Source organism: Streptomyces sp. NPDC093261 (assembly GCF_044753645.1).
Classification (GTDB): domain Bacteria; phylum Actinomycetota; class Actinomycetes; order Streptomycetales; family Streptomycetaceae; genus Streptomyces.
Genome location: NZ_JBIVNO010000001.1, coordinates 996,132 through 1,086,182, shown reverse-complemented (window position 1 = coordinate 1,086,182; position 90,051 = coordinate 996,132). Strand labels below are relative to the sequence as shown.

The following is a 90,051-nucleotide window of genomic DNA, read 5'->3' as shown; positions in this document are numbered from 1 at the left end:
CGCTGTTGCCGCAGGCGTTGACCGGGACGTGCACGGGGACCTGGACGTTGTTGCCGGAGGCGACGCCGGGCGAGTCGGTCGTGGCGCCGGTGGCGTGCGCGCCCGTGGAGGAGGTACCTGTGCCGGAGGCCTCGCCGCAGGAGTTGCCGGACGCCTGGTTCAACAGGGCGGCCACGTTGACGCTGTTGCCGCAGGCGTTGACCGGGACGTGCACGGGGACCTGGACGTTGTTGCCGGAGGCGACGCCGGGCGAGTCGGTCGTGGCGCCGGTGGCGTGGGCACCCGTCGCCGTGGCCCCCCCGCCGGAGGCGTGGCCGCAGGCGTTGCCGAAGGCGGGGTTCAACGCGGCGATCACACCGACCGTGTTACCGCAGATGTTGACCGGGACGTGCACCGGGACCTGGAGGCTGTTGCCGGAGCCGACGCCGGGCGATCCGTTCGCGGTGCCGTCGGCGTGTGAGTCCGCGTACACCGGGTTGCCGCACAGGGACAGAATGCCCGTCGCGGCGGCTGCCGCGACCATTCCCCTGCTCAGGGTCTGTCGCAATCTCGTTGTCTTCCTGCTGGTAGAAGTGGGTGAAGTGGGAAGGCCGGCCCTGGAACCGGAAAGAGGAGTCCAAGGCCGGCCGAGACACAGCCCGGCAGCTGATGTGTGACGATGTCAGCCGTCGGCGGCCATGACGTCAGGTGGTCGCGCAGCCGTTGCCGGCGGCCGGGTTGAGCAGCCCGATGACGCTGACGGTGTTGCCGCAGACGTTGATCGGAATGTCCACGGGGACCTGGACGAGGTTCCCGGAGCCGACACCCGGGGAGGTGCTCGCGGTGCCCTCGGCGCCGGAGTCGGCCATGGCCGGGGCGGCCATGCCGAGCGCCATGATGGCACCGGCGACGACGGCGGCGCTCTTCTTGTGCTTCACGTACTTTCCCTTCTTCGCGGTCGTGCCCCTGTGACGGCCGAAACCGAGCGAGCACAGCTTGAACGGCTCGCCGCACGACCTGCAGTCTGTGAAACGAGGAATAGACGACCGAAGCAACTCCCGATCGGAGGGCGCCGGGCAATTCACCCGAATGCCATCGCCGAATTCACACGCAAGACGAGTACCGGGTATTGACGCCGGGTACTCAGCCGGCGGTCGCGCGGCCGCCCGGGAGAAGTGGTGTGTCCTGGGTCGCGACCGGTACGGCACCGATCACCGACCCGGTGCCGGTCCGCGCGGGCAGACCGGCACCGAGCCGGTCCAAAGAGGCCGGCACCAGGGAGGATTGCGGACTCATGCCGTCCCCGGCCGTCGGGTCGCCGAGGGTGCCCGGGACGGCGGCCGAGTCGATGGCCGGGGCGGCGGTGGAGCCGGTGGACGTGGTGCGCCCGTCGTCACCGAGGGCAAGCGCCTGGGGAGCGGCCGCCGCCGTGGCACCGACGACGGAAGCCACGACCGCTGCCACGGCCATTGCCTGCTTGAGCATTTTTCGCATTCCTTTCCTGGCAGAGACAGGTGTTCTGCCCTGCCACCAACCAGGCATGTGGCGGCAATGGTTTCGGCGATTCACCCGGTTGGCCGTCCGGGGAACGGTAATTGTGCTCATAGCGGTAATGCGGGCCCGGATCACGGGCCGAACGGCCCTGTGCGGGCAGGGGCCTTGCGCGTGACGTGGGCCGCCGCGGACCCGTGCGGCGAAGCCGCCGGGAAACCGCCGGGCGACGGCCCGGGGCGGCCCGGCCGCTCAGTCCTCGTACAGTTCCTCGATCTCCCGCGCGAACGCCGTCGTCACCGCCTGGCGCCTGATCTTCAGGGACGGCGTGAGCAGGCCGTTCTCCTCGGTGAACTCGCCCTCGACCAGCGCGAACCTGCGGATGGACTCGGCCCGGGAGACCGCCTGGTTCGCATGGTCGACGGCCTTCTGGACATCCGCGCGGATCCGGGGGTCACGGACGACCTCCGCCATCGGCGTCTCCGGGGGCAGCCCCCGCACGGCGAGCCGGTGGGCGACCGCCTCGGGATCCAGCGTGATCAGGGCCGCGACATACGGGCGCTTGTCGCCGACGACGATGCACTGGCCGACGGGCGGGCGGCTGCGCAGCCGGTCCTCCAGCACGGACGGTGAGACGTTCTTGCCGCCCGTGGTGATGAGGATGTCCTTCTTGCGGCCGGTGATGGTCAGATAGCCGTCCTGGTCGAGGGTGCCGAGATCGCCCGTCGCGAACCACTCCCCAGCGAGGACGGCGTCCGTGGCGGCCGGGTTGTTCCAGTACGCGCCGAAGACCAGACCTCCCTTGATCAGGACCTCCCCGTCGTCGGCGATGCGGACGGCCGAGCCCGGGACCGGGAGGCCGACCGTGCCGGGGCGTGGCCCGAGGGGCGGGACGAGGGTGGCGGCCGCGGTCGTCTCGGTGAGGCCGTAGCCCTCGTAGATGATGATCCCGGCCGTGTAGAAGAACAGATTGAGGTCGCGGTCGAGCGGTGAGCCGCCGCTGATGGCGTAGCGCATCCGGCCGCCCAGCTCCCTGCGGATGCGCCGGTACACCAGCAGGTCGTACAGCGCCCATGCCGCGTACAGGCCGGGGCCGGGGCCCTTGCCGGTGCCCAGGAACCTGTTCAGATGCGCCTCGCCGAAGCGGACCGCGATCCGGTCGGCCCGGTCGAAGGACGCGCCGCGGCCGATCCTCTCGGCGGTGGCCCGCCCGGTGTCGTGGATCTTCTCGAAGAGATACGGCACACCGACAAGGAACGTGGGCCGGAACGACCGCAGCGCCGGCCGGAGTTCGTCGGGCTTGACGCTCGGGAAGTGGCCCACCTCGATGCGGGCCAGCAGGCAGGCGATCTGGAGGGTGCGGCCGAGGATGTGGGCGAGGGGCAGGAACAGCAGGGTCGAGGCGTCCTGGCCGGTGACCGCCCTGAAGACCGGATGCAGCAGCTCGACCGTGTTGGCGGCCTCCGCGTGCAGGTTGGCGTGGGTGAGGACACAGCCCTTGGGCGCTCCGGTGGTGCCGGAGGTGTAGCAGATCGTCGCCGGCGTGTCGGGGGTGAGTGCGCTACGGCGCTTGGTGACCTCCTCGCCGGGGACGTCCCGGCCCAGGCCGGGGAGCCCGCCGAGGACGTCCGCGTCCAGGCACCACACCCGTGGGGGCTCGGGGTGGCGGGCCGTCGCCGTGGCGACAGTGGCCGCGTTCCGGGCGCTCTCCACGATCACCAGACGGACCCCGGCGTCCCGCACGATCCACTCGACCTGCTCTGCGGAGGAGGTGGGGTAGACGGGGACCGTCTGACCGCCCGCCGCCCAGATCCCGAAGTCGAGGACCGCCCACTCGTAGCGGGTGCGGGACATCACCGCGACGCGGCCGCCCGGCTCCAGGCCCGCCGCGATCAGCCCCTTTGCGGTGGCCGTGACGTCGGCGGCGAAGTCGGCGGCGGTCACGGGCCGCCAGCCGGTGCCCTCCTGACGGCGCAGCACCACGGCGTCGGGTGCCTCGGCCGCGTTGGTGAAGGGCAGATCGGCGGTGCTGCCCGTGACGGCGGGCGGCACCAGCGGCGCGGTGCGCACCTCGCGGACCGCGCCGGCCTCGTCCCTGACCAGCTCGACCGTGGTGCGGGCCGCGAGATCGCCGCGCTGCTGTGCCCGTTTCAGATCCCTGCGTACGCCCATGACGGCTCCGGTCGCGGCTCGGGTGCGGAGATGCGTACTTACTCCAGAGTCAACTTACTTACGCGTCAGGAGAATTCAATGGTGCGCACCGAGGTTCTTCGGTGGTCGGCGCGCGCGGTGGCGGGGTCAACCGGCGTCCCGCGGCCGGGACGCCTGCCGGGTCGCCGAGGCCAGATCACGTACATCGGCGTCCCGGGCGCGCGATGCCAGGGCACCGGTGCGCTCGGCGAGCGCGGGGGAGACCGGGGCCGCCGGGGAGCGAGGTCGACCCCGACGCGGACCGTCGCAGGTCGTCCGCGAAGTACGCGGCCGCCGCGGCGGCTTGCAGCCCGGGTCCGAGGCGCCTCCCGCGCGGCCGGTGAGCGGCAGTCCGCCCGCGAGCGTGAGCGCGAGCGGCGTGCCGCGAGGTCGCCCTGTCCGGTACCCGCCCGCCCATCGGCGCCCCGCCGTCCGCCGGCGTCGACATCTGCGGTCGATGTCTGTGACTGTGACGGCGGAAGGGGCGCCGATGTGCGGCACGGACGTTGCGGATGGATCTCGAACCGGCCACGGCGGACGGCCGCAGACACCGGTGGGAGATCCTCCGTCGTCCTAGGACACGACGTCCTTGCGCGCGAAACCGCGGAAGGCCAGCGCGAACAGCACCAGCGCGTACGTGATGGAAACCGCCGCGCCCTGGATCATGCCGGACCACTCGGGACGGGGCTGGACGGCGTCCGCCCAGGCGAACTGCCAGTGCGCGGGCAGGAAGTCGCGCCAGTGGCCGAGCGCGGTGACCGCGTCCAGCACATTCCCGACGATCGTGAGGCCCACCGCGCCGCCCACCGCGCCCAGCGGCGCGTCCGTGCGGGTCGACAGCCAGAACGCGAGTCCGGCGGTGACCAGTTGGGAGACGAAGATGTACGCCACCACGACCATGAGCCGCTCGGCCGCCGTGCCCGCGGGCAGGGCGCCGCCCGTCGGTATCTCCAGCGGTCCCCAGCCGTAGGCCGCCGTCCCCACCGCGAGCGCGACGACCGGCAGCAGCACCATGGCCGCGAGGCTCAGCCCCAGCCCGACCGCGAGCTTGGACCACAGCAGACGGGCGCGCGGGACGGGTGCCGCGAGCAGATAGCGCAGCGAGGACCAGCTCGCCTCGGAGGCGACCGTGTCCCCACAGAACAGGGCGACCGGGATCACCAGCAGGAACCCCGCGGAGACGAAGAGGTTCACCGCGGCGAAGTTGGCGCCCGACGCGGTCGCCGTGTCCATGAGCGTGACCTGCCCGTTGCGGGAGCCCGGGTCGCCGCCGATGGCGAAGGCGACGACCAGCACGAACGGCAGCAGGGCCAGGATCGCGCCCATGACGAGCGTCCGGCGCCGCTTCAGCTGTCTGACCAGCTCGACACGGAGCGGGAGCGTCCGGCGCGCCCGGTATCCGTCGGCCGTCTCGGCCCGCTCGGCGAGCGCACTCATGCGGAACCTCCGATCAGGGTGAGGAAGGCGTCCTCGAGCCGACGGTGGGGCCCGAGCGAGGCCACGGGCACGTCGAGCCGGACGAGTTCGACGAGCAGCCGGGCCGCGGCCGCGGAACCGGAGACGACCGGCTCGGCGGACCCGCCGGAGGAGACGGCGGGGGAGACGGCGGAGGCAGCGGGCTCTGCGGGGCCCACGGCCGCCACGGCCGAGGCGACGTGCTCCGGGGTGTCCACCGGGGAGCCGCCCGCTTCCACTGCCGGGATGAGGCGCACCAGCAGTCCGCCCTCCGTCCGTACCGCCGACGAGACGCCGGGCAGCGCGGCCACCTTCTCCACCAGCGGGTCGGCGATATCGGCTGCCAGGCCCACGAGCAGGGTGTCGCCGGAGCCCACGATCTCGCTCACGGGTCCCGCCTGCACCAGCCGGCCGCGGTCCATGACCACCAGGTGTGTGCAGGACTGTTCGACCTCCGCCAGCAGATGGCTGGAGACGATGACCGTGCGGCCACCGGCCGCGTACCGGATCATGACCTCGCGCATCTCGCGGATCTGCGGCGGGTCCAGACCGTTGGTCGGTTCGTCCAGGATCAGCAGATCCGGCAGCCCGAGCATCGCCTGCGCGAGGGCGAGCCGCTGGCGCATGCCCTGGGAGTAGGTGCGCACCGCGCGGGACAGCGCCTCGCCGAGCGCCGCGATCTCCAGCGCCTCGTCCAGGTGCGCGTCCTCGGCCGGCCTGCCGGTCGCCTGCCAGTACAGCTCCAGGTTCTCGCGGCCCGACAGATGCGGCAGGAAACCCGCCCCCTCCACGAAGGCGCCGACCCGCGACAGCACCGGTGCGCCGGGGCGGATCGCATGGCCGAAGACGCGGATCTCTCCGCCGTCCGGCGTGATGAGGCCCATCAGCATGCGGAGGGTGGTGGTCTTGCCCGCGCCGTTCGGCCCGAGCAGACCCAGCACCTGGCCCTTCTCCACCCGGAAGGACACATCCCGCACCGCGTACCGGTCGGCGGACTTCGCATACCGCTTGCTCAGGCCCGTGATCTGCAACGGGACATCCGCGAGCGCGGGGTCGGGAGCCGCTGCCGTCGTACGGCGGCGGCCCGTCAGGAGCAGGGCCGCCGCGGCCACCGCTCCGGCGAGCGGCAGCCACCACACCCAGGAGGGCAGCGGGGCCTCAGCGGTCGTCACGCCCGGGGCCGTCGGCACCGTGAGGCCGCCCTTCAGGGAGACCCGGTAGGTGGCCGGCGCGGCCGGGGACGCGTAGCCGAGGTCCGTTGAGGCGAGCACCAGCCGCAGCCGGTGCCCCTTCTGCACCTCGTGGTCGATGGCGGGCAGGGTGAGCGTGACGTCCTTGCCGTCCTTGGCGCCGGTCACCCGTACGGGCGCGACGAGCTGCGAGGGCAGCACCGGCCGGCCGTCGCCCGGGCCGATGTCGTAGACCTTCCCGAAGAGCACGGCGTCGTCGCTCGTCGATGCCACATGGACGGTCACCGTCGGCGATCCCGTGATCCACAGGTCGTCGCGGACCGGGGCCGAGTCGAAGTGCGCGTACTGCCCGGGGAAGTCGAGTGACACCCCGATGCCCAGCGACGAGAGCTGGGACAGGCCGCCGGCGCCGCCGAGGCCGGGGAGCGCGGAGATCGCGGGCGGGCTCGCGCCGGCCGGGTTCGCGAAGCTCTGCTCGCGGCCGGCCAGCGGGACCGTCCGCCGCCCGCTCTCCAGACCGGGGTAGCTGTCCGCGCTCGCGCCGCGCAACAGGGCCGCGCCGTCCGTGGAGTCGATGCCCCCGGTCCGGGTGATCCGGAAGGCGGGTCCGGTGTCCACGCCCTTCTCGTCCTTGAGATAGCGGTCGAACCACGCCGTGACACGCGCCTGGACCCGGTTCGTCTCCAGGTCGCCGCCGTCGTGCCCGCCCGCGATCCAGTCGACGTCCACGGGCGCGTCGTTCGCCCGGATGGCCTTGGCCGCCGCGTCCGCCTGGCCGAGCGGGAACAGCGAGTCCGACTGGCCCTGCACGAGCAGCGTGGGCACCTTGATGTCCTTGCCGACGGCGGACGGGGAGCGCTCCTGAAGCAGGGCGCGCGCCTGCGCGTCGGGCGTGCCGGACTCCGCCACCCGGTCGTACATCCGGCACAGCTCGGCGGTGAACTTGGCGCAGCCCCCGCCGGAGTTCAGGAAGACACCCGCCCACAGCTTCTTGAACACGCCGTTCGGGAACAGGGCGTCCGCCAGGTTCCAGTACGTGATCGCCGGCGCGATCGCGTCCACCCGGGGGTCATGACCGGCCGCCAGCAGGGAGATCGCCCCGCCGTACGACGCGCCCGCCATGCCCACGCGCGGGTCGCCGGGTTTGTCCAGCTCGACCTCGGGCCGCGTCGCCAGCCAGTCGATCAGCTTCGAGACGTCGGTGACCTCGCCCTGGGGGTCGTTCAGCCCGATTCTTCCCGTGGACCTTCCGAAGCCGCGCGCCGACCAGGTCAGCACGGCATATCCGTCCCGGGCGAGTGTCTCCGCCTGGCCTCTGACGTCGTCCTTGCTGCCGCCGAAGCCGTGGGCGAGCAGGACGGCCGGGCGGCGACCGGCGGAACCCGCGGTGAAGTACGACGTGTCGATCCGCACGCCGCCGCCCATGTCCATGACCCTGTCGGCGCGGTGCACGGCAGGCGCGTCGCCCGAGGCGACGGCCGACCACGCGCCGATGCCGGCCAGCACGAGGACGACCGCGGCGACGGCGGCCACGGCCCCTCGGCGCAGCCCCCGGACCGCGGGTAGTCGAAGATCCATGCGTCAACGGTAAAGGCCGCCACCGACAACCGCGGCAGCCGCCGGACGGAACTCCGGCCCCTCCCACAGGCGTACGGACCCGAGGCCGCGTACCGCAGCCGTGGTACGCCGGCACGGGCGACCGTCCCGGCCGGAGGCCTCGGCCCGCCCACCTCGGGACTCTCCCTTGGGAGCCGGGCCGGCGGGCTGCAACGCGGTGCGGGAGGCGAACCCCACGGCTTCGCGGTGCTGGGCGCGCCTTTCGAGGAGAGCGGTCCCCCGTCGCGAGGGCCGGCAGGGCCGACGCCCGGGTGTCAGGCCACTCGCCGGCGTGGATGTCGTCCCATCGCCCGGGGCGCCGGCAGGGCCGGTCCGCTTTGGGGCCTCAGGCCTGCGCGTCCTCCGGGATCGACACCAGCCAGCGGGACTCGCGACGGGGCCGGAGGTAGAACGCCCAGTACAGGGTGGCCGCCGCGGTGATGCCGCCGGTCCACAGCAGATAGCCGACCTCCTGCCGGCTGAGGATGTAGGCGAGGACCGCGATCAGCAGGAGCGGCATCGCGGGCCACAGCGGCATCCGCCATGCGGGCGTGTGCCGGTGCGCACCGCGCCGGGCGAGCAGAGCGGCGACCGCCACCAGCAGATACATGCCGGTCACCGAGACGCCCGTCACGCCGTAGAGGGTGTCGAGGTTGACGAAGCACAGCAGCGCGCCGGGGACACCGACGACGAGGGTGGCGACCCACGGGGAGCCGAAGCGGCCGAGCTTGGCGAGGCCGTTGTTGACCGGCCCGGGCCAGGCCTTGTCACGGGCGGAGGCGAACAGCACACGGGAGTTCTGGATGACCATGACGATGCCCGCGTTGATGATGGCGAGCGCCACGCACAGGCTGACGAAGGTGCCGACGGCCGAGTTGGACCAGGCCGTGACCATGCTGCTGATGTCGCCGCTCGTGAGCGCCTTCAGGTCGGAGGCGCCCATGGTGATGGCCACGACCGGCACCAGGATGACGACGGTGGAGATGGCGAGGGTGGCGAGGACCGTGCGGGCGACGTTGCGGCGCGGGTTCTCCAGCTCCTCGGAGAGGTAGACGGCGGTCGAGAAGCCCTGAGTGACGAAGAGGGCGATGGCGAGTCCGGAGACCACCAGCATGGCCGTCACGGTGTCCGTGTGGCCGCCGGAGCCGGCGACCTGCATCGAGACCAGGCTGCCGAGGCCGCGTCGGCCGTGGGTGAAGCCCAGGACCGCGACGACGCCCGCGGCCACCACTTCCAGCACCAGGAAGATGCCGGTGATCCAGGCGTTGGCGCGCAGGTCCAGCAGTCCGGCGAGGGTGGCCAGCAGCATGACACCGGCGCCCGTCATCGCCGGGTCGAGGTGGACGACCGGTGCGAGGTAGTCCGCCGTGCCCATGGCGATCACCGGCGGGACGATCATGACGACCAGCAGGGACAGGACGAAGACCAGCCAGCCCGCGAGCCGTCCGGCCAGTGTCGAGACCATGGCGTACTCGCCGCCGGCGCTGGGGATCAGGGTGCCCAGCTCCGAGTAGCAGAACGCCACGGCGATACAGAGCAGGGAGCCGATGGCGATCGTGAGGGCGGTGGCGGTGCCCAGCGAGCCGAACAGGTCGGGGACGACCACGAAGAGAGTGGAGGCGGGCGTCACACACGACAGCGTGAGCAGGGTGCCGCCGACGACGCCGATGGAACGCTTGAGCGTCTGGGGACTGCTCTCCGGTGCCTGGGCGACGGAGTTCTCGACAGGGCGGAGCGTGTCGGTCATGCGGCGGTTCCGATCGACTCGTGCGGCGGTGGTTCGGGCGGGAGCGCTATCGCCTCCGGAGGCTGGTCGTCCTGCTGCTCGTCCTCTCCCGGTGCGCTGCATGGAACCCCGACGAAAACAGGCGCGTCAATGGCCGATTACCTTCGGAATCCGCAGTTGTAAAGCGAGCTGTGTCACGTTGCTTTCACAGGGAATGACGTCAATCTGTCTCATTAGCCAAGCTCTTGAGTGATTCGACCTTGCTTTCCAAGGCGAAGGGCTGCTTGAGCCTGCGTCATCCGTTTGGTGCCGCCCACACGGGAACCGCAGCGAGGGCGTCAAAAAAATGTCAGGCCGTCCGGTATCCGGACGGCCTGGACGAGGGGTGACGAGGTCGCTCAGTGGTTGCGCGGGAACCCGAGATCGACGCCCGCCGGGGCCTCGGACGGGTCGGGCCAGCGGGTGGTGATCACCTTCCCGCGGGTGTAGAAGTGCGTGCCGTCGTTGCCGTAGATGTGGTGGTCGCCGAAGAGCGAGTCCTTCCAGCCGCCGAAGGAGTGGTAGCCCACCGGGACCGGGATCGGCACATTGACGCCGACCATGCCCGCCTGGATCTCGAGCTGGAAGCGGCGGGCCGCGCCGCCGTCCCGGGTGAAGATGGCGGTGCCGTTGCCGAACGGCGAGCCGTTGATGAGGGCGACGCCTTCCTCGTACGTCTCCGCCCGCAGCACACACAGCACCGGGCCGAAGATCTCGTCCTGGTACGCCTTCGCCGTGGTCGGCACCCTGTCCAGCAGCGAGATGCCGATCCAGTGGCCGTCCTCGTGGCCCTCGACGGTGTAACCGGTGCCGTCCAGGACGACCTCGGCCCCCTCCGCCGCCGCGCCCGTCACATACGACGCCACCTTGTCGCGGTGCGCCTTGGTGATCAGCGGGCCCATCTCGGAGGCCGGGTCGTTGCCCGGACCGATCTTGATCTTCTCGGCGCGCTCGCGGATCTTCTCCACCAGTGCGTCGCCGATGGCGCCGACCGCCACCACGGCGGAGATCGCCATGCAGCGCTCGCCCGCCGAGCCGTATGCCGCGGAGACCGCCGCATCCGCCGCCGCGTCCAGGTCGGCGTCCGGCAGCACCAGCATGTGGTTCTTGGCGCCGCCCAGGGCCTGCACGCGCTTGCCGTTCGCGGAGGCGGTGGTGTGGATGTAGCGGGCGATCGGGGTCGAGCCGACGAAGGACACCGCCTGGACGTCCGGGTGCTCAAGCAGCCGGTCCACGGCCACCTTGTCACCGTGGACGACGTTGAAGACGCCGTCCGGCAGACCCGCCTCCGCGAGCAGCTCGGCGAGACGGACGGACGCCGACGGGTCCTTCTCGGACGGCTTCAGCACAAAGGTGTTGCCGCACGCGATCGCCATCGGGAACATCCACATCGGGACCATCGCCGGGAAGTTGAACGGTGTGATGCCCGCGACGACACCGAGCGGCTGCCGGATCGCGGCCACATCCACACGGCTCGCCACCTGCGTGGACAGCTCACCCTTGAGCTGGACGTTGATGCCGCAGGCCAGGTCGACGATCTCCAGGCCGCGCGCCACCTCGCCGAGCGCGTCGCTGTGCACCTTGCCGTGCTCGGCGGTGATCAGCTCGGCGATCTCGTCGCGGTGCGCGTCCAGCAGCGCCCGGAACCTGAAGAGAATGGACGTGCGCTGCGCGAGGGAGGACTGCCCCCACGTCGCGAACGCCTCCTTGGCCGCGGCCACGGCCGCGTCCACCTCGTCCACGGTCGCGAAGGCGACCTGGGTGGTGACCGCGCCGGTCGCCGGGTCCGTCACCGGCCCGTACGTGCCCGAGGCGCCTTCGACGGTCTTGCCGCCGATCCAGTGGTTGACGATCTTCGTCATGCCCAAGAACTCCTTCACAGATGGCGGCGTCGGGTCGAGACGTGCCGGTCGTACTCCTCACGCGCCTTGACCGCCGACGGCCGTGTCGCGGTCTCGGCCACGGGTACATCCCACCAGGCCTGCGCCGGAGGTGCGCCCGACACAGTGTCTGCGGTTTCGGTCTCCACGTAGACACATGTGGGAGTGTCCGCGGCGCGCGCCTCGGCGAGCGCGGCGCGCAGGTCGCCCACGGTCTTGGCGCGCAGCACGCGCATGCCGAGGCTGGCCGCGTTGGCGGCCAGGTCCACCGGCAGCGGCGCCCCCGTGTAGGCGCCGTCCGGGGCCCGGAAGCGGTAGGCGGTGGCGAACCGCTCCCCGCCCACGGACTCCGACAGGCCGCCGATGGACGCGTAGCCGTGGTTCTGCACGAGCAGGACCTTGATGGCGATCCCGTCCTGCACGGCGGTGACGATCTCCGTCGGCATCATCAGATAGGTGCCGTCACCGACCAGCGCCCACACCGGCCGCTCGGGTGCCGCCATCCTCACGCCGATCGCGGCCGGGATCTCGTAGCCCATGCACGAGTAGCCGTACTCCAGGTGGTACTGGTCCGGCGACCGGGTGCGCCAGAGTCTGTGCAGATCGCCGGGGAGCGAGCCGGCCGCGTTGACGAGGATGTCGGACTCGTCCACCACGGCGTCCAGCGCGCCGATGACCTGCGGCTGCGTCGGACGTACATCCGGCTCGCCGGCCTCGAAGCAGGCGTCCACGCGGTGTTCCCAGCGCTGCTTGTCCTCCGTGTACTCGGCGACGTACCGGAGGTCGACGCGGTACCCGTGCAGTCGCAGCGCCTCGGTCAGCTCCTCCAGGCCGCTGCGCGCGTCGGCGACCAGCGGCAGCCCCGCGAGCTTGTGGCCGTCGAACGGGGCGATGTTGAGGTTGAGGAAGCGCACGCCGTCCCCGGAGAAGAGGGTGCCGGAGCCGGTGGTGAAGTCGGTGTAGCGGGTGCCGGCGCCGATCACCAGGTCGGCGGTGCGGGCCAGTTCGTCGGCGGCCGCCGTGCCGGTGTGGCCGATGCCGCCCATGTCCTGCGGGTGGTCCCAGCGCAGCGAGCCCTTGCCGGCCTGGGTGGAGGCGACCGGGATGCCGGTGACCTCGGCGAACTCCGCGAGCGCCTCCTCGGCGCGGCTGTGGTGGACGCCGCCGCCGGCCACCAGCAGCGGGCGCCGGGCGGTGCGGACCGCCTGGACGGCATCGGCGAGCTCGACCGGGTCGGGGCCCGGGCGGCGCACCGTCCAGGTCCGCTCGGCGAAGAACTCCAGCGGCCAGTCGAAGGCTTCCGCCTGGACGTCCTGCGGCAGCGCGAGCGTGACCGCGCCCGTGTCGACCGGGTCGGTGAGCACGCGCATCGCCTGGAGGGCGGCCGGGATCAGTGCCTCCGGACGGGTGATCCGGTCAAAGTACTTTGACACCGGCCGCAGGCAGTCGTTGACGGACACATCACCGGCATGAGGGACCTCGAGCTGCTGGAGCACGGGATCCGCCGGACGGGTGGCGAAGACGTCACCGGGCAGCAGCAGGACGGGGAGGTGGTTGATCGTGGCGAGGGCGGCGCCCGTGACGAGGTTGGTGGCCCCGGGGCCGATCGACGTCGTCACCGCGTGGGTGGAGAGCCGGTTCGACTGCCGCGCGTAGCCGACCGCCGCATGCACCATCGCCTGCTCGTTGCGGCCCTGGTGGAAGGGCATCGCATCGCCGTACTCGACCAGCGCCTGCCCGAGGCCCGCGACATTGCCGTGGCCGAAGATGCCCCAGGTGGCGCCGATCAGCCGGCGGCGCACGCTGTCGCGCTCGGTGTACTGGGCGGCCAGGAAGCGTACGAGCGCCTGAGCGACCGTGAGCCTCGTCGTCGAGGTCATCGGTATCCCCCTGTGCCTTGTACGTGGTCCGGGTGGAAGCGGATCCGCCACTGGCGCTCCCGACCCGGCCCGGCCATGACGTTCAGGTAGTACATGGTGTGCCCGGGCTGGGCGATCGACGGGCCGTGCCAGCCGTCGGGGACCAGGACGGCGTCGCCGGTGCGGACCTCGGCGAGGACGTCGGATCCGCCCTCGCGGGAGGGGAATACGCGCTGGTACCCGAATCCGTGCGGGCCCTCGATCTCGAAGTAGTAGATCTCCTCCAGCTCGGTCTCCTCGCCCGGCCGCGTCTCGTCGTGCTTGTGCGGCGGGTACGAGGACCAGTTGCCGCCGGGCGTGATCACCTCGACGGCGATGAGCTTGTCGCAGGCGAAGGCGTCGGCCGAGGCGAAGTTGCGCACCTGGCGCGCGCAGCCGCCGCTGCCGCGGTCTTCGACGGGAACCTCCGGCGCGGGGCCGTAGCGGGCGGGGAGTCGGCGCTCGCACTTCGCTCCTGCCAGGGCGAAGCGGCCTCCCGCGCCGGAGGCGATCTGCACCTGGGCGTCCCGGGGCACGTACGCGAAGTCCGATACCCCCGCGAAGACGTCGTCCCTGCCCAGGAGTTGAAATGTCGCGCCCTCGATGCGCACGGTACAGGTGCCCTGGAGGGGCAGCACGATCCACTCGCTGTCACCGGTGGTGAACAGATGCGTGTCGCCCGGCCGCAGTTCCACGATCCGCAGGCTGCTGTGGCTCCAGCCGGCCCGTTTGGGGTCGATGTCGAGGGTGTACTGCGCGTTCGTGGTCGCGCCCCGGGGAACGTACAGCTCGTTGCTCATGCGGCCCTCACAGAAGTCCTACGGCGGTGTCCACGGCCGTGGCGACATCGCCGTCCGCGGGGTACAGCAGCGAACGGCCGGCCACCAGGCCCTTGACGGTGGGCAATTGGAGTGCTCCACGCCACTTCTCGTACGCGCCCTCCTGGTCCCCGCCGACATCGCCGCCGAGCAGGACGGCCGGCAGGGTGGAGGTCTCCATCACCCGGGCCATGTCGTCCGGGTTCTCGGTCACGGGGACTTTCAGCCAGGTGTACGCCGAACTGCCGCCCAGTCCACTGGCGATGGCGATGGACCTGATCACGGCCTCGGCGCCGAGGCCGTTGCGGACCCGGCCCTCGGGGGTGCGGCGGCTGATCAACGGCTCGACGAACACCGGGAGCGGGCGCTCGGCCCTCTCGTCGATCACCCGGGCGGTGGACTTGAGGGTGTCGAGCGATCCCGGGTCGTCGTAGCCGATGCGCAGCAGCAGCTTGCCCGCGTCGAAGCCGAGCCGCTCGATGTCCCGCGGCCGATGGCCGGTGAACCGGTCGTCCAGCCAGGCGGGCTTCCCGGGCGCGGCGGTGCTCTCCTGGTCGCGCACGCGCGCGTCGTCCCGGCGGACGGCGCCGGTGTCGCCCTCGTGCCGGGTGCCCCCGAGGTGTCCCGCCCTCATCGCACCGCTCCCGCCGTGACGGCGTCCTCGACCTCGGCAGGCGTGGGCATCGCGGACGAGCACTCCAGACGGGAGGCCACGATCGCCCCCGCGGCGTTGGCATACCGCATGATCCGCTCCAGGTCCCAGCCGGCGAGCAGCCCGTGGCAGAGCGATCCGCCGAAGGCGTCGCCCGCGCCGAGGCCGTTGAGCACCGTGACCGGGAGCGGGGGCACCTCGGCCGACTCGCCCGTGGCACTGACCGCGAGCACGCCCCTCGGTCCCTGCTTGACCACCGCGAGGGCGACGCCGGCGTCGAGCAGGGCACGGGCGGCGGCGTGCGGATCGCGCTCCCCGGTGGCGATCTCCACCTCGTCGAGGTTGCCGACGGCGACCGTGGCGTGGCGCAGGGCCTCGGCGTAGAACGGGCGCGCGCAGCCGGCGTCCCGCCAGAACATGGGGCGCCAGTCGAGGTCGAAGACCGTCGTACCGGACCCGGCGCGGTGGGCGAGGGCGGCGAGCGTCGCGGTGCGGCTCGGCTCCTCGCTCAGGCCCGTGCCGGTCATCCAGAAGATGCGCGTGGCGCGGATCGCGTCCAGGTCCAGCTCGTGCGCGTCGATCTCCAGATCCGGCGCCTTGGGCAGGCGGTAGAAGTACAGCGGGAAGTCGTCCGGCGGGAAGACCTCGCAGAACGTGACCGGAGTCGGCAGCCCCGCGACCGGGGTCACCCAGCGGTCGTCCACGCCGAAGTCGCGCAGCGCCTCATGGAGGTAGGTGCCGAAGGGGTCGTCGCCCGTGCGCGTGATCACCGCCGTACGGCGTCCGAGGCGAGCAGCGGCGACCGCGACGTTCGTGGCCGACCCACCCAGGAACTTCCCGAAGGCCGTCACCTGGGGCAGAGGCACGCTCGTCTGCAAGGGATACAGATCCACGCCGATCCGGCCCATGGTGATCAGGTCGTACGGGGCGCCGGCGTCGTGCGGGCCCCACTCCTCGGACTCCTCCATCGAGTTCCCTTCACATCGGCTGTCCCCAGGTCTAGCCGCGCGCAGGGAGCGCTGTCAATCCTTTGTCCGGACATTCGGACGACAGCTTGACGTGGCCTCGGGGTGGCCGGAAGTCGGCGCTCCGACCGTGAAGTCCGGCAATTCAGGAGATCACCCCATCGGGGGCGCAACCAGGACGGGGGCCTCGCAGTTGACTCAACGTCGGGCATACCGCCCGGTTGTTGTGACGACTTCCAAGGAGCATCTCTCCATGTCGCGTATCGCGAAGGGCCTGGCCCTGACCACCGTTGCCGCTGCGGCCGTGGCGGGCACCGCCGGTATCGCCGCCGCCGACAGTGGCGCCAGCGCCGCCGCCGACTCCTCGCCGGGCATCGTCTCGGGCAACGTTGCGGAGGCCCCGGTCCACGTTCCGGCCAACGTCTGCGGGGTCACGGCCACCGTCATCGGCCTGCTGAACCCGACGGCCACGAACAACTGCGCCACCAACTGACGTCGCGGACCCCTCAGGCCGGCCGTTCTCCCTCGGGAAGCGGCCGGTCGGCGTATGTCCGGGTGCGCGCGGCCGTTGCGCCGAACGGGTGGTGCGCGTTTCGATTTCTTCACAGGCCGCCCCACCAGGCACAACAGGGTCAATGACGTCACCCCTTCCAGCTACACCGCGCGGCCGAACGGTTGCAGACCGCGATGTCCCCTTTCACGGTGAATCTCAGGCACCAAGCCTCACGACGAAAGGAACATCATGCGTGTTCTGCCCGCGCGGCGCTTTGCCTCCTCCGCGCTCTGCGCCATGCTGCTCATCGGAATCACCGGACCGGCCGCCGTGGCGGCCGACCACGCCGCTCCGCGTGGCCGCGTCCCCGCGGAGACGGCCCCCCTCCCCCCGAGCGCCGATGTCCTGGTGCGCCCGGTCACCGATCTGCTGAACGCCGTACTCAAGGCGGACCACGGCCGGATCCCGGCCGACCAGGCGGCCCGGCTCGGCAAGGCGGTGGACGACGCCATCGCCAAGGTGAGCATGGGCTCACCGGCCGTCAACGCCCCGGACGCCGGCGAGGACGACGCCATCGCCGACCTGCGGCAGTCGACCGACAAGCTGCTCGCGGCCGCCACCTCCGACGACACGACCCAGGTCGCGCCGGCGGCCACGGCGGTGGTGAACGATCTCGTCAAGGTCCTCGCCGCGGGCTTCGTCACCGGCGAGCTGCTGCCCCTCCCCAGCCCCTCCGACCTGTCGGCTCCGCCCAGCCTTCCGGCGGTGCCCTCGCCGAAGCCCTCCGCACCGACCCTGCTGACGCCCATGCCGTCGCACTCGACGAGCTGAGTGTTCCGCAGCCCGCGACGACCCGGGTCCCGTAGCGTCTGACGAGACGCGCGGCGATCCGAGTCCCGCGGCGCGCGGTGGCCCGAGTCACGCACATCGACCCGAGTCGCAGCGACGCCCGCACCGCACAGCCGCCGGCCGGCCGTCAGGCACGCCGACGGCTGTCGGCGTGCCCGGGTGTTCCGGGACGGCCGGCGCGGTCAGGGTGTTCCGGGACGGCCGGCGCGGTCAGCCGAGGCGACGCACCGGCTCTCCGCCAAGGAACGCCATGGCTTTCCGCCAAGGAACGCCTGGATCTCCTCGACGGCCTCGCCGCAGTTACGTCGGGCGGTTGGCGCGGGAGACGTACCCCGGATGGGGGGTGACGAGCAGTCGGGGGCGGTGTGCAGCGAAGCCGCATGTCAGCCCCCTCCTGGTCGACGGCGGAACCCTGCCGAACCGGCGTGCGGGGTCAGGCGCCCTCGCGGGTGCCCCAGACGGTGACGCCGTCGCCGACGTGCAGCATGGACCACAGTCTCCTGGCGTCCTCGTAGCGGAGGTTCACACAGCCGTGGGAGCCCGGGTCCTCGAAGATCGGGCGGTAGCTGGCGTGCAGGGCCTGGCCACGGTCGAAGAACTGGCTGAACGGCATGGCGGCGTCGTACAGACTGGACCAGAACTTCTCCACCCGTCTGTAGATCCTGTGCGACCCGTTGCGGGTGCGGTGGCCGGGCATCCCGGTTCGGGCGGGGACGGGGCCGAAGACGATCTTCCGGTCCTGCTGCACCCACAGCAACTGGTGCGTCTGGTCGACACAGACCAGGCGCCTCGACCGCCCGGCACAACCGGTGAGCGTGGCCTTGTGCCGGGTGGCCCAGTCCACTACCGCGGCCCGATGGCTCACCAGCCCGGCATAGCCGTCCGCCGGACTGATGCCGTACGTGTTCTGCAGCTTCCGGATCGCCGCGCAGTCCTGCTCCGACTGCTCTCCGTCCTGGGGCAGGCCCAGGTCCTTCTCCACCTGGCGCTGAAAAGGCCCGGCGGTGAGGCGGCACATCGGGGTGTCGCCGTCTCCCGGGGGACGAACTCCGGCTGCTCCCTTGGCCGACGCCCCCGGCGCGCCGGTCATCACCAGGGAGCCCGCCATGACGGCCAGAGCGACGAGGCGACCGTGTCCGCAGCGGACGCGTGACCTCTGTGCCATCGGTTCCTCCTGGTGCCCGTGGCCTGCTGTCACGCGAGGCCCTCCGATGTGTCCCACGGAACCGTTGACGCCCTTTCTTCGCATAAAACGAAATTTCCTTGGCTCTCACCCCAATGAGGGCTGACGTGAACGATGTATGACACTCAGTCATATGCGCGCGGCGGGTCGGCCATGCATCCTGACCGCGAACACGACGGTGCCCCGGGTCCGACCTGCGGCCCGGGGCACTGCTCGTCCGGTCGTTATCGCTGAGTGACGCGCGACCTGATGTCCTTGTCCTGGACATGGACGGTGCCGAGCGTCGAGCACTCCCTGCTGGCGTCGGCCGTCGGGCAGTTGCTGCCCGGGTTGTCGGAGACCAGCCCGTTCTGCAGTCGCAGGTCGCCGAAGTCCTGGCGGTCGACGGTGATCGAGTAGCGGATGACCGCCGTCTCGCCCTGCCGGAGCGGACCCGTCCAGGTGAGCCGCGGCTCGGCGTAGCCGACGACGCCGACGTTGGCGGTCCCGTCGTCGTTGAACCGGGCGTCGTCCAGCAGGCCGCTCAGATCGTCCGTGAAGTGCGCCAGGTTGGTGCCCACGAAGTCCATGTCCCCGTCGTTGCGGACCCTGACGGTGTACCGGACGGTGTCACCCGGCCTGATCGTCCGGGGCGCATCGACGGTCTTGGTGAACCGGAGGGCGGCCCGGCCGACCCGGTTGCTGGCCGTGTTGTTGCCCAGGTTCGGGTCGAAGTCGTTGCCCCGGACCGTCGCCGTGTTCCGGACGCGGTCGAAGTTCGGGCCGGCGAAGCCGGTCACGGTGACCGTGGCGGTGCCGCCCGAGGCCAGCGGACCGCCGGTGCAGGTCAGCAGGTTGCCGGCGGAGACGTTGCAGCCCGGTGACGTGGTGAAAGGGCCGTGCAGAGCCGACGGAAGCTGGTCGGTGATGACCCAGCCGGTCGAGGCGGCCGGGCCGTTGTTCCTCACCGTGAGGGTGTAGGTCACCTGGCCGTTGTTGGGTGCCGAGGACGCACCCGACTTGGACAGCGCCAGGTCCACAGGCGAACGCTCGACCGTGGTGCGCACGGCGGCCGCGTTGTTGCTGTAGTCCGGGTCCGCTTCTACGCCCTCCACGACGACGATGTTGTGGAGGTTGGTGAAGCCCTGGCCGGCGGTGCCGGCCACGATGATCGTGGCGCTGTCGTGGGCCGCCAGCGGACCGTGGGTGCAGGTCAGCCGACCCGGGGCGGGGATGCTGCAACCGGCGGGGGGCACCACGCCGCGGATGCCCGTCGGAAGGTAGTCGGTGACGGTGTAGCCGCTGGAGGGGACCGAGCTGTTGTTCGTCACCGTGATGACGTAGGTGACACTCTGGCCCTCCGTCGCGGAGGCCGGGCCGGTCTTCGTCACCGCGAGGTCGACGCCGATCTGCCGCGACTGCGCCGGGGAATGCGCCGGGGAGTGCGCCGCCTTCACCTTGGCGACGGAGTGGCTGGGGGCGGCGACCGCGGTGGAGGAAGCCATGCCCGCAGTCAGCGCGGTCATGATGCCCACGACGGTGAGCGCCGACACTGCGCTTGCGCGTCGAGCGCCGGGGCGCATGCCGTTACCTTGACTCACGAGGATTGACCCTTCATGCAGGAGGCCTGATGCAGCCGGCGCCCAAGCGTCCGCTGCCGGAAGCGGCCTGTCGGAAGATTTCAGTTGAAGAACAGCACACGGGGCATTTATCGGGCTGTTCTGGCGCGGTATTTCAGGATTTTTTAGTTCCAATGGAGCATTGCTCGGCGGGGCGTGTTGGACGTGTGTGACGTCGCGTGAGATGGGCGATGATTTGCTGACGGTTGAATGTCGAATGAATAGGGAATGTCAGCGCACTCGTTACGGACCGGCCGGGCGGCCGCAGGCGGTTGTGCCTGCTCGGAGGGGTCTGTGACTCCGTCATGCGCAATTTCACAAAAGAGGGTTCGAGGCGTGGAAATCAGCCCTTCGAGTCCCTGTGACTTCCGGCGACTTCTCGCGCGACTTCCGGCGACTTCGCGACTTCCGGCAGGTGCGTTCCGGTCTCTTCGGGTTCCCCGTCGACCGGAAAATGTGTTAAGGATAAAACTCCGCGATCGCAGGCGGGCCGTCGTCCCGAAGGCCGCCGGAAGGCCCCCGAGGGCGACCCGGGGGTGAACCTGACGGGTGATTGTTCTCAGGGAGCGCCGGTATCGGTGCGGCGGCCGAGCGCCGCTGGCAGGGGCATGTTCCATCGTCCGGCACGGCCGGTGAACTCGGTGGCGGCCAAGGGCAGGACGTCGATCCAGGAGAAGGCCGACTCGGTGCCGCCGGCACCCGGACCACGACGGCCCGTACGATCTCCGGCTGCACGGCGGCGATCGTCCGGCCCGGCACCTGTGCGGTCTTGTCCAGCCATCCGCCCACGCGCGCGCACCTCTGCTGCACCGACTCCCCGCCGTGCGGAGCGGCCGAGGGGCCGCCGGTCACAGCGCCACGGCGTCCGGCTCTCGACGCTGAGCTCCTCCAGCGTCCGGTCGCGCCGGCAGCCCACGCCCAGCCCGGCCGATGTAGGCCCGGCGGCCGTGCCGAGAGCGAGCGCCGACGCCGTCTCCCGACAGCGCACGGTGGGGGAGACCAGCCCCGGCCGGCCACAGGAAGCGGGCCCGCCGCCGTACGGGCGCGCGCCGCGCCGGCCGCGTCGAGCGAGCACCCGTCATCGAAGCGGGCCCGGGGCAGTGCCGGGTTCATGGCGATTCCTGTCGGCGGGCCTCTTCTCGGCGGCGGGCCCGGTACTCGGCTTTCCGATCGCCTTGCTCGCGTTGCCCGTCCCGGTCCGCGACAACCGGTCGGCGCAGTTGGCCGCCACATTGTCCTCGCGCCCGGCGGCTGTGAGGAACCGCTGCCAGGCCGTGGAGTTCAGTGCGTTGCCCCGGCCCTTCACCGACGGGTACGCGCGGCAGTGGGCCTGTATGTCCCTGGCCGTCGGCGGGCGGCTCCGGGAAACGAAGCCGGCAGGCTGAGAGGGGGCGGTGTCGCCCGGGGCCGCCGCCGGGATCTCCGGGGCGGTGGACGATGGATGCCGTCGTCCGAGGGCGTCGCCCCGGGTGCTCCCGGAGGATGCGGGCGAGCCGATCGCGGCGATCGCCACACCGCCCAGAGTGAGACCGCCCACGAACACGGCGATGGCGGTTCTCACCGAGCGCCGGGCCGCTGTGCGCCGAGGCCGCCAGTCATCCTGGTTCCGCGTCTGTGCCTGCTCGTGCGTGTCTGCCACGCGAGCGGCGCGGAAGGCGGCCATGGCCTGCTGTTCGGCCGCGGAGTCAAGGGCGTTGGCGTGCAACGCGCGACCGAGCGCCGGCTCCGGTCCGGCCGTGTCGGCCGGAGCGTCGGCGCCGGGCGTGCGGCCGCCCGTGCCGGCATGTCGGCGCGCCACGCCTACGCCGTCGCTGGGTCGGTCGCCCATAACTCGTGTCCGTCTCCGTGCGTTTCTTGCTCATACTCTTAACGGACCTGACGCCGTCGCTTCTCATTTCGACTGCCTCAGCGTGTGGGAGGGCTCGCCCGTCACTTCGATTGCCTCAGCGTGTGGGAGGGCTCGCCCGTCACTTCGACTGCCTCGGCGTGTGGAGGGCTCTCAGTGGCGCACCCGGCAGGACTCGAACCTGCGGCCAAGCGCTTGGAAGGGAGCTGCGCGCTCTTCACTGATGATTCGTCTGACCTGCGCCTTCTTCGGTGACGTCCTGGCCGGACGCCCCACTTCACCGTGCATTCACCGGACGCCTGGATTCCGCGCCCACCGTCCGGATACGTGTGCGCACCGGCCGGCCCCTTCCCCCGCCCCACACACGACGCCCCCCCGTACTCCTCAGTCGGACGAGCACGGGGGCCCGCCGTGACCAGCGGACGTCAGCCCCGGGAGGTCCTGCGGCGCCGCAGCACCAGGTAACCTCCGGCGGCAGCCAGCGCCGCCGCGAAACCTGCCACCCAATCCCCCACGACGTGCGGGGAGTTGCGACCAGATCGCGGATTGCGTTCCCGCCTGCGGAGGACCTCCGTTGGTGGCGACGGGAAGTGTCATCGTCCTACGGGCTGACTGGATGATGATGCGGCCTCTTGACCGAATCTGCTGCGGTGTCCGGGTGAGGAGGCCCTGCGGCGCACGGGAGGGGGCTCGGGAGGCGGCTTTGCTCCCAGTGTCCGCGACGGGGGCGAGGGATCGCCTGTGCTCCGGCGGTCCCTGCACGTCAAGGAGAAGCCCATGCGATACACCACCCTGTCCGGCATCGCCGCCCTGGCCACGATCGTGGTCAACGGTGTGAGCGCGGTACCGGCCGTCGCGGCAGCCCCCGGCATTTCGGTGCCGTGCGACACCACGGCCTTGATCAACGCGCTCGCCACGGCGCCCGCGGGATCCACCCTCGTCCTCGCCCGCCACTGCACCTACCACCTGACGACCGCCTACGCCGGCGCCGACGGGCTACCCCCCATCGACAGGCAGCTCACCATCGACGGCCGGGACTCCACCATCGTCCGTGACGGACAGACGGCCGGCGCCTTCCGCATCTTCGACGTCACCTCCACCGGTGACCTCCGGCTCGACGACGTCACGATCCGCGGCGGCAACGCGCCCGATGCGGGGGGAGGCATCCTCGTCGACATCGGCGGCAATCTGAAGCTCGACAAAGTCACCCTCGACAACAACCAGGCCGACATCGAGGGAGGCGGCGTCTTTGTCGTGGGCGGCGCGACGGCGTACATCACCCGCAGCGAGTTCACCTTCAACAACGCGGCAGAGGGTGGAGGCCTGCAATCGGACGGCACCGTCACCACCGACAGCGTCGAATTCACACGCAACAACGCCGGGGATGGCGGGGCCATCGGTCACGAGGAGGGTAACGCGGTCTTCCGCAATACCATCCTGAAGGACAACACCAGCAGCTTGGACGGCGGTGGCATCGACACAGAAAGCGGCCCCGTCCAGTTCATCAACAGCAAGATCATCGACAACACCACCGCAGGCGCGCAGGGCGGCGGGATCTGGAACGCGGTCTCGCTGACGCTCATCAAGACCGAGGTCTCAGGCAACGTCGCAGGAGGCTCCAACGGCCAGGGCGGCGGCATCTACAACAATCCCGCCGGCACTCTGGTGCTGCGGGACAGCTCGGTCGACCGCAACAGCGCGAACGGCTCCGGCACGTCACAGGCCGGCGGCATCTACAACCCCGGCGGTGCGGTGACGCTCGATCACAGTGAGGTGAACAACAACGCCTCGACCGTCGCACCGGGCGGCGTGTGGACCGACACCCCGTTCACGGTGAACCGGTCGGAGATCCGGCGCAACATCCCCACCAACTGCGCGGGCAGCCCCGTCATCGTCACCGGCTGCGTCGGCTGACCCTCGTCCCAAAACCGGCGGGCACCCAACCACACCCCCCGCGCACCGTGACGAAGGTGACCGCTGGACCTTGATACCTCCAGCCGAACAGCCCCGGAGGCTCCCCTTGATCATCGAGGAGGTGCCCGGGGCTTCGCCGTATTGCGCTTCACCGGTTCTGACCAGCAAGAAGGCCCTCCCGGAGGGAGGGCTCTCAGTGGCGCCCCCGGCAGGACTCGAACCTGCGGCCAAGCGCTTAGAAGGCGCCTGCTCTATCCACTGAGCTACGGGGGCCGGTGTGGTGGCCTGTCGTGGTGCCCGGGTGTGGGCCGATCCGTGACCTTGCTCGGGGACAAGGATAGGGCTCCCGGGCCCTTGTCCCTGATGCTTCCCCTCCGTGGCTTGATGTGGAGGTTCAGTGAAGCGGTCCGATAATCGCAGGCAGGTGCGAATCACGCATCGCTTTTGACGGTCCGCGCCCCGGGTGTTGTGCACTCGTTATGCCTGCGCCCCAGTCGCCCCTTCCGTCCCATCTGTCCTATCGGCGCGCAGACATGCCCATATGCTTCAGAAAGCCTCCAAAATTGGGCATTCTTCGCATGTGGTGACCTTGGACGTACGGCCTCAGCTGCTCGACGCACTCTCCGCCCTGCGCGACCGTGTCGCCGCCGCACGCTTCCCACTGCCCCTGGCAGGGGCCCCGCGGGCGCGTGCCAACCGCGACGAGCTTCTCGCGCAACTCGACGACTATGTGGTGCCCCGGCTGAGAGAGCCCGAAGCACCGCTTCTGGCCGTCGTCGGCGGATCGACCGGCGCGGGTAAGTCAACCCTCGTCAACTCCCTCGTGGGCCGCAGGGTCAGCGAGGCGGGCGTACTGCGGCCCACAACCCGTACGCCCGTCCTCGTCTGCCATCCGGAGGACCATCACTGGTTCAGCGGGATGCGCGTCCTGCCCGACCTCACGCGCGTGTGGGTGCCCCACCAGGAGAGCGGCGACGATCTCCACCCCCTCGTCGGGCGCGAGGAGCGCGTGCTGCGCATCGAGACCACCGGCACCCTGCCGCGTGGACTCGCCCTCCTCGACGCGCCCGACATCGACTCCCTGGTCGCCGAGAACCGCGTCCTCGCCGCCGAGCTGATCTGCGCCGCCGACATCTGGATCCTGGTCACCACCGCCGCCCGGTACGCCGACGCCGTGCCCTGGCACCTGCTGCGGACGGCCAAGGAGCACCGGGCGACCCTCGTCACCGTGCTGGACCGGGTGCCCCACCAGGTCGTGGCCGAGGTGTCACGGCAGTACGGGGCCCTGCTCACCAAGGCCGGGCTCGGTGACATTCCCCGCTTCACCGTGCCCGAGCTGCCCGAGTCCGCCTGGGGCGGGGGGCTCCTGCCCGCCACGGCCGTCGCACCGCTGCTGGCCTGGCTCACGTACCAGGTGCAGGATCCGGCCGCCCGCGAGACGTCCATGGCGCGCACCGCGTACGGCGTTCTCGACTCGCTCCGCTCCCGTATGCCCGCGCTGGCCGGGGCGGCAGCCGCCCAGTACGCCGCCGCGCTACGGCTGACGACCGCGGTCGACACCGCGTACGACAGCGAGCACACGCGCCTGCGGAGCAGGCTGGAGGCCGGGGCCGTCCTCGCCGGCGACGCACTGATGCGGTGGCGCGGCTACCCCCGGGACTGCACCCCGGGAGAACTGCTGGACGCCCTCGTGGAGAGCCTCGGCGCCCTTCTGCTGTGCGCCGTCACGGCCGCCGACGAACGCGTCGACGAGGCCTGGCGCAGCGAGCCGGCCGCGGACGCCCCCGGGCTGATCCGTCGTGACCCGACCCTGGAGAGCGCCGAGCACCGCATCGGAATGACCGTACGGCGCTGGCGGCGCGTGCTCGAGGAGTACGCCGAGGAATCGGTGCGCGACTTCGACCGGGGCGTTGCCGCGGACGCCGAGGAGGTGGCCGCGCTCGTCGCCACGGAGTTGCTCGGCGGTCACCGGGCCAAGGGGGCGGGGGAGGCGCTCGCCGAGCGGATCGGGGCCCAGGCGGCCCTCCGGCTGCGCGACCGCGCCGCACGGCTGCTCTCCGAGTACCTGGACCGGGCGCTGCGCGCGGAACGCGAGCGCCGTATCGCCCCTCTCGAGGCCCTCGACGTCCAGGTCGACCCCCAGGCCGAACTCATCGCCGCGCTGTCCGTACTGCAGAAGGAGAGGTGACCGGGGTGGCTGCTGTCACCGACCGCACGGATCACGCCGAGCACCCGGAGGAGCCGGGGGGCCCTGAGCGTCCCGAGCGTGTTGAACGGCCGGAGGGTGGTGAGCGGTCTGAGGGGCCGCTCTCGGGGGCCGAGGACCGGCCGTCGGATCGGCCGTCGGATCGGCCGTCAGGCCGGTTGTCGGGCCGGTTGTCGGATCGGCCGTCGTGCCCGTCGTCGGACCGGCTTGCGGAGGGGGCCGGCGCCGTCGTCGGGGAGCAGCCGCGCAGGGAGCCCGAATCCGGGCGGGCCGGCCGGAGCAGCGAGGGGCGCACGGACGCGCACGGAGACGGGGACGAGGGCGCGGGCCCGGAGGCCCCGGGCGGGCCCCCGGCTGCCAGCCCCCAGGAGAAGGTCCCGCACGCGCGCGTGGAGGACGACGCCCGCCACGCGCGCGTGCGGCGTGAGGACCCCGCGGCGCGCTCCGAACCCGGGGCCGCCTGGGACGACGGGCTGATCGCCAGGCGCGCCCCCGGGGCGGAGCCGTCTCTGCCGCAGGCCGTCACGGTCGTGGAGCCGCGCGGTACGAACGAACGGCAGCCCGCGCCGCTCGCGTACGACGGTGCCCTGCGGTCGCGACTGGACGCGCTGCGCGAGCTGGTGGCTCTGTCACGGACCCGGCTGGACAGTGACACGCTCGCCGAGGCGGGCCGCGTCCTCGACGAGGCGGCCGCGCGGCGCAGGCTCTCCGGGGAGCACACCGTGGTCGCCATCGCGGGCGCCACCGGAAGCGGCAAGTCGACGCTCTTCAACGCACTCGCCGGGGTGAACCTGTCGGAGACCGGGGTGCGCCGGCCCACCACGGCCGCGCCGGTCGTGTGCAGCTGGAGCGACGGCGCGTCCGCCCTCGTCGACCGGCTCGGTGTCCCCGGGCGGCTGCGCCGACGTCCCCCGCAGAGCCCCGACGGCGACTCACAGATGCGCGGACTCGTCCTGGTCGACCTGCCCGACCACGACTCCGCGGCCGTGGAGCACCGGGAGCAGGTCGACCGCGTCCTGGCGCTCGTCGACGCGGTCATCTGGGTGGTGGATCCCGAGAAGTACGCCGACGCGGTCCTCCACGAGCGCTATCTGCGGCCCCTCGCGGGCCACGCCGAGGTCATGTTCGTCGTTCTCAACCAGATCGACCGGCTGCCGGGAGAGGCCGCCGAGCAGGTCCTCGACGATCTACGACGGCTGCTCGACGGGGACGGGATCGCGCTGGGCGAGTACGGCGAGCCGGGTGCGAGCGTGCTCGCGGTCTCCGCGCTCACCGGGGAGGGCGTGGGGGAGCTGCGGGAGATGCTGGGGCAGTTCGTCGGCGAGCGGGGGGCGGCAGCGCGCCGTGTCTCCGCGGACGTGGACAGGGCCGCGGCCCGGCTGCGGACCGTCTACGCGACCGGCCGGAGCAGCGGGCTCAGCGAGGAGGCACGCGAGGAGTTCGCCGGGCGGCTCGCGGACGCGGTGGGCGCGACCGCCGCGGGCGAGGCCGCCGAGCGGGCATGGCTGCGCAACGCCAATCGCGCCTGCGGCACGCCCTGGCTGCGGCTGTGGCGGTGGTCCCGGGAACGGCGGCAGCCCGCCAGGGGTGGGCCCTCGCTGCCCACGGTGACGGACCAGGAGGCGACCGCGCGGCAGAGTGTCGAGCAGGCGGTACGGACGGTGGCCGACCGGGCCGCGGACGGGCTGCCCGCCCCCTGGGCCCAGTCGGTCCGCGAGGCCGCGGTGCGGGGCGCGCATGGGCTGCCCGAGGCGCTGGACCAGCTCGCCGGGAGCGGCGCGGAGCCGTCCGGACGCCCGCCCCGGCCCGGCTGGTGGCCGGCCGCCGTGATGGCCCAGGCGGTGATGACGCTCCTCCAACTGCTCTCGGTGCTGTGGCTGCTGGGGCAGGTCGTGGGGCTGATGTCGCCCCACTTCGGGATCCCTGCGCTGCTGATGGCGGCAGGCTTCGTGGGAGGTCCCGTCATCGAGGGGGGGTGCAGGATGGCGGCGCGCGGACCGGCCCGCAGATACGGACTCGAGGCGGAACGGCGGCTGAGGGAGGCGGCGGCCGGGTGCGGACGGGCCCAGGTGCTGGATCCCCTGGCGGCGGAGCTGCTGCGGTACCGGGAGGTGCGGGAGCAGTACGCGAAGGTCGTGGGGGGCGGCGCGGTGGCGCGACTGGGCTGAGTCTTCCGGACGCACAAGGCGGAGGCGCTCCTTCGAGTGGCGGTCTTGTCCACAACCTGGGGGCGGTCCACAGCGCGCAGCGGACTCGGCCCGGCGGAGGCAGTCTGATCTCGCGGCGATCGCGGCGGAAGCGGTCACCGCACCGGCGGCGGCATGCCACAGGGCGTGACCGCCGCGTCAGACGCAGCCGTGCGGGAGGCACCCGTACGCGTTCGGTCCCGGCGTAACGAGCCGGGGGCGAGGGAGGGGTTGACGCATGAACGAGACGATGGTGTGCGTGGTCGGCAACGTGGCCACGCAGCCGATCTACCGGGAGTCGCCGACGGGGCCCACGGCCCGCTTCCGACTGGCCGTGACGGCACGGTATCTGGACCGCGAGAAGAACGTCTGGACGGACGGGCACACGAACTTCTTCACGGTGTGGGCCCGGCGCTCACTGGCCACGAACGTCGCCGCGTCCGTGGCGGTGGGTGATCCCCTTGTCGTGCAGGGGCGGCTCAAGGTGCGCACCGAGCAGCGGGACGGGCAGGGCTGGCTGTCGGCGGACCTCGACGCGGCGGCCATCGGCCACGACTTGTCGCGCGGCACATCGGCCTTCCGGCGGTCCGCCAAGCCCGAGGCACAGACCGGGCCGACGGCGCAGCCTGAGCCCAACTGGGAGACACAGCCGCAGAGTCGACCCGAGGACACGGATCATTCCGGGCCCGCCTCCCAACTCCTCGCCGAACCAGTAGGAGTGACGTGACGTCAACTCACCTTCGTCCCAACTGGGTGGACTGCCGCCGATCACCGGATTGGTAGCCGAGTGTCCCAACAATCCCTGTGGATTTGTCGATACACGCAGCTCACCAGCCGTGTGAGCGATAACGATTCCGAGTCGGATCGGTTATCGGACGCCATGACTGGGGAGAGGGGTGCGCCGCCTCCTTAGGATGCCGGGCATAGCTCCAGGGGCTTCCGATTCTGCTGGTGGGACCGCACCCCCCATGTCATATGGGTCCCGCTCGAAGGGGAATGCTGTGTTTTCTTCGCTCTCTGCGTCCGCGCGCAGGCGAGGGGCCGCCCGCCTCGCCGCCGCGACGCTGGTGTCCGGACTCGTCTCGGGCGGCCTGCTGGCCACCGCGGGGGTGGCGGCCGCCGACGGGGCGCCGCAGAGCGAAGGAGGCGCGACCGCGACCCTCGGCGCCCTGAAGACATACGGGTCCGCCGTCGTCCATGACGGCGGCAAGGACGAGCAGGTGGCCGCGGGACTGTTCGAGATGTCCGTCGACAACGGCGGAACCCTGCAGACCTACTGCATCGACATCCACAACCCGGCGCAGAAGGAGGCCAGGTACCACGAGACGTCCTGGAGCGGCACGTCCCTGAACGGCAACAGGAACGCCGGCAGGATCCGCTGGATCCTGGGCAACTCCTACCCGCAGGTCAATGACCTGGCCGCGCTGGCGGCCGAGGCCGGGGCCAAGGGGCTCACCGAGCAGGACGCCGCGGCGGGCACCCAGGTGGCGATCTGGCGCTACTCGGACGGGGCCGACGTGGACGCGGTCGACCCGCAGGCGGAGAAGCTCGCGGACTATCTGGAGAAGCACGCGCGGAACCTTCCGGAGCCCGCCGCCTCCCTGACCCTGGACCCGCCCGCCGTCCCGGGCCACCCCGGTGAGCGGCTCGGCCCGGTGACGGTGCACACGAACGCGGACAGCGTGACGGTGACCCCGCCGTCGGACGCCGCGGCCGGCGGAGTGAAGATCGTCGACAAGAACGGCAAGGCGATCACCTACGCGACCGACGGCAGCCGGATCTACTTCCAGGTGCCGAAGAAGGCGCAGGACGGTTCGGCCGAGCTGACCGTGCAGGCGTCGACCACCGTGCCGGTCGGCCGGGCCTTCGCCTCCGAGACCCGCAGCCAGACCCAGATACTCGCCGGCTCCAGCGAGTCGACCGTCTCGGCGACGGCCACGGCGACCTGGGCGGCCAAGGGGGCGATACCCGCGCTGTCGGCCGAGAAGAACTGCGCCAAGGGCGGCGTGGACATCACCGCGGTCAACAAGGGCGGCAAGGCGTTCACGTTCGAGCTGTGGGGAGCGGAGCACACCATCCCGGCGGGACAGACCCAGACGGTCTCGATCCCGTTGCAGGAGGACCAGCCCTACGACTTCACGATCAAGGGCCCGGGCGGTTACCGGAAGTGGTTCAAGGGCGTCCTCGACTGCAAGACCGAGAGCAGCACGGGCGGCCTGCGGACGCAGACGCTCAGTGGGCCCAGTCCCGCGACGGTGGGCGGTACGGCGACCACGGACACCAACCTCGCCGAGACGGGCTCCACCAGCGCGACCCCCTTCATCGCGGGCACGGCCATAGCCCTGGTCGTCATAGGCGGCGCGGCCCTGGTCCTGATCCGCAAGAAGACCCCCACCCAGGACTGACCGGTTCCGGGCCCTCGGCCGCATGTCCAGCCGAAGCGCTGTCCCGTAATCGATCACGGTCGTGCTCACTGATCTGCCTGCTCTTGGTTCAGCCGGTGAGGGCGAGGTTGTGCAGGCGGGCGACGCCGAGCAGGGCGTGGTGGTCGCCGTCGCCTTTCAAGCGGCAGTCGCGGAGGATCTTCCAGGTCTTTATCCGGGCGAAGGCGTGCTCGACGCCGGCCCTGACCTTGCGGTGCAAGGCGTTGCGTTTCTCTTTCCAGGGCGGGAGTTCGGCCTGACCGGGGTCACATCGACAAGCCCGACGACGTTCGGCGGTTGGGGACACGCGGCGGACGGCAAAGCCGACGGCAACCGCACCGGACGTCGGCGAACGCAGACGACCGCCGATGGCAGCAACGATCGTCTGCCGATCGTGCAGCCTTTCCGTGGAACAGGCGGACCGTCCGGCCGGGACAGGTCCTGGGCCGACCGAGTGGACCGGTTTGTCGCCGCCCGTATCAGCCGTATCCGCCCGCATAGGATCCCTTATCGGCCGTATGTTCACCGGAAGGGGCCACGGATCGTGACCACGTCGATCATCGTCGGAGGAAGCGGCGGCCTTGGACGCGTTCTGGCGCAGCGATTCGCCGGCCGCGGCGACACCGTCATCATCACCAGCCGCACCTCGGAGCGCGCCAAGACCGTGGCCGTCGAAATCGCCAGGACAGTACGGGGCCTGGCCGTTGACCTGTCGCGGCCGGAGACCATCGAGGGAGCGCTCAGCGACGTTCGGGAAGTCGACAACCTGGTGATCACCGCCATCACGGAGGATTTCACCACTCTCGCCGACTTCGACATCGCCAAGGCCATCCACGCCGTGACCACCAAACTGGTGGGGTACACGGAGACCGTGCGAGTCCTGCATGACCGGTTCACCCCCGGCGCCTCGGTCGTACTCTTCGGCGGCCTGGCCAAAGAACGCCCCTACCCCGGCTCCACCATGGTGACCACCATCAACGCAGGTATCACCGGACTGGTGAAGACCCTCGCAGTGCAGATTGCGCCCCATCGCGTCAACGCCATTCACCCGGGCATGGTGGGCGACCATCCGAGGTGGCGCGACGTACCCGAGAACCCCCAAGTATCCCGTACCCCCATCGGGCGCCTCGTGACGATGGCGGAGGTCGCCGACGCCACCGACTTCCTCCTCCACAACACCGGCGTCAACGCCCAGGACCTGTTCGTCGACGGCGGAGTGCGCGTCACCTGACACGAGTGCCGCACGTGGTCGCGCCCGCCAAGGCGCCAACCGATGCGACCTCGCTCACGCCCGCTGGTGACCTGGTACGAACAGAACTTCCCTCAGTACGCCGATCGCATCCAGGCGATGCTCCAGGCCGGCCTCTTGCCCGCGCCCGCGCCCGCGCCCGCGCCGGGTACGCTTGCCCTCCAACGCCCCTTGTCTGACACGGCAGCTGTAGTTCTTGAACGTTGCCGGTGCTGGGCCTCACGCGAGGTGTGGCTTCCAATGGGTGTGATGAGCAGGGCAGTCGCCCAGTCGTGCTCAGCCGTCGGCGAGGTCTGACCGAGCGTGTGGAAGTGACGGGCTGGTTTCATAGGCGCACGATGACCAGGGCGGTGTCGTCGGTGGCGTCGCCGGACGGGAGTAGGTCGGTGAGCACGGCGTCGGCGAGGGTTTCGGGGTCGTTTGCCTGGTGGTGGGCCAGGGAGTCGGCGAGCCGGGCGAGGCCGGTGTCGATGTCTTCGCGGCGGCGTTCGATCAGGCCGTCGGTGTAGAGCGCGAGGACGGCGTCCTCGTGGAAGGCCGCGGCAGCCTGGATCCGGGGCATGTGTCGAGGGCGGCCGCCCAGTGGGGGATCGGTGGCCTGGTCCAGGAACTCGACGGTTCCGTCCCTGTGTAGCAGTGCGGGTGGGGGGTGGCCGGCGCTGCTGTAGGTGATGGTGCGGGTGCCCCAGTCGATGAATGTCGTCGCCACGGTGGAGTTCTCGGCGCCGTCGATGGTCCGGGCAGGTCCACAGACTGCCCGACGCGCCGGAAGCTTATGGGGCCATGATCACTCGCGCCAAAGCAGCTCCGTAAGTTGTTCGGTGGCCCGGGAGGGCCGGATGTGGCTTCAAAGCAGCTTGCCGACCGTGGCTTGCCTGGAGTGGCCGTCCGGTCCTTCGGGGCGCCCTGGTCGCTGATTGAAATACGCGGAACGCGTCGCTGTTTACGGAGCTGACGACGGGGTGTCCTACGGGCCCGACGGCAAGAAACTCGGCTGCGGGAGGGACGCGTGAGCAAACAGCGGGCCCGGATATGGGTCGGTATCGACGCGGGCAAGGGCCATCACTGGGCCGCAGTGGTCGACGAGACCGGCGCGACCCTGTGGTCGAAGAAGATCCAGAATGACGAGTCGGCGATCCTGACCGCGCTCGGCGAGATCCTGGACATCGCCGATGAGGTGCACTGGGCGGTGGACATCTCCAGCAGGTCCTCCGCACTGTTGCTGGCACTGCTGGCAGCCCACGGCCAAAAGGCCGTCTACGTACCCGGGCGGACGGTCAACCGCATGGCCGGCGCCTACAGGGGCGAGGCCAAGACGGATGCCCGCGACGCCTACGTCATCGCCGAAACCGCCCGCCACCGCCGGGACTTCGCCACGCTCGACGTACCCGCACAGATGGCCGCCGACCTCGCGCTCCTGACCGCTCACCGCACCGACCTGGTCACCGACCGGGTGCGGACGGTCAACCGGCTCCGCGACGTGCTCGCCGGCATGTTCCCCGCCCTGGAGCGCGCCTTCGACTACTCGGCCCGCAAGGGCGCATTGGTGCTGCTGACCGGCTACCAGACCCCAGCCGCCCTCCGCCGACGCGGCTTGGCCCGCCTGACAGCCTGGCTGGTGAATCGAGGTGTCCGCGACGCGGACAGCATGGCCGCCGCGGCCGTGGAAGCGGCCCACGCCCAGCAGACCGCGCTGCCCGGCGAGGACGCCGCTGCACAGATCGTCGCCGACCTGGCTACTCAGATCCTGGCCCTGGACGACCGGCTCAAGCGCATCGACCGGCAGATCCGTGACGCCTTCCGCGCCCACCCACAGGCCGAAATCATCGAGTCCCTGCCCGGCATGGGCCCCGTCCTCGGAGCCGAGTTCGTCGTCGCCGCGGGCGACATGACCGCCTACGCCGACGCCGGCCACCTGGCCTCAGCCGCCGGACTGGTCCCTGTCCCCCGCGACTCCGGCCGTCGCACCGGCAACCTGCACCGCCCCAAGCGCTACAGTCGCCGCCTGCGCAGGGTCTTCTACCTCTCCGCGCAGACCAGCATCATCGGCGACGGCCCCAACCGGGAGTACTACCTCAAGAAACGTAGCGAGGGCTGCAAACACGTCCAGGCCGTCATCGCCCTCGCACGACGCCGCACCAGTGTGCTGTGGGCCCTCCTGCGCGACAACCGAGCCTTCACTCCCACCCCGCCCATCACGCTGACGGCTTGACTCAGTCCGAGGCCACAAAGCCGGCAGCGTGGCTCAGGTCGGCGGGGGTGCAGCAAGGCACACGCGCGCCTGATCAGTCGGCATGCCCGCCGTCGTGGCTGACTTTCGTCGGCTGGGGCACAGACGATCTCCGAGACGAGGTGCCGCCCGCACTGGTGGAGGGCGCGCCCCACGGCCTTGACTCGGTCATTGAAACTCCAGCCCAAAGCCGCTCCGCCGACCTCCTTGTCACCACTCGTCAGTGGATCCAAGTCACCCCTCGACGATGCCACCTGAAAGGAGGATGGACTCGCGACGCGAATTCTCAAGATCGCCCTCTCCCGAGAAATGTGCCCCTTGAAGAGACGTGTTGAACGTGATAGCGGTCAACCGGGCCCCATCATTAAGTGACCAGACTGAGAATTCACCCGATTCGAAACCCATTGCAGCTCGGGTGCCGTCCGACGACAGAACTGGAGTCCAGCTCAGGCCAGAGCTGATAGGGCGGGACCACTTTTCCTTCCACCCAGTTGTCGAGCCGTATTCCAATAGCTGAACGCTCGATTCGGAAGCCACCACAATGCATCGCTCATCCGGGGAGAAGACAGTGTGACTGGACTCAACGAGATCATCGAATACTTCTCGGAATTCATCCCTTGAGTAGTCCAGACAGTTACCTTGAGGTCCACAGAGGTAGACTCTGTCTTCACTCGCCATGATCCGGGCGGTGGTTCGCTCATCAGGTGTGTTTTGCATTCCTACCGGCAGGTGAGCTACCTCCACTAGCGTTCGGGTGGCGGAGGTGCCCTCGTAGATGACCGTGTCGTTGTCATTTACTGCCCACAGGACAACACCAGAATTACTTGTCCTGTACATCAGGAGGCGTACGTCGTCCCTATCGATCCCGGAAGCGTTGACGGTTGCCAGGATCTCGCCCGACGCTGGATCGACGATTTTCCAGCCCATTCCAACTTTCTCGCGGTCCATGAGGATGAGAGCGCGTCTCCCTCCCCAGTCGACACAGTAGCGGGCCGATCCCTCCACACGCGAAATGATGTCTCCGGTGTCTGAGCGACGGATTACCGTTCCTCTCGCGTCGGCATGCCCCCATGTTCCCTCAGTCCATTGGAAAACACTGCCGGCTTGTGACCAATCATTGCGCCTCACGCCCACGAGCGGCACTTCGGCAGGCTCTTCCAGAATGTTTCCGGAGGCCCAATGAAGCGCTACCTGATTCGTTCGCGCAAGCGCGCCGGGTCTATCCGACGTTGTCCGAATTACCGAAATCGCGCCATCTGAATGGATCACAGGTTGCCGAGCAACTGCCCTGCTATCCAGAAACCTACTTCCCGAGAGCCGTGCACCCCTAAAGTCAGCCTGTCGCTTATTGAAGTAGGCCAGGGTGGCACCACTTACGTCGGCCCCTGCCAGGCTGGCTCCTTCCAGCGAGATGTCGAAAAATGCCTCTCCAGTACGACCGAATCCATTCAGATTCACCCCTTCGAGAGAAGCGCCGACGAGCGATCCCCCAGCCTGTGCCAGCAAGTTGGCGCAGTTGCCACCCAAATTAAGCGGATCGTCAAGTGCTGCAGTTGCTCGAATATGTTCAATCAGAACCTTCTCGAATGAGTCACGCTCCTTGATCATAGTTACGAGGAACTCGAAGACGACAGGATTATATTCTGCGGCGCCGAAGTTTTCTGCAAGTTTTTCAACGACTTCAGGGTGAAATCCCGCAAGACTAGGGAGTGTTCCGTCCTCTCCACGAGAGGAAAAATAGTCCGACCATGAGAAATGCCCGCCGTTTGGTGCCTCAGCGCCTGGAATCAGATGCAGGAAGTCGCCCTGCAGAAGCCCCAACTCGGCTGCAAACCTGAAAGCTACGAAGAACTCGAGGAGGGATTTATGAGATGGGCCGTAATCGCCCCTCGAGTTCCTGACTAGCATACTCTGATTGCGCATGTCTTGCTCCCAATAGTCAAGGTCCTTAGAGTTTGCAACTACGGACCCGAAGCAAGCGCGCAACTTATCGGGAAAATCGCGATAATTCAGAGTGAGTTGGTTGGTTCGAATCATTTCCCAGGCAACTTCACAGAGAAAAAATAGCTTATCAGATCGGGAGGTGAAGGTGCGGTGAGATGAGACGTCACGATCCATCTTGCGCTTAACGGCGTAGAGATAGATCCGAGCCAGGTTAATTGCAGCGCCTTGCTCGATTTCCGGCAATGCGTCGATCACTAGTTCAGACATGACAGGTCGTCTCATAAGATCACGCACATCTTCGTGATCCATGACGACTGCAAGCTTTTCGGGCGTCAAAAGATGACTAAGCATCTGCCGAATCTGTTCATCGTCAAAGGGCATCAACTCAACTATCTCGAAGGTTGGACCATCTGAAGGTGCTGAAGCAACCGACGTTGATACGCGAGCGCCGAACAGGTCCCTCGCTTCTTTAGCTTCGGGGAAGTATTCAGTGCGGCTACTAAGAAGGACCTTGGCTCCGGGCTCTGCAACTTTCGCCAATTCCCAAAAATTGGCGACCATCGTATTCCGGTCAGTTCGAGAGGCCATCTCGTCAAACCCGTCGAAGATCAGAAGAAAGCGCCCCATGCGGTTCAGAACGCTGAATACTTCATAATCGCGAATACCGATGGGGTGCTTGTTGAAAAAGAACTCAGAAAGTAGTGCCGATACAGACGTCTGCTTGGCATAATCGCGCAAAGGAATGACCAGTGGGATACGAGGTCGCGCAACTCCCCGTTCTTTTGCGTCTTTCCATCCTGCTGCCAAACGCCCAGCAAGGTGCAGCGCGAACCATGACTTACCCATCCCGAATTCGCCAAGAAGGGACAGATGCTTCTTCACTGGGTCTGCGAGCCACGCGTCGACGTAATTGTCTAGACCGCCATCTTGCCAACCGTATGTGCTAGTTTCAAACGCTTTATCGGTCCGAGGGTCTACTTCCTCCTTACGGCACGACAGAGGAACGAAGCGCGAGTCGATGTGACGATCACGCACTTCCTGTTCTAGCCAATCAATGTATGGCTCAAAGTCGGCTTCTAGATCAATAAGATCGTCGAACGAGTAGCAAAATAGGACGTCTCCGGATTGCGCTGCCTGATTTTTAGCGGCTTTGCTTACCCTCAACTGTGCAATTCCCCACCCCTCGGCTGCGCCTGCTTCATCTACTAGCCCGTGCAGAGCATCCATGTGATAGGGGGCCAATTCCCCTTCGACGCAGAGAGCTACAACCAGGTCGAACCTTCCCGGACGTCGCTGGGGTACTTCAATCAGCATAGCGACAGCCTGAAAATCTGCGCTCCATTCATGCCGAATGCGGTAACCCACAGCTTGAAACCACGTCCGCACGTCGTCCTTGAGGCGCTCCGCTGGGCTTGCTTCGGCGCGCTCAGGATTTTCTTGCTGTCGGCGTTCTTCCTCGTTGGATCGTGCCTTTACAACTTGCTCGAGCATCTCAGACATGTCGTCAAGCTTATTTTCCAAGCGCACCTCGTAAGCCATTCTGCTGCGGCTAACTAGATCCTGAAATTTACAGATGAAGGCTTGAAGCTCCTCCTCCATGTTGTGCGGAAGATGTCCGAATTCTTTAGTTTCTCGATTTCTTTCGACAGCATCCGCCAGCTCTCTATTTAGTCGCGTCCAATCATTATCGGAGAATGAGCGGTAAAAGGATTGTTGCACGTATTGATCTTCGAAAACCTTCAATAGGGGGGCTGGGCGGCCGTAGAGGGATTCAACTAGCGTGTACGCATAGAGGCTATAAAAATCCTTCGGTGGCTGCTTCGGATCCAAATGCAGCTTCTGCAACGTGGCAATGATCCATGGTTGGCGAAGCGCTGCATCCTTAGCTGGATTGGCCGCCGCCTTCCCAAGCAGGCTCAGCGCCGACGTCACGATCTCCGCCATGAACTGTCCCCCAGTCTCCTACTCTGCGTGACGAGAGCTTACCGATGTGCCTCTCGATGTGTCATAGAAACCGCCGAAAGACGATCAGGAGATTGACGCTAGGAGACCTGCCGCCGTGTCAACGGGGCAGAAGCGTTCAGGGATCGACCGCGTCGCCGAGGACTGTGGAGACCAATGCCGGAGAGAGTGACAGCAGTTAGCGTGTGTGTGATGTCTGTCTATTGACTGCGTGTCGAAGATCTACGAACGTCCCGAGCGTCTAAGGAGCCCCAGGTCAGGGGCCATGCGCGCGTGAACCGTCCCAAGTCTCCTCTAAGTGCCGATGTGAATCGCGAGTGTGTGAAGGGAATGGGGTCTCTGCCGCTCTACCCTGGCCAGATCGCACCCTTGTGCACCCTTCGTGTACGTGTCACACAGTTCAGAGGCGGGTGATCGGCGGAGGGGGACGCTGCATGTCCGTGTCAGGTGGCAATCCATCAGTGCCGTCAACTTGGGCGGTCCAGCGGTTCGGACAGCAGGCCGGCCAACTTGCTGTGGCCGTTCCGGTGCAGCTGGCCAAGGCGCACGCGAAGGCTCGTGCCACGCACCTCGCTGCTGGGCTGAAGAAGCGGAGTCCTTACGGCGTCACGCTCGCGGAGGCCGTGCGCGAGAACCTGGCCGACATGGCGCGAGAGCTCGGTGAGTCCGTGCGTGACGTACGCGGATACGAGTACGCGGTGATCAACGAGCACGCCCTCTTCCCCTACAGGTACGCAGACCGGCCCAGAGCGCTCGATCGTGCCCGGCTGCCCTCCAACGCTTCCCCTACACGGCAGCGCCTGTTCCGGGCGCACGGACCGCAGTCGCCAGAGGGGCTGTTTGAGCTTGACGACGACCTGACGACGGAGGAGTACCTCGAGCTGAACGAGGCGTTCGAGGAACTCGGGGCCTCCACGAAGCTCGTCTGCGTGTTCTTCACGGCCGACGTTGAGAGCGGCATCCACGTCATCCACTGGGGAGAGGCCCACCTCGAACCCGACCACACCTTTACGTGGCCCCACAGCGAACAGCTCCCCGTTGCACCCGTGCCCCTTGTGTGATCGCGAGGCCGTCGCCGTCTGCTTGCGGCGGACGTAAGGCGGCTGATTCCTGGGCCGTCCCTGGGCCGTCCGACGCCCCCCGAGGCCACCCAACGACGACCGACAGTGACAGTCGAGCCACAGCTGACGACCGCGAACCGCCAGGTCAGCGGCGTACGGCCAGACGGGTTTCCCCCGCAGGGTGGACGTCAGGCAAGATGGGGTGTATCTGCCCACTGCCAGATTCAAGCTGCCGGACGGTTTCTCTTGGCTGAGTTCATTTACACCATGCGCAAGGCGCGCAAAGCGCACGGCGACAAGGTGATCCTCGACGACGTCACCCTGAGCTTCCTGCCGGGTGCGAAGATCGGCGTCGTCGGCCCGAACGGCGCCGGCAAGTCGACTGTCCTCAAGATCATGGCGGGTCTTGAGCAGCCGTCCAACGGTGACGCCTACCTCACGCCCGGCTACAGCGTCGGCATCCTGCTCCAGGAGCCCCCGCTGAACGAGGAGAAGACCGTCCTGGAGAACGTCCAGGAGGGCGTCGCCGAGATCAAGGGCAAGCTCGACCGGTTCAACGAGATCGCCGAGCAGATGGCGGTCGAGTACACCGACGAGCTGATGGAGGAGATGGGCAAGCTCCAGGAGGACCTCGACCACGCCAACGCGTGGGACCTGGACTCCCAGCTGGAGCAGGCCATGGACGCCCTGGGCTGCCCGCCCGGCGACTGGCCCGTCACCAACCTCTCCGGTGGTGAGAAGCGCCGCGTCGCGCTCTGCAAGCTCCTGCTGGAGCAGCCCGACCTGCTGCTGCTCGACGAGCCCACCAACCACCTCGACGCCGAGTCCGTGAACTGGCTGGAGCAGCACCTGGCCAAGTATCCGGGCACCGTCGTGGCGGTCACCCACGACCGGTACTTCCTGGACAACGTCGCCGGGTGGATCTGCGAGGTGGACCGCGGCCGTCTCCACGGCTACGAGGGCAACTACTCCAAGTACCTGGAGACCAAGGCCACCCGCCTCAAGGTCGAGGGCCAGAAGGACGCCAAGCGGCAGAAGCGCCTCAAGGAGGAGCTGGAGTGGGTCCGCTCCAACGCCAAGGGGCGGCAGGCCAAGTCCAAGGCGCGTCTGGCCCGCTACGAGGAGATGGCCGCCGAGGCCGACAAGATGCGGAAGCTGGACTTCGAGGAGATCCAGATCCCGCCGGGCCCGCGTCTGGGCAGTGTCGTGGTCGAGGTGGACAAGCTCAACAAGGCCTTCGGGGAGAAGGTCCTCGTCGACGGTCTCAGCTTCACCCTGCCGCGCAACGGCATCGTCGGTGTCATCGGTCCGAACGGCGCGGGCAAGACCACGCTCTTCAAGATGATCCAGGGGCTGGAGGAGCCCGACGCCGGTTCGATCAAGGTCGGCGAGACCGTCAAGATCTCGTACGTCGACCAGAGCCGCGAGAACATCGACCCGAAGAAGACGCTGTGGGAGGTCGTGTCCGACGGGCTCGACTACATCAACGTCGGACAGGTCGAGATGCCGTCGCGGGCGTACGTCTCCGCGTTCGGCTTCAAGGGCCCGGACCAGCAGAAGCCGGCCGGCGTGCTCTCCGGCGGTGAGCGCAACCGCCTCAACCTCGCGCTCACCCTGAAGCAGGGCGGCAACCTGCTGCTCCTCGACGAGCCCACCAACGACCTGGACGTCGAGACGCTGTCCTCGCTGGAGAACGCGCTGCTGGAGTTCCCCGGCTGTGCCGTCGTCGTCTCCCACGACCGCTGGTTCCTGGACCGCGTGGCCACGCACATCCTCGCCTACGAGGGTGAGTCCAGGTGGTTCTGGTTCGAGGGCAACTTCGAGTCGTACGAGAAGAACAAGATCGAGCGGCTCGGTGCGGACGCGGCCCGTCCGCACCGCGCCACCTACAAGAAGCTGACCCGGGGCTGATCGATCTTGCGGTACCTCTACCGCTGCCCGCTGCGCTGGGCGGACATGGACGCATACGGCCACGTCAACAACGCGGTGTTCCTCCGCTATCTGGAGGAGGCCCGTATCGACTTCCTGCGTCGCCCGGACAAGCAGTTCCAGCAGGGGTCCGTGGTGGCGCGCCACGAGATCGACTACAAGCGGCAGCTGGTCCACCGGCATGAGCCGGTGGACATCGAGCTGTGGGTCACGGAGGTCAAGGCCGCGTCCTTCACCATCGCCTACGAGGTGAAGGACCCGGACGAGATCTATGTCCGGGCCTCCACCGTGGTCGTGCCCTTCGACTTCGAACGGCAGCGGCCGCGCCGGATCACCGCGGAGGAACGCGAGTTCCTCCAGGAGTACCTGGACGACGAGGAGGAGGCCGTCGCCGCATGACGGTCCTCCACCTCGTGGACGACGGGGAGGCGGCGGATCTCGCCGCCTTCCTGGGCAGGCTGCTCCACTACGACCGTGGCGCCGCCGTGCGTCTGCAGGCGAGTGGGACGACGCTGGCCGTCTTCGGGCGGCCGCCGTCGTTCGAGGTGCTCGCGGTCCGTGCGGTGCGGCTCGCCAAGCCGTACGAGGACGGGCTGGACGACGGGCTCGACAGGACCGTCCCGGCCGGGGAACTCCTGGAGTCCGTAGACGAGTCGGCGGCCACGGTCACCGTGCCCGCCGCCGTCACCGGGCCGGCGTGGGCGGGGGTCCTGCCGCCGCGCGGCGGCTGGCAGCCGGTGTCCGGGCTGCCGGCGCCCGACGCGCTGCGGGCGACCGTAGCCGCCTCGGTGGCCGAATTCCGGTCGCGTACGGAGGAGTTGGCGCCCGAGCAGCGCACACGAGCCGTGCTCGACCGGGTCGGCCGGGAGATCTGGTCCCGCACGGTGGGAAACACGGGGCTCCCGGTGCGCGCCGTGCACGCTGCGCAGTCACTCGGCTTTCTGCGGCCCTCGCCACGGACACCGGGCGGCGACGAGCCGTCCGTCCTGTTCTCGTCGGGCGCGTGGCTCAGGCTGCGCACACCGTACGGGTCGATCGCCGTGCGCCGGGCCGGACTGGGCGCCCTGGGCCTCAGCGTCCGCTGACGGGACGCAACGGGGGCGCCTGGGGCGCGCCCCCGGACCGGGGAGAGTGGAGACGTCCGAGCATCCACCGGGGCCGCCGGTCCGGAGCCGTCACTCCGATGCCGTCACTCCCATGCCTCACTCCGGGGCGTTCACCATCGACGCCGCCGCGTACGTGAGGTAGTTCCACAGCGTGGTCGTGTGCTCCTGGGACAGGCCGAGTTCGTCGACGGCCACGCGCATATGCCTCAGCCAGGCGTCGTGGGCGGCCTGGTTCACGGTGAACGGGGCGTGCCGCATCCGCAGACGGGGGTGGCCGCGGTTCTGGCTGTAGGTGCTCGGGCCGCCCCAGTACTGGATCAGGAACAGGGTGAGGCGCTCCTCGGCCGGGCCGAGGTCCTCCTCCGGGTACATGGCACGCAGGAACGGGTCCTCGGCCACCCCCTCGTAGAAACGGTGGACGAGGCGGCGGAAGGTCTCCTCCCCGCCGACCTGCTCGTAGAAGGTCTGCTCCTGAAGCGTGCCGCGCCGAATCTCTCTCACATGCTCCATGGTCTCAGACGCGGGGACCGAGGTCTCCGGGCTTGCCTCCCGCGGCCGGCCGGGCCCCGGGCAACGGGCGGCACGAGGGATGTTCGCCTCCGGGCCGCCTTCCGCAGCACAGTGGAGGCATGGCCAGGCACGCCCTCGATGACGATCTGCGGGACCTCGCCGCCTCGGCGCGGGCGGAACTCGTACGGGAGATCGACGCGAGCGGGGCCTGGGCCGCCGATCCTGTCTGGCGGGAGGCGTTCGAGGCCGTGCCGCGCCATCTCTTCGTGCCGTACTACTACATCGGTATCCTCGGCGGCTACGTGCGCAGAACGTGTGACGAGTCCGACCCGGGGCTCCGGGAGCAGTGGTTGCGCGGCGCGTACGAGGACGCCCCGCTGGCCACCCGGGTGCGCCACGGGGAGCTGCTCTCCTCCAGCAGCCAGCCCTCACTGATGGCGCAGATGCTGGCCGAGCTGGAGGTCGAGGACGGCAACGCCGTCCTGGAGATCGGCACCGGCACCGGGTACAACGCGGCGCTGCTCTGCCACCGTCTCGGCGACGGCCTGGTCACCACCGTCGACCTCGATCCGGAGATCACCGAGACCGCCCGGGGGCAGCTGGCGGCCGCGGGGTACCACCCGACGGTGGTCACGGGCGACGGCGCGCGCGGCGTACCGGAGCGCGCCCCCTTCGACCGGATCATCGCCACCTGCGCGCTGCCCACGGTCCCGCACGCCTGGCTCGGGCAGTGCCGTCCGGGTGCGCGCATCCTGGCGCCCCTCGCGACCGGGCTGATCGCGCTGCGGGTGCGGGAGGGCGGGCACGCCGAGGGGCGCTTTCTGCCCACGGCGGCCTACTTCGTACCGCTGCGCGGCGGCACCCCGTCCGAGCCGGAGCAGGACCTGGGCGGACTGCCCCGCCGGGCCCGCGGTCACGATCTGTTCCGGTTCCTCCTGGGCCTGACGCGGCAGAGCCTCACCCCGTACGAGGCGTACGCGCTGTGGGAGCACGAGCGGCAGCCCGAACGGGACCGGTTCGGGATCACGGTCAGCGGCGATCGCTCCTGGGCCTGGCTGGACGACCCGGAGGGGCCGTACACCTGGCCGTTGCCCTGAGGACCGGCGTGACAGGCCCGCGTGCGCGTTCGAAGACGTCCGACGCGCCGCGTGCGCGTACGAGGACGTCCGACGCGCCTCGTACGCGGACGAGGACGTCCGACGCGCCGCGTGCGTGTACGAGGACATCCGACGCGCCTCGTACGCGTACGCGGAGCGCGTGCTCAGCCCCGGCGGACCGTGATCGTCGTCCACGCGCCCACGTGCACCCGGTCCCCGTCCCGGAGGGGCACCGGCACGAAGGGCTGGATGGGCTCCTCGCCGCCGTTGACCGTGGTGCCGTTCGTGGAGTTCTGGTCGACGACCGCCCAGGAGCCGTCCGGCTGCTGGACCAGGATCGCGTGCTGGTGCGAGACGCCCGGGTCCTCCGGCGGCACCGACAGGTCGATGTCGGGCGTGTCGCCGGTGGAGTGGCGGCGACGGCCGATGGTGACCTGGGTGCCGGTGAGGGTGCGCTGCTGCTCCGGGGAGTACGCGGGCAGGTTCAGGCCCGCGGCCTCGGGGCCGGAGCGCTGCATCATCGCCAGGAAGTACTCGCGGTCCGGACCGATGGTGGCGGTCCAGGTCACCGGTTGCTGCCGCTCGTAGGGGCCGGGCGGGGGCGGGGCCTGGGCGGAGCCGGGCTGTGGGTAGCCGTAGCCGCCGCCCTGACCGGGGCCGCCGGGACCGCGCGGCGCCGAGGACGGCGACGGCGGGGAGATCACCCAGTCGTCGTCACCGCCGCCGAAGGAGGGGCCCCCGGACTGCGGCGGGGCGGGCGGCGGGAAGCCGCCCTGCGTCGGCGGCGGGGCGGGCGGGCCGGGCCGCCGGAACGCGGTGGGCGCACCGCCCTGCTGGTACTCCCCGGGACCGCCCGGACCACCGGATCCGCTCGGACCGCCGGGTCCGCTTGGACCAGCGGGACCGCCCGGACCAGCGGGACCGCCCGGACCACCGAAACCGCCGGGACCACCCGGGCCCCCCGGACCGCCGGGGCCACCGATACCACCGGGACCACCGGACGTCGGCGCAGGCGGCGGAACCGGACGCGAGGGATCCGCACCGAACGGGGACGGCCGCGAGGCGTCGTTGCCGAAGCCGGACGGGCGGGAGGCGTCGTTCCCGAAGCCGGATGGACGGGAGGCGTCGTTACCGAAGGCGGACGGGCGCGACGGGTCCGGGCCGAAGCCCGTCGGCCCGGACGGCTCGCTGCCGAACGGCGGGCCCGGCGGTATCGGCTCCGCGGGCCGGTTCACCTGGGACGGCCGCGACCGCTCGTAGTCGAACGGATCGGCCCCGGGCCCGGTCTGCCCGCCCTGCTGGAAGCGCAGCCCCGGGTTGGGCGCCGGCGTGCGCGGTGCGGCCGGGGTGTAGGTGGTCGCCGTGTTCGTCAGGAAGTTCCACCGGCACTCCTCGCAGAAGGGCGCACCGCCCTCGCGGGGCGTACGGCACTGCGGGCAGAGCTCCGGCTCGGGGTCCGGTACGGCGGACAGCGGGCGTCCCCCGGGCCGGCCGCCCGCGCCCTGGGGCGGCGGATAGCCGTAACCGGTGGCGGGCGGCGGCGGAGGCGGCGGGGGTACGGCACCGGCCATACGGTGACCGCAGACCTCGCACCAGTCGTCGGAACCCGACTGGTGTCCGTTCGGGCAGGTCGGCATGTCGGCGCTTCCCCCTCTCCTTCTCCGGTCACCGGGACCGGCGTGGTTCTCCGACCCCGGGGGGTCAGGCTCGTCGCTGTCGGGACGTACTGGTCACTTCTTTACACGAACAGTCTTTGTGGACCGGGTCTCGAGTGTCATCTCGTCGGCCTCCGCGACCTTCGTCTTCAGTCGCACAGTACCTGTCGCGGCGTCGACCACGTCCACCACCTTCGCAAGCAGTTTCGCAGTATCCGCGTTCCCCGACGCGCTGGCGAGTTGAACCGCCCTGCCCAGCTTGGCCGTTGCGCCATCGAAATCGCCCGCTTTGCGCAGATCTATTCCCTGCTGGATGGCTTGCGCCAGTTCGGCCTGCCCCGTGTAGTGGGCGACTTGGGGGTTGATCGACGTGGACGCCGCCATGTCGTCGGTCCACACGGCCCGTACGAGCCCTTGGGCCCCGAGGTTCTCCGTGCTGCCGTCGCTCCGCGGGATCACCAGGGACACCCGGGCGGCCAGCATCTCCTGGCCGATGTGCGCGGCCGGAACCCGGACGCACACGTGGTAGTCGCGGGACTCGTCGCCCCAGGACCCCGTGGGGTAGTCCCCGGCGCGAGGCCCCACCTCCGTCCGCCGCTCGGTCAGGTCCGCGACGGTGGGCGCCACCTGCTTGACGAACTGGATCTCCGTGCCGACCGGCGTCCACAGCCGCAGCGAGACATCCGCGACCTCCTTGCCCATGGCCGTCTCCATCATCCCCGTGAAGTCGGCGGCCAGACCGGCCGGATCGGCGACGATGTCGGCGGTGCCGAGCAGCGCGGAGGCGATCCCGGTGACCTCCTTGACCTCCCAGTCGGTGCCCACTCCACGCGCGTCACAGGTGAAACGGCCGGAGCAGGCGTCCAGCGTGGCCCTCAGGTCCTCGGGAGACTCGTGCTCGTTGCGGCCGTCGGTGAGCAGGATGCCGTGGCGTATGGAGACATCCGCCGAGGACAGCAGCCGGTCGGCCAGCCGCAGCCAGGTGCCGATCGCGGTGCCGCCGCCCGCCCCGAGCCTGCGCAGCGCCTGCTTGGCCTGGTCGCGGGTGGTCGCGCCGGCGACGGCGAGCCGCCCGCCGCCCGGGTAGACCTCCTTGGCCACATGGGTGCCGCCGATCACCGCGAAGTGCACGCCGTCGCGCAGGGTGTCGATGGCCGCGGCGGTCGCGTCGCGCGCGTTGCGCATCTTGGTCGGCGGGTAGTCCATGGACCCCGAGCAGTCGACCATGATCGCCACGGCCGCGCCCGGGACCTGCCCAGCCGAGTAGGGGTGGGGGGCCGCGACCGTGCCGCCGCCGGTCGCCGACACCGTCACGATGGCGTTGACCTCACGGCCGCCTACCGGAAGGTACTCGTTCTGGTAGACGTCCACCGAGAACTGCGGCACGTTCGACTTCGAGAAATTGGCCATGCCTACTCTGGTCCCCCTTGAAGACCCCACCGGCGTGGGGTGATGACTGATCGCGGACCGGTCCCCTCCGGTCCTGCGGCCGCTCCGGCCGGCCATGGGGGTGCCCCGGACACGGGACACCCGTCAGGCGGATCCTGCCCTCTGCGGCGGGGCCGGGAACGGGAGCACCGCCACTGTTACGTTGTCGTGGCCCCCGCCGTCCAGGGCGTGGCCCAGCAGCACCCGGGCGGCGTGCAGTGGCCGGCGCTCCGCATCGGACGGCACCACCTCGGCCATCTCCTCGGCGGCCTCCGCGTAGTTCCACAGACCGTCCGTGCACACCACCACCACGCCCGGCCGGTCCGGCTTGAACGCGGCGGTGTGCGGCTCCAGTTCGTACGCGTCCGCGCCGAGCCAGCCCGTGATCGCGTGAGCGCGCTCGTCGGCGTACGCCTCGGCCTCGCTCATCAGTCCCGCGGCGACCATCTGGGCGGCCCACGAGTCGTCCTCGGTGAGCCGGGCCGGGGGAGCGGTGCGGTCCACGGGGACCCAGTAGGCGCGGCTGTCGCCGACCCAGCCGACGATGAGCAGGCTCGCGGTGACCACGGCGCTGACCAGGGTGCAGGCGGGGGCGTTCTGGTGCGGGGTGTGCTCCTGGGCCGTCTCCGGTTCCGTGGCCAGCGCGTTGACGGCGTGTGAGGCGGCGACGATCGCCTCGTGCATGGCCTGCTGGGGATGGGTGCCGCACGGCAGGGCCGCGAGGAGCGCCTCGCTCGCGGCGCGGGCGGCGGCGAGGGAGGCCTCGTCCGGGCGGGTCGCCGAGGACACGCCGTCGCAGACGACCGCGACGAGGGCGGGCGAGCCGTCGGGCAGCACGGTCTGGGAGAGCGCGAAGGCGTCCTCGTTGCGGTGGTGGCGCAGACCGCGGTCGCTGACCGCGGCGCCCGGGCCCGACTCCTGCTCCATATGGTCCCGTTCGCGCGGCTGGGCGTGGCCGCAGTGCTCGCAGTATCCGTCGCCGTCCACGCTCCCGGTGCGGCAGGCCACGCAGACCTTGGGCTCGGCGGCGGGGGGCGCCGGGGGCGCCGTGCGCGGGTCGGCCGGCTGGGGCGCCGCGAGGGGGTAGTCGTCCGGCTCCGAAGGGCGGTCGAACCGTACGCCCCTGGAGGCGCCCTGGGCCGGGTCCGCCGCGGGCAGGTGCGAGCCGCCGGAGTCGGTGCCCGCGAGGTCCGTCGGCAGATGCACCGGGGCGTGCGCCTCGGCGCCGGCCGCCGCCGGGGCGGCGGGCCAGTCGACCGCGCCGGCCTCCGGGGCCGGGCGCGGCACCGTGCCGTTCATCGTCAGGGTGGGGGTGTCCGGTGGTGGGGCGGGCACCACGGACAGGTCGTACCCGCAGGCGCCGCAATAGCGGTCGCCCGACTCCAGGGGCTCCTCACAACTGGGGCACCGCGAAAGGGCCGTCGGCTGGGGCATCTGGGACATCGATCACACCCACGTCCGGGGGCGGTAACGGTTGGCACGTTCCACCAGGTCGATCCTCTCCTCGCCGCCCTGCGCGAGCCTGGCCAGCGTCCGGTACGAGCGCTCCAGGCCGAAGCGGAGGCCGCGCTCGTCGAGATCACTGCCGAGCAGCGCCCGGCCGCCCGCCGCGGACGGCGCGGAACTCCGGCTACCGGAGAGTACCCAGTCCAGGGCGCAGCCGAGGACCTCTGTGGACAACTGCTCGCGGCGCACGGCGTCCAGGCCGTATGCCTCCAGCGCCTGGACCTGCCCCGCGGCGGCCACGAGGTCGTCCAGGAAGGCCGGATCGGGCCCCTGGTTCGTCCGCTGCCGCAGCCGCGCCCGTACGGCGGCGACCCGGGCCGCGGTGTAGTGGATGGACGCCTCCGGTACGGACTCCAGGGTGCGTACGGCGCCGTGACGGTCACCGGCGGCGAGCTGCACGCGGGCCAGGCCGAACGCCGAGCTGACATAGCTGGGGTCGGTGGTCCACACGAGCCCGTAGTAGTCGGCCGCGTTGTCGAGCTGGCCGAGGACCTCCGCGCACAGGCCGAGCGCCAGCTTGGGGGCGGGCTCACCGGGGAAGGCGTCGTAGACCGCCTCGAAGGAGAGCGCGGCGGCCTCGTGGTCGCCGGTGGCGAGCGCCGTGACACCCCGGTACCAGACCACCCGCCAGTCGTCGGGGTGGTCCGCCTCCAGGGCCGCGAGCGCCCGCCCGGCGCTGTCCGTCTCGCCCATCTCCAGGCGGGCCCGCAGTTCACGCAGCCGCAGCTCCGGGGAGGGCGCGGGCGCGGCGTGGAGCGCGGCGATCAGCTCCGCGGGCGCGGAGGCCATGAGACCGGCCAGGAAACCGGCGTTGGGGTCGCCGGGGTCGACCAGGGGCACCGGCAGGGCGAGCGCCGCGGCGGCGGTGTCGACGGCCTTGACGACGACCGAGGCCCCGGGACGGCGGGCGCCCGGCGTGCCCGCGCCCGTGCCTGTGTCCTTCCTCGGAGAACCGGCAGGGGAGACGGCGGCAGGGGAGGCGGTGGCCCTTGAGGTGACGGCGGCAGGGGAGGCGATGGCCCCTGAGGTGACGGCGGCAGGGGAGGCGGTGGCCCCTGAGGTGACGGCGGCCGTCCCCGGGACCGCGACCGCACCCTGCGGCGCGCCGCTCCCCGGGTGCACGAGCGCGGCTGTCGCGCTGCCGCGGCGCCGCGCGGGCACCACCCGCGCGCCGAGCCGCGAGACATCCCCGTCCAGCCGCGGGAACAACTCCGCGTCCGTGACCTTGAGTTCCGGCCCGAACAGCGTCGACAGGGCGGGCCGGGGCCGGCCCGTCTGGAGGGCGACGACCTCCCGCAGCACCCCGGTGAGCTGCTCCGACATCTCCTGCGCGGAGGCGAACCGGCGGGCGGGGTCGGGGTCGGTGGCGCGGACGAGCAGCCGGTAGAAGGACTCGTAGCGGCGGAACACCTCGACGGTGTCGGGGTCGGGCAGCGAGTCCACATGGACGGTGGTGTAGCCCGGGAAGTCGAAGGTGAGCACCGCGAGGGTGCGCGCGACCGTGAAGAGGTCGCTCGCCACCGAGGGGCCGGTCTCCGCGACCTCGGGCGCCTGGTAGCCCACCGTGCCGTAGATGGCCGACTCGTCGTCGTCCATTCTGCGCACCGCGCCCATGTCGATCAGCTTGAGCTGGTCCTCGGTCTGGATCGCGTTGTCGACCTTGAAGTCGCAGTACAGCAGGTTGCGGCTGTGCAGATGGCCGAGCGCCTCCAGCGCCTCGATGCCGTAGGCGCACGCCTGCTCCACCGGCAGCGGATCGCGGCGTCCGTCCGGGGTGCGCCGCTCGTTGGCGATCTCCTTCAGTGACTTTCCGCCGACGTACTCCATGACGATGTAGCCGTCGAGCGAGCCGGTGCGCTGGTCGAGGTGCTCCACGAAGTTGTAGATGCGCACGATGTTGGAGTGCTCGATCTCCGCCAGGAACCGCCGCTCGGAGATCGCGGCTGCCATCGCGTCCTGGTCGCCGGTGTCCAGCAGGCCCTTGAGGACGACCCACCGGTCGGAGACCGCGCGGTCCACCGCCAGGTAGATCCAGCCGAGCCCGCCGTGCGCGAGGCAGCCCACGACCTCGTACTGGCCGTGCACGATGTCCCCGGCGTGCAGCTTCGGCACGAACGAGTACGGGTGGCCGCACTTCGTGCAGAACCCCTCCGTGCGCCCCGGGAGGTCGCCGCGGGCGCGCCCCACCGGGGCCCCGCAGTCGGAGCGCGAGCAGAACCGCTTGCGCTCGGGCACCTCGGGGTTCTCCAGCACCATCGCCCGGGGGTCGGGCCGTGGCACGTCCGGCACCTGCACCAGGCCGAGGCCGAGGCGGCTGCGCCCGGAACTCCCGCTTGTGGAGCCGGAGCTGCGCACCGACACCGACCGGCCGGTGGACCTGCCCGTCAGCCGCCCCGACACCGAGCGCCGGGACTGTGACGAGCGGGACGATCGCGACGACGTACGGGAGCTGGGCCGCGCGGCGTCGACGCCCGGACTTCCGGAGTCCCGGCCGCCCGCGGAGACGCCCGTGGCCACCGAGCCGACCGTCCCCTTCGCCGAGACGACCGGTGCCAGACCGCAGGTGTCGCAGTACAGCTCGCCGCCGCCCACGTCCTCGTACGATCCTTCACAGCCGGGTCGCTGGCATGTCTGTCCTGCCTGGCTCATGCTTGCTCCCTCCGGTCCGCCGGTTCGCCCTGCCGGGGCACGCGCTGGCCCAGCATCTCGGTGGCGGCCTGCTGATAGCGCAGCACCGCCTGCTCGGCGACCCGGAGGTCGCAGGGCGCGCTCCACAGCATGCGGCGGGCCGCGTCGTACCTCTCGATCAGCAGCGGGTCCTCCGCGAGCCCGTGCCGGGCGACCTTCGCCTTGTACGCGTCGAGGCGGCCGCGCAGCTCGGCGCGGACCGCGAGCGGCGCGGTGACCGCCGTCAACGACTCGCGGGCACGCAGCAGTTCGTCCTCCGCCCGCTGCTCCAGGGAGTCCAGGAGCGGGGAGAGGCGGTGCCACTGGGCGTGTCTGCGGTACTCGGCGGCGGTCGCCAACTGCTCCTGGAGCGCGGTCGGCGGGCCGCTGACCACGGGCACCTCCGACGCGGCGATCTTGGCGAGGACCTCACCGCGCGCACTGCGCGCCTCGGCGAGCGTGCGGTCCGCGCGGCTGAGCAGATCGCGCAGCTTGACCAGCCGCGCCTCGGCATCCTGACGAACCGTCAGTACCGCGTCGATCTCCCGGCGCACCTCCTCCAGGGCGCGCGCCTCGCGGTCGTAGGTCGTGGTGTCCGGCCGGCCGCCGCCGGGAGCCGAACTGCCCTGCGCGGGTGTCCAGTACGCCAGCGGGTCGGAGACCACCTGCTCACGCAGTCTCGTCAGGGTGCGCGTGATCCGCTCAAGGTCGTCGCCCGCCGGGTGCTCTCCGGGGCGCACCCCGACGGAGTGCGCGAGCCGGCGGGTGCGTTGCAGCTCCGCGGCCAGTAAATCGATCCGGGCGGGCAGTGCCGACCACACCGCGTCGGCGGCGACGACCATGTCCAGCGAGGAGGCGTACAGCTCGTTCATCCGTTCCACGAGCTGGGCCAGGGTGAACCGCTCGCTCAGCCTGCCGGTGCCCGCCACGGTCGGCGCGTGCGGTGTCGCCGTGGCGCTTCCGGGGACGGTGACGCTCGCGCCGCGCAGCAGCTCGGTCAGTTCGACGAGGTCCTCGCGGCTGGACCAGCGCCGGCGGGCGCGGATGTCGCGCGCGCCGCGCAGGGCGGCCGTGTAGGCGTCGAAGTATGCCCAGAGCAGGGTGATCGACGCCTCCGTCGACGTCCAGCGCTCCTTGGTGACGCCGGTGAGTTCGGCGCCTTCGAGGAGTCTGCGGCCCGCGTGGTCCTGCAGGGCGAGGAGTGAGGTCTCTATGGCCTCGTGCTCCGCGCCGAGCCGCGCCAGCGCACGGTCCACCTCGTCCCGGTCCATCACCGGCCCGGTGGGTCCCGTGACGCCCATCGATCACCTCTCGCTCTCGTCGTGCCCGTGCGTGGTCCGGTGCGCCGGGTCAACTCTCCAGTGGTACCAGGTCGGTTGGGGTCGTCAGTCAGGAGGACGGCGGCCGGGAGGCCGCCGAGTCGGGTCCCAGCGTCGGGGACAGCCACTTGGTGTACGAGACCTGCCAGCCGTTCGCGAGGTAGCCCACGAGCACCTGGTTGACCCGCTGCACCAGGTCCTTGGCCTCCTTGTTCATCGCCACTCCGTAGTACTCGGTCGTGAAGGGCTTCCCCTTGAGTTCCACGGTCGGGTCCTGGGCTGCCTGGCTCGCGGCCAGCGCACCGTCGGTGACGACCGCGTCGACCTCGCCCAGTTGGAGTTCGACCAGGCAGTCGAGCTGGTTGGGGACCGTGGTGGAGATGTCGGCGGACGCGGGCAGCCTGCCGGACTTCCTGTCCTCGGCCAGGCGGGTGTTCGCCGTGGAACCCTCCGCGGAGCAGATCCTCTTGCCCGCGAGGGACTTGTCGTAGCCCGTGATGCCGGAGGCCTTCGGCGCCAGGACCTGCTGGCCGGTGACGAAGTACGGGTCGGAGAAGCGGACTTCGTCCAGCCGGTCGCAGGTGATCGTCATGGTGCGCACCACCATGTCCACCTGCCTGGTCTGGACGGCCGGAATGCGCTGGTTGGTGGGAATGGCGTGGAAACGGACGGCGTTCGGGCTGCCGAGGATCTGACGTGCGATCTCGCGGGCGAGATCGATGTCGAAGCCCTCCAGGTCGCTGCCCCGGGTGCTGGGGTCGCGATAGCCCCAGCGGTAGCTGTTCTGATCGACGCCCACCGACAGATAGCCGCGCCGCTTGATGTCCTGGACCGTGGGCCCCTTGTCGTCACCGGACGGCGGCAGGCTCATCCGCTCGGGGTGTCCGCCGCAGTCGTCCGCCTTCGCCTGGGTGGCCTGCGCGAGGCCGGGGCCGCCGGTGCCCGTGGCGCCGTCCCGGCTCGCGCGGGCGAGCGGCAGTGACAGCGCGAACACCAGGGCGAGGACGCAGGCGACGACCATGGCACCCACCCCGCCCCAGCCCTTCAGGCTCGCCCTCAGGCGGCGTGCGGTCATCGCCGCTCCCCCTCTCACCGGTACTCCGAAAGCCTGCGCCCGATGCCCAGCACCGCGCCCGCCGCGCCCAGCACGGCGAGCACCGCCGCTCCCAGCGGGAGTCCGGTCATCGCGCCCCGGCCGCCGCCCGCCGCCTGTTCGAACTCACTCTCCTCATGATCCAGCGCCTTCGCCAGGTTCGCGTCCACGCTGTCGAAGCACTCGCCCGTCGGCTGGTCCGCCTTCGAACCGATGATCTTGTCCAGGGCCGCCTGGTAGTCGCCGTCGTCGTCGGCGGCCCGCGCCTGTGCGTGTCGCTGCCGCCAGACCTTCATGTTGCCGGTGGCGGCTGTCACGGGCTGTCGGCCCGCCCGGTCGTCGGCGAGGGACCCGGCCTCGGCGAGCGTGGCGGACAGCGTCTTCATGTCCTGCTGGAACGCGTAGTCGTAGGCGTCCTCGACCTTCCCGCCCGGGAGCTTCCTCGTCTCGGCGCCACGGCTGACCAGCGTCAGATTCTCGTTGCCGCGCGCGTTCAGGGAGGCGATGCGCGCGTCGTGCAGCACGGTCAGCGAGCGGACGCCGTGGGCGTAGGAGGAGTCGAGATCGGCGCGGGCGACGCTGTGGCCGGCCAGCAGCCACAGCAGGACGATCGTGGCGGCGGCGGTGGCGGCGACCAGGCCCCGGTTCAGCACCCGGTTCGTGCGCAGGTAGTGGCGCCGCTGGGCCCAGCCGAGGGCGGCCAGCGCGAGTACGCCGAGGACGATGGCGAACCAGGGGTACGGGGTCGCGTCCGCGTAGTCGGAGCGCAGCCGCTGGTTCTCCTTGGTGTACAGGTCCTGTGCGGCCGGCAGCATCTGCTGCTGCATCACGTCGTTGGCGGCCCGCAGATAGGCGCCGCCCACCGGGAAGCCCTGGCGGTTGTTGGCACGGGCCCGCTCGATGAGGCCCTTGTACAGCGGGAGCAACTTGTTGAGCCTGGCGATGGTGTCCGCGGCGGGGGAGCCGGCCTCGGTGCCGGCGGCCGCCGTGACGAGCCCGGAGGCGGCGGTCCGGATGTCCTGCTCGTACCGCCTGGTGGTCGCGGCGGGCTCCTGCCCGCCCGTCAGGAAGCCGCTGGAGGCCGCGGTGTTGGCGTCCGCCAGGGAGCGGTAGATGTCGGCGGCAGAGGCGCTCAGCGGCTGGCTGCTGTGCAGGACGTCGTCGGCGGCGTTCGAACGGTCCGTCATCTGCCAGGCGGTGACGGCGCCGAAGGCGACGACGAGCACGGCGAGCACGGCGCCGATGACCCGCAGCCGGCCGGGCTCGGTGGTCGCGGCGGCCCGCAGCCGGTCCACGCCCTCGGCGAAGGCCGCGCGGCGCGGTGCCGGTGCCGGCACCGGGGCCGGTGTCGTGGGCGGCACCGGTGGCGCGCCGACCTGCTGCGGATGTGTCACTTGACCTCCCCCATGGTCATCCGTCGGTCACCTCCGTCCGGGGCGCGTGAGCGGGCGCAGGTGCACGGCGGCAAGTATCGCCGCCGGAACCGGCATCCGAACAGGTCTTTATGCGATCTTGTTTCCGGATCGCAGTGTTTGTGCGGAACGCCGGGCTCGCCGGGGCCGGACGGACCACCCCCGCCCATGAATACGCGATGCGCCGGCGTTCGGTTCCCCGGGCCGGTCAGACGCCCGCCCCGTCCGCCCCGTGTTCGAAGTACGCCCGTACGCGCGCATGGACCTTCGGCGGGGCCTGTGCGTGGTCCAGGCCGAGGAGGGCGGCGCCGAGCACCGGGCGGGCCGTGACGACCCGGGGGACCGCCTTGGGGGCACGGGCGGCCAGCAGCTCCCTGACCCGGTCGTCGAGCCGGGGATGGCGGGCGGCCAGGATGCTGCCGCCGAGCAGGACCGGGGCCTCCTCGCCGAGCAGGTCCAGCCGGGTCAGCGCGACCGTGGCCATCGCGACCACCTCCTCCGCGAGCCGGTCGACGATCGCGCGGGCCACCGCGTCACCGTCCCCGGCCGTGGCGAACAGCACCGGTGTCAGCTCGTGCCGCCGTGCGTGCGGGATGTGCTCCAGATGGAGCGCCTCGATGAGCGCGTACATGGAGCCGAGCCCGAAGTGCGCGGGCAGGGTGCGGGCCAGGGCGGTGGGTCCGCCCCGCCCGTCCTCCGCGCGCGCCGCCCACCACAGGGCCTCTTCCGCCAGCCCCCAGCCGCCGCCCCAGTCGCCGGAGATACGGCCGATCGCGGGGAAGCGGGCGGTGCGGCCGTCGGGACGCATGCCGACGCAGTTGATGCCCGCGCCGCACACGACCGCCACCCCCCGGGGCTCGGCGACACCGGCCCGCAGGATGGCGAAGGTGTCGTTGCGCACCTCGACGCTCCTGCCCCACGCCCGGGCCCGAAGTGCCGCCGCCAGTCGCTCCTCCTCCACCGGGAGGTCGGCGTTGGCGAGACAGGCCGAGACATGGTCCGCCGAGCCGGCCCCGGCCGCGGCGAGGGCCCGTGCCACGGCGTCGGCCAGGGTGTTCACGGCCGTCTCCACGCCCACGGCCGGCGGCCGGAACCCCCCACCCCGCGCGGTGCCCAGCACCTCGCCGTCGGCGGCCACGACGGCCACGTCGGTCTTGCTGTTGCCCGCGTCGATGGCGAGGACGCTTGCGGTCAGGCCCACGCGAGGTGCTCCCGGTTGTGCGCGATCAGCAGGTCGGTGAGGGTCTCGGCGTACGCGTACCGGCCGATGAGGGGGTGGGCGAGCAGCGCCCGGAAGACGCGGTCGCGGCCACCGCGCAGGGCGGCCTCCAGGGCCAGCTCCTCGTACGCGGTCACGTTGGCCATCAGCCCCGCGTACAGCGGGTCCACCTCGGGCACCGGCAGGGGCGTCGGTCCCGGCGGTCCGACGGCGGCCTGCACCTCGATCACCGCGTCGTCCGGCAGGAAGGGCAGCGTGCCGTTGTTGCGGGCGTTCACCACCTGGTACGGCGAACCCCCGCCGGCCAGCAGGGACGCGGCGAGGTCCACGGCCGCCTCCGAGTAGTAGGCGCCGCCCCGCCTGGCCAGGAGCGCCGGCTTCTCGTCGAGCGCGGGGTCCGCGTACATCCGCAGCAGCTCCCGTTCCATGGCGGCGACCTCCGCGGCCCGGGACGGCTTGCCGCGCAGCTCCCGTACGACCTCGTCGTGCGCGTAGTAGTAGCGCAGGTAGTACGACGGGACCACGCCGAGGCGGTCGACGAGGGAGCGCGGCAGGCGCAGGCCGTCGGCGACCTCGTCTCCGTGCTCGGCGAGCAGTTTGGGCAGCACGTTCTCGCCCTCGGGGCCGCCCAGACGCACACCTGTCTCCCAGGTGAGGTGGTTGAGCCCCATGTGGTCGAGGTGGACATCGGCGGGCGCGACGCCGAGCAGGGCGGCGAACTTCCGCTGGAAGCCGATGGCCACGTTGCACAGTCCGACCGCCCGGTGGCCCTCCTGGAGGAGGGCGCGGGTGACGATGCCCACCGGGTTGGTGAAGTCGATGATCCAGGCACCGGGGTTGGCGCGGCGGACGCGTTCGGCGATGTCGAGGACCACCGGCACCGTGCGCAGCGCCTTGGCGAGGCCGCCCGCGCCGGTCGTCTCCTGGCCGACGCAGCCGCACTCCAGCGGCCAGGTCTCGTCCTGCTCCCGCGCGGCCTGGCCGCCGACGCGGAGCTGGAGCAGCACGGCGTCGGCGCCCTCGACCGCCCGGTCCAGGTCATGCGTCGTGACGACGCGCCCGGGATGCCCCTGTTTGGCGAAGATGCGCCGGGCCAGCGCGCCGACCAGCTCCACGCGGTCGGTGGCCGGGTCGACGAGGACCAGTTCCTCGACGGGCAGGGTGTCCCTCAGGCGCGCGAATCCGTCGACGAGTTCGGGTGTGTAGGTCGAGCCTCCGCCGACCACGGTGAGCTTCACTGTTCTAGCCCTTCACTCCGGTGAGCGTGACACCCTCGACGAACGCCTTCTGGGCGAAGAAGAACACGAGGATCACAGGGGCCATGACCAGCACGGTGGCGGCCATGGTGAGGTTCCAGTCGGTGTGGTGCGCGCCTTTGAACGACTCCAGGCCGTAACTGAGCGTCCATGCGGCCGGGTTCTCCGACGCGTAGATCTGCGGGCCGAAGTAGTCGTTCCAGGCGTAGAAGAACTGGAAGAGCGCGACGGCGGCGATGCCCGGCCGCGCCATGGGCAGGACGACCCTCAGCAGGGTCCGCAGATCTCCGCAGCCGTCGACCTTCGCCGCGTCCAGATACTCGTTCGGGACGGTCATCAGGAACTGGCGCAGCAGGAAGACGGAGAACGCGTCGCCGAACGCCATCGGGATGATCAGCGGCCACAGCGTGCCGGACAGGTCCAGCTGCTTGGCCCAGAACAGATACATCGGGATGATGATCACCTGCGGCGGCAGCATCATCATCGAGATCACCAGCATCAGCGACAGACCGCGGCCCCGGAAGCGGAACTTGGCGAGGGCGTAGGCGACCGGGATCGACGACACGACGGTGAGGACGGTGCCCAGGCCCGCGTAGATCAGGGTGTTCTTCCACCAGGTGAGGAAGCCGGGCGTGTCGAAGACCTTCCGGTAGTTGCCCCACTCCCAGGTGTGCGGGATCAGATCGCGGCTGAGCGCCTGGCTGTCGCTCATCAGCGAGGTCAGGAACACGAACACGAAGGGCAGCGTGAAGAAGAGGGCGGCGGCCACTCCGAGGGAGTGGACCGCGATCCACTCCAGCAGCGCCCTGCGGCGGGCGGTGCGCGCGGCGGGCGAGACGGCCCGCCGCAACTCGACGGGCGTCTCGAGTACTTGTGTCATGGTCAGTCACCTGCCAGGTTGAGACCGCCCCGGCGCCGCATCAACAACGCGGTGAACACCATCGACAGGGCGAAGAGCACGAGCGCGACCACACAGGCGGAGCCGTAGTCGAAGCGCTGGAAGCCGAGGTTGTAGACGAGCTGGGGCAGGGTGAGCGTGGACTTGTCGGGGTAGCCCGGCTCGAACTGGGTGCCGGCGCCCTGGATGACACCCGAGGCGACCTTCCCCGCGATCAGCGGCTGCGTGTAGTACTGCATGGTCTGGATCACGCCGGTGACCACGGCGAACATCACGATCGGGGAGATGTTCGGCAGGGTGACGTAGCGGAAGCGCTGCCACGCCGACGCGCCGTCCAGCTCGGCCGCCTCGTACTGCTCCTTCGGCACGTCCAGCAGCGCGGCCATGAAGATGACCATCAGGTCGCCGACGCCCCACAGGGCGAGCAGGGTGAGGGCGGGCTTGGACCAGGCCGGGTCGTTGAACCAGCCCGGCGCCGGGAGGCCGATCCTGTCGAGGATCGAGTTGACCGGTCCGGTGCCGGGGTTCAGGAGGAAGGCGAAGGCCATGGTGGCGGCCACGGGCGGGGCGAGATAGGGCAGATAGAACAGGGTGCGGAAGACGCCCGTCCCCGTCTTGATCTTGGTGATGAGCAGGCCCACGCCGAGTCCGAAGACGACCCGCAGGCTGACCGTGACGACGACGAGCCACAGGGTGTTGCGCAGCGCCGGCCAGAACAGGGGGTAGTCCCGGAAGACGTACGCCCAGTTCTTCGTCCCGCTCCACGTCGGCGGCCGGAAGCCGTCGTAGTGCATGAAGGAGAAGTAGACCGTCGAGATCAGCGGATACGCGAAGAAGACCGCGAAGCCGATCAGCCAGGGCGACATGAAGGCGGCTGTGCGCAGGGCCGCCCGGCGGCGTTTGGACGCGAGGGTGAGGGCGGTCATCGTCACTTCGCCTGCGCGATGTCCGTGTCGATCTGCCGGGCCGTGCTCGCCAGGCCCGCCTTGAGGTCCTCGGCCTTGCCGCTCTCGTAGTCGTAGCCGAACTGCTGGATGGTCACGAGGTACTGGCCGCCGTTGACGGAGGGGGGCGTCGTGGTCGAGTCCGGGTTCGCCGCGATGTCCAGGAAGGTCCTGAAGCGCGGGTCGTACTTCAGCTTGGGGGACTTCAGCGCGGCCAGGGTGGAGGGCACGTTGTGGATGTCGTTGGCGAAGCCGACCACCGCGTCCGTGTCCGTCGTCATGTACTTCACCAGCTCCCAGGCCGCGTTCTGCTTCTTGCTGGTGGCGGCGATGCCGGCGATGGTGCCGGTGATGTAGCCCTTGCCGTACCGGGACGCCTGGTCGTCGGGCACGGGCAGCGGCGCCACCCCGATCTCGAACGTCGGCCTGGCGGCCAGGGCCATGCCGAGGCGCCACTCACCGTCGAGCTGCATGGCCACCTGACCGGTGTGGAACGGGTGCTTGGGGCCCCATTCGTCACCCAGCGTGGAGCGGTACCTCTCCAGCTTCTGGAATCCGCCCAGTTCCCCCACGAGCTTCTTCTGGAGGGTGAAGCCCTCTGCGAACGCCGGGTCCTTGGCGAGGTTCGACTTGCCCTGCGCGTCGAAGTACGTCGGGGAGAACTGCGCGAAGTAGTGCTCGGTGGTCGTCTCCCAGCCGTGGTAGTCCGGCATGAACCCGAGCTGCCGGTAGCCGTCGCCGTCGGGAATCGTGAGCTTCTTCGCGTCGGCCTCGAACTCCGACCAGGTCTTGGGCGGGCCGGGGATGCCCGCCTTCTCGAAGGCGGTCTTGTTGTAGTAGAGCCCGTAGGCGTCGCCCAGCAGCGGCACCGTGCAGCGGTTGCCCTCGAACTGGGTGTACTCGTTCATCGCCTTCGGGAAGGTCGCCTCCGGGTCGATGCCCGACTTCTTGAAGAACGGGTTCAGATCGACCAGGGCCCCGGACGAGCAGAACTTGCCCACGTTGTTCGTGGTGAAGGAGGAGATGACGTCGGGCGCCTTGTCGCCGCCGGAGCGCAGCGCCTGGTTGATCTTGTCGTCGGTCATATTGGCGACGACGTTGACGTGGATGTTGGGGTGGGCCTTCTCGAAGCGGGCGACCAGCGCGGTCACGGCCTTGGTCTCGGAGGGCGCGCTCCAGGCGTGCCAGAAGTTGATGGTGGTCTCCTTGGACGCGTCGTCGTTCGCGCCGGAGGAGGACTGGCCGGTGCAGGCGGTGGTGAGCAGAGCGAGGGATGCGGTCAGGGCGAAAGCCGTCTTTCGGATCACTTCGGGCATGACTGGGTCTCCCTGGGGCGGGCGGGGTGTGAGGCGACCGGGGCGGGTGTCGGGGCCGGGGTGAGTGAGGGTTGCTCAGCGCGAGGTGTCGAAGACCTCGTCGCGGGTCGTCGCGAGCGCGCTTTCCAGCGCGCCGCGCAGCACGGGGTGGTGGCGTACGTCGCCGACGACTAGGCGCGGCCGGGACGCGGCCAGCTCCTCCAGTTCGGCCTGGAGCAGGGCCCGCAGCACCTCGCCCCCCGCGGTGAGCGAGGTGCCGCTGAGGACGACGAGTTCGGGGTCGAGTACGGAGACGAGCGCGGCGAGACCTGTGGCGAGCCGGGTCGCGTACGTCTGGAGCAGAAGCCGGTGGGGGCCCGAGGCGTGGTCGGCGCCGAGGGCGACGAGGGTGGCCGCCACCTCGGTGTACGGGCCGGCGGGCACGTCCTCGACGCCGAGTTCGCGAGCCAGGCGGGGCAGCGCCTGGGAGCCGGCCAGCTCCTGGTAGCCGCCGCTGCCCGCCCGGGTCACCTGGCGGACCAGGGGGGCGCCGGGCACCGGCAGGAAGCCGACCTCGCCGGCGCCGCCGGTCCAGCCGCGGTGCAGCCGTCCGCCGAGCACGAGGGCGGCGCCGAGACCGCCCTCGTTCCACAGCAGGACGAAGTCGTCGTGGCCCCGGGCCGCGCCCAGCCGCTGCTCGGCGAGGGCGACGAGATTGACGTCGTTCTCGTACTCGACGGGCATCGGCAGGGCGGCGGCGAGTTCGTCGAGCAGTGTGGCGGAGTGCCAGCCGGGCAGATGGGAGGCGTAGCGGAGGCGGCCGGTGGTGGGGTCGAAGGCGCCGGGGGTGCCGATGACGACCCGGTGGATGTCCGAGACGGCGAGCCCGGCGGCCTTCACGGCGCCGTCGAGGGCGTCGGTGACCTGCCGGACGACGGGGTGCGCGGGGCGGCGGCCCGGGGTGGGCAGCTCGAACTCGCCGACCGTCCTTCCGGTGACGTCGGCGACGGCGGCGAGGATGCGCTCGGGGGTGACGTCGAGGCCGGCGACGTGGGCGGCGGCCGGATTCACCACGTAGAGCTGGGCGTTCGGGCCCGGGCGGCCCTCGCTTGTGCCGGTCATCAGCACGAGCCCGGCGGCTTCGAGGCGGGCGAGGAGCTGGGAGGCGGTGGGCTTCGACAGGCCGGTGAGCTTGCCGATGCGGGTGCGGCTGAGCGGACCGTGCTCCAGGAGGAGGTCGAGGGCGGCGCGGTCGTTCATGGCGCGCAGCACGCGCGGGGTGCCCGGCGTACCGGCGGATCCTGCCATGTGTGTCGCCACCTGCCTTTCAACGGACCAGCTTCTCAGCGGGGCCGCCGGGAAGTCCACCGGGTGATCGTCGCCGGGCCCGTCCATGGCCGGGAGCCCTCGAAAGATCACTGTTAGGAAAGTTTCCAATTGGTGAGAGGAAGGTAGGCCCGGTGTCACGGGGGCGTCAATACCGGTCACGCGCGTCAACCAAGTCGTTACCCGGACGGCCGGGGCGGGAAAGCCGCCCGGGCCCCACCCGGCCTGACCCTCCTCCCGCAATGCCGACTCCTCCCGCGATGCCGGGAGGCGGCCCCCCCGGAGTCTCGGGAAGCCGCGATGCCGGGAGGCGGCCCCCCGGAGTCTCGGGAAGCCGCGATGCCGGGAGGCGGCCCCCCCGGAGTCTCGGGAAGCCGCGATGCCGGGAGGCGGTCCCCGGGGCCTCGGGAAGCCGCGGAGCCTCGGGAAGCCGCGATGCCGAAAGGCGGCCCCCGGAGCCTCCGGAAGCCGCCTCTGACCTGTGGCCGCTACTTCGCCGGGGGTCGGACCGGCGGGATCGGGGCCGTCGCCTCCGCCTGGGGCGAGGCGGTGTTCGCGTACGCCGACGGGGGCGCCGTCGTGGCCGTAGGGTCGGCCGGCTGCTCCTCCACCGGGGCCGTGGCGCCGCCCACGATGTGGATGTCCGCCTCGTCGAAGGCCCGCTTGACGCGCCAGCGCAGCTCGCGTTCCACCGCCAGCGCCTTGCCCGGCATCGTCCTCGCGCTGAGGCGGACCACCATCGAGTCCAGGAGCACGCTGTCCAGGCCGAGCATCTCGATCGGGCCCCACAGCAGCTCGTTCCAGGGCTCGTCCTTGCTCATCCGCTCGGCCACCTGGTCGAGGGTCGCCTTCACCCGGTCGAGGTTCTCGCTCGCGCGGACGGTCACATCCACCCCGGCCGTCGCCCAGCCCTGCGAGAGGTTGCCGATGCGCTTGACCTCACCGTTGCGGACGTACCAGATCTCGCCACCGTCGCCGCGCAGCTTCGTCACCCGCAGCCCGACCTCGATCACCTCTCCGGAGGCCACGCCCGCGTCGATGACATCGCCGACGCCGTACTGGTCCTCCAGGATCATGAACACGCCGGACAGAAAGTCCGTCACCAGGTTGCGTGCGCCGAAACCGATCGCCACACCCGCGACACCGGCGGAGGCGAGCAGCGGCGCCAGATTGATCTGGAAGGACGCCAGGACCATCAGCGCCGCCGTGCCCAGGATGAGGAACGACGCCACCGACCGCAGCACCGAGCCGATCGCCTGCGAGCGCTGCCTGCGGCGCTCCACGTTCACCAGCAGACCGCCGAGTGCCGTGCCGTCCACCGCCTCGGCGGTACGGCTCATACGGTCGATCAGCTTGGTGATCGCCCGCCGTACCACCACTCTCAGCACCGCCGCGATCACCAGGATCAGCAGGACCCTGAGACCGATCGCGAGCCACGTGGACCAGTTCTGCTCGACCCAGCTCGCGGCGTTCGTCGCGCTCTCCTGGGCGTCCTGGAGCGTGGGCACCACCGGAGCCGTCGACGACGAGGGCGACGGGGACGGCGTGGCGCCGGCGGCCGATAGGGCGGGCAAGGACACGAGAGGTACCTCCAGGTGCTGTACAGCCTCTGCTCCGGCGTCCGTGGCCGAGGTCACGGGAAGGTCACCGGACGGCAGGAGCACCACACTAACGGTGCATCGTGTGGGGATCCGGCCGATGTGCCGAGGAGAGACCGTGCTCACCTGGAGAAGTAAGGGGGCGCACAATGGGGGATGCTTCCGGTGTGGTCGAAAACACTCCCAGCCCGTTACCGGGACATGGTGGCGCTTCCACCAGGCATGAGGGGAGACTGGCTGTCAGATCGTCCCGGCGCGAGCCACGCGCCGCCGGCGTACAAGGAGGCATCCGTGCCGCACGTCCTGGTCCTCAACGCGTCGTACGAGCCACTCGGCGTCGTACCGCTCCGCCGCGCGCTCGTCCTCGTCCTCGAGAACAAGGCCGTATGCCTCGAGGAGTCCGGCGCCTACATGCACAGCGCAACCGTCACTGTCCCCGCGCCCAGCGTGGTCCGGCTGAAGCGATTCGTGCGGGTTCCCTACCGGGGGCCCGTTCCTCTTACCCGTCGTGCGCTCTTCGCACGCGACGGCGGCCGGTGCATGTACTGCGGTGGCGTCGCAACCAGCGTCGACCACGTCATTCCGCGCAGCCGCGGTGGTCAGCACGTCTGGGACAACGTGGTGGCGTCCTGTCGCCGCTGCAACCATGTCAAGGCCGACCGGCATCTCTTCGAGATCGGCTGGCGGCTCCGCCACAAACCGGCTCCACCCACCGGCCTGGCCTGGCGCATCATCGGCACCGGGCATAGGGACCCGCGCTGGCTGCCCTACCTGCAGCCGTACGGCGCGGACGACGCCTTGGCCCGGATCGACGGCATCTCCGCCTGAGGTCCGGGCTTCTGCGTTCTCCGGGGCGAGCGGCACCGCCGGTCGCCCCGGACCACCGGCGGCCGGCCGTACCTCGCGCCGGCCGCCCCACGCCGTCGCCCCGGCCCCGGGAGTCCCCTGTGCTCCCGGGGCCGGACGGGCTTGCGGCATGCTCCGGCCCGGCGCGGGCGGCCGGCGTGCTGTTCCCGGTGCGGATGTGGGGCGTGCCCGAGCCTGCCGCGGATGTCGGGCGTGCCCGAGCCCGCCGCCGATGTGAGGCGTCCCCGAGCCTGCCGCGGCTGTCGGGCGTGCCCGAGCCTGCCGCGGATGTGAGGCGTCCCCGAGCCCGCCGCCGATGCCCGGCGCCGGTGTCAGGCGTGCCGCAGCTCGGCCGGGCTGAGGGAGCGGCGCAGGAGTGGCAGGGACGTGGCCGCAGCCAGCAGGCAGGCCGCGTACACCACGAACGGCACCAGCAGCGGGGCCGGCGGCAGCGCGGTGCCGCCCGTGTCGGCCAGAAGCGCGTACCAGGTGGCGATGCCCATGCCCCCGAGGCCCGCCAGGGCCACCGCGGGCGCGAGCGGCAGGGCGGTCTCCAGGAGCAGCGCCCGGGCCAGAACGGCGGCCGGGACACCGGCCGCGGCCTGCGCGGCGAGCGCCCGGCGGCGGGTGGCCGGCGATTCGGCCGTGCCCACGGCCAGGCCGCAGAGCGCGATCGCCAGGGCGAGCAGCAGCGCGGCCCCGGTCAGGTCGATGCCGGTGGTGTAGAAGGAGATGTCCATGGCAAGCGACTGCGGGCCGCGCTGGTGCAGGGTGCCCAGCAGCACCTGCCGTACGCCCATGAATCCGGTCCCGGCGACGGTCACCAGCAGGACGGCCGCGTGGGTGCGGGCGGCGGTCCAGGGGTCGTCACGCAGCCGTTCGGCCGCGATCAGCACCGCCGGGTCGCAGGTCCGTTCCGCGAGCCGCCGGCCGATGAGCCGGGAGGTGACACCGCTCAGCCAGACGGCGCTCGCCCCCGTACCGATCACCACGGACAGCACCAGCACCGGGGCCGTGCCGAAGCCGCCGACGGAGGACGGCGCCACGAGCATCCCGGCGACCAGCAGTCCCGACGCCGCGAGCGGGAGCAGCGGCCCCGGGCCCCGTCCGGCGCGCGGGCGCACCCGGCGCACCCGGCCCAGCGGCTCCGCGACCACCCGCCGCAGCGCCACCACGCTCACCAGCGCGCCCAGCACCGGCACCGCCGCGGTGACCAGGGCACACGCCGGCCACAGCAGGGCCGGCGCGGCCGGCCACAGCCCCAGCAGCAGCGGCACGGCGATGGGGGCGGCGACGGCCGAGCCGCCCAGACAGGCGAGGCCGGCCTCCAGCGCGGCGATGCGCCGCACCTGGCCGGGCGCGGCCCCGGCCAGCCGCAGCCGGGCCAGCCGCCGGTCCCGGTGCACGGCACCGATCCGGGCGCACTGTGCGAGGAAGCCCAGCACGGGCACGAGCAGCAGAAGCAGGGTGAGGACGATGCCCGCGCGCTCGCCCGGCTGGTTCAGCAGTCCGTTCGCCGACGCTATCCGGTACTGCCCCCGCAGCGAGGCCACCGCGGTGGCGGCCAGGGCCAGACCCGTGGCGAGCCCGGCACCCACCGCGGTCAGCAGCACCCGCCACCCCTCCCGCCGGTCCGAACCGCGGGTCAGCAGCCAGGCCAGACGCAGTTCGCCGCTCATCGCGCCACCTCCGTGGCCCCGGCCGCCACGTCACCGTCCCGCAGGATCACCTCGCGGTCCGCGTACGCCGCCACCTGGGCGTCGTGCGTGATCAGCAGCACCGCCGTGTCCGACGCGCGGGCCGTGTGGGCGAGCGCGGTCATCACCTGCTCCGAGGCGAGCGAGTCCAGGGCGCCGGTGGGCTCGTCCGCGAACACCACCTTCGGCCTGGTCACCAGGGCCCGGGCGAGGGCCACGCACTGGGCCTGCCCCCCGCTCATCTCGCCGGGCCGCAGATCCTGCCGGCCGAGCACGCCGAACCGCTCCAGCCAGTCGCCGGCCCGCTCCCGCGCTTCCCGGCGCCCCGTGCCCGCGATCAGCAGCGGCAGCGCCACATTGTCGACGGCGGTCAGCTCGGGGATGAGCTGCCCGAACTGGAAGACCACTCCGAACTCCGTCCGCCGCAGCTCGCTCAGCCGCGTCTCCGAAAGCCCGTCCAGGCGTTCGCCCGCGTACTCGACCGTGCCCGAGTCCGGGCGGACGATCCCCGCGAGGCAGTGCAGCAGCGTGGACTTGCCGCTGCCGCTGGGGCCGGTCACGGCGAGTATCTCGCCCGCGTGCAGCTCGACTGAGGCGCCGCGCAGCGCCCGGGTGGAGCCATGCGCCTTGCATAGCTGACGGCCGGTCAGGAGGGGTGGGGTCATGCGGTGTCGACCTCCGCGGTCAAGGTGGTGAGCCGGGCCGCCGTGGTGGTCATCCAGCGGAGGTCGGCGTCGAGGTGGTTGAGGGCGTAGTCGGCCGAGAGCACGGTCGCGAGGTCGGCGCCCGGCGCGGTCTTCACCGCGGTCAGCTCCCGCATCCGCGCCTTGTGCGCGGCGCGTTGTGCCGTGAGGTACGCGGCCGGGTCCGCCGACGCGAGGATCGCCACGACGACCTTGGCGAAGATCTCATTCGTGACGAACGGCGCGGGGGGAGTGATCTCCCCGGCCCAGCGGGCCAGTTCGTGCGCGCCGTCGTCCGTGGAGCGGTAGAGCGTGCGTTCCGGGCCGCCGTCGGAACCGGTTCCCTCGACCTCGGCCAGGCCGTCGCGGACCAGGCGTTGCAGGGTTGTGTAGACCTGCCCGTACGCCAGCGGCCGCGCCTGCGGGAACCGCTCGTCGTGCCGCCGCTTGAGGTCGTAGCCATGGCTCGGCCCCGCGGCGAGCAGCCCGAGCAGGATGTGACGGGTGCTCATGAGATCAGTATGTACCACGTACATGTACTGAGTGAATAGTGGGCGCCGCGAAATTCCGGCAGGGGAGCGTGCGTCGGCCCCGGACAACCAGGTACGGTCTGTGACGAAACGCACGATGTCCGTCCTCGTACGTCTGCGGGCGCGCCCGCTGGGTAGGCCAGTTCTCACCCGCATCCGTCGTACGACGACAAGGAGGCCCCCGTGGCCGTACCGGTACACCCCCCGCTTCCGGCCCTGTCCAAACGCCGCTTCGAACGCGACGATCCCGACGCCCTGCTGTGCGTCCTCAGCGCGGAGGTCGCCTGCGCCGAGGCACCGCTCACCAGCGAACCGCCGCTGCCCGACGCCGAGCCCCTCACCAGCGAACCCCCGCTCGCCGACGCCGCGCCGCTGACCAGCGAGCCCACGGCCGCCGGCCTGGACCCCACGGGGTTGTAGATGGCGCCGGCCGACCCCGGGCGTGACGCGACGCCGCTGGCCCGGCTCGCCGCCCTGCACGGCGTCGCCACCTCCTACCAGCCCTCCCCGGACCGTACGGCCCAGGCGTCGGACACCGCGGTCGTCGCCGCCCTGGCGGCGCTCGGCGTCGACGCGCGCACCCCGGACGCCGTACGCCACGCCCTCGCCGCCCGCGAGAGAGAACTGCGCGAACGGCTGCTGCCGCCGACCGTGGTCGGCTGGGGCGGGCGCCCGCCCGCCGCCCTCGCCTCGCTCCCGGACGGCACCCGCCTGAGGATCGAGACCGAGCAGGGGGAGACACGCGATTCGGCCGGACGACTCCCGCCCGGTGTCCATACCGTGCGGGTGACCGCGCCCGACGGACGCACCGCCGAGGCCCATCTCGTCGCCGCGCCCGACCGGCTGCCCGAGCCGCCCGGGCGCTCCTTCGGACTGCTCGTCCAGCTCTACTCCCTGCTCTCCCGCCGCTCCTGGGGCATGGGCGACCTCGGCGACCTCACCGAGCTGACCGCATGGGCGGGCCGGACGCTCGGCGCCGGATTCGTGCAGGTCAACCCGTTGCATGCGGCCGTGCCCGGCCCGCCCACGGATCCCTCCCCCTACCGTCCCTCCTCGCGCCGCTACCCGGACCCCGTCCATCTGCGCGTCGAGGACCTCCCCGAGTTTCCCTACGTCGAGGACCAGGTGCGGCTGCGGGCGCTGCTGGCGCGGGCCGCGCGGCTGCGGGAGTCCGTCCTCGACAAGGGTGCGCTGATCGACCGCGACGCCGTGTGGGACCTCAAGCGCGAGGCGCTCGAACTCGTGCACGCCGTGCCCCTGGGACCCGGACGGCGGGCCGCCTACGCCGACTTCCTCGCCGAGGAGGGCGAGGCGCTGGAGGACTACGCCACCTGGTGCGCGCTCGCCGAGGTGTACGGCTCCGACCGGCACGCCTGGCCCGCCCGGCTGCGCGATCCGCGCTCGCCCGAAACCGCCCGCGCCCGCGCCGAGCTGATGGACCGCGTCGACTTCCACACCTGGCTCGCCTGGCTGACCGACGCCCAGCTCGCCACCGTCCAGCGCACCGCGCGCGACGCCGGGATGGCCGTGGGGCTGATCCACGACCTCGCCGTCGGCGTGCACCCGGGCGGCGCCGACGCCTGGGCGCAGCAGGAGTACCTCGCGGCCGGCATCTCGGTGGGCGCCCCGCCCGACGCCTTCAACCCGCGCGGCCAGGACTGGGGGCTGCCCCCCTGGCGCCCCGACCGTCTGGCCGCCTCCGGGTACGCCCCCTACCGCCGGCTTCTGCGCGCCCTCTTCCGGCACGCGGGCGCCCTGCGCATCGACCATGTCATGGGCCTGTTCCGGCTGTGGTGGGTGCCGCAGGGGCAGCCGCCCACGGAGGGGACCTACGTCCGCTACGACGCCGAGGCCATGCTCGCCGTCCTGGTCCTGGAGGCGGCGCGTGCGGGGGCGCTGGTCATCGGGGAGGACCTCGGGACGGTGGAGCCGGGCGTGCGGGAGGCGCTGCACGAGCGCGGGCTGCTCGGCACCTCCGTTCTGTGGTTCGAACGGGACTGGGAGGGCACCGGGCAGCCACTGCCGCCCGAACGCTGGCGGGCGGACTGCCTGGCCACCGCCACCACCCACGACCTGCCGCCGACCGCCGCCCGGCTCTCCGGCGAGCACGTGGAACTGCGCGACCGGCTCGGCCTGCTGACCCGCCCCCTGGACCAGGAGCGCGCCACGGCGGCCGCCGACGCCCGCGAATGGCTCGCCCTGCTGACCCGGCTCGGGCTGCTGAAGGGAACGAGCGGCGGGGGCCCGACGGCCTCGGAGGAGCTGGAGGTCCAGGCCGTCCACCGGTTCCTGCTGCGCACACCCGCCCGGCTGATCGGGGTCTGGCTCCCGGACGCGGTGGGCGACCGCCGGCCGCAGAATCTCCCGGGCACCTGGGACGAGTACCCGAACTGGCGCCTGCCGATGGCGGACGCCGAGGGACGCCCGATCACCCTGGAGGAACTGGCGGTCTCACCGCGGCTGCACGCGCTGATGGACGTGGTGCGGGACCGGGACACCGCACAGGACGGGCCGGGCCCCGGCGCGGACGGCGACCCCGGAGCGGCGGGGCGGGCGGAGGCCGGGGACGGAAAGCCGGGGTGACCGGTCGGAGCGCTGATGTGCGGTGCGGGTCGCGGGCTTCCAGCGGACCCCGGGGCTTCCAGCGGACCCCCGGGCGCGCGGCCTGTCCGGGCGTTCGCTACTTTTGCACCGTGGACAAGAAGAACGCCCTGCGCGCCGGCGCCCTGGCCGCCGGTACGACGCTGATGATGCTGCTCATGTCGTCCCCCGCGCTCGCGCTGACGCGCGACGACGGCGACGACCCCGGCAAGGGCCTGAGCGTGGCCGAGACGCTGGGGCTCTTCGTCGCGGCGCCGATCGTGCTGTTCCTGATCATCGCGGGCCTCGTCATGGTCACCGACAAGTCCCGCAAGCAGGCGAAGCAGGGCTGAGGCCGTTCGGGCAGCGGCGGGGTCCGTCCCGGGGCCCGTCGGCCGTCCCGGCCTTTTTGTCGAGGGAGTCCGCGCGCCGGTGTGCGGACTCCCTCGACGTGTTACAAGTGGGCCAGCGGCATCGACCACAGGTACGGACCCGCCCTCGTCGCCCCGCGGATGTGGCCGCAAGCGCTCGTCGGCCGACGACCCTGGGCACCAGGAGGTCGCCATGGCAGGCAAGACCCGCACCCCCGCCTCCGGCGACGGCACCCCCACCGGTGTCATCGTCGTCGGCGCGGGCCCCACTGGTCTGCTCCTCTCGGGTGACCTCGCGGCCGCCGGCATCCCCGTCACCCTGGTCGAGAAGCGGCCCCACCGGATCAGCAACCTCTCCCGCGCCTTCGGCGTGCACGCCCGCACCCTGGAGCAGCTCGACGCCCGCGGCCTCGCCGACGAACTGGAGGCACGCGGACACGCCCTCTCCGAGTTCCGGCTCTTCAGCCGTCTGTCCGTCCGGCTCAGCCGCATCCCCTCCCGCTTCAACCACATCCTCGTCCTCCCGCAGTACGAGGTGGAGAAGGTGCTCGAGCGGCGGGCGGCGGAGGCCGGGGTGCGGTTCGTGTACGGCACCGAGGTCACCGGACTGGCCCAGGACGCCGACGGGGTGACCGTCCGGGTCCGCGGGGCCGGGGGCGAGCCCGGGGAGATGAGCGCCGCGTACGTCGTCGGCGCCGACGGCCTGCACAGTGCCGTCCGCCGGGCGATGGGCCTGCCCTTCCCCGGCAGGTCCGTGATCCGTTCCCTCGTCCTCGCCGACGTCCTGCTCGACGAGAAACCCGAGCAGGTGATCACCGCCAACGCCGTCGGCGACGCCTTCGCCTTCCTCGCCCCCTTCGGCGACGGCTACTACCGGGTCATCGGCTGGAACCGCGGCCGCGACCTCCCCGACACCGCGCCGATCGATCTCGGCGAGGTCCGGGAGACCGTCCGCCTCGCGCTCGGCCGCGACTACGGCATGCGCGACGCCCGCTGGATGTCCCGGTTCCACAGTGACGAACGCCAGGCGCCCGCCTACCGGGTCGGCCGTGCCCTGCTCGCCGGGGACGCCGCACACGTCCACAGCCCGGCCGGCGGCCAGGGCCTGAACACCGGCCTCCAGGACGCCGCGAACCTCTCCTGGAAGCTCGCCGCCGTGCTGCGCGGCCACGCCGGCCCCGAGCTCCTCGACACCTACCAGTCCGAACGTCACCCGGTGGGCAGGGCCGTGCTGCGCAGCAGCGGCGGGCTCATCCGGATGGCGATGGCCCGGCGCCCCTGGACCCTGGCCCTGCGCGCCGTGCTGGTCGCCCTCTTCAACCACGTCACCCCGGCGCGGCGGCGCGCGATCGGTCAGATCACCGGCATCGGATACCGCTACCCCGCCCCGCGGGGCGCCCATCCGCTGGCCGGCCGGCGCGCCCCGGACATCGCGCTGACCACCGGACGGCTCTACGAGGCCCTGCGCGGCGGCAGGTTCGTGCTGATCGCCCCGGACGGCGTCGAGGCGGTCGGCAGGGAGGACCGGCTCGCGGTGGAGCACTGGGCGAGCGGACGCCGCACGGCGGTGCTTGTGCGGCCCGATGGATACGTCGCCTGGGCGGCCGAGGCGCCCGACGCCGAGCGCATCGAGGAGGCGCTGGTCAGCTGGACGGGCCCGAGCTGACGGTACCGGTGAGCAACTGGCGCAGCAGATCGGCCAGTTGGCCGGACTGTCGCGCGTCCAGAGCGTTCAGGGCTTCCGTCTGGACGGCCAGTCCCGCGCCGACCGCCTCGTCGATGAGCCGGAGCCCCCGCTCGGTGAGCGTCACCCGCAGACCGCGCCGGTCGTGGGGGTCGGGGGAGCGGCGCAGCAGTCCGGCCGCCTCCAGCTTGTCCAGACGGCCGGTCATACCGCCCGTGGTGAGCATCAAAGTGGCCGACAACCGGCGCGGCGAGAGGGTGTAGGGCTCGCCGGAGCGGCGCAGGGTCGCCAGGACGTCGAACTCCCCGCGGGAGATCCCGTAGGGGGCGTAGGCCTTCTCCATCCGGTCGCCCATCTCACGCGACAGCCGGAAGATCCGCCCGAAGACCTCCATCGCGGCGGTGTCGAGGTCCGGGCGCACCGCGGCCCACTGCTCGATGATCGCGTCGACGGGGTCCCCGGGGGTCTGGTCCATGCGCAGAGTATCCGTCCGCGTCCGGGTCGCTCGCAAGAAAGCGGGTCGACACCAAGTGGGTCGGCGGAAAGTAGCTTGACGTCTATTTGCTTAGAGCTAAGCTAATCAGTGCTGAGTCAAACGGGGCTCGGCCTACCCGCCCGGGTCGAATGACAGGGGGACTCATGAAGCGGTACGCCACGGCCCTGCTCACCGCCCTCGCGCCCGTCTCCTGGGGCACGACCTATGCCGTCACCACCGCGTTCCTGCCGGACGGGCGCCCACTGTTCACCGGCCTGATGCGCGCGCTGCCCGCCGGACTGCTGCTGCTCGCGCTCGGGCGGGTGCTGCCGCGCGGCGCCTGGTGGTGGAGGGCGGCGGTGCTGGGCGCGCTCAACATCGGCGCCTTCTTCCCGCTGCTGTTCCTGTCCGCGTACCGGCTGCCCGGCGGTATGGCGGCCGTCGTCGGATCGGTCGGGCCGCTGTTCGTGGCCGGCCTGTCGGCGCTGCTGCTCGGGCAGCGGCCGACCGTCCGGACGCTGCTGACGGGCGCCGCCGCGGCCCTCGGGGTCAGCCTCGTCGTCCTCAAGGCGGCCGGCGCGCTCGATGCGGTCGGGGTGCTCGCCGCGCTCGCCGCCACCGCCTCCATGTCCATCGGCACCGTGCTCACCAAGCGCTGGGGCCGCCCGGACGGCGTCGGCCCGCTCGCCCTCACCGGCTGGCAACTGACCGCAGGCGGGCTGCTGATCGCGCCGATCGCGCTGCTCGCCGAGGGGGCGCCGCCAGCCCTCGACGGGCGGGCCCTCGGCGGCTACCTCTACCTTGCGCTCGCGAACACGGCGGTCGCGTACTGGCTGTGGTTCCGGGGCATCGGACGCCTCACCGCCACTCAGGTCACCTTCCTCGGCCCGCTGTCCCCGCTGACCGCCGCCGTCGTGGGCTGGGCGGCACTCGGCCAGGCGCTCACCCCCCTCCAGCTCGCGGGGATGGCCCTGGCGTTCGGGGCGACGGTCCTCGGCCAGCTCGCCCCGCTCGGCCCTCGACGGCGGCGGCCGAGCGCGACGGACCGGCCGGGCATGACAGACCGGCCGAGCGTGATGGATCGACTGAACGTGACGGACCGGCTGAACGAGACGGACCCCGGCCGAGTGTGACGGACCGGCTGAACGGGACAGACCGGCCGAGTGCGACGGACCGGCCGGGCACGACGGATCGGCCGGGCACGACGGATCGGCCGGGCACGACGGATCGGCCGGGCACGACGGATCGGCCGGGCACGACGGATCGGCCGGGCACGACGGACCGGCCGGGCACGACGGACCGGCCGGGCAGGACAGAGGGCGCCCGGCATGCGCCGGACGCCCTCACCCGGTGACGACGGGACGGCAGCGGCTACGCCCGGGCGGCGGCCGCGTCCGCGGCCTGCGCCCGGAGCGCGCGCTCGACACCCGCGCGCGACTCCATGATCAGACGGCGCAGGGCCGGGGGCGGCTCGGCGGCGGCCAGCCATGCGTCGGTCTTCGCCAGCGTCTCCTCGGACACCTGGACCGCCGGGTAGAGCCCCACCACGATCTGCTGGGCCATCTCGTGCGAGCGGGAGTCCCAGATGTCCTTGACCACCTCGAAGTACCGGTCCGTGTACGGGGCGAGCAGTTCGCGCTGGTCGGTCTGGACGAAGCCCCCGATCACCGCCTCCTGCACGGCGTTGGGCAGCTTGTCGGACTCGACGACCGACGCCCACGCCTCCGCCTTGGCCTCGGGGGTGGGACGGGCGGCCCGGGCGGTGGCAGCGTGCCGCTCACCCGCCGCCGTCTTGTCCCGGGCCAGCTCGCCCGCGATCTCCGGCTCGTCGAAGCGGCCCACGGCCGCGAGCCGCTCCACGAACGCCCAGCGCAGCTCGGTGTCGACGACCAGGCCCTCGACCGTCTGCGAACCGTCCAGCAGCGCCTCCAGCAGGTCGAGCTGCTCCGGCGTACGGGCGGTCGCCGCGAAGGCGCGGGCCCACGCCAGCTGGTGGTCGCTGCCCGGCTCGGCGGACCGCAGATGGGCCAGGGTCGCGTCCGTCCACCGGGTCAGCAGCGCCTCGCGCGCGGACGGGTCGGCGTACAGGTCGATCGCCAGCTTCACCTGGCGGTGCAGCGACTGCACCACACCGATGTCCGACTCCTTGGAGATGCCGGACAGCACCAGCGAGAGGTAGTCGCGGGCCGCCAGCTCCGCGTCCCGCGTCATGTCCCAGGCCGACGCCCAGCACAGGGCGCGCGGCAGCGACGAGTCGAAGTCCCCCAGGTGCTCGGTGACGAAGGCCAGCGACTTCTCGTCCAGCCGGACCTTGGCGTACGACAGGTCGTCGTCGTTGAGCAGGATCACGTCCGGGCGGCGCCGGCCCGCGAGCTGCGGCACGGCGGTCAGCTCGCCGTCCACGTCCAGCTCGATGCGGCCGTCCTCGGCGCGCCGCAGCTTGCCGCTGCCGGCGTCGAGGTCGTACAGGCCGATGGCGATGCGGTGCGGACGCAGGGTCGGCTCGCCCTTGGCACCCGCCGGGAGCGCCGGGGCCTCCTGGCGGATGGCGAAGGAGGTGATGACCCCGTCCGCGTCCGTCTCCACCTCGGGACGCAGGACGTTGATGCCCGCCGTCTCCAGCCACTTCCCCGACCAGGTCTTCAGGTCCCGCCCGGAGGTCTTCTCCAGGGCGCCCAGCAGATCGGACAGGCGCGTGTTGCCGAACGCGTGCTGCTTGAAGTAGGCCTGCACGCCCCTGAAGAAGGCGTCCATGCCGACGTAGGCGACGAGCTGCTTGAGGACCGAGGCGCCCTTGGCGTACGTGATGCCGTCGAAGTTGACGAGGACGTCGTCCAGGTCGTTGATCTCGGCCATGATGGGGTGGGTGGACGGGAGCTGGTCCTGCCGGTAGGCCCAGGTCTTCATGGAGTTCGCGAAGGTCGTCCAGGAGTGCGGCCAGCGGCTCTCCGGGTGGTGCGCCAGACAGGCGGCCTCGGCGTAGGTGGCGAACGACTCGTTCAGCCAGAGGTCGTTCCACCACTCCATGGTCACCAGGTCGCCGAACCACATGTGGGCCAGCTCGTGCAGGATCGTGGCGGCCCGGGACTCGTACGCCGCGTCCGTCACCTTCGACCGGAACACATACTGGTCGCGGAAGGTGACCGCACCCGCGTTCTCCATCGCGCCCGCGTTGAACTCCGGCACGAACAGCTGGTCGTACTTCTGGAACGGGTAGGCGTAGTCGAACTTCTCCTGGAACCAGTCGAAGCCCTGGCGGGTCACCTCGAAGATCGCGTCGGCGTCCAGGAACTCGGCGAGGGACGGCCGGCAGTAGATGCCGAGCGGGACGGTGCGCCCGTCCTTCTCGTAGACGCTGTGCACGGAGTGGTACGGGCCGACGATCAGCGCGGTGACGTACGTCGAGATCCGCGGCGTCGGCTCGAAGACCCAGACGTCGTCCTTGGGCTCCGGAGTGGGCGAGTTGGAGATGACGGTCCAGCCTGTGGGCGCCTTCACGGTGAACTGGAAGGTGGCCTTGAGGTCGGGCTGCTCGAACGAGGCGAACACACGCCGCGCGTCGGGCACCTCGAACTGGGTGTAGAGGTACGCCTGCTCGTCGACGGGGTCGACGAAACGGTGCAGGCCCTCGCCGGTGTTGGTGTAGGCGCAGTCGGCGACCACGCGCAGGACGTTGCGGCCCCGAAGGAGGCCGGGCAGGGCGATCCGCGAGTCCTTGAAGACCTCGGCCGGGTCCAGGGCGTCGCCGTTGAGCGTCACCTCGTGGACCGTCGGGGCCACCAGGTCGATGAAGGTCTCCACGCCTCCCGCGGTCTCGGCTTCGCTCGACCGGGAGGTGCCCCCGTCCGCTACGTCGAAGCGCACCGTGGTCACGGACCGGTAGGTGCCGCCCTCCTGCGCGCCGGAGAGGTCGAGATCGATCTCGTACGAGTCAACGGTGAGCAGCTTCGCCCGCTGCTGCGCCTCTTCGCGAGTCAGGTTTGTGCCAGGCACGCGGTCATCTCCTCGTTATGTGTGGGTTGCGCCATCCTTCCACGTCACCACGGTGTTGGGCGATGACCCAGGAGCGCATCACGGGGCCGGGGAGAGCAAGGGCGCGCACCGCCGGCGGCGCGCGCCCTTCGGGAGGGGGGAGGCCGTCTACTCGTTCAGCTCCGCCGCCACCAGTTCCGCGATCTGCACGGCGTTCAGCGCCGCGCCCTTGCGGAGGTTGTCATTCGAGATGAACAGCGCCAGGCCGTTGTCCACCGTCTCGTCGCGGCGGATGCGGCCCACGTACGAGGGGTCCTGGCCGGCCGCCTGGAGCGGGGTCGGGATGTCGGAGAGGGCCACGCCGGGCGCGCCGGCCAGCAGCTCGGTGGCGCGCTCCACCGGGAGCGGACGCGCGAAGCGGGCGTTGACCTGGAGGGAGTGGCCGGAGAAGACCGGGACGCGGACACAGGTGCCGGAGACCTTCAGCCCGGGGATCTCCAGGATCTTGCGGGACTCGTTGCGGAGCTTCTGCTCCTCGTCCGTCTCGTTCAGGCCGTCGTCGACGAGGTTGCCGGCGAGGGGCACCACGTTGAAGGCGATCGGGCGCTGGTAGACGTGCGGCTCGGGGAAGTCGACCGCCTGGCCGTCATGGGTCAGCCTGTCGGCGTCGGCGACCACCTTCTGGGCCTGGCCGTGCAGCTCCGCGACGCCCGCGAGGCCCGAGCCGGACACCGCCTGGTAGGTGGCGACGACGAGCGCCTCCAGGCCCGCCTCCTCGTGCAGCGGCTTCAGCACCGGCATCGCGGCCATCGTCGTGCAGTTCGGGTTGGCGATGATGCCCTTCGGGCGGTTCACCACGGCGTGCGGGTTGACCTCGGAGACGACCAGCGGCACGTCCGGGTCCTTGCGCCAGGCCGAGGAGTTGTCGATCACGACGGCGCCCTGCGCGGCCACCTTCCCGGCCAGCGCCTTCGAGGTGGCGCCGCCCGCGGAGAACAGCACGATGTCCAGGCCGGTGTAGTCGGCCGTGGCCGCGTCCTCCACCGTCACGCCGTCGAGGACGGTCCCCGCGGAGCGGGCCGACGCGAACAGGCGCAGCTCGGTGACCGGGAAGTTCCGCTCCGTGAGGATCCTGCGCATGACCGTGCCGACCTGACCGGTGGCTCCGACGATTCCGACCCTCACGGCGACTCCCTCTGCGTGTGTTCTGCGTGCGTAGTGCCTGGCCGAGGCCTTTCCATCATGCGGCCGACCCCGGCCCGGCTGTCCAATTCTTTGCGCGGCCTGCCCGAGGAGTGGGACGTCACCTCTCCGCCGGCGGTTGCGGATGTCCTGCCTCCACCCCCGCTGAGCTGGAGAAAGTCATCCGACAGGGGCTCCGCGCCGCAAGCTGTGCTGCCGCGTGCCTGCCCCTGCCCGAGCGGCTTACACGACGGTGTGATGTACACCTCTGCCGTGTGGCGCGGACCTCCCGCGAACGTTTCGGCCCCCTGAGGCGTCGTAGGGGAAACGCGCAAGGGGAGGGGTGGCTGTGCTGCGCAGAAAGGCCCGCCGCGGGCCGGGGGCGGACCACGCGGTGGACGATCCCCTGGACGCGGCCCAGGAACGGCGGGTGCGGGCGGTGCTCGCGCTCGGCGGGGTGCCGCAGACGGACCTGCCGGACGGGGTGCAGCAGGTCCGTCTGCGGTTGCTGGAGCGGACCGCGAGCGGGCGCGAGGCACCGCGGGACGTGTCCGCGTGGGCGGCGGTCGTCGCCTCCAACCTGGCGATGGACTGGCACCGGTCCAGGCGCCGCCAGGTGCGCCTGGGGGAGCGGCTGGCGTCCCTGCGGCAGCCGGACCACCCCTCCGGGGAGGACTCCAGCGTGCTCTCGCTCGCCGTCGCCCAGGGCCTGGACGAGCTGCCCGACCCCCAGCGCCAGGTCGTCGTGCTGCGTTTCTACGCCGATCTGCCGGTGCGGGACATCGCGGAGCAGCTCGGTATCCCGGAGGGCACCGTCAAGAGCAGGCTCCACTCGGCGGTCCGCGCGCTGCGCGCCCGTCTGCACGAGGACGAGGTGGTGTGACATGGCCGCCGAGTACGACGGCGTCGACGCGCTGATGGCGGCGATCACCGGCGAGCCGCTGCCGGACGCGGCGCGTTCCGACGTCGAGTTCATGACGGGACACCGGGCGGCCCTGGCCGATGTGGCACTGCTGCGGGAACAGCTGAGCGTTCTCGGGGATGCGCTGGCGGCGCCACCGGCCGGGGTGCAGTCGCCGGCCGGGGCCCCGAGCCGTCCGTTCGCCCCGCGTCCGGTGAGGCTCGCGCGCCGCGGGCGGCCCCTGCGCCTCGCCCTCGGGTCGCTGGCGGCCGTGGTGGCGCTGTCGGCCGTCGTCGGGCTGGCCCGGCTCGTCGCGCTCGGCGGGGGAGCGGACGACGCCGCGTCCAAGGGCAGCGCCGCCGCTGCCGACGGCGCAACGGCCCAAGACGGGTCGCCGCCGTCCGATCCCGAGCGGGAGGTGGCCTGCTCCCGGCTCGTCGTCGAGGGGACGGTGAGCGAGGTGGGACCGCTCGGCGGCCCCAGGACCAGGGTGGAGCTGACCGTCACGCGGTACTACCGGCCCGAGGGCGGGCCGTCCCGCGTCACCGTGCTCCTCGACGGCCGGGCCGAGCCGCAGCCGCGCCGGGGCCAGCATGTGCTGATCCGTGTCCCGCGGGACGGGGACGGCCCGACCCTGTGGGCCGTGGGCGAGGGGCGCGTCGCCGCGAACCGCGCCTGGATCACCAAGGCGCTGCCGGGCTCCCGGCACACGGGGTGCCCCTCGGGCGGGCCGGGCTGACCCGTACGACGACGAAGGGCGGGCGCCCGTCACAAGGCGACGGGCGCCCGCCCTCACCGCCGTACGGAGACCTACGGCGTGAGCTTCTCGATCTTCACGCTGCCCACGCCCGCGACCGTGCCGCGCGCGTTGACCAGCCGGACCTGGCCGAAGAACTCCCGGCCCTCGGGGGCCGCCGCGGCCGCGGTGACCGACCCGGAGACCGTCGCGGAGTCACCCGTGCCGAGCTTCACCGGCGTCGCGTCGTCGACCGTGACCTGGCCGAGGGCGGGGGAGAAGAACACGTCCTGGTAGTCGTAGGCCGTCGAGCCGGACGGGACCGAGTAGCCCGCGACCGCGACGGTGTAGGTGCCGGCGGCGGGCGAGGCGATGTGCACCGACTCCTCCGAGTCGCCGTCCGCGGACTGCGCGACCTGCTTGCCGCTCGCGTCGTACACGGTGAGGTCCAGGTCGGCGGCCGCGTCGGACACATTGCCGATGGCGACGTCCAGCGAGGTGGCGCCCGCGGGCACCTCCACCGTGCTGGTCTGGGTCTCGCCGCCCTTGATGGTCGGCCGTGCCGTCTTCGAGGAGCCGAGCGGGCCGCCGACCAGCCTGCCGTCCAGCGCCGCGTAGGTGTTGGTCACCTTCCAGGAGGCGGTGGCCGGGGCGCCGACCTTGGCCTCGGGCACCGTCACGGTCTGCGGGTCGAAGGCCGCGCCGAGGACGGTGACGTCCAGCTGGTAGGGGTTGTCGAGCATCGGCGACGTACGGCGGGCCTCGACCTCGATCTCCCAGACGCCGGCCTGCGGATCGGCGTACGAGCGGACGTCGGGCTTGCAGCCGTTGCCGTCGAAGTAGTTGTTGTAGCAGTTGGGCGTCGAGGTGTTGTCCACCGGAACGCCGTACGGGTGGATCGAGATGAACCGGGTCTGGCTCTTGTCCTTCAGCCCGCTCATCGCGACCTCCAGCGACCTCGCGCCCTCGGGCACGGTCAGGAAGTACGACGTGCTGCTGTTGCGCTGCACCGAACTCGACGCCGAGTAGGTGTACTTGACCGGCGTGGAGACCACGACCGTGGTGAGGATCTGCTTGTCGACGCCCTCGGTCCTCGGGTCGTCGACCTCCAGGATCGCGCTCTTGATGCCCGCGGACCTCGGAGCCGCCTGGACCTTCACGGTCACCGGCTGGTTCAGCGGCAGTCTCACCTCGTCCGAGCCGAGGATCCGGAAGGTGCCGCCGTGGTTGTTCTCGAAGTTCAGCTCGTGGCGGACCGCCTTGTCCGGGCCGGACGTACGCGTGATCGTGATGTCGTACGTCTTCCTCTCACCGGCCTTCAGCCCGCCCTCGCGGTCGTACAGGCCCGTGCCGAAGCCCGGGGTCTTGAGCGCGTTGTCGATGGCGGTGTCGACGGGGGCCTTGACCACGTAGTTCATGGGCTCGGCGTCGTGGGCGGCCGCGTCGTGGCGGATCGCGTCCCAGGCGTCGACGATGTTGATGCTGCCCGCGCCCTCCTCGTACGCCTGCGCCCCTCTGATGTGGTCGGCGGTCGAGGTCAGGGCCATGCGCAGCTTGGCGGGCGACAGATCGATGTTCTTCTGCTTGGCGGCCGACAGCAGCAGCGCCGAGGCGCCCGCGGCCTGCGGGGACGCCATCGAGGTGCCCTGGAGCATCGAGTAGCCGGCCGGCAGCGAGTAGCCCGCCTCGGCGACCGGGGAGCCCGGCAGCCAGGTCTGGGTGGTGTTGATCGCGGCACCGGGGGCGACGAGGGTCGGCGTGAAGCCGCCGTCCTCGCGGGGGCCGCGCGAGGAGAACGGCATCAGCTGGTACTTCTTGTCCACCCGCGAGCCGTAGTTGGCGGCCCAGGTCTCCTTGGAGATGCCCGCGCCGACCGAGATCACCTTGTCCGCGAGGCCCGGGTCGCCGATGGTGTTGGCGCCGGGGCCCGAGTTGCCCGCGGAGATCACGAGCTGGACGCCGTAGGTGTCGATGAGGCGCGTGTACAGCTCGGCACGCGCGTTGTTGCCGTCGTTGAGCGCCGGGAGACCGCCGATGGACATGTTGACGATGTCGACGCCGCGGTTGACGACGAGGTCGATCATGCCCTCGGTGAGCGCGACGTTGGTGCAGCCGCCGGTCCAGGTGCAGGCGCGCGAGGAGACGATCTTCGCCCCCGGGGCGGCGCCGTTCATCCTGCCGCCGAACAGGCCGTTGGCGGAGGTGATGCCGGCGACGTGGGTGCCGTGCTCGGACTGGATGACGCCGATGTTGACGAAGTCGGCCTTCTTGCCGACCCAGGACCCGCCGTAGGGGTCCATCGGCACGTCCTTGCGGATCTGCACGACGAACGGCACGCGCTCGACGACGTCGGTCTTCGGGTCGTCGGTGCCGAAGTAGCCGATCTGGTAGCCGTCCTTGTACGGCTTCATCGGCGTGTCGTCGCTGAAGTCGTGGTTGTTGTTCAGGTCGAGGGTGACCGTGCCGGCCGCCGGGTCGTACAGGACGCCCCAGCTGTCGGTGGTGTCGCCGTCGCGGTTGAGGTCGCCCTTCTCGTCGCCGCCGGTGGTCGCGGACTCCTTGAAGGTGCTGATCTCGTACGAGCCCGCCGGCGCCGTCCAGGTCTGGCCGCCGTAGGAGAAGGTGGGCCCGGAGACCGGAGTGACCATCGGACGCCAGGTCGCGTCGCTGTCGACGATCGGGTCCGTCGAGGTCACCCAGTCGACGATCTTGCGCTCGCCGGTGGTGGTCTTCTGCAGCGCCGGGTGGCCGAGGTCCACGCCCGAGTCGAGGATGCCGATGGTGACGCCGCGGCCGTCCGCCTTCGGGTGCTCCTTGACGAAGTCGACGGCGCCCGTCTCGAAGGAGGGGTTGTAGGGGTTCTCGGCGGGGGTGCTCCTGCTCGGGCCGGTGTAGGTGGCCGTGCCCTTGCCCGTCGCGCCCTTGGCGGTGTCCGCGCTCGGGGTCGGGTCGTCGAGCGGGATCTCCCGCCGCAGGTCGATGGCGTGCACCGAGGACAGCTTCGCGGCGGCGGCGATGGCCGAGTCGGCCTTGGCGGTCGGGACGGTGGCACGGACGTAGCCGAGCTTGTCGTAGCTGCGGCCGACGGAGCCGCCGCGCACCGCGTCCAGCTCCTTGGCGACCTGCCCGGTCTGCCCGGGGGCCGTCGCGATCATCATGGTGACGTTCTTGGCGCCGTCCGCCTTGGCCTGCGCCAGGAGGTCCGCGTCGTCCGAACCGAGCTTGGCGGTCGCGGACTTGACGGTGGGGTCGGTCCCCGCGGGGGTGTGGCCCGCGGCGAGGGCCAGAGGTATCGGCCCGGCGGCGGAGAGCGCGGCCACGAGACCCGCGGCGACGGCTATGCGGGCCACGCGTCTGGCGCCCGATATCGGGGCGCGGTGAGGGTCGGGGGTCATCGGCATCCCTTGTTGGTAAAGGAACGTGGGTGACGCGGCCGGAAACCGGAGATGGACCGGTTCTGACCGCGGTCGTCCGGATGTCGGGTCCGGGTGACCGCTCAGCTTTACCCAAGGGGCATATGTTTGGGGAGAGTTGACCGAGACGGGATGGAGTCATGGCGCAATCCCGCCATACGTCATCGAGGACTTAGTGGAGCAGGCCGGGACATTTCTGTGAGCCGGCTGTGCGTCCACGCGCGTAGTGGCGGCTCTCCGCCCCCATCCGTGCGCGCGCAGTGACGGGGTCGCGGTCCCCTCCGCCCGCCCGTTCGCCCCCCGGTCCCGGCCCGGCCGGGTTAACGTCCCCGTGTGCGCCAGAAGTTGAGGGTGGCGGCCTACGCCATCTGCGTTCGCGACGGCAAGCTTCTACTCGCCCGGGGGTGGGATCGCGACGGCACCCCCGAGTGGACCCTGCCCGGCGGCGGCATGGAACACGGCGAGGACCCCTACGACACCGTCCTGCGGGAGGTGGAGGAGGAGACCGGCTATCTCATCGAACCCACCGCTCTGCTCGGCGTGGACTCCGTCCGCCACGACCTTGGCGACCGCCTCGGCCGGGCCGTCGACCACCATGGCCTGCGGCTCGTCTACGAGGGGCGGATCACGGGAGGCGCGCTCCGCAACGAGGTCGGTGGCTCCACGGACCTCGCTGCCTGGCATGATCTGGCCGCCGTGCCGGAGCTGAGGCGGGTCGGGCTTGTCGACACAGGGCTCTCCCTGTGGCGCGAGCGCCCCGCGGCCGGCCGGTCACCGCTCACCGGAGGAGGGCACTGACACCTCCGGAACCTGCCTCGATACCCCGGAACATGAACGCGGAGTGACCGCCCCCCGGCCGTTGGGCGAGCGGTCGCGAACGCGCGGGGTAGCCCGAGACCGACGTAGGGTGATCGGCGCTGCGTGTTGCCGTCGCGTTCACGCGCAGGCCATCCCCGGTGCCAACGATCCAGGGCGAGCGGGACGTTCGCTTCGGCGACCGTCCCGCGACCACTGCTGACGCGTTCGTACTCGGGGAGATCGCGCCATGTCGCGCATACGCTCTGTCGCCACGGCGGCTGCCATGAATCGTCGCGCTCTGCTCGCCACCGCCGGGGCCATGTCCCTCACCGCGGGGGTCGGATCCGCGCTGCGGCCCGAGGAGAGCCGGGCCGCCGACCACTCCGCCGGGCACACCGCGCAGGGCGAGGCGCCCGTCGCCGTCTCCCGGCAGGCCCCGGCCGCCGCCCCCCTCGCCCCCTACACCAAGGGCACCACGCTCGCCACGGTCGCCGCCCCGCGGGGCGGCTCCGGGTACCGCCGGCTCGGTGACGGCCCCGGCTGGAAGCGCGTCGTGCGCAGCGAGCTGGCCACGCCCAAGGCCGGCCGCGCCGGCCGCCGCACCACGCTCGCCGCCTTCGTGCAGTTCACCGATCTGCACCTGATGGACAGTCAGCACCCCCTGCGGCTGGAGTTCCTGCGCTCCACCGACCGGCACGCCTGGCGGCCCCACGAGGCTCTGACCGTGCCCGGCGCGATCGCTCTGGTCGAGCGGGTCAACTCGCTGCGGGGCGCCCCCGTCACCGGCTCCCCCCTCCACTTCGTCATGACCACCGGCGACAACACGGACAACAACGCCAAGTCCGAGCTGGAATGGTTCATGAAGATCATGAGCGGCGGTCGCATCACCCCCAACTCCGGTGACCCGCGGCACTACGAGGGCGTCCAGAACAGCGGTCTGAAGCTCTACTGGCAGCCCGACTCCACCGTCCGCGACGCCGACAAGCAGCTCGGCTTCCCGCACATCCACGGCTTCCTGGCCGCCGCGATCCGCGAGGTGCGCAGCCCCGGCCTCAACCTGCCCTGGTACTCCACCGTCGGCAACCACGACGCCCTCCCGCTCGGCTGCTACGGACACGGCGACCCGTACCTCGCCGAGTTCGCGATCGGCGGAAAGAAGCTGATGGAGCTGTCCGCGGCCGAGGCGAGGAAGCTTCAGGACTCCATCAAGTACGCCAAGGACCCCAAGGGCGTCCAGTTCCGTGATCTGCTCAAGGCCCACGCCCGCGCCACACGCTCGGTCACCCCCGACGAGAAGCGCGCCCCCTACACCCCGGCGGACTACCTCAAGGCCCATCTCGACCCGGCGTACGCGGGCCACGGTCCCGTCGGCCACGGCTACTCCTCGGCGAACGTGGACGCCGGCACCCAGTACTACTCCTTCCGCATCGCCGACGACGTCGTCGGCATCAGCCTCGACACCACCGACCCGGGCGGCCACTACAACGGCTCCATCGGCACGGCCCAGCTGACGTGGCTGGACAAGACGCTGCGCGACAACAAGGACTCCTACGCCGTCGTCTTCAGCCACCACACCAGCACGACGATGTCCAACACGCGCCCGGACCCCGCCCGCCCCGGCGAGCGGCGGCACGACGGCCAGGAGGTCATCGCGCTGCTCGGCCGCCACCCCAACGTGCTGGCCTGGGTGAACGGGCACATCCACAAGAACCGCATCACCCCGCACGCAGCCTCCGGCGGCCGCTCCTTCTGGGAGATCTCCACCGCCTCGCACGTCGACTACCCCCAGCTCGCCAACGTCATCGAGCTGGTGGACAACAAGGACGGCACGCTCTCGGTCCTCACCACGCTCATCGAGTCCGCGGCCCCGCACCACACCGATGTCGCCGACCTGACCCAGACGGGCCTGGCCGCCCTGTACCGCGAGCTGTCCTTCAACGCCCCCGGCGCCGACAAGACGCTCGCGGGCAACCCGTCCGACCGCAACACGGAACTGGTCCTGAAGAAGGGCTGACCCCGCGGCCGACCCACGTCCAGGGCTCGGGCCGCCGGGCCGGCCGGGGTCTCATCCCCGCCGGACCGGCACCAGCTCCGCCCGCTCCACGACCGGTTCGCGAGGCCCCGCCGACCGGTTGGCGGCGACCGGGCCCCGCGGGGCCGGCCCGGTGAAGCGGAAGGAGAGCGAGGCGAGGAAGCGGCGGCCCCGGGGCCAGTCCACCGGGACCGTCGCCGTCACCCGGATGACGCCGGACGCGGCCGCGCGGTCCAGGAGGGCCCCGGCCACGGCCCGGCCCGTCCCCGTGCCCCACAGCGACGGATGCAGCAGGAACAGGCCCACCGCGCAGGCGTCCGGTGCCGGGTGGCGCCGCACCGCGTCGATGATCCCGACCACCCGGCCGCCGTCCTCCGTCACCACCAGAACCAGCTTGTCCTGCGGGTCCGCGCCCGGCGGCAGGCTGTAGTACAGGCTCTGGAGGTCGGCGGGGCCCGAGGGCAGGCCGGTGGCGGCCTCGACATACGCGCCGCCGGACGCGAAGAGCGAAAGGACGCCCGGTTCGTCGGCGGGCACGGCCTCCCGCAGGGTGTAGCGTCGTCCGTCGTCCGTGGTGATCGCCAGGGTGAGCGGCTCGGTCATCCGGTCATGGTCGCACCGGGGCCGCGCCCGGACCATCGAATTCCGGGGCCGGCGCCCTCGGGTGGTCACGGTGCGCATGGTCGGGATCACCGAATTACGGTGTAAACCCATCTGCCCCGGAGATGAGACACGCCGTTCATCCGGATGAAACATCTGTGCCGCCTCATATCGGACAACCCGCAGTTCACGGGGATGGTTCGAGATGTGTGCAAGGCGGGTGGTCGCGTGCTGCTGAGGCACCAACTGCGCGTGCTGTCGGTGTACGACGGCTTCTTCTCCGGGGGCGCCCGGATTCTCCACAGCGATGTCGTCCTGGGGCTCCAGGAGGGCGGTCAGCGCCATCGTGTGCTGAGCGTCCACGGAGAGGTGCTTCGCGAGGCCACCCGTCAGGCGATGGAGGACGACGCCTGCTACCGGTCGCTGACCGCGGCCGGGGTGGAGGTCACCTCGCTGGGCCGCGTCTCCGGGCTGCCCGGGGGCCTCGGCGCCGACCCGGCGGTGTTCACCGGGCCGGAGCTGGCCACGACGGCCCGGGCGATGGCGGGCGCCGATGTCATCCTGTCGCTCAAGGAGCAGCCGCTGGGCCTGCTCAACCAGGCGGGCCTGCCGCGCCGCCCGGTGATCGTCTCCCTGCACCGCTCGGACCCGGAGAACCAGGGCGGGGCGCTCGACGAGCTGAAGGCCGCCATCGCCGACGGCACGGTCGTGGCCTGCGTCTGCTGCGCCGAGTCGACCCGGGCCGCCTACGCGGCCGCCGGGATCCCGCCCGAGGTGCTGCATGTCATCCCGAACGGTGTCGATCTGCTGCGCTTCCGGCCCGACCCCGCGCGGCGGCTCCGGCTGCGCGACGCGCTCGGCATCCCGGACTCCGCGCCGGTCGTCGTCTTCGCGGCCCGCTACGACGCCATGAAGAACGTCCCGCTGTTCCTGCGCGCCGCCCGGGCCTGGCTGCGGCAGCAGCCCGAGGGGCATGTGCTGGTGTGCGGCGCGGGCATGTCGGCCGGCCAGCCCGGCCTGCACGCCGACATCGACGTGGCGTTCGGGGACGACCTGGCGCTCGCCGACCGGCTGCACCTGCTGGGTGTCCGGCGCGACATGGAGACCGTCTACGCGGCCGCCGACGTGGTGGCGCTCACCTCGGCCTGGGGCGAGGCGGCGCCGCTGTGCCTGATCGAGGGCATGATGTGCGGGGCCGTCCCGGTCGCCACCGATGTCGGCGACAGCGCGGCGATCGTCGCCGGGCACGGTTTCCTCACCCCGCCGGACCCCGAGGCGATCGCTACGGCCTGGGGCGACGCCGTCGTCGCCCGCGCCGATCTCGCCCCGGTCCTCGAGCGCAGCCGGGAGCGCTTCAGCCGCACCCGCATGATCGCCTCATACGCGGCGCTGATCGACCAGGTCCACACGGAGTCCGTACGGCCGCCCCTCCCGGAGCCTCCGCTGCACGAGCCGCTCTGACGGAACCGGCGCACGAGGAGGGGCCGCCCACGGGCGGCCCCTCCTCTCCCCTCCTGAACGTCTGCTCCCGGCGCTCTACCGGGGCAGCACGACGACGTACGCGGCGGGCTCACGGTCCGCCGCCGCCATCAGGGCCGTGCGGACCACCGTCGCCTGCTGCTCCGGCGCGTCCCGCAGCTTTTTCGGCGTGATGTGGACGACCGTGATCCCGAGCCGCTCCAGGTGCTCGCGCTTGCGGGCGTACTCCGACCACAGCGCGTCGTCGTCCTGCCGGTCGCCCTGGCGCGGGGCCCGGGTGTCCAGCTCCACCGCCACGGCCTGCTCGGGCCAGTACGCGTCCAGGCCGCCGAGATGGGGGCCGCCGGGGAGCCGGAGGTCCACGTTCCACACGGGGTCGGGAAGGCCGTGGTGGCGCACCATCCGGTACAGACGGTCCTCCGCGATCGCCCGGCCCTCCGCCAGCAGCGAGTCCACCGCGTCCACCACATGCGGCCGGCTCAGCAGACGCTCCTGGTTCAGCTCCCGTACCACCGCGGCCGGTTCGCAGTGGCCGCCGCTCACCGCCTCGGTCAGCAGCCGGCGCACCGCGTCCGCCTCCGGCAACTGGGCCACCGCGTCGGCCAGGGCGCGCGGGACCGGCGCGACGGACAGGCCGGCCAGCAGCCGGGGGGTGGGCAGCAGCGGGGTGCGGATCACCCGCGCGCAGCCGGTGCTGCGCAGCCGCCGCGACCGCGGGACGAGGACGTCGATCTGCCTCAGGGCCGGCAGGGTGGGTGTGCAGCAGAAGCCCTGGAGGGTCAGCGCGGCCAGGCCCGTGATCATCGCGTCGGGGTAGCGCACCGGGGCATGGGGGCCGTTCGCGCCCGGCTGCGCGGGGACGCCGGCGGGGGTGGCGAGCGGCGCGCGGCTCGCGTAGAGCAGCACCGCGTGCAGTTGTTCCTCGACGGTCGGTGGTCCCTGGTGCAGGAGGTACACGCCCGGTAGGTACTGCTGCCAGGGGCCGCCTGGCCGGGTGTGCTCGACGATCTCGGCGGCCGTCACACCGTGGGCGCGGAGCTGGGCGGTGGTCAGCACCCGGCGCTGTGCCTCCGACAGATGACGGAGGGGGCGGGGGGAAAGCGGGGTGTTGTGGTTCATGACCCCGGCGTTCCCGCGCCCGATCCGTCCGATAACCGCTGTTACATGCTCGTCGACAAATCCGGACAATCTACAGCTAAAGTACGTGCGTTCGACTGCCGAAAGACGCAGGTGCGGGCCGGGGGGACGACGGGTTACGGGTTCCGATACTCGTATTTCGTAACTGTCGTTTCCCGGGCCCTTCCCGGGCCCCTGTCCCGCCGGGTGCCTAGCGGCCCGCCTCCGCGTCGCACGCCTGACCGCGCAGGGTGCGCGCCAGGTCGTCACGCGCCTCCAGCACCAGTCTGCGCAGCGCCGGCGGCGCGTCCTGGTGCGCCGAGAGCCACGCGTCCGTCGCGGCGAGCGTCTTTGGCGAGTCCTGGAGCGCGGGGAACAGGCCCCTGACCACGTTCATCCCGATCTGGATGGACCGCTCGGCCCACACTCGGTCGATCGCCGCGAAGTACTTCGCCGTGTACGGCGCGAGCAGCTCCCGCTGCGACGGCTGGACGAAGCCCGCGATGGTCGCCTCCACGAGTGCGTTCGACAGGGCGTCCGACTCGACGACCTGCGCCCACGCCTGGGCCTTGACCGCCGCCGAGGGGCGCGCGGCCAGGCAGCGCACCTGGTGCCGCTTCCCGGAGGCCGTGTCGTCGCGGGCCAGCTCCGCCGCGAGCACCGACTCGTCCGCCGCCCCGTGCGCGGCCAGCGGCTGAAGGAAGGCCCAGCGCAGCTCCTGGTCCACCTCCAGGCCGTCGATCTCCGTCGTGCCGTCCAGCAGTGCCCGCAGGAGCCCCAGTTCGGCCTCGTCGCCGGCCACGGCCGCGAAGAACCGCGCCCACGTCAGCTGGTGCTGGCCGCCCGGCTCCGCCTGCCGCAGCTCCTGCAGCGCGCCCTGGGCCAGCAGCCGGCCGCCGGTCTCCCGCCACTCGGGTGCCGCGTAGTACGTCAGCGCCGACTGTGCCCAGTTGTGCAGCATCTGGAGCACACCGATGTCGGACTCCCGGCCGGCGAACCGGAGTACCAGGTCGACGAAGTCCCGGGCCGGCAGCAGCGCGTCCCGGGTCAGGTTCCACAGCGCCGACCAGCACAACGCCCGCGCGAGGGGGTCGGTGAGCGAGCCGAGGCGGTCCTTCAGGGTCGCGAGCGAGGCCTCGTCGAAGCGGACCTTGCAGTACGTCAGGTCGTCGTCGTTGACGAGGACCAGCTCCGGCGCCTCGGCGCCCGCCAGTTCGCCGAGCACCGTCCGCGCACTGTGGACGTCCACCTCGGCGCGCGCATACCGCACGAGCGCGTCCCCCTCGGTGCGGTACAGGCCCACCGCGACCCGGTGCGGCCGCAGTTCGGGATGTGACTCCGCCGCCTCCTGGAGCACGGACAGCTCGGCGATCCGGCCGTCCGCGCCCAGCAGCACCTGCGGGGTCAGCGAGTTGACGCCCGCCGTCTGGAGCCAGGAGCGCGCCCAGGCCGTCATGTCCCGGCCGCTCGTCTCCTGCAGGACCGACAGCAGGTCGCCGAGGCGCGTGTTGCCATAGGCGTTCCGCTTGAAGTAGCGCCGCGCGCCCTCCAGGAACGCCTCCCGCCCCACATACGCCACCAGCTGCTTCAGCACGGAGGCGCCCTTGGCGTAGGTGATGCCGTCGAAGTTGAGCTTGGCGTCCTCCAGGTCGTGGATGTCCGCCGTGATCGGATG

Annotated in this window: 65 protein-coding genes, 1 tRNA gene and 3 pseudogenes (1 of these 69 cut by a window edge); 25 read left to right on the top strand and 44 right to left on the bottom strand. The window is 71.1% G+C overall.

Features of this window, described 5'->3' with window-relative positions; all coding sequences use genetic code 11:
- The 12 genes and pseudogenes from ACIP94_RS04870 to iolC all read right to left on the bottom strand — a co-directional run.
- A partial coding sequence (locus tag ACIP94_RS04870; protein ID WP_402419556.1) for a chaplin occupies nucleotides 1-547 on the bottom strand: 547 nt, incomplete at its 3' end.
- A 136-nt stretch (nucleotides 548-683) separates the two neighbouring features.
- Nucleotides 684-875, bottom strand: coding sequence for a chaplin (locus ACIP94_RS04865; RefSeq protein ID WP_402420384.1), 192 nt, complete (start codon nucleotides 873-875; stop codon nucleotides 684-686).
- A gap of 247 nt (nucleotides 876-1,122) precedes the next feature.
- Entirely contained in the window at nucleotides 1,123-1,464 is a 342-nt protein-coding gene (locus ACIP94_RS04860; RefSeq protein ID WP_402419553.1) for an RdlA protein, read from the bottom strand.
- Nucleotides 1,465-1,722: 258 nt separating this feature from the next.
- Nucleotides 1,723-3,642: an AMP-dependent synthetase/ligase gene (locus ACIP94_RS04855; protein ID WP_402419550.1), complete on the bottom strand. Its 1,920-nt coding sequence runs from the start codon at nucleotides 3,640-3,642 to the stop codon at nucleotides 1,723-1,725.
- Nucleotides 3,643-4,233: 591 nt separating this feature from the next.
- Nucleotides 4,234-5,097: an ABC transporter permease gene (locus ACIP94_RS04850; protein ID WP_402419548.1), complete on the bottom strand. Its 864-nt coding sequence runs from the start codon at nucleotides 5,095-5,097 to the stop codon at nucleotides 4,234-4,236.
- Complete coding sequence (locus ACIP94_RS04845; protein WP_402419546.1) at nucleotides 5,094-7,883, bottom strand: alpha/beta fold hydrolase; 2,790 nt, start codon at nucleotides 7,881-7,883, stop codon at nucleotides 5,094-5,096. Before ACIP94_RS04845 ends, ACIP94_RS04850 begins: the two co-directional genes overlap by 4 nt.
- 364 nt (nucleotides 7,884-8,247) lie before the next feature.
- Nucleotides 8,248-9,648, bottom strand: coding sequence for an APC family permease (locus ACIP94_RS04840; RefSeq protein WP_402419544.1), 1,401 nt, complete (start codon nucleotides 9,646-9,648; stop codon nucleotides 8,248-8,250).
- A gap of 377 nt (nucleotides 9,649-10,025) precedes the next feature.
- A complete protein-coding gene (mmsA, locus tag ACIP94_RS04835; protein WP_402419541.1) occupies nucleotides 10,026-11,528 on the bottom strand; it encodes a CoA-acylating methylmalonate-semialdehyde dehydrogenase in 1,503 nt (500 codons plus the stop codon).
- A 14-nt stretch (nucleotides 11,529-11,542) separates the two neighbouring features.
- Nucleotides 11,543-13,426, bottom strand: coding sequence for a 3D-(3,5/4)-trihydroxycyclohexane-1,2-dione acylhydrolase (decyclizing) (gene iolD / locus ACIP94_RS04830; protein WP_402419538.1), 1,884 nt, complete (start codon nucleotides 13,424-13,426; stop codon nucleotides 11,543-11,545).
- Nucleotides 13,423-14,244 carry a 5-deoxy-glucuronate isomerase gene (gene iolB / locus ACIP94_RS04825; protein ID WP_402419536.1) on the bottom strand — a complete coding sequence of 274 codons (822 nt, stop codon included), beginning with the start codon at nucleotides 14,242-14,244 and terminating at the stop codon, nucleotides 13,423-13,425. The genes iolD and iolB overlap by 4 nt, the downstream gene beginning before the upstream one ends.
- Before the next feature lie 7 nt (nucleotides 14,245-14,251).
- Nucleotides 14,252-14,779: pseudogene (locus tag ACIP94_RS04820) on the bottom strand (deoxyribose-phosphate aldolase); the annotation flags it as partial.
- A 113-nt stretch (nucleotides 14,780-14,892) separates the two neighbouring features.
- A complete protein-coding gene (gene iolC, locus ACIP94_RS04815) occupies nucleotides 14,893-15,882 on the bottom strand; it encodes a 5-dehydro-2-deoxygluconokinase (protein ID WP_402419533.1) in 990 nt (329 codons plus the stop codon).
- A gap of 250 nt (nucleotides 15,883-16,132) precedes the next feature.
- Between iolC and ACIP94_RS04810 the strand changes: the two genes are divergently transcribed.
- Both ACIP94_RS04810 and ACIP94_RS04805 read left to right on the top strand, forming a co-directional pair.
- Nucleotides 16,133-16,372 (top strand): chaplin, encoded by a 240-nt coding sequence (locus tag ACIP94_RS04810; RefSeq protein ID WP_402419530.1) that lies wholly within the window; start codon nucleotides 16,133-16,135, stop codon nucleotides 16,370-16,372.
- 249 nt (nucleotides 16,373-16,621) lie between these two features.
- A complete protein-coding gene (locus ACIP94_RS04805; protein ID WP_402419527.1) occupies nucleotides 16,622-17,203 on the top strand; it encodes a hypothetical protein in 582 nt (193 codons plus the stop codon).
- Nucleotides 17,204-17,654: 451 nt separating this feature from the next.
- Here the strand turns inward: ACIP94_RS04805 and ACIP94_RS04800 are convergent, their stop codons facing one another.
- The 3 genes from ACIP94_RS04800 to ACIP94_RS04790 form a co-directional block, all read right to left on the bottom strand.
- The gene (locus ACIP94_RS04800) at nucleotides 17,655-18,386 is read right to left on the bottom strand and encodes a L,D-transpeptidase (protein ID WP_402419524.1); all 732 of its coding nucleotides are present in this window, start codon (nucleotides 18,384-18,386) and stop codon (nucleotides 17,655-17,657) included.
- A gap of 242 nt (nucleotides 18,387-18,628) precedes the next feature.
- Nucleotides 18,629-19,909: a DUF11 domain-containing protein gene (locus tag ACIP94_RS04795; RefSeq protein ID WP_402419521.1), complete on the bottom strand. Its 1,281-nt coding sequence runs from the start codon at nucleotides 19,907-19,909 to the stop codon at nucleotides 18,629-18,631.
- Nucleotides 19,910-21,080: 1,171 nt separating this feature from the next.
- Nucleotides 21,081-21,800, bottom strand: coding sequence for a hypothetical protein (locus ACIP94_RS04790; RefSeq protein WP_402419519.1), 720 nt, complete (start codon nucleotides 21,798-21,800; stop codon nucleotides 21,081-21,083).
- 825 nt (nucleotides 21,801-22,625) lie between these two features.
- On the opposite strand from ACIP94_RS04790, the gene ACIP94_RS04785 reads away from it, so the two are divergent.
- Nucleotides 22,626-23,762: a hypothetical protein gene (locus ACIP94_RS04785; RefSeq protein WP_402419516.1), complete on the top strand. Its 1,137-nt coding sequence runs from the start codon at nucleotides 22,626-22,628 to the stop codon at nucleotides 23,760-23,762.
- A 197-nt stretch (nucleotides 23,763-23,959) separates the two neighbouring features.
- On the opposite strand, the gene ACIP94_RS04780 is transcribed toward ACIP94_RS04785, so the two are convergent.
- Nucleotides 23,960-24,035: transfer RNA gene (locus tag ACIP94_RS04780), tRNA-Arg, on the bottom strand.
- A 307-nt stretch (nucleotides 24,036-24,342) separates the two neighbouring features.
- Here ACIP94_RS04780 and ACIP94_RS04775 point away from each other — a divergent pair.
- From ACIP94_RS04775 to ACIP94_RS04760, 4 genes are all read left to right on the top strand, one after another.
- Entirely contained in the window at nucleotides 24,343-25,950 is a 1,608-nt protein-coding gene (locus ACIP94_RS04775; RefSeq protein ID WP_402419513.1) for a dynamin family protein, read from the top strand.
- 5 nt (nucleotides 25,951-25,955) lie between these two features.
- Entirely contained in the window at nucleotides 25,956-28,136 is a 2,181-nt protein-coding gene (locus ACIP94_RS04770; protein WP_402419510.1) for a GTP-binding protein, read from the top strand.
- A gap of 256 nt (nucleotides 28,137-28,392) precedes the next feature.
- Nucleotides 28,393-28,881, top strand: coding sequence for a single-stranded DNA-binding protein (locus ACIP94_RS04765; protein WP_402419507.1), 489 nt, complete (start codon nucleotides 28,393-28,395; stop codon nucleotides 28,879-28,881).
- Between the two features lie 241 nt (nucleotides 28,882-29,122).
- The gene (locus tag ACIP94_RS04760; RefSeq protein ID WP_402419503.1) at nucleotides 29,123-30,559 is read left to right on the top strand and encodes a Cys-Gln thioester bond-forming surface protein; all 1,437 of its coding nucleotides are present in this window, start codon (nucleotides 29,123-29,125) and stop codon (nucleotides 30,557-30,559) included.
- 88 nt (nucleotides 30,560-30,647) lie between these two features.
- On the opposite strand, the pseudogene ACIP94_RS04755 reads toward ACIP94_RS04760, so the two are convergent.
- Nucleotides 30,648-30,845: pseudogene (locus ACIP94_RS04755) on the bottom strand (transposase); the annotation flags it as partial.
- Here ACIP94_RS04755 and ACIP94_RS04750 point away from each other — a divergent pair.
- Nucleotides 30,765-31,808, top strand: a complete 1,044-nt coding sequence (locus ACIP94_RS04750) for an SDR family NAD(P)-dependent oxidoreductase (RefSeq protein ID WP_402419501.1) — start codon at nucleotides 30,765-30,767, stop codon at nucleotides 31,806-31,808. The pseudogene ACIP94_RS04755 and the gene ACIP94_RS04750 overlap by 81 nt on opposite strands.
- 343 nt (nucleotides 31,809-32,151) lie before the next feature.
- Here the strand turns inward: ACIP94_RS04750 and ACIP94_RS04745 are convergent.
- Nucleotides 32,152-32,568: pseudogene (locus tag ACIP94_RS04745) on the bottom strand (PP2C family protein-serine/threonine phosphatase); the annotation flags it as partial.
- Between the two features lie 267 nt (nucleotides 32,569-32,835).
- On the opposite strand from ACIP94_RS04745, the gene ACIP94_RS04740 reads away from it, so the two are divergent.
- Entirely contained in the window at nucleotides 32,836-34,038 is a 1,203-nt protein-coding gene (locus ACIP94_RS04740; RefSeq protein ID WP_402419498.1) for an IS110 family transposase, read from the top strand.
- A 252-nt stretch (nucleotides 34,039-34,290) separates the two neighbouring features.
- Here the strand turns inward: ACIP94_RS04740 and ACIP94_RS04735 are convergent, their stop codons facing one another.
- A complete protein-coding gene (locus ACIP94_RS04735) occupies nucleotides 34,291-37,944 on the bottom strand; it encodes an NACHT domain-containing protein (RefSeq protein WP_402419495.1) in 3,654 nt (1,217 codons plus the stop codon).
- Nucleotides 37,945-38,396: 452 nt separating this feature from the next.
- Here ACIP94_RS04735 and ACIP94_RS04730 point away from each other — a divergent pair, with 452 nt between their 5' ends.
- From ACIP94_RS04730 to ACIP94_RS04715, 4 genes are all read left to right on the top strand, one after another.
- Entirely contained in the window at nucleotides 38,397-39,023 is a 627-nt protein-coding gene (locus ACIP94_RS04730) for a hypothetical protein (protein ID WP_402419492.1), read from the top strand.
- A gap of 246 nt (nucleotides 39,024-39,269) precedes the next feature.
- Nucleotides 39,270-40,934 carry an energy-dependent translational throttle protein EttA gene (gene ettA / locus ACIP94_RS04725; protein ID WP_402419491.1) on the top strand — a complete coding sequence of 555 codons (1,665 nt, stop codon included), beginning with the start codon at nucleotides 39,270-39,272 and terminating at the stop codon, nucleotides 40,932-40,934.
- A 6-nt stretch (nucleotides 40,935-40,940) separates the two neighbouring features.
- Nucleotides 40,941-41,351: an acyl-CoA thioesterase gene (locus ACIP94_RS04720; RefSeq protein ID WP_402419488.1), complete on the top strand. Its 411-nt coding sequence runs from the start codon at nucleotides 40,941-40,943 to the stop codon at nucleotides 41,349-41,351.
- Nucleotides 41,348-42,037, top strand: a complete 690-nt coding sequence (locus tag ACIP94_RS04715) for a hypothetical protein (RefSeq protein ID WP_402419485.1) — start codon at nucleotides 41,348-41,350, stop codon at nucleotides 42,035-42,037. The genes ACIP94_RS04720 and ACIP94_RS04715 overlap by 4 nt, the downstream gene beginning before the upstream one ends.
- A gap of 117 nt (nucleotides 42,038-42,154) precedes the next feature.
- On the opposite strand, the gene ACIP94_RS04710 is transcribed toward ACIP94_RS04715, so the two are convergent.
- Nucleotides 42,155-42,568 (bottom strand): globin, encoded by a 414-nt coding sequence (locus tag ACIP94_RS04710; protein WP_402419482.1) that lies wholly within the window; start codon nucleotides 42,566-42,568, stop codon nucleotides 42,155-42,157.
- Nucleotides 42,569-42,687: 119 nt separating this feature from the next.
- Between ACIP94_RS04710 and ACIP94_RS04705 the strand changes: the two genes are divergently transcribed.
- Entirely contained in the window at nucleotides 42,688-43,665 is a 978-nt protein-coding gene (locus tag ACIP94_RS04705) for a methyltransferase domain-containing protein (protein WP_402419479.1), read from the top strand.
- Between the two features lie 164 nt (nucleotides 43,666-43,829).
- On the opposite strand, the gene ACIP94_RS04700 is transcribed toward ACIP94_RS04705, so the two are convergent.
- The 14 genes from ACIP94_RS04700 to ACIP94_RS04635 all read right to left on the bottom strand — a co-directional run bounded on the left by ACIP94_RS04700 (nucleotide 43,830) and on the right by ACIP94_RS04635 (nucleotide 63,263).
- A complete protein-coding gene (locus tag ACIP94_RS04700; RefSeq protein WP_402419476.1) occupies nucleotides 43,830-45,302 on the bottom strand; it encodes an FHA domain-containing protein in 1,473 nt (490 codons plus the stop codon).
- A gap of 93 nt (nucleotides 45,303-45,395) precedes the next feature.
- Entirely contained in the window at nucleotides 45,396-46,730 is a 1,335-nt protein-coding gene (locus ACIP94_RS04695; protein WP_402419473.1) for a VWA domain-containing protein, read from the bottom strand.
- Between the two features lie 123 nt (nucleotides 46,731-46,853).
- A complete protein-coding gene (locus ACIP94_RS04690; RefSeq protein WP_402419470.1) occupies nucleotides 46,854-48,191 on the bottom strand; it encodes a PP2C family serine/threonine-protein phosphatase in 1,338 nt (445 codons plus the stop codon).
- A 3-nt stretch (nucleotides 48,192-48,194) separates the two neighbouring features.
- Nucleotides 48,195-50,903: a tetratricopeptide repeat protein gene (locus ACIP94_RS04685; protein ID WP_402419467.1), complete on the bottom strand. Its 2,709-nt coding sequence runs from the start codon at nucleotides 50,901-50,903 to the stop codon at nucleotides 48,195-48,197.
- Nucleotides 50,900-52,222: a hypothetical protein gene (locus ACIP94_RS04680; protein ID WP_402419465.1), complete on the bottom strand. Its 1,323-nt coding sequence runs from the start codon at nucleotides 52,220-52,222 to the stop codon at nucleotides 50,900-50,902. Before ACIP94_RS04680 ends, ACIP94_RS04685 begins: the two co-directional genes overlap by 4 nt.
- 88 nt (nucleotides 52,223-52,310) lie before the next feature.
- The gene (locus ACIP94_RS04675) at nucleotides 52,311-53,315 is read right to left on the bottom strand and encodes a glutamate ABC transporter substrate-binding protein (protein WP_402419462.1); all 1,005 of its coding nucleotides are present in this window, start codon (nucleotides 53,313-53,315) and stop codon (nucleotides 52,311-52,313) included.
- A 14-nt stretch (nucleotides 53,316-53,329) separates the two neighbouring features.
- Nucleotides 53,330-54,727 carry a hypothetical protein gene (locus ACIP94_RS04670; protein ID WP_402419459.1) on the bottom strand — a complete coding sequence of 466 codons (1,398 nt, stop codon included), beginning with the start codon at nucleotides 54,725-54,727 and terminating at the stop codon, nucleotides 53,330-53,332.
- Between the two features lie 226 nt (nucleotides 54,728-54,953).
- Complete coding sequence (locus tag ACIP94_RS04665; RefSeq protein ID WP_402419456.1) at nucleotides 54,954-55,946, bottom strand: N-acetylglucosamine kinase; 993 nt, start codon at nucleotides 55,944-55,946, stop codon at nucleotides 54,954-54,956.
- Nucleotides 55,937-57,202 carry a 6-phospho-beta-glucosidase gene (locus ACIP94_RS04660; RefSeq protein ID WP_402419453.1) on the bottom strand — a complete coding sequence of 422 codons (1,266 nt, stop codon included), beginning with the start codon at nucleotides 57,200-57,202 and terminating at the stop codon, nucleotides 55,937-55,939. The genes ACIP94_RS04665 and ACIP94_RS04660 overlap by 10 nt, the downstream gene beginning before the upstream one ends.
- A gap of 4 nt (nucleotides 57,203-57,206) precedes the next feature.
- Entirely contained in the window at nucleotides 57,207-58,100 is an 894-nt protein-coding gene (locus ACIP94_RS04655; RefSeq protein ID WP_402419451.1) for a carbohydrate ABC transporter permease, read from the bottom strand.
- Nucleotides 58,101-58,102: 2 nt separating this feature from the next.
- The gene (locus ACIP94_RS04650) at nucleotides 58,103-59,044 is read right to left on the bottom strand and encodes a carbohydrate ABC transporter permease (RefSeq protein WP_402419448.1); all 942 of its coding nucleotides are present in this window, start codon (nucleotides 59,042-59,044) and stop codon (nucleotides 58,103-58,105) included.
- Between the two features lie 2 nt (nucleotides 59,045-59,046).
- Entirely contained in the window at nucleotides 59,047-60,378 is a 1,332-nt protein-coding gene (locus ACIP94_RS04645; RefSeq protein ID WP_402419445.1) for an ABC transporter substrate-binding protein, read from the bottom strand.
- 75 nt (nucleotides 60,379-60,453) lie between these two features.
- Nucleotides 60,454-61,665, bottom strand: a complete 1,212-nt coding sequence (locus tag ACIP94_RS04640; RefSeq protein WP_402419442.1) for an ROK family protein — start codon at nucleotides 61,663-61,665, stop codon at nucleotides 60,454-60,456.
- Between the two features lie 506 nt (nucleotides 61,666-62,171).
- On the bottom strand, nucleotides 62,172-63,263 hold the full coding sequence (locus ACIP94_RS04635; protein ID WP_402419439.1) for a mechanosensitive ion channel family protein: 1,092 nt from the start codon (nucleotides 63,261-63,263) through the stop codon (nucleotides 62,172-62,174).
- Between the two features lie 309 nt (nucleotides 63,264-63,572).
- Here ACIP94_RS04635 and ACIP94_RS04630 point away from each other — a divergent pair, with 309 nt between their 5' ends.
- Complete coding sequence (locus ACIP94_RS04630) at nucleotides 63,573-64,109, top strand: HNH endonuclease (protein ID WP_234515622.1); 537 nt, start codon at nucleotides 63,573-63,575, stop codon at nucleotides 64,107-64,109.
- 350 nt (nucleotides 64,110-64,459) lie between these two features.
- Here ACIP94_RS04630 and ACIP94_RS04625 read toward each other — a convergent pair whose 3' ends face one another.
- Genes ACIP94_RS04625 through ACIP94_RS04615 form a run of 3 tightly spaced genes read right to left on the bottom strand, consistent with a single transcriptional unit; the run spans nucleotide 64,460 to nucleotide 67,019 of the window.
- A complete protein-coding gene (locus ACIP94_RS04625; RefSeq protein WP_402419435.1) occupies nucleotides 64,460-65,806 on the bottom strand; it encodes an ABC transporter permease in 1,347 nt (448 codons plus the stop codon).
- Nucleotides 65,803-66,489 carry an ABC transporter ATP-binding protein gene (locus ACIP94_RS04620; RefSeq protein ID WP_402419432.1) on the bottom strand — a complete coding sequence of 229 codons (687 nt, stop codon included), beginning with the start codon at nucleotides 66,487-66,489 and terminating at the stop codon, nucleotides 65,803-65,805. The genes ACIP94_RS04625 and ACIP94_RS04620 overlap by 4 nt, the downstream gene beginning before the upstream one ends.
- Nucleotides 66,486-67,019 (bottom strand): PadR family transcriptional regulator, encoded by a 534-nt coding sequence (locus tag ACIP94_RS04615; protein WP_402419429.1) that lies wholly within the window; start codon nucleotides 67,017-67,019, stop codon nucleotides 66,486-66,488. Before ACIP94_RS04615 ends, ACIP94_RS04620 begins: the two co-directional genes overlap by 4 nt.
- A 201-nt stretch (nucleotides 67,020-67,220) precedes the next feature.
- Between ACIP94_RS04615 and ACIP94_RS04610 the strand changes: the two genes are divergently transcribed.
- The 4 genes from ACIP94_RS04610 to ACIP94_RS04595 all read left to right on the top strand — a co-directional run bounded on the left by ACIP94_RS04610 (nucleotide 67,221) and on the right by ACIP94_RS04595 (nucleotide 71,654).
- Nucleotides 67,221-67,457: a hypothetical protein gene (locus ACIP94_RS04610; protein WP_402419426.1), complete on the top strand. Its 237-nt coding sequence runs from the start codon at nucleotides 67,221-67,223 to the stop codon at nucleotides 67,455-67,457.
- Nucleotides 67,458-69,620, top strand: coding sequence for a 4-alpha-glucanotransferase (gene malQ / locus ACIP94_RS04605; RefSeq protein WP_402419423.1), 2,163 nt, complete (start codon nucleotides 67,458-67,460; stop codon nucleotides 69,618-69,620).
- A gap of 110 nt (nucleotides 69,621-69,730) precedes the next feature.
- Nucleotides 69,731-69,970, top strand: coding sequence for a hypothetical protein (locus ACIP94_RS04600; RefSeq protein WP_402419420.1), 240 nt, complete (start codon nucleotides 69,731-69,733; stop codon nucleotides 69,968-69,970).
- Nucleotides 69,971-70,181: 211 nt separating this feature from the next.
- Nucleotides 70,182-71,654 carry an FAD-dependent monooxygenase gene (locus ACIP94_RS04595; RefSeq protein ID WP_402419417.1) on the top strand — a complete coding sequence of 491 codons (1,473 nt, stop codon included), beginning with the start codon at nucleotides 70,182-70,184 and terminating at the stop codon, nucleotides 71,652-71,654.
- Here ACIP94_RS04595 and ACIP94_RS04590 read toward each other — a convergent pair.
- A complete protein-coding gene (locus ACIP94_RS04590) occupies nucleotides 71,632-72,147 on the bottom strand; it encodes a MarR family winged helix-turn-helix transcriptional regulator (RefSeq protein ID WP_402419414.1) in 516 nt (171 codons plus the stop codon). The two genes, ACIP94_RS04595 and ACIP94_RS04590, sit on opposite strands and share 23 nt — an antisense overlap.
- 164 nt (nucleotides 72,148-72,311) lie before the next feature.
- Here ACIP94_RS04590 and ACIP94_RS04585 point away from each other — a divergent pair, with 164 nt between their 5' ends.
- On the top strand, nucleotides 72,312-73,280 hold the full coding sequence (locus tag ACIP94_RS04585; protein ID WP_402419412.1) for an EamA family transporter: 969 nt from the start codon (nucleotides 72,312-72,314) through the stop codon (nucleotides 73,278-73,280).
- A 238-nt stretch (nucleotides 73,281-73,518) separates the two neighbouring features.
- Here ACIP94_RS04585 and pepN (ACIP94_RS04580) read toward each other — a convergent pair whose 3' ends face one another.
- Nucleotides 73,519-76,140: an aminopeptidase N gene (pepN, locus tag ACIP94_RS04580; protein ID WP_402419409.1), complete on the bottom strand. Its 2,622-nt coding sequence runs from the start codon at nucleotides 76,138-76,140 to the stop codon at nucleotides 73,519-73,521.
- A gap of 147 nt (nucleotides 76,141-76,287) precedes the next feature.
- The gene (locus ACIP94_RS04575; protein ID WP_402419406.1) at nucleotides 76,288-77,304 is read right to left on the bottom strand and encodes an aspartate-semialdehyde dehydrogenase; all 1,017 of its coding nucleotides are present in this window, start codon (nucleotides 77,302-77,304) and stop codon (nucleotides 76,288-76,290) included.
- A gap of 340 nt (nucleotides 77,305-77,644) precedes the next feature.
- Between ACIP94_RS04575 and ACIP94_RS04570 the strand changes: the two genes are divergently transcribed.
- Both ACIP94_RS04570 and ACIP94_RS04565 read left to right on the top strand, forming a co-directional pair.
- Nucleotides 77,645-78,184 carry an RNA polymerase sigma factor gene (locus ACIP94_RS04570; protein ID WP_402419404.1) on the top strand — a complete coding sequence of 180 codons (540 nt, stop codon included), beginning with the start codon at nucleotides 77,645-77,647 and terminating at the stop codon, nucleotides 78,182-78,184.
- Between the two features lies 1 nt (nucleotide 78,185).
- A complete protein-coding gene (locus ACIP94_RS04565; RefSeq protein WP_402419401.1) occupies nucleotides 78,186-78,941 on the top strand; it encodes a hypothetical protein in 756 nt (251 codons plus the stop codon).
- Between the two features lie 71 nt (nucleotides 78,942-79,012).
- On the opposite strand, the gene ACIP94_RS04560 is transcribed toward ACIP94_RS04565, so the two are convergent.
- Complete coding sequence (locus ACIP94_RS04560) at nucleotides 79,013-82,333, bottom strand: S8 family serine peptidase (RefSeq protein ID WP_402420381.1); 3,321 nt, start codon at nucleotides 82,331-82,333, stop codon at nucleotides 79,013-79,015.
- A gap of 351 nt (nucleotides 82,334-82,684) precedes the next feature.
- On the opposite strand from ACIP94_RS04560, the gene ACIP94_RS04555 reads away from it, so the two are divergent.
- Together ACIP94_RS04555 and ACIP94_RS04550 are read left to right on the top strand one after the other, a co-directional pair.
- The gene (locus ACIP94_RS04555; RefSeq protein ID WP_402419398.1) at nucleotides 82,685-83,149 is read left to right on the top strand and encodes an NUDIX hydrolase; all 465 of its coding nucleotides are present in this window, start codon (nucleotides 82,685-82,687) and stop codon (nucleotides 83,147-83,149) included.
- Between the two features lie 247 nt (nucleotides 83,150-83,396).
- Nucleotides 83,397-85,163 (top strand): TIGR03767 family metallophosphoesterase, encoded by a 1,767-nt coding sequence (locus tag ACIP94_RS04550; protein WP_402419395.1) that lies wholly within the window; start codon nucleotides 83,397-83,399, stop codon nucleotides 85,161-85,163.
- A gap of 51 nt (nucleotides 85,164-85,214) precedes the next feature.
- Here the strand turns inward: ACIP94_RS04550 and ACIP94_RS04545 are convergent, their stop codons facing one another.
- On the bottom strand, nucleotides 85,215-85,784 hold the full coding sequence (locus ACIP94_RS04545; protein WP_402419392.1) for a GNAT family N-acetyltransferase: 570 nt from the start codon (nucleotides 85,782-85,784) through the stop codon (nucleotides 85,215-85,217).
- A gap of 249 nt (nucleotides 85,785-86,033) precedes the next feature.
- Here ACIP94_RS04545 and ACIP94_RS04540 point away from each other — a divergent pair, with 249 nt between their 5' ends.
- Entirely contained in the window at nucleotides 86,034-87,242 is a 1,209-nt protein-coding gene (locus tag ACIP94_RS04540) for a glycosyltransferase (RefSeq protein ID WP_402420378.1), read from the top strand.
- A 75-nt stretch (nucleotides 87,243-87,317) separates the two neighbouring features.
- Here ACIP94_RS04540 and ACIP94_RS04535 read toward each other — a convergent pair whose 3' ends face one another.
- Entirely contained in the window at nucleotides 87,318-88,379 is a 1,062-nt protein-coding gene (locus tag ACIP94_RS04535; protein ID WP_402419389.1) for a hypothetical protein, read from the bottom strand.
- 208 nt (nucleotides 88,380-88,587) lie between these two features.
- A protein-coding gene (gene pepN, locus ACIP94_RS04530; RefSeq protein WP_402419386.1) for an aminopeptidase N crosses the window boundary here: on the bottom strand, nucleotides 88,588-90,051 show its 3' portion. Its footprint extends 1,116 nt past the window's final position; the window shows 1,464 of its 2,580 coding nt (coding positions 1,117-2,580); the start codon falls outside the window, past its right edge; its stop codon occupies nucleotides 88,588-88,590.

Excerpts from the sequence above, each read along its gene's own strand:
- ACIP94_RS04865 (WP_402420384.1), bottom strand. The coding sequence starts at position 875 with ATGGCGCTCGGCATGGCCGCCCCGGCCATGGCCGACTCCGGCGCCGAG.
- ACIP94_RS04860 (WP_402419553.1), bottom strand. The coding sequence starts at position 1,464 with ATGCTCAAGCAGGCAATGGCCGTGGCAGCGGTCGTGGCTTCCGTCGTC.
- ACIP94_RS04855 (WP_402419550.1), bottom strand. The coding sequence starts at position 3,642 with ATGGGCGTACGCAGGGATCTGAAACGGGCACAGCAGCGCGGCGATCTC.
- ACIP94_RS04850 (WP_402419548.1), bottom strand. The coding sequence starts at position 5,097 with ATGAGTGCGCTCGCCGAGCGGGCCGAGACGGCCGACGGATACCGGGCG.
- ACIP94_RS04845 (WP_402419546.1), bottom strand. The coding sequence starts at position 7,883 with ATGGATCTTCGACTACCCGCGGTCCGGGGGCTGCGCCGAGGGGCCGTG.
- ACIP94_RS04840 (WP_402419544.1), bottom strand. The coding sequence starts at position 9,648 with ATGACCGACACGCTCCGCCCTGTCGAGAACTCCGTCGCCCAGGCACCG.
- mmsA (WP_402419541.1), bottom strand. The coding sequence starts at position 11,528 with ATGACGAAGATCGTCAACCACTGGATCGGCGGCAAGACCGTCGAAGGC.
- iolD (WP_402419538.1), bottom strand. The coding sequence starts at position 13,426 with ATGACCTCGACGACGAGGCTCACGGTCGCTCAGGCGCTCGTACGCTTC.
- iolB (WP_402419536.1), bottom strand. The coding sequence starts at position 14,244 with ATGAGCAACGAGCTGTACGTTCCCCGGGGCGCGACCACGAACGCGCAG.
- iolC (WP_402419533.1), bottom strand. The coding sequence starts at position 15,882 with ATGGAGGAGTCCGAGGAGTGGGGCCCGCACGACGCCGGCGCCCCGTAC.
- ACIP94_RS04810 (WP_402419530.1), top strand. The coding sequence starts at position 16,133 with ATGTCGCGTATCGCGAAGGGCCTGGCCCTGACCACCGTTGCCGCTGCG.
- ACIP94_RS04805 (WP_402419527.1), top strand. The coding sequence starts at position 16,622 with ATGCGTGTTCTGCCCGCGCGGCGCTTTGCCTCCTCCGCGCTCTGCGCC.
- ACIP94_RS04800 (WP_402419524.1), bottom strand. The coding sequence starts at position 18,386 with ATGGCACAGAGGTCACGCGTCCGCTGCGGACACGGTCGCCTCGTCGCT.
- ACIP94_RS04795 (WP_402419521.1), bottom strand. The coding sequence starts at position 19,909 with ATGACCGCGCTGACTGCGGGCATGGCTTCCTCCACCGCGGTCGCCGCC.
- ACIP94_RS04785 (WP_402419516.1), top strand. The coding sequence starts at position 22,626 with ATGCGATACACCACCCTGTCCGGCATCGCCGCCCTGGCCACGATCGTG.
- ACIP94_RS04765 (WP_402419507.1), top strand. The coding sequence starts at position 28,393 with ATGAACGAGACGATGGTGTGCGTGGTCGGCAACGTGGCCACGCAGCCG.
- ACIP94_RS04760 (WP_402419503.1), top strand. The coding sequence starts at position 29,123 with ATGTCATATGGGTCCCGCTCGAAGGGGAATGCTGTGTTTTCTTCGCTC.
- ACIP94_RS04735 (WP_402419495.1), bottom strand. The coding sequence starts at position 37,944 with ATGGCGGAGATCGTGACGTCGGCGCTGAGCCTGCTTGGGAAGGCGGCG.
- ACIP94_RS04730 (WP_402419492.1), top strand. The coding sequence starts at position 38,397 with ATGTCCGTGTCAGGTGGCAATCCATCAGTGCCGTCAACTTGGGCGGTC.
- ACIP94_RS04715 (WP_402419485.1), top strand. The coding sequence starts at position 41,348 with ATGACGGTCCTCCACCTCGTGGACGACGGGGAGGCGGCGGATCTCGCC.
- ACIP94_RS04710 (WP_402419482.1), bottom strand. The coding sequence starts at position 42,568 with ATGGAGCATGTGAGAGAGATTCGGCGCGGCACGCTTCAGGAGCAGACC.
- ACIP94_RS04705 (WP_402419479.1), top strand. The coding sequence starts at position 42,688 with ATGGCCAGGCACGCCCTCGATGACGATCTGCGGGACCTCGCCGCCTCG.
- ACIP94_RS04700 (WP_402419476.1), bottom strand. The coding sequence starts at position 45,302 with ATGCCGACCTGCCCGAACGGACACCAGTCGGGTTCCGACGACTGGTGC.
- ACIP94_RS04695 (WP_402419473.1), bottom strand. The coding sequence starts at position 46,730 with ATGGCCAATTTCTCGAAGTCGAACGTGCCGCAGTTCTCGGTGGACGTC.
- ACIP94_RS04690 (WP_402419470.1), bottom strand. The coding sequence starts at position 48,191 with ATGTCCCAGATGCCCCAGCCGACGGCCCTTTCGCGGTGCCCCAGTTGT.
- ACIP94_RS04685 (WP_402419467.1), bottom strand. The coding sequence starts at position 50,903 with ATGAGCCAGGCAGGACAGACATGCCAGCGACCCGGCTGTGAAGGATCG.
- ACIP94_RS04680 (WP_402419465.1), bottom strand. The coding sequence starts at position 52,222 with ATGGGCGTCACGGGACCCACCGGGCCGGTGATGGACCGGGACGAGGTG.
- ACIP94_RS04675 (WP_402419462.1), bottom strand. The coding sequence starts at position 53,315 with ATGACCGCACGCCGCCTGAGGGCGAGCCTGAAGGGCTGGGGCGGGGTG.
- ACIP94_RS04655 (WP_402419451.1), bottom strand. The coding sequence starts at position 58,100 with ATGACACAAGTACTCGAGACGCCCGTCGAGTTGCGGCGGGCCGTCTCG.
- ACIP94_RS04650 (WP_402419448.1), bottom strand. The coding sequence starts at position 59,044 with ATGACCGCCCTCACCCTCGCGTCCAAACGCCGCCGGGCGGCCCTGCGC.
- ACIP94_RS04645 (WP_402419445.1), bottom strand. The coding sequence starts at position 60,378 with ATGCCCGAAGTGATCCGAAAGACGGCTTTCGCCCTGACCGCATCCCTC.
- ACIP94_RS04640 (WP_402419442.1), bottom strand. The coding sequence starts at position 61,665 with ATGGCAGGATCCGCCGGTACGCCGGGCACCCCGCGCGTGCTGCGCGCC.
- ACIP94_RS04625 (WP_402419435.1), bottom strand. The coding sequence starts at position 65,806 with ATGAGCGGCGAACTGCGTCTGGCCTGGCTGCTGACCCGCGGTTCGGAC.
- ACIP94_RS04620 (WP_402419432.1), bottom strand. The coding sequence starts at position 66,489 with ATGACCCCACCCCTCCTGACCGGCCGTCAGCTATGCAAGGCGCATGGC.
- ACIP94_RS04615 (WP_402419429.1), bottom strand. The coding sequence starts at position 67,019 with ATGAGCACCCGTCACATCCTGCTCGGGCTGCTCGCCGCGGGGCCGAGC.
- malQ (WP_402419423.1), top strand. The coding sequence starts at position 67,458 with ATGGCGCCGGCCGACCCCGGGCGTGACGCGACGCCGCTGGCCCGGCTC.
- ACIP94_RS04595 (WP_402419417.1), top strand. The coding sequence starts at position 70,182 with ATGGCAGGCAAGACCCGCACCCCCGCCTCCGGCGACGGCACCCCCACC.
- ACIP94_RS04590 (WP_402419414.1), bottom strand. The coding sequence starts at position 72,147 with ATGGACCAGACCCCCGGGGACCCCGTCGACGCGATCATCGAGCAGTGG.
- ACIP94_RS04585 (WP_402419412.1), top strand. The coding sequence starts at position 72,312 with ATGAAGCGGTACGCCACGGCCCTGCTCACCGCCCTCGCGCCCGTCTCC.
- ACIP94_RS04565 (WP_402419401.1), top strand. The coding sequence starts at position 78,186 with ATGGCCGCCGAGTACGACGGCGTCGACGCGCTGATGGCGGCGATCACC.
- ACIP94_RS04560 (WP_402420381.1), bottom strand. The coding sequence starts at position 82,333 with ATGACCCCCGACCCTCACCGCGCCCCGATATCGGGCGCCAGACGCGTG.
- ACIP94_RS04550 (WP_402419395.1), top strand. The coding sequence starts at position 83,397 with ATGTCGCGCATACGCTCTGTCGCCACGGCGGCTGCCATGAATCGTCGC.
- ACIP94_RS04545 (WP_402419392.1), bottom strand. The coding sequence starts at position 85,784 with ATGACCGAGCCGCTCACCCTGGCGATCACCACGGACGACGGACGACGC.
- ACIP94_RS04535 (WP_402419389.1), bottom strand. The coding sequence starts at position 88,379 with ATGAACCACAACACCCCGCTTTCCCCCCGCCCCCTCCGTCATCTGTCG.